The sequence below is a fragment of the Chryseobacterium sp. MMS23-Vi53 genome, from assembly GCF_047651245.1.
GTDB lineage: Bacteria > Bacteroidota > Bacteroidia > Flavobacteriales > Weeksellaceae > Chryseobacterium.
This window is the reverse complement of record NZ_CP180265.1, coordinates 2,362,618-2,477,960: the sequence shown is the minus strand read 5'-3', so window position 1 is coordinate 2,477,960 and position 115,343 is coordinate 2,362,618. Positions and strand designations below refer to the sequence as shown.

The window sequence follows — 115,343 nt, the reverse complement described above, 5'->3', positions numbered from 1 at the left end:
AAATTGAAGGAACATCGTTCTTATGGGCAAGTATAGGAGATTTTAATGGTATAATTACTGAACAAGGGCAAACTAAGATCCCAATAAAATATAAAGAAATTTATTCTGTATACGATAAGTTTGATAATGAAGATGAGATAGGAAAACTTTTATTTATAGCAGATGGAATGATGATTGATATTAATAATAATGTTGTTATTAGTGGATATGATGCTATTGCACCAATTTATTATAATCACAATAATCTTATTGTTTCAAAAAACAAGAAATTTGGAATTATTGATGTTAATAAAAAGATCCTTTTGCCTTTAGAATATGATGAGATTTCAAATTGGGTAGAATATGGACCGGAAGGAAAGCATTTTATTGTCAAGAAAGGTAAATATGGACTGATAGAAAAAGAAACTTTTAAAACAATAATTCCTCCTGTTTATGATAAGTTTGATCAAAGAGAGAATTTAATTTTCGTTTCAAAAAATGATAAAGCAGGAATATTGGATTTAAATAATAAAGAAATTTGCCCATTCATTTTTGATGAAGTAAGACCGCATAAATATTTTGGATATGATGACGGAAGGAATAAGTTGTTTTATTCTAAAAAAGGAAAGAAATTTTTTCAGATAACTTATACAGGAAAAATAGAAAAGGAAATTTCAGAAAAAGAGTATAAAATTAATACCGAACATTAAAAATATGTAATCATGAAAAAATGGGTTAAAAAGCTAATGATAGGTTTCGGAGTATTGTTAGTAATTGTTCTGCTGGCAAACTTCGGACTCAATATTTGGCTTAAAACCCAACTTCCGAATTATATTAAAAACAATACGGATTACAAAGTTTCCTACAAACTTTTAGAGGTTGATTTAATGTCGGGAAATATTTTATCAACAGGAATTACCGTTAACAGCAAAAACCCACAAAATACTGAAGTGATCGGACTTCAAGGTACAATTGATACATTGAAAATAAGCCGTTTTGGAATTTACGATGCGATTTTTAATAAGCAAATTAGTTCATCGGATTTGTTGTTGGCCAAACCCAATTTAAATATCATTCTTGCTAAGCCGATTGATAAAAAAACCGGCAAAAAAAGAAATCCTGTTCTGTTTGAAAATATCAGAATTAATGAAGGAAATATAAGTATCTTCAGGCATACAAAGCAGAAATTTTTTTCAGTCCAGCAACTGGATCTTTTTGTTGAAAATTTACAGATGACGGAAGAATCTGTAGAAAATAAATTACCTGTTGTTTTTGATCAGTATAATATCAAAGGGAAGAATTTCTTTGTGCGTCCTGATGAGTTGTATGCGTTGAAAATCAATTCAATATCTACAACAAATGGACAAATGTCTGTTGAGAATTTTCAATTGATTCCTTTGTTGAATGTTGATCAGCTTAAAAGATATTATCCTAAAAAAGCAAAACTTTTTCAGTTTAATATTCACAAAATGGAATTTACCGATGTTGTTTTGAAAAAGAACAAAGTTTCTTTAGCAAATGCAACATTTCAAAATCCTGTTCTCACGGTTTATAATACGAATGCAGTTTCTCAAAAATCAAATAAACCTTTAAATTATGAGGTAAATTTAAATGATATTAAATTAAATAATGCAAGAATAAAAATCGTAAAACCAGATGGAACAAATTTATTCACAGCGGCTAGTGTAAGTTTAAATATTAGTGAATTGCTCTTTAATAAAGAAACTTCTCAAGAACAGATCCCAATAAAATATAAAGATTTTCACTTTTCAGGAAAGGAAATTGTCTTTTCAAATCACAACGATTACACGGTTCGAACAATCGCTTTTAATCCTAAAAGTGGAGAAATGCAGGATGTTTTGGTTACTCCAAATGCTTCTTCTGCTGGAAAAACGAAAATTAAATTAGGGGTAAATCACATCGCTTTTAACATCAATAAATTTGGTTTTATTGATAATAAGCTGGATTTAGACATCAAAGATTTCTTACTCGAAAATGCAAACGGAACGATCACAGCAGGTGAGCATAAATCTAAAAAGAGAAGTAAAAACACAAGAATTGAATCAATTTTAGTCAGAAAATTGCAGTTGAAAAACTCGGCAATTACTTATGATAAGGGAAATGAACCGCTTACTTTTAATGATCTTAATGCTACACTAAGTAATGTTCATTATGCTTCTAATCCCAATGATGAAGGGCATTCTTTGAAAGTTGAAGATTATTTTTTTACAACCAAAAACTTTGCCTACAAAACTCAGTTTTATAATATGACGGTTGGGTTTTTAAATTTAAATAAAAATAAAGCCCAGATTAACAATTTTGCGATGAAACCTCTCGTTTCGAGAGCGCAGTTTATCAAAATGATACCTGTTGAAAGGGATTTATATGATATTAAAGCAAATCAAGTTACGGCAGAAGGAACTTGGGATCTTTTTTCTCAAAATAAAATCATCAATGCTTCTCATGTCACGATACAATCTGCAGATGCCAATATTTTCAGAAGTAAAATCCCGAAAGATGATCCGAAAGAAAAACCATTGTATTCCAGAATGTTGCGGTCTATAAAGATTCCGATGGTTGTGAATAATCTTGACCTTAAAAACTCGGTTTTGGTGTATGAAGAAGATACACCGGAAAGTGCGGGTCCCGGAAAATTGACATTCAGTGATTTTAATATGAATGTGAAAAACTTAAACTCAGCTAAGATAAAAGGTAAACCGACAAAAGTTGATATTAAAATCAATTGTTCATTCATGAAATTGGCTCCGTTGTCGGTCAATTGGAGCTTCGATGTTGCCGATCAAGGCGACCGTTTCAATATTTCCGGAAGAACGCTGAATCTTCCTGCACAAGGAATTAATCCGTTTATCCGTCCATACTTACACGTAACAGCGACAGGTACCATTCAGGAAATGATTTTTAATTTTAATGGAAACCCAAAAGGGTTGAATGGTCGATTTAATCTTAGACATAAAGATTTGAAGGTTGCCATTTTAGACAAAAATAATAACGAGAAAAAAGGCTTTTTGACCGCTGTTGCGAATCTTTTGGTAAAATCAAATTCGGGAAGTCTTCCGAGCGATGTGATGGTTGAAGATGTTGAGCGTGACCCTACAAAATCGTTTTTCAATCTTTTCTGGAAGGGGATTGAGCAAGGTTTGAAAAAAACTTTAATTGGAATTAATGTCGATAAAGCGAAGAAAACCGTTGAAAATACCAAGGCGAAAGTTCAGAATGTAAAGAATGATGTGAAAGGAATGAAACAGTCTGTAAAAGAAATTGGTCAGGAATTTAAAAGTTCTAAAACTCAAAAGGAAGAGACGAAACCTGCCGAAGAAAAAGAAAAGAAAGGCTTTCTGAAAGGCGTTTTCAAGAAAAAAGAAAAACCCGAAACAAAATAGTTTCGGGCATTATATTTTTGAGCGATAATCGATTTGTTTTGGCTAAGATATAGGTCTCTTAATTAAACTTAAAATCTTTTAACCGTTCAAAAACAATATTTTATATTAAAAATTATATTCTTCTTCTTCGCTGTCATCGATTGGGATTTCTCTTAAAAACTTATCAAAATCTTCGCCGGGATAGTTGCTGTCTGCTCCATAAGAATCGATAATCATGCCCCTATTTCCTGCAGTATCTTTTATTACATAGAGAACTGCATTGTCATCTGGATTACTGTCTCCTTCAAAACGGTAAGTTTTTAAGATGATCAGTTCGTTTGGTTGATAATTTTTTTCAGAATTTTCCAGCTTCATTTCACAAGATTCATTCATCCTAAATTCTCTGTGGATGCCTCTTTCATTCAGTTTGTTCATCACCTGGCTCAGGGTGGTCATTCTGTCGATGTTTTCCGGATTTTCCATAATAATATTTTTAGCATAAAGTACAATAATTAAACCATTAATTCTTAAAATATGGTATTTCAGCGAATTATATTTTTCTTTAAAATTTAGTTTAATGTTAACAAAATTTATAACTCAATTTTTTTGAATAGGTACACTTTTTGCAATAATCATCTTAATAAATCGGACAAAATATGAAAAAAGAAGTCGGAGTATTGCTAGCAGGAGGTGTTGGTCTTCTGGCAGTATTAAGTATTATCGGGATTAAAAAAATATTACACAAAAAAGACAAAAAATATAGTGATTCCTATTCGGATTATCACAGACACTTTGATGGAAAAAACCACGACGACGAATACCACGGAGTGGAATTTTATGCACTGAAGTAGTAAAACAATATATTCAATTATGTTTAAATCCGGCACTGTTACAGGGCTGGATTTTTTTGTGGAAAACTTTTGTGTTAAAACTCATTATTTTATAAAAATTCCGTTCTAATTTTACATCGTAATGCAGAATGAAAATATCATAAAAGGTCAGGGAGCTCAGCGAAATGTTATCAACCGTTTCGATAGATATACCTATGAACCGGAAGATGAAGATTTCGAAACTGTAAAAACGTCTTTCACGGAAATTTTCCCGAAAACAATTGTAAATCAGGTTAAAAGTGAAGATTTGCCAATGGAATATTCCATGAATCCTTATCAAGGCTGTGAACATGGCTGCTCGTATTGTTTCGCAAGACCGACACACGAATATTGGGGGTACAGTGCCGGAATTGATTTCGAAAGAAAGATTATGGTAAAGAAAAATGCTCCTGAATTATTAGAAAAATTTTTTCAAAAAAGAGGGTATAAGCCTGCTCCGATTTTGCTGTCAGGAAATACCGATTGTTATCAGCCTGCTGAGCGACAGTTCGAGATCACCAGAAAAATGCTGCAGGTTTGTCTGGATTACAGACATCCTGTCAATATCTTGACAAAAAATGCATTGGTTCTGCGAGATTTGGATATTTTAAAACCTATGGCTGAACAAAATTTAGTTTCCGTTTCTTTGAGTATTCCCACAATTAATGAAGAACTCCGAAGAAAAATGGAACCTAGAACGAGTTCGGCAAAAAATAAATTGAAAGCCATAGAGGTTCTTTCAGAAAATAAAATTCCTGTGAATGTGATGGTTGCACCGATTATTCCCGGACTAAACAGTGATGAACCTTTAACGATTTTAAAAGCCATTTCCGAAGCCGGAGCTCAGAGTTTTGGCTATACTTTGGTAAGATTGAATGATACTGTCGAGCCTGTTTTTGTGAATTGGATTGAAAATGCTTTTCCAGACCGTGCACAAAAGGTTTTAAATTTAATTCGCTCAATGCGTGGCGGAAAATTAGGTGAGAAACGGTATTTTGACCGACAAAAAGGTGAAGGGAATATCGCGGAAATGATTCATAGTACTTTTAAAATCGGGCGAAAAAAATTCTTTGATGGAAGAGAGTTTCCGAAGTTGTCTGTTTCGAATTTTACAGGTGCTAAAGATCAACAGCTGAGGCTGTTTGATTGATTTTCTGTTTTTATCTTTTGATATTATAATATTTTCTCTCGCCGATTTTACAGATTACGTAGATGTTTGTGTTTATTTTAAATGTGAATTTATTATACAAATATTTGTGCAATTTGTGTTTAAATAAAAAAAACCGCTCCAAAAGGAACGGTTTCTTAGTATAAGTGTTTTTAATTTCAATTAGATTGTATTATCCGGGCATTTGAAATCGTCGCTACATGTTGCGCAAACGATCGTTCCGTCTGGACATGCATACATACAAAATTCAGGTTGTGGAAGTGTTTTTATTCCTCCCGCTCCAGTAATCGTTTTTAATTGGCTTTTGTTTAGTTTTTTTAAATTTTTCATGTTGTTTAGTTAAAGATTTGATACTAAAGTAAAGATAATCAAAAAACTAATAAGTCAAACGTCTGTGGTATATTTTTTACAATTAATTTTCTACAACAGATTGAAATAATATTTAAAATCTATTTTAAAGTAAATTTTTTTAGTTAAAATATTGATTACTGTTGAAAGGTCTGCTGTTAGTGGATGTCCTTAAGGCTTTCAGAAAAAAATAATACAAAACTTTAATTCAAATAAAAAAACCGGGCAAAAATACCCGGTTTCATTATTTTATTTCTTAATTAATCCTAATTCAATCAATCTTTCATGTAAAAATTCTCCTGCTGTTGTGTCTTCATACAATTTGGGATTGTTTTCATCAACACAATTTTCAAGAGCGTTTAATGACATTGAACTCACCGGATGCATAAAAAAAGGAATCGAATATCTTGAAGTTCCCCACAATTCTCTCGGCGGATTTACCACTCTGTGAATTGTAGATTTCAATTTGTTGTTGGTATGTCTCGATAACATATCTCCAACGTTAATCATCAATTCGTCCGGTTCTGCAATCGCATCGATCCAGTCTCCATTGTGATTCTGAACCTGAAGACCTTTTCCTTGAGAACCCATCAAAAGGGTAATTAAGTTGATGTCTCCATGTGCTGCAGCTCTTACCGCATCATCTGGTTCCTGAGTAATTGGCGGATAATGAATTGGTCTCAAAATAGAGTTTCCTTCTGCAATTTTATCATCAAAATAAAATTCATCAAGACCAAGATACAAAGCCAATGCTCTCAGCACATATTGCCCTGTTTTTTCCAGCATTTGGTAAGCTTCCTTACCGACTTCGTTGAATTTTGGAAGTTCTTCAACGACTACATTGTCCGGATACTCGCTTTTGTATTTGGAATCATCCGAAACATATTGTCCGAAATGCCAAAACTCTTTCAAGTCTCCTTTTTTGAAGCCTTTTGCAGTCTCCTTACCGAATCCTACATAGCCTCTCTGTCCACCAATTCCCGGAATTTCGTACTTCTGTTTCGTTTCCGTTGGTAATTCAAAAAAGTTTTTTACCTCACCATACAATTCATCTACCAATTTGTCATCAAGAAAATGGCCTTTTAAGGCTACAAAACCAATTTCTTCATAAGCTTTTCCGATTTCATTTACAAATTTCTGTTTGCGTTCCGGGTTGCCCGAAAGGAAATCACGCAGGTCTACACTAGGTATTTTATCCATTTTTAGAAATTTACGAATTGCTAAATTACAGATTTTTGAATTAAAAATTATTTCGTGTTCCGCATTTATAAATTAAATTTGTATTATGAAAAAATATTCTTCCAAAAGAAGTATTCAGATACTTGCGCATCTTCTTCAGCAGTACGAAATTTCAAATATTGTCATTTCACCGGGATCCAGAAACGCTCCTTTAGCAATGCATTTTGCAGAAATGCCGGGGACTTTTCATGCTTTCAGTATTGTGGACGAGAGAAGCGCGGCTTTTGTCGGGATGGGAATGGCGATGAGTGAAAAGAAACCGGTGGCAATCACGTGTACAAGTGGTTCTGCAGCAGCTAATTATTACCCTGCCATCACAGAAGCATTTTATTCGAATATTCCTTTGTTGATATTAACTGCCGACAGACCAACAGATTATGTTGATATTTTTGATGGACAAACCATCAGGCAGAATAATCTTTTTCATCAGCATTCTTACGGCGATTTCCAATTGGTAGAAGACTCTAAAGAAAATGCAGAAGACATTAATTTTGATTTAATTAAAAAAGCAATCGAACTTTGTATTGAAAAACAAGGTCCGGTGCACATCAATATTCCGTTGGAAGAACCTTTGTATGAGCTTGTTTCTGAGCTTCCGACTTTCCCAACGGTTGAAAAAACGATCAAGCATAAAGAATACGAAATTCCGTCCAACTTAGTGGCAGATTGGAACACTTCGCAAAGAATCATGCTTTTGGTCGGTACAAAAGACTACAGCCCTGAATTGGAAAACCAATTGACGCAATTGGTTAAAAATCATTCTGTTGTTGTTTTGAGTGAAGCGCATTCCAATTTATATCATGAAAAGTTTTTCAGGCATATCGATCGTTATGTTTTCAATTTTACAGAAGAAGATTTCAAAACCTATGCTCCTGATTTACTGATCACTGTAGGACAAAATGTTGTTTCTAAAAAAGTAAAACAGTTTTTAAGAAGCGCACGACCAAAGCAACATTGGCATCTGGATGAAGTTTGGCAACCCGATACCTATTTTGCTTTAACGGAGAAAATTGAAGTCAAACCTGAAGTTTTCTTTTCTAAATTATTGAAATTCGTTACTTTAGAACCAAAACCATACTTCAATCTTTGGGATGTTTTGAAAGATAAAAAAGATGTAAAACATGAAGAATTTTTAAATACAGTTGAATTCTCAGATTTTTATTTCTTTAATACAACTTCAAAAGCGATTCCTGAGAATTATAATATTCATTTCAGCAACAGTACGGCAATACGATACGCTCAGTTGTTTGATTATGGTAGAAGAAAAATCTATTGCAACAGAGGAACAAGCGGGATTGATGGCTCAACTTCTACAGCAATGGGATTTGCCATCAAAAATGCCAATCCAACTTTGTTGATTACGGGTGATCTGAGTTTCTTTTACGACATCAATGGGCTTTGGAATCAATACATTCCGCCATTTACAAGAATTATGATTTACAATAATGGTGAAGGAAATATTTTTAAATTTATTCCAGGTCCCGGAAATGCGAATCCCAATACACTGGACGAATTTATCGCTACAAAGCATCATAAAAGTGCAGAACATTTAGCAAAACATTTCGGATTCACGTACACAAAAGTAGACGAAGAAGCAACGCTCGATCGGGTTTTAGAGAATTTCTTCAAGCCTGATGTTCAACCTAAAATATTGGAAGTCAATACATATGGCAAGAACAGTGCAGATGTGCTGAAATCTTACTTTGAGTTTATGAAATAAAATAATTTATTTAATTTTGCAGATTTGGAAACTAATTTGCAAACCATGAATAAATCTCTATTTCTTTTACTAAGTTTATTTTACACATTTTTACATTCTCAAAACTATTCCGGAGGTTCCGGAACAGTGAATGATCCATATTTAATATCCAATCTTACGGATTTAAAATACTTAAGTGAACATAATTCACAATGGAGCTATAACTTTTTACAGACAGCCAATATAGATGCTGCAATAACTTCTACATGGAATAACGGGCAGGGTTTTAATCCTATAGGAGGTACATCCACTTCTTTTTATGGAACTTACGATGGCGGAGGTTATAATATTACAGGACTGTATATAAGCAGAACTTCAAATATGTATGTTGGGATGTTCGGAACAGTTTACAGCTCGGGAACTCTTAAAAATATAAATCTTATTGGAGGCTATTTTTACGGTGATATGTATATTGGCAGTCTTGCAGGCGAGACATTAGGCATTGTAACCAATTGTACATCTTCTGCAACAGTAAAAGCAGGGAAGTATGCCGGTGGTTTAATCGGTATTATTAAAAACGGCATCACCAATTCCTCTGCAACAGGAAATGTTACGAGTGGACCAGGATATTCCGCAGGCGGACTTGCTGCATCTGCATCCGGGAATGTATCAAATTGTTTTGCCACAGGAATTGTTAAGGGAAGCGTAGGAGTAGGAGGTCTTTTAGGAGCTTCATCGGGTAACGTTACAAACTGCTATGCTACAGGAAAAGTTACCAAACATCCTGCAGGAGGCTCAACTACTTCCGGAGGTCTCATTGGCTATGCTTCAAACCTTGTTTCAGGCTGCTATGCTACTGGTGAAGTAGATGGTGATATTGTTGGCGGATTAATAGGAAATACTTCCAACAACGTTACAAAAAGCTATGCAAAAGGAAATGTCTCTGCAATGGGGACAGGGGGTACAACATATGTAGGTGGTTTAATCGGGATTATAAGTCACGCAACAGCAACAGCATATTTTTCAAACGTTAGTTTATCATTTTCAACAGGAACTGTAACCGGCAGCTATGCGAAAGGAGGATTGATAGGATACTGTCAACATTTACAGGAAATTAATGTGACAAATTGCTACTCAAGAAGTAATGTTCCGGGAGGAGACGGAGGTCTTATTGGAGGATTAGGAGAAGATGGAGCATTCATAACCACAAGTTACGCTACTGGAGCTCTTGGAGCAAATGCAGGAGGATTGATAGGCGGAGGAACTAACGTTAATTTCACCAATGCTTTTTGGGATCGCGAAACAACAGGAGCTTTAGTTGCTGATGCTTCAGGTTTTAATCAAACAAATGGTGGGAAAACAACATCACAAATGAAAACTCAGGGTACTTTCACCAATTGGGATTTTGCAAATGTATGGGCTATAAATCCTGCCATCAATGACGGATACCCATATCTAAAAGAAAATACAGAATATTTATCAACAAATGAATTGTCAAAAAACGATAGTAATATTACGGTATATCCTACGATAGTAAATGATCTTATATATATTTCTTCTGATGTTAGTATTATCAAATACTCAGTTTTTGATATGCAAGGTCGATTAACTATTCAAAACACCCCTAATTCAAAAGAATTTAGTATAAATCTTAGTAATTTACAACAAGGAACGTATCTCTTAAATTTGATTCATCAAAAAGGATTCGAATCTAAAAAAATCATTAAAAAATAAATATTACAGATCCAAATACTCTTCATTTCCCGGTAGATTTATAATTCTGTCAAGTGGATAAATGAAGTTCTCGTCAAAATCATTTAAAGCATTAATGATTTGAAAATGAGAGAATTGTTTTATGTTTTGTAAAGTGATCTCTGTTTCTTTAATTTTTTTATGTTTTAAAAGATTTTGACGTTGAACACCGTTCAAAAGATAGGTTGAAGGGGTAAACCAGTCTTTTCCCTTCAAAAACAACAGATTTGAAAAAGAAGTATCTGTAATATGATTATTTTTAACAATAAGAATTTCCTCAGCTTTCGATTTCATCTTCATTTTTTCCAGCTCTTTTCTGTCTTCAAATTTGAAAGAATAATCGTAACTATTATTCTCAACCAACTGAAAATCTTCTATTTCCGGAATTGCATAGGGAATCATCTGAGTGCGAACTTTTTTATCAAGATCGTAAACGATTCTTAATTTAAAAAGACCGTCTTCATCATGCTCAAGATGCTTATAAATTTTGGCAAGATCTATCGAACCCTCTTTCCCGAAATGGGCGAAAGTCTGATCTACACGCTTTTGATGAAATTCTAACAAGAAAATTTCCTGATCTTCTACTTTAATGCTTTCAATGAATTGGGACATAGATTTTGTTTTTCATTTCCTGATATTCGTCTTCTAACTTGCTCATGTGAGTGATTCCGCCACCGCTTTTGAAATAAAATTCGTCGCCTTCTTTTTCAATAAAACGGATCATTACGCAGCTATCCAGATTTTCACCGTCAAACCAACCGCAAACACCGGTGTAATAACCTCTGTCGAAGCCTTCCGCTTCTAGGATTATTTCCAGAGTTTTGGGTTTTGGAGCGCCCAAAATAGAGCCTGCGGGAAGCAGTTTTTCCATTATACTTCCTACTTTTCCGTCAAATTCAGGTTTTAAATTTCCTGAAATTTCAGAACTCATGGCATACAGATCCTTTTGCTGTGTTTTGATGAAATCGATGTTCTGAAATTTATCAACCCTCACATCTTCTGCCACCATGCTCAGATCATTGCGGAGCAGATCGACTACCGTATAATGTTCTGCTTTTTCCTTTTTATCATTCTTCAAAATTTCTGCGGCATTTTCCAGTGAAGCATCAATTGTTCCTTTCATTGGATAAGTCAAAATTTTTCCGTCGACGATCTTTACAAAAGTTTCAGGAGAAAAAAATACGAAAAAATCCTTATAATAAACCTTATATTTTGCAGATGAATGATAAAAAATTTCTTCGAGGGTTAAATTTGTCTCAATTTTCGTTTTTCGTGTATAATTTGCTAAATAAGAATTTCCGAAGCGAATATTTTTTTGTACAATATCAAATCCTTCTTTAAAATTTTCTAAAGTTTCAGGATAAGATTTCCATTCGACATTTTTATTTAATTTATGTTCGGTTTTTGTGTTTGAAAAGTTTTGAAAATCAATTAATAAACCCTTTTTTTGAATTTCGTCTTCTTTAAAGATTTCAACATTTTCTGCAAGGAAGTCTATAACGAAAAAATAGGGAACCTTCTGAAGAGAAAGTTCATCCATTTCCATAAATTTTTGATGATTCATTGAAAACATTCCGCAAAAGTAATTATTGATGTTTACTTTTGCACAAAATATTTTTAATGGAAAACAAATATCCACAGAAACCGGGATTAGATTTTATACTGAAGCAGGCATTTTTCTATTGGAATAAAACGCTGATTTTTCAGTTAATGTTTTCGGTCATGTATTTTGGAATCCTCATGACGGTGTTCTTTTTCTGCGATGCGAAGTACGGAATTATGAGCCAATATATTGAAACCACAAAATATGCACAACAAGGCCTTGATGTTTACAGAGCCGAAATTCAAAAGATGATAACGACGGATAGCTTCCAGAATTTTTCGATGTGGATGGTTGGAACGATCATTTTTTTATATCCTTTAAATATTGGTTTTTATCAAATCTACAGAAAGATAGATCTTGGTGAGAAACTGGAATTGGGAGATTTGCTTGTTGGTTATAACGGCTTTAATTTCTTTAAATATATCGGATATTATATTTTCTGGTATTTCATTTTTGCATATACGATCCAAACTTTGATTCTTGGTGTTGCTTGGGTATATATGACTATTTTTGTCGCACCACTAATGTTTTTCATGAATAAAACTATTTTCGAATCTATTTCTTTAAACTTTAAAGGATTGAAAATGTATTTTCTGGAAATAACGGTTTGTATCATTGTTGCGATTTTGTTTAAGTACATTGGCTTTGCATTATTTTTAGTAGGTGGATTATTTACTTTTCCGTTTTGGAATTCGATAATCTATTCACTTTACAAGACTGTTTTTTCTGAAAAGCATTAAATTTTAAGCCTTTTTGATGATTTTTCTGCTAAAAAAGATTAATTTGGTAGAAACAACATTAAAAAGTAAACACCATGTCAGAATTTAACGAATTTGATCAGCAAGGTTCTGTGCCGGATAGGAATTCAGGATCTATTATTTCTCATGCTTTCGAAATGTATAAAGGCATTTTCCTTTATGCGATTGTAGCGATGATTGTTTATATGATCGGGGATTTTTTATTGCAGTCTGTGACGGGATTCAATTCCTGGGGCGGATTTAATGAGTTCCGGGATCTAGAAGACGGAGATTTTTCGAAATATCAATATTGGAATAAACCCGGATTTGCTTTATATTATTCTTTTTCAAGTGTTTTGGGAATTTTGCTTTCGCCTTTGTATGTTGGTTTAATTTATATTGCAAATAAATACAACACAAAAATTCAGGTTGAATTTGCTGATTTATTTATCGGTTACAGACAAAATTTAGGAAATATTCTTATTTATAGTTTAATTACAAATATTATTTGGGGAATTTCAATTGCGATGTGTGGACTTCCTTTCTTCTTTGTATATCCACTTTTTCTATTGGGTTATCCTATTTTATTATTCGAAAATGCTACAGCTATGGATGCGCTTGGTAAAGCATACAATATAGCAAAAGAGAATTATGGTACGTTTTTAGGTGCATCATTCTTAGGGCTTCTTCTGAGTGCTTCGGGGTTTGTGCTTTGTTGTATCGGGATTATTCTTACAGCGCCTTTCATCATGGTTGTGATGTATTCTACGTATTGTGCCTTTTTAGGAAAACCAAGACAAATAATGTTTAATAAATAATGAATAAAAACGAACAAATAAGCAGTGTTAAAATAAAGCAGGTCTTTTTACTTGCCATTATTTTGGTATTGGCGGGTTTAATATGTTTTAATCTTGCCCTTTTTATCCCTTCTGTACTCGGTGCAATTACAATTTATGTAGTGTGTCGCAGATATAATTTTTATCTACAAGAAGAAAGAAAATGGAAACCTTGGGCTTCATCATTGCTTTTAATGTTTGCAAGTTTAATTATTCTTATCCTTCCGATTTATTTTATTGGAGATTTATTGATTGATAAATTGGGAAATGCACAAGCTTACATGAGTAAGTTTAATGTATTTCTTGAAAAAATTCATACTTATATTTATTCAAAAACCAATTTTGATATTTTAAGTAAAGAAAATATGGACAAGCTGAAAAGCAATGTAGGACAATTCTCTACAAAAGCTCTGAGCGGAACTTTCAACACACTTACAGTGGTGATGTCCATGTATTTTATTCTTTATTTTATGTTAGAAAGACCAAGGTTCTTTGAAAGAATATTGTCATCATCCGCACCTTTGAAAAGAGCAAATGTTTCTTTAATCGGCGAAAAAATGAGAAAGCTGATCATGGCCAATGCAATCGGAATTCCTGTTGTTGCTCTTGGTCAGGGAATCGTTGCTTTGATAGGATATTTTATCTTTGGTGCTCCAAGTCCGGTTTTGCTTTTTGCTTTAACGGCGGCGGCATCGATGGTTCCGGTTGTTGGCGCAGCGATAGTTTATATTCCGGTTTGTATTTTTATGATTGCCGAAGGAAATACAGGAACGGGATTAGGTTTAGCTGCTTATTGCTTGGTTGTTGTAGGATTAACGGACAATGTTCTGCGATTTACTCTTTTGAAAAAACTGGAAGATATTCATCCTTTAAATACGGTTTTCGGAATTATTATGGGAATGAATCTATTTGGTTTTATGGGATTGGTTTTCGGACCTATTTTAATTTCATTGACATTGTTATTGATTCAGGTTTACAGAAACGAATTTTCGGACGATGATACGCCCGATTTACAGTTGCCCGATAAAGATGATGGTTTAGAACAAAAAATTGATTTAATAGTATAAAATGGAGAACGGAATAAACCCCGAAATATTAAAAGAAATCTGTATTGTAAAAATGCCTTTTGGAAAATATCAAGACACAATTCTCGCAGATTTGCCGATAAGCTATCTTGAATGGTTTCATAGACAGGGAATGCCTAAAGGTAAATTAGGAATGCAGCTTTCAACGATTTACGAAATAAAATTAAATGGGCTGATGGATTTACTGATTCCGATTCGTAAAGGAATGGTAAATTATGAAAATCCTAAATCTAAAACGTATAAATTCTAGTATAAAGTTTCGGCGGCATCGAAGATGCCGCCGAAACTTTTTTTCAAATTAATTCAAAAATTATTTAGGTTCCCAAAGTTCAACCTTATTCCCTTCAATATCAAGAATATGAATGAATTTTCCGAAATCGTATTCTGCAATTTCATCCAGAATTTCAACATTTTCCTTTTTTAATTCAACAACCAAAGCTTCAAGATCTGCAACGGTATAATTGATCATAAATTCTCTTGTAGAAGGCTCGAAATATTTTGTTGTTTCAGGAGACGGACTCCAAGTTAATGAACCTTTTGGATTAGAATCAGCAACGTCTTTCCATTCAAAAGTTGCTCCATATTCGTTTACATCAATTCCAAGATGGGTTTTATACCATTCTTTCAGGGTTTTTGGATCTTTGCATTTAAAGAAAATGCCACCGATTCCTGTTACTCTTTTCATTTGATTTTGTTATAGTTAGTTTTAATTTATATAATTAATTATCCTTTTAAAGCAGCAATTTCATCCCTCAATTTTGCAGCTTTAATAAAATCAAGATTTTTCGCAGCAGATTCCATTTCTTTTTGCTTTTGCTCAATTACTTTTTCAATATCTTCACTTGTATAACTTGCTTTAGTTTCAGCAACCTTTTGAAGAATCTCTTTCTGAGTATATTTTTCGTCTGGGAAATCTTTGCTTCTTCCGACTAAATTTTCAGAAATCTTTTTATTTAAGGCAACCGGAACTTTGCCGTGTTCTTCGTTATATTGCATTTGTTTTGCACGACGATATTCGGTTTCATCAAGGGTTGCCTGCATCGATTTGGTAATTTTATCAGCATACATGATCGCTTTCCCATTAAGATTTCTCGCCGCACGACCAACTGTCTGAATCATTGATCTTCTGCTTCTTAACATTCCTTCTTTGTCAGCATCGAGAATTGCAACCAGCGAAACTTCCGGTAAATCCAGACCTTCTCTTAATAAATTAACCCCAATTAAAACATCAAAAAGCCCGACACGCAGATCCTGCATAATCTGGATACGTTCCAATGTTTCAACGTCCGAGTGAATGTATCGTGTTCTGATTCCGAATTTTGTAAAATATTTGGTCAGTTCTTCCGCCATTTTCTTGGTTAAAGTTGTGACTAAAACTCTTTCATCAACATCAGCTCTTTTCTGAATTTCTTCCATTAAATCATCAATCTGATTTAATGAAGGTCTCACTTCAATGATCGGATCTAAAAGTCCCGTTGGACGAATAATCTGTTCAATATAAGCTCCTCCTGTTTTCTCTAGTTCATAATCTGCAGGTGTTGCAGAAACATAAATTACCTGGTTTTGAATTGCTTCAAATTCCTCAAATTTCAAAGGTCTGTTGTCCATCGCTGCAGGAAGTCTGAAACCGTATTCTACCAAAGATTCTTTTCTGCTTCGGTCGCCTCCATACATCGCATGAACCTGCGGAACTGTTACGTGACTTTCATCAATCACCATTAAAAAATCTTTAGGAAAATAATCCAGCAAACAGAAAGGTCTTGTTCCCGGCAATCTTCCATCCAAATATCTTGAATAATTCTCAATACCAGAACAATAGCCTAATTCTTTAATCATTTCAAGATCGAGTTCTGTTCTTTCCTGTAACCTTTTGGCTTCTAGCGGTTTTTCAATTGAATTGAAGAAATCAACCTGCTTTACTAAATCATCCTGAATATGCCTTATTGCTCCGTTCAGTGTCTCTTTTGAAGTCACGAAAAGATTGGCAGGATAAATTTGAATCTGCTCAAAATTTCCTGTTACATTTCCCGAAACCGGATCAAAACTTTGGATTTTTTCAATTTCATCACCAAAAAATTGAATTCTAACTGCGTTGTCTGCATAAGCAGGAAACACATCAATAACGTCTCCTTTTACACGAAACGAACCTCTTTGAAATTCATTTAATGTTCTGGCATATAAAGCATTAACTAATGAATGAAGAAGGGCGGTTCTTGTCACTTTTTCTCCAATTGCAATAGAAATTAATGATTTATGAAATTCTGTCGGGTTTCCGATACCGTAAATGCATGAAACTGAGGCAACAATTAAAACGTCTCTTCTTCCTGAAAGCAAACTTGCCGTCGCAGAAAGTCTTAATTTTTCAACTTCTTCGTTGATGCTCAAATCTTTTTCGATGTAAGTTCCGGTCGTGGCAATATAAGCTTCCGGCTGATAATAATCGTAGTAACTTACAAAGTATTCAACAGCGTTTTCAGGAAAGAACTCTTTGAATTCCATAAAAAGCTGTGCTGCCAATGTTTTATTATGAGCCAAAACCAAAGTCGGTCTCTGAACATTTTGAACTACATTGGCTACCGTGAACGTTTTCCCTGATCCGGTAACCCCCAAAAGTGTTTGGTATTTTTCACCGATATTTACACCTTCGGTTAATTTTTCGATGGCTTGTGGTTGATCACCAGTTGGTTTATATTCTGATTGAAGTTTGAAATTCATAAAAGTGTGATGTTATCCTAACAAAAATACGAAAGAAATATTTGGTATAAGAAAGTATTTGATACCACAATTTCATACAAAACTTGATTTTTTATAAATCTCAAATAAAATAAAAAGCACTCTAATCGAGTGCTTTTATGTTTATTGAAAAGACATGGTTAACGGAATTCTCATTTTATAACGGACCGGTTTTCCATCTTTTTCTGCCGGTCTCCAGACTATATTTTCATTAGCTTTCTTTAGGGATGCAATAGCTTCCTCATTGAAAATATCATTATTTCCTGCAGCTTTTATATCGGTTATATTTCCTTCTTCAGTAATGGTATAATTCAACTCTGTTCTATAGATTTCTTTATTCCTACCGGAATTGATTTTTGATCCGTCAAATAATTTAGACATTTTATTTCTCATTTCATTGATTCCTCCTGGATATTGAGGCAAAAATGTATATTCCTCTTTTTCAACAGGGTTTACAATTACTGTTTCCGAATTTTGAGTAATTTCTGTATTATTAGGTTTTACAGGATAAATGGCTACATCTTTAACTTCTTCTTTCACAGTATCTTTAGACTGCTTTATCATTTGAAGATATTCTTCTTTTTTAATTTTAAAACTGTCCTCATTATTTTCAATAATTGGTTCTTTTTCTGATTTTGAAACCTTTTCCTTCGTTTCTTTAATTATTTTTTCGATCGTATTGGCGTACGTTTTTTGTACAAATAATCCGAAAGCGAGTAGTAAAATAGGAATACTGATTGCTTTTTTTACAGTCGTTAGCTTAGACTTTTTGGTGTTCATCATAATAAATCGTTTTTTAGTGTTTTTGAAATTGAATGTATGGGTAAGGTTATAGTTTTGTGTTGAAATAATTTCGGCCAGAATTAATTTCTGATAATCTTTTACGTTAAAATCATTTTTTAAAACTGATTCATCCGCCAAAAATTCATGATTCGTGACAATCGCTTTTTTATAGAAATAGATGGAAGGATTAAACCACGTAAAAGCTTTTAAAATTTCAATAAATAAAAGATCAATGCTGTGCTTTTGCTCCAAATGGCTCTTTTCATGCAAAAAAATTCTTGAATCTATTTTGTTATTAATCAAGTAATTATTGCTTAAATAAATCGTATTCAAAAAGCTGAAAGGTGAGATGTTTTCTTTCATTATCAGAACATGATGATTTTGATAAACAATTTTTTCACCCTTTAAATTTTTAATTTTTATAATTGAAACAATGAATTTGGTTAAAAATATCAATGTGACAATTCCATAAATAACCCAAACAAGATTGATCCAGTTGAAACTTTCCTGTTTTGGAGTAAGATCTAAAACTTTTTGTGTTGCATCAATTGTTGTTTGCAAGCGACCTATAGGTTTTGGATTTTCTGATTTAATGGAAATAAATGGAACAGTGCAAGAAAGTATCAACGAAAAAAGTAAATAAAATCTGTTAAACTGATGCATTTTTTCCTTTTGCAGAAACCAGTAATAAACTGCAAGAAGCAATGATGAGCAGGCTATCATTTTTAAAAGGATAATCATTTGTCGTCAATTTGCTGGTCGATGATTTCTCTAAGTTCTTTCAAATCCTTCTGCGACAGTTTTGCATTAGAAGTGAAAAACGAAGCAAACTGAGACACAGAACTATTAAAAAAACGGTCAATCATGGAAGACATTTCTTCCTTGAAATATTCTCCTTTCGCAATTTTTGGAAAGTATTCACGAGAATTTCCATACAATTTGTAACCAACCAAATCTTTGTTCTGCATTCTTTTCAGAAGCGTTGCAACAGTTGTGGTTGCTGGTTTAGGTTCAGAATAAGATTCTAAAATATCTTTCATGAAAACTTTCTCCTTTGCCCAAAGAATTTCCATGAGATCTTTTTCAGAATCGGTGAGTTTTATTTCTTTCATATTCTACAACGTTATATTTTGCTCTACAAATGTAGAATAAAAATTTAAACTAACAAATTTTTATGGCATTATTTTTCCATTCAGTATATCAATTACTTAATCACAATACTATGAAATTCAACAAATTTTACATTCCTGCATTGAGCATATTTTTAATTCTCTCGTGCCAGAAAAACAATGTAAATGCCCAAGTTGGGGGAGAAGTCGGCAAAGACGGAAGCGTTGAAACAAAAGAACCCAACTCTCCGGGATATAAACCGGCATTTGCTGGACAGACGAGAATAAAAGCGGTAAAAACTACAACCCCATACAATGTTGAAATTTTAAATAAAGATTTAGGAAGACCGTGGGGAATTATTAATTTACCGGATGGAAGGTTTTTGATTACCGATAAAAAAGGTCATATGAATGTGGTTTCAACCGATGGAAAACAGGTTTCAAAGATTGAAGGATTTCCAAAAGTGGATTCAAAAGGGCAGGGTGGAATGCTGGATGTGGCCTTAGATCCTGATTTTAAAACGAATAATATTATTTATTTCACTTTTTCTGAACCTTATGAAAAAGGAAATCATACTGCTGTTGCGAAAGGAAAGCTTTCATCGGATTTAAAAAGTATTTCTGAGGTGAAAGTTATTTTCAGAGCAACACCGACTTATGACGGCGACAAACATTACGGAAGCAGACTGGCTTTTGATAAGGATGGAAATTTATTTGTGAGTACCGGCGAAAGGTCTGATAAACAGACAAGAGTGTATGCTCAAAAAACAGATAACTATTTAGGTAAAATTTTAAGAATTACAAAAGATGGACAGCCTGCTCCAGGAAATCCGTTCATTGGAAAAGCTGGTTATAAAGCCGAAATTTATGCCTACGGAATCAGAAATCCACAAGGTTTAGCAATTGATCCGAACGGAAATCTTTGGGATGTAGAAATGGGACCGAGAGGGGGTGACGAAATTAATCTAATTCAAGCCGGAAAAAACTACGGTTGGGGCGACGTTACCTACGGAATTGAATATTCTGGGGATAAAATTAATAATGGAACGACGAAAAAGGCAGGAACAGAACAGCCTGTTTATTATTGGGACCCTGTGATTTCACCAAGTGGAGTTACCTTTTACACTGGAAATATTGACGAATGGAAGGGGAATTTGATGATTGGCTGTTTAAGTGGCGAACACATCAATCGAATTGTGATGAAAGATAATAAAGTAGTTGGTGAAGAACGGCTTTTAGCGGATCAAAAAGAACGTTTCCGCGATGTGTTGAATGGTAGCGATGGAAATTTATATGCAGTAACCGACAGCGGAAAATTATATAAAATCTCGAAAAAATAAGTCTTTTATATATTTAAGACTCGGGCTCAAAACGAAGTTTTGAGCCCGAGTCGCTTTTATTTTTATGCTTCTTCTAACTGAACTGTAAAATGTCTCAACAAGTCCGGTTCCCATGTGATTTTATAGCCTTTTGCAATTTCATCACGTCTTTCATAAACGTTTTTGATAGCTGCAGCGATATAATCCATGTGGTTATTTGTGTAAGTTCTTCTTGGAATCGCCAAACGTACCAATTCCAACTTAGGATAACGATTTTCTCTTGTTTCAGGATCTCTGTCCGCTAATAAAGTTCCGATTTCCACAGTTCTGATTCCCGCCTCTTTATAAATTTCAAGGCCTAAAGTCTGCGCAGGATATTCTGAACGGTCAACTTTTGGTAAGAAATTCAAAGAATCGATGAAAACAGCGTGTCCTCCGATTGGTTTCTGAACAGGGATTCCGTATTCAATTAATTTATTTCCAAGATATTCAACCTGAGAAATTCTGCTTTCCAGATAAGCGAATTCTGTAGCTTCATCAAGACCAACTGCCAAAGCAGCCATATCTCTTCCCGCCATACCTCCATAAGTGATGAAACCTTCGTAGATAATCGTGAAATTGGATGCTTTTCTGAAAACTTCTTCATTATTTAAAGCAATAAAGCCTCCGATGTTTACAAGACCATCTTTCTTAGAACTCATCGTCATTCCGTCTCCATAAGAAAAAATTTCTTTACAGATTTCTTTGATCGTTCTGTTTTCCTGCCCTGCCTCTCTTTTCTTAATGAAATAAGCATTCTCAGCAAATCTTGCAGAATCGAAAAATACTGGAACTCCGTATTTATTAGAAAGTTCTCTTACCGCTTTCATGTTTTCCAAAGAAACAGGCTGTCCTCCAGAAGAGTTACAAGTAATGGTAATTAAACAAAAAGGAATATTTTCTTTTGGATGACTTTTATAAACTTCTTCTAGTTTTTCAAGATTAATGTTTCCTTTGAAAGGATGAAGATCATTAATGTCAAAAGCTTCGTCGATTGTACAGTCGATGGCATGTGCTTTTCTAAATTCAATATGACCTTTTGTCGTATCAAAGTGAGAGTTCCCAGGAATTACATCTCCTTCTTTTACCAACACTGAAAATAATACGTTTTCAGCAGCTCTACCTTGGTGAGTAGGCAAAAGATACTTAAATCCTGTAATATTTTGTACTGTCTGGTGCAATTGATCGAATGAACGAGAACCTGCATAGCTTTCGTCTCCGCTCATCAAAGCTCCCCATTGTCTGTCAGACATTGCTCCCGTTCCGGAATCTGTCAATAGATCAATGAAAACTTGTGAAGATTTTAGGTTAAATAAATTATAGTTAGCTTGTTTAAGCCATTCTTCTCTCTCTTCTCTAGTAGATTGACGGATCTCCTCAACCATTTTAATGCGGAAAGGCTCCGCGTACGGTAAATTCATGATATTTTTTTTAGATTGTTTTTAAAGAAAATTTATTTGAAATAAATTCAAATTCATCAATGTTTATTTTAAAGCTGATATTAATGCATAATCAAGAATTATTTTTAACCACAAAAAAGAGCAAAAGATTTAATTTTTAAATAGCTTTTAAGAAGGTTGCTAAAGCAATATTTCGTTTTGCTTTTATGAACTTTTTTATTCAGCTAAAATGTTCAATTGTCTTTTGTATCTTTTGCGGTAAATAGAGAGTTACGCATCAAGAAAATTACTCAGGAGCTTTAAATATATTTTCATCTGAATGGAAGCCTGCCACACCGCCGCTCACCGCAAATTTCATTGCAGAAGCCGCCGTCATTCCCACTACAGGTTTGATGTTTTTTTCTTCAGTTACAATCACCCAGCCTGAAATTGCATAAGAATGAGGAAGATAAACTGCAACATAATTGTGTTTTTCTACATCTGCCATTTCTTTTTGAGTTAAAAAACCGATTCTCCAGATTTCCGGATTTTCATTGGTTTTTACCCAAACAGGATCATTGAATTTTTTCTTATCCCCAACAAATGATGACATTACGTCTTTGGTAGGAGTGTAAATATGTTTTACGCCGGGAGTTTTTTCAAGGAGACGATCCATGGCATCAAAGAAAAATCTTCCAACAACGAATTTATTTCCTAAAAATCCTAAAAGTGCTGTAATTAAAATCGTTGAAATAAAAACTAACCCCGGAATTTCCTTTGCAACCGACGGAATAATATTGTCGATGGAAGTAACAACATACCAGATTACAAAAATGGTAAGCCCGATCGGACCAATAATAACCAACCCCTGAAAGAAGTTTTTCAGGAAGAAGTTGGCAATATTTTCAAAAGTCAGTTTTTTCACTGCGATTTTATCTGTTATTCTTTAATTTTTACCGCAAAAGGGGCAAAAAATTATTACTAATATAAAAAGTGATTCAAAAGATTAAAAAAGTAAAAGATTCTTAAAGCACTTTTTATCTTTTGTGGTTAAAATAATTTGATCATTTAAATTTTATCCGTGGATAGATTCTCCTTTTCCATAAGACTGAATGATTTTTGCTTCATATTCCAGCCATTCTTCCCAACGTGCATTTGCTTTCGCTTCGTCTCCCAATTGTCTTGCAAAACCAATGAAAGTCGTGTAATGATTGGCCTCTGAGATCATTAATTCTCTGTAAAAAATTTTAAGCTCTTCGTCTTTTATGTTTTCAGTTAAAACTTTAAATCTTTCGCAGCTTCTTGCTTCAATCATTGCTGCAAAAAGCATTTTATCAACAATAAGGTCATCTCTGTTTCCTCCTTTTTGGATGAAATTGACCAATTCGTTTACGTAATCATCCTTTCTGGTACGTCCAAAAGAATAACCTCTGCTCTTGATAATTTCATGAACCTGTCTGAAATGCTCAAGCTCTTCCTGTGCGATGGCAAGAAGCTCTGTTACGATTTCCGGATATTCAGGAAGCATGGTAATTAGTCCGATCGCGTTTGTCGCAGCTTTTTGCTCGCACCATGCGTGATCCGTCAAAATTTCTTCTAGGTTTCCTTCCGCAATATTTGCCCACCTTGGATCGGTAGGAAGTTTCAACTTAAACATAGTTTAAAAATTTCTGTAAAATTAAAATAATTTACGAGAAGAAATATGATTTTATTTTAAATTGATAATTATGACATTGAATTCATCTAAGCGTCTTATAATTTGTGAAGCTTTTTGTTTTTAAACGCAAAGATTTTATTTCATACTTATGATTTTTAGAAGGCAAAGGCAAATAAATTTGCTTCGCTAAGCTTGAAAATATCGCTTCATCAAATCAACTTGTTGATTCCTCTTTGCTCACTCAAATATTTTTTATTTTAAATTAAAACTTTGCGTCTAAAGAAAAATAAAAGAATTTAAGATGCTGTTTTTCTTCTCAGAAACTCCAAAATATTCCATCCTAAAACGTCTACTTTTTTTAATCCTGCTGAAATTATGAAGGCTAAAATAATATTAACGATATAAATTAAAATCATTAAAACCCACCAGGGTAAGTTTTCTTTTAAGGGAACAACAAGAAAATAAATTAATGACGAACTAATTCCCTGAGCGAAATAGAAAAAAATCGCGTTTTTGCCAATATGAGTGACTAAATTCTCTTTCGTTATTTTTAATCTGTTGTAAAAAACAAAAAGTGTTACCAAAGAAAATAACGACCATATTATATAAGGAACCTTTGGCGGGAATTTATTTTTATTGATTTTGAAGAAAATTTCGCTTCCATAATACCAAAACATCCAGCACAAAGCGACGGCAACAATTCCATATAATACAGGAATCATTTTTGTCGGGATGGTTTTTCCGCGCATTTTGTTGGCAATTAAGAAAACGGTCATATAAAATGCAACGTAACCAACCTGACCTGTTGGATAAATTTCAGGAAAAATATTGAATAGTAAGGTTAAAGTGATACAAATCCCGATAAACCAGTTGATGTGTTTTGGGAAAAATCTTAAAATTAAGACTCCGAAAACCGTTAAAATAAAATAAACTCTTAAATACCAAAAACTTCCCATCACCACAGGAAAAGTATCTGCATTGGTATATTGATGAAGATACCAGTTTCCTAAATTTTCCCATTGTGGAACTGCCGAAATATTTATTGCTGAATATTTTGATCCAAAAGTTGAATAAAAACTTTGAAGCCATTCTAAAGAAAAAAAACTGAGCCCGAAAACTTTAAAAAAGTAATCAAGGAAGAACAAAAACGTTACAAAAATCATGTAGGTGATCTGTAATTTCAGCAATCTGTAAAATGTTTTTTCAATATTTGAACCGGACGTAATTCCGCTTAATGCATAAAAAAGAGCAACATCAAAAACTAAAGAAAACACTCGCACTTCCGCCGGAATATAAAACTGTCCCGACCAAAAAGCCGTATGAATAAATATAATGGAAAGCGTTGCCAATCCTTTTGCAAAATCGATGTAAAGGTCTCTGTTCATTATTTGGAATATGTTTCAAAAGTAAGAAATAATTTGGATGGATGTAGGATGATGGATGTTTGAAATCATTTACTGTGAAAACGTTGATGAGCATTTTCAAAAACTTTCAACCTTCCGCCTCCATCTTCGAAACTCTAAAATCAACAAAAAAGGTAAGCCAAAGCCTACCTCCTTTACTTAAATATGTCGAAAATGAATGTTTATTTAAGATCTTTAAATTCTTCAGCAGAGATTTCTCCAGTCTGAATTTTTTTCAATTCATCAATATACTGACTCATGTAAGCATCAAGTTCAGGATATTGAGAATTTTTTCCCATTTTGTAAGTTCCATTCAAAACTCCTTGATAGTAATAGAAGAAGTTGTAATCGAACGAAGATGCCGTCAAGCTATATTGGCCAAGTAAAAATCCTAGACGAACTGCAGATCTTCTTTGTGGAGGCGTTCCGTGGTGACCCGAACTAGTTGTCTGATAATCTCCAATGCTTTGTGCAAATTCATAGGCAGCGGCAATTTCTGCGAAGGATGTTTTGTTGTAACCGTTTGGTCTTCTTAAGTAGTATCCTGCAAATCCGTCTGCTTCAAGCTCGTTTGGTCTTGCTGTGGATTCATTTACACTAGGTAATCCGTAAGCATATTGTAATTGGTGACCATATTCATGCGCCAAAATCATTGCGTTTACGATATCTCCGCCTTTATTTTTAGCATCAGCATAAATGGCGTAACCATAATAGATTTTCCCTGTTGAATAAGAAATCGCGTTGTACGTAGAACCTGGGTTTGAAGGATCATTCACAAATCTAAGCGTTGGTGTGCTTCTTCCCCACATTGTAGCATTTTTTGTCATTTGAGAGTTCATGAAACTGGTGTCTGCGGATGTTGGAAGAGAAGTAAGTAAAACTGCGCTTGAGCTCCAGTATTGGTCTACATAAGAACAGCTTTTTTCAAGGTCATTGGGCTGGTCGATTTTCAGGTTTTGGGTTTGTTGTTCCTGTACGGCAGGGTTTTCCATTGAATCGTCGTTACATGCTGATAATGAGAGTGCAGCAATTGCTCCCAATAGAATTGGGAAGTGGAAGTTTCTTTTCATATAAAATATTTTTAGGTGAAAACGAAGGTATAAAATTCTTTCGGAAATATTATCACTTCGGAGTGAGAAATTATTCAAAACATAGTTAAAATTTAAAAGAATAAAAAAGATTGTTTTGATTGCAAGCTATTTAGAAAATATTTCATATATTTGCACCTCGAAATAACTAAAAATTTATAAACAATGTTTGCAATTGTAGAAATAGCAGGGCTTCAATACAAAGTTGAGCAAGACCAGAAGTTGTTTGTAAACCGTTTAAAAGGAGATAAAGGAGGAAAAGTTTCTTTCGATAAAGTTCTTCTTACTGTAAACGGTGCAATCACTGTAGGCGCCCCAGCTGTAAACGGAATCACTGTAGAAGCAGAGATCCTAGACCATGTAAAAGCTGATAAAGTAATCGTTTTCAAAAAGAAAAGAAGAAAAGGTTACCAAGTGAAAAATGGTCACAGACAATCTTTAACGCAAATTCAAATTACTGGTATCACTGGTTTTGAAGGAGCTCCAAAGAAAGCTGCTAAAAAAGAAACTGCTAAGGCAGAAGTTCTTTCTGACAGCGCAACTGTTAACTTCAGCGAAGATCATGAGTTGAACTATCACTTGAAGAAAAACGGATTGTCTCAGTCTAAAGAGAACAGAGATGCTTTAGTTACTTTAGGTAAAGCAGTAAAAGTTGAACTAGAAAAGACTGTTCTTACTCACGAAGAAGTAGATGCTGCTATCGTGAAGAACATCGACACTTTCAAAGCGTTAAACAAATAATAATAATCCACTAATAAAATGGCACACAAGAAGGGAGTTGGTAGCTCCAAGAACGGTAGAGAATCTCACTCTAAAAGATTAGGTGTGAAGATTTTCGGAGGACAAGATGCTATTGCCGGAAACATTATTGTTAGACAAAGAGGTACTCAACACCACCCAGGTGCAAACGTGGGAATCGGTAAAGACCACACTTTGTTTGCTCTAATCGACGGTAAAGTAGTTTTTAGAAAAAAAGCAAACAACAGATCTTTTGTATCTGTAGAAGCAAACGCATAATTTTTAGCGTTTTATAAAAATTTAATCCCCGGCAATTTTGTCGGGGATTTTGTTTTTTAATTTTTCGTTAAAAAAGTTAAAGTTTTTTAAATTATTCTATTTTATGTGATATATTTTTATATTTGATAACATTCAAATAACAATATATTTGCGGTAGCCGAAAAGCAAAAAGAGTAGGCAATAAATTAAACTAAACCTTATGAAAAATTTAAAAAAATTAAAGAAAAGAGAATTAAAAACAATTCATGGAGGCGCAGAGAGATGCCCTGTACCGGCTGATTGGTGTGCTGAGTGGTGTACTTGGTCTGCTTGGCAAAAAGCGCACTGTATTAATTCTGTAATTGATACTCCTTGCAATTGCTAATAACCTGATCACAAATTAAATACTATGAAAAATCTAAAGAAACTTACAAAAAGCCAACTTAAATCAATTGGTGGAGGAGTACTAATTTGTCCACCTCCTGCGACTACATGTGCAGAATGGCTGACATGGACGCCACAGCAACAACTTCGTTGTCCGAATTGGATTCTGGATCCCGATCCGTGTTAATAAAATATGAGCCTCAACTATTGAGGCTTTTTTTATAAATTCAATAAAAATAATTTTCTTAAATTTCAAAAGTTTAATTAAACACATCAAATTAAAACTTAATCATTATGAAAAATTTAAAGAAAATCAATCGCGAAAACTTGAAAAGTATAATGGGAGGTGCGCTTCCCGTAAAAGACTGCTTACCTTGTGAGATATATTGTAAGCTTCCGGAAGGAGAAAGACCTCCATGTAACATTGTTTATATTGTTGCTCATTGCAATGGCTGCAAAGACTGGCCGGCAGAATCTTAGTAAAATAAAAATCTCCTTTATCATATCAATAAAGGAGATTTGTTTTTAAAACCCAACCTGGAATCCTGCTTTGATTCCGAATTTTGAAATATCTGGTCTGTCGAGATAATTTCCTCGCCAGTTAAAATCTACTCTGAAAATTCTAAGATTTCCAAAACCAATGTTTTCAATCCCAACTCCATATTCATAATAAATATGCTCGCTTGGAGCAGAATATTTGAAGCCTTCCACATTTATTGCCTTTGAGGCATCGCTCAAAGTTCCGTAAGCGGCTCTGAAGAATGCTATTTCTCTCAATTTTAATTTCTTGATCAAAGGAATGTAAGAAAGTATTTTACCATTAAAATGATGTTCCAGATGAAGCGTTGTATAAGTGTCTGCCACAAATTCATAATAATTAAGCTGAGCAAAAGTATTTTGAGCCAAACTATATGATTGGTTTCCGGGAATTACATTTTGTAAAGCCAATGGAACGGTATCAAAGTTTTTTCCAGCTTCGAAATTCAGCATCAGTTTGCCCCAACTTCCGATCAACATTGGTTTGTAGAACATGAATTGTAATTTATTATAATTGAAATCAGATCCAAATAGGCCTTCAATTCCTCTCGTGTATTTTAAGACGATTGTCGGAGCCAATGTTCCGTGTTCGTATCTGTCGAGGCCGGTTTGCGAGAATTTTGCACCCGGTCTTGCAATTAAACTAAGTGTAAGATGAGAGTCATTGGTTGTTTGTCTTAAGTTTCCGTCTTTGTAATATCTTAAATTAAATCCATCAGGATTTGCGGATTTAATGCTTTGCATTGTGCCATCCAATCTGATTTGGAAATTTTTCCACGGCTCGATCGATGTAAAAACATTGGTTTGATTTACTGAACTTAAAGAAGCATTTTCGCCTCTCGCAAAAAGAGTTGAGGAAGCAAATGTACGCGCCATAATTCCGTCATCATTCGTCAACTGAACTCCCAATTGCAAAATGTCTCTTCTTGTTCCCGCACCGACTGTAAATCTATTTACTCTGTTGAACATAAATCTTGCTTCAGCCCCATATTTTACTTGCTGATCTTTAAAACCATAAGCTGTATAAAACTGAACTCTCCAAGGATCGTTTCTTGTGAAATAAGTTCTTGCTCCTAATCGAATTCTATCCCCTTCAATTTCGTTTTTACCGTAAATAGAGAAAATTGGTCCTAAATCAATTCCTAACTTTTTAACGTTGTAGTATCCAGAGCCAAGCGTTTCATACAGTTTCACAATTCGGTTGAATTTTGGAGTCTGCTGAAGCTTGTCCAGCATTTCGTAAACGCCTTGCTCGGTTTTCGATAAAGAATCGGGTCTTGCTTTCACCCAAAATGCATCATCTTTATCAACAAATTTGTCACTGTATTCTTCTTCCTGTCGCTTAAAGATTTTGTCTTCTAGCGGTTTATTAAATTCATATTCAGAATAATCGACTGATCTTTTTGCAATGATACTTTTTGATGTTTTCTTTTTTGAAAAAGGTGTCATTTCAATTTCGGTAACAAATTTTCTTGGCAGAAAAGTGTTTTCATCAGGATTATCGTATTCTAGTTCTGTTGAAATTCCGTTGATGAAGTTAACGTTTATTTTCTGTGTCGATTTTAAAGTCGCACCTAAAACTGCATAAGTATCGGTATCAATATAAAGATATCCCTGAAATGCCAAAACCTCCGTTCTCTTCGGTTGATAACGGATTTTAAAGGCATTTTCACCCCTCATTGAAATGGTATCAATTAAATTATAATCATAGGTACTGAAACCCGTTTCTCCAACCGGACTTGGAAACCCGATATCGAAATAATTTAACGTATTATCATAAATATTAATGTCACGATATAAGTTTTTCGCTGTTAAGGTAATAATCTGATTGTCCTGAAACCCGGAAGTTTTTTGTGCCGTTAAAAGTCTTTTTGTTCTTTTATTCGGTCTGTTTTCACCATAATTTTCATAAATAGCTTCATTTAAGAAAACGGGTAGTCCAATTTTTCCACTGGCTGTGGAATCTTTATAATCAAAAATAAATTCTAGCTTGTTGAAGATTTTTTTCTTCATAAATGCACTATCTAGATTATTGGCATCAAACTGAATCTTCTCATATTCTTTATAGGTATAAGTATCGAATTTATCTAATCCGTTATTTCTTTTTTTCTCCCAGACTTTTTGCATGATGGCATAAGCGGGATTTTCTTTTTTATTTTTAAACTTCGGTTTTTCGTTGTGGATTACCACTTCCTGAATATTTTCTACTTTATCCTGAGATAACTTTACAAATATATTCGTTGCCGTTTCCGGAGTTATGTTTACGCTTTCTAGTCCGTAGTTTTTTCTTAAAAATTTTAATTTATAAATAATACTATCAGATTGAATAGTAAAACTTCCCGAAGTGGTCGTTAAAGCCGCTTTGTTACTATCATTAATAAAGATATCAACACCGGTGACTTCTTTGTTCGTTTTGGCATCTACAATCCTTCCATTCGCGGTATTTTGAGCACAGACAAGGTCTATGAAAAATAATAGAAAAAAAGAGTATAATATTTTGAGTTATTAATTAACATTTGTTGTTTCTTCAAGCTATTAGCATAAACAAAAAGTATGCACTTTTATTGTAAATATGTAAAATTATTTAAACTTAAATGCAAAACTGCAAATGTAATGAAATAACACCATCAAAATGATGGTGTTATAGTAGTATTTTAATTAAATATGAGGAATCTGTGCTTTTTTATTTTTGGAGCTCTGCAAAAATATATCCCTGAGGCACAACTCCCGAAATACTATCTCCGTCAGCGACATTGAAATTTATCCTGTAAAAAGTTTTATCGGTATACGAGAAAAAACTAAACTGAGTATGCCCGTCCTGAACACAATTTACTGGGAGAGATGTTATATCGGCAAATCCAGTAGTGATTGTAAAAGGTACTGTCGCAACAAAAGTATTACTTGCGGTAGTCTGAGATGATATTGTTGCTGCATGTATAATACCAGCATTGTTGGAACCTGTAGTTGATCTTATTTGTAGAAAAGTACCTGTACTGGTACAGGTTGTTGATGGATATCTTAATTGTATCCCACCTAAAGTAACCAGTGAATTTGCAGCAACACTTGCATCGATATTGAAAGATTTAAAGGATGTTGTTAATGAGCTTTGCACAACAACATTTCCGCTCGCATCTATCCCTAAAGAAGATGTATTGGCGGTAGGAGGAGTTGTACTGTTGATATTTGTAAATTTTAGACCTGAAACGTCTGTCGTTCCAGAAGCTATTTCCAATCTAGCAGTAGGATTCGATGTGCCAATTCCTACATTACCGGTGTTTGGTTTTATTCTTAAACGTTCATTAAGTGCACCACCTGTAGAATTTCCTATATAGAAATCTTCTTCACTTCCATTAGTTGCTGTTGCACCTGTACGAATAGAGCCTATAGCCCAGTTAGCCCCACCCGAAGTGGGTCCGCTGTTGGTGAATCCTAAAAGAGAGTAATTTCCTGTTGCCAGGGCAGAAGTATTTCTTAAAGCAATAATTCCGTACTGGTTGGTTCCTGCAGCAGCATCAAAAAGATTGTATCTGTTGGCGTTCGCTGTAGTTGCTAAAACATGTAATCTTGTGGCAGGTGTTGCAGTTCCTATCCCAATATTGGCGGTAAGGTTTGCTATGTCGTTACTAAGGTTTGTTCCGAACAAAGCATTTCCAATATTCATTTGATTGTTTGTTGTAGCATTTAAAAAAGTTGAATTAACCCCAATTAATATATTGTTGCTACCAGTTGTGAAAGATACTCCACCTCCTCCACTCGACGGATTTCCTGTATTATCTCCAATCGCTGTATTTCCACTACCAGCAGTTAGAGTACCCAGCGCATCTGCGCCTACTGCTACGTTAAAGGCAGATGCTCCAGTTAGGACATCAAGGGAATTATAGCCTACAGCAACATTATCTCCCCCACTAGTCTGTGATCTGAGCGAACCTGATCCTAATGCTGTAATTCTGGATCCTGTTGTATTATTTTGTAAAGCTTGAAATCCAAAAGATGCATTTTGTACACCTGTTGTATTCGCACTTAAGGATTGATTACCAAAAGCAGAGTTCGCCACACTTCCTGCGGTTGCAGCAGATAGTGCTCCAACTCCAAACGCAGAGCTTAAAAGTGCCGGGGATGCAGATGGTAAAGAATCTTCCCCAAAAGATGTATTAATATTACTTAAAACTCCCGCATCATTATTATTTCTCTTAAAAACAACATTTTGATTATCTGTTGTACCTATAAAATTTGTTCCAGGAGTTGTTCCTGTATTTCCTGTGGTACGCCAGTCGTTATTCGATGGCGTGGTTATAATAGCAACCCATTTGATTCCGTCGAAATAATAAAAACCTACGGAAGTCACGTCTATGGTTGTTCCGGAATTGGTTCCGGTAGAAATATCGTTTATGTAGATCATGGTAGAGAGTGGAATTGATGCCATTGCCTGAGCCCGTGCTCTATCTACTCTCGGAATTGTAATGCCATCCACGTTGGTGGAATTGCCTGTAGCATTTTTTGCAATAATATCCAAAGTGCTTACCGGATTAGCTGTATTAATCCCAACCTGTGCGATAGATATACCAAAAACACCAATAAATACGAAAGTCAAGGTTTTTTCATGATAATTTACGTTTATAGTACCACAAGTTACAAACAATGTTTAGTTTTATCAATTTAATTTATATTAATTTCTATATAATCATAAAAAAATAACTGTATTACAATGTTTTATATGGAAAAATAATGAAATTACATTAATTTTAATTAAAATTAATAATTGTAAAACAGGTAATATTAAGATTGGTTAAATAACGAAATAAAAAAGACTTACATTTCTGTAAGTCTTTTGCTCCTCCTGCTGGGCTCGAACCAGCGACCCTCTGATTAACAGTCAGATGCTCTAACCAACTGAGCTAAGGAGGAATTTCCTTTGTTTTTAGTGATGCAAATATAATATGAATATTAATATCAAACAAGTTTTTAAATAAAAAATAATTGAAATTTTCTTGTGGTAGAAAGGCTTTCAAGGTTATTTTGCTATTTTTCAGGAGATTAAGTTTAATAAAAGTTTCGTGAAAAGTTAATAAAACTTAATTGAATACATAGAAATAAAAAAGACTTACATTTCTGTAAGTCTTTTGCTCCTCCTGCTGGGCTCGAACCAGCGACCCTCTGATTAACAGTCAGATGCTCTAACCAACTGAGCTAAGGAGGAATGTCCTTTGTTTTAAGTGGTGCAAATATAGGACGAATATTTATACCCTACAAATATTTTTAATGAAAATTTTAAAAAATATTATAAACTTCCGGTTATCCATTTAAAGATGTCGCTTCCGAAGATAAGTAACATCAAGCCTAACAGGAATATAACTCCAACCATTTGTGCATTTTCCAATACTTTTTGTGGTACAGGTTTTCCTACAATTATTTCATATAATGTAAATAAAACGTGTCCTCCATCAAGTCCGGGAATAGGAATTAAGTTCAAAAATGCCAACCAAACCGAGAACATTGCCGTGAATCCCCAAAATGCAGTCCAGTCAATTGAAACATTTCCTTTAGCATCTTTATTTACAGGCATATTTTTCACAATTGCGATCGGGCCACCTACTTTTTTATAACCCTGAACTTTTTTGTTGAAGATTAATTTAAACTGCTTAATCTGGTATGTTAAACTCTCAATAGTCAATGTAAAACCTCTTGTAATAGAACTGAAGAAGTTATAATTGTTGTGAACGTAGTATTTTTCAACTTCTTTGAAAGATAAAATTCCGATTGTTCCTTCTTTAGAAACAGGAATTTGTACGTTTGTCAATTGATTGTTTCTTAAAACCTCGAAATCAACAGTTTTACCCGCATTTGGAGCAACCAAAGGTTTTACTTGGTCGTAGTATTCCAAAGGTCTTCCATTAACCGCAACAATTTTATCACCGATTTTCAATCCCGCATCCATCGTAGATTTTGTAACAATCGTGTCAACAATAGGTGCCATTCTAGGGGTAAGGAAAGATCTTGGTTCAGGATCTTGGAAAGCCATCGCTTTTCCATCGTCGTTTGTAGGGAAAGTAACTTCTTTTCCATCTCTAAGAACTGTAATTTCGTCACTCAATAAAACATCTAACGCCAGTTTTTTGAAGTCTTTTTGTGTTTTACCATCAACTTTTAAAATTTTATCTCCATCCTGAAAGCCCATTTTTTTTGCAGCTTCTGTGTAATGAAGAGGTGTTGTAATTTTATCCGCGTCAAAAATGTGTTCGCCATTTTTACCAACCAAAGCCGAGAAAATAATCCAAGCCAAGAAAAAGTTTACCGTAACTCCTCCCAACATGATAATTAATCTTTGCCAAGCTGGTTTCGATCTGAATTCCCACGGTTGAGCAGGTTTTTTCATCTGCTCGGTATCCATGCTTTCGTCGATCATTCCGGCAATTTTTACATATCCACCGAAAGGAAGCCACCCGATTCCATACTTTGTCAGCTCAGGATGTTTTCTCCAGTCGCTGTCCGGTAATTTTGATATGTCGATAGCAACTTCTTTCTTTTCTCCGTTTACTACGATTTCTTCTGTATCTGGAAGATTTTGAGAGAAAAACTTATACTGCCATTTTCCGTTGATTTTTTTCATTGAAAAAATTGAAAACCAAGGATCGAAAAACAGAAAAAACTTTTCTGCTCTGGTCTTAAACCATTTCGCCGGTAAAAAGTGACCAAGCTCATGAAGGACTACTAAAATAGAAATACTTAGAATGAACTGGAAAATCTTGATTGCTAATTCCATTAATACTTTTTATATTTAATTTGCAAAGGTAACAATTATCAAAACTATGCCAAATAAAAAAGCTCCCCGAAACGAGAAGCTTTGTCATATATTAAGATGATTTATTATAAATTGATGGAAACTCCGAGACTGCCATTGTTGCCGACTTCCGCAAAAACACCTATCCTGTCGGAGAAAAAGTATCTCGCTCCAATATGAGCCCCGATCCCGAAATCTTTTCCTAAAACCCCAACATCAACACCAGGATAAATGTCCAATTTTTCAGGCAGCTGTAAAGTTTCTTTTAAATGAAAATTGACTCTTCCGAAAACAAAAACCCTGTTGTCATCATCATTATCTTTATAATTTCCGAAGTAAGCATTCAATCCTGCACCCACTGAAATTAATTTATTTAAACCATAATCGTAAGTTCCTGTAATTCCCGTTCCATATCCCCAAGCACTTAGTCCAGCATTAATTTTTTGATCTCCTTTTCCAGTCCATGCTTGTGCTTTCACGGCAGTTCCGGCGAAAATTATCATGAACATAAAAATCAATTTCTTCATAAATTTTACTTTTTTACTATTATTACTAAAAAACATTCGCATCAAAAATAGAACCGAAATCGCAGGAAAATCGTATTTTTATTGAAGTTTTTTAACAAAGTTTATGAAAATCACAGGACTGAATTTAGATATCATCTGGAAAAATAAAACAGAAAATTTTCAATTAATAGAAAAGGAATTGCAAAATCAGGAAGCGGATCTTTTCCTGCTTCCGGAAATGTTTTCAACAGGTTTTTGTATGGATGCTTCTGAAGTTTCCGACAGAAATTTAGAATCTTTAGAATTTTTAAAGAAAATTTCGAAAGAAAAAAACGCTGCTTTTTGCGGAAGTGCTCCAGTAGAGGACAACGGAGATTTCTATAACAGAATGTATTTTGTACAGCCAGATTCTCAGGTTGATTTTTACGATAAAAGACATCTGTTTTCATTTTCTGGCGAAGACAAAGTTTATACTCCGGGAAAGAAAAGGATAATTGTAAATTATAAAGGCTTTAGGATATTACTACAAGTTTGCTACGATCTTCGTTTTCCTGTTTTTGCTCGAAATAATGATGATTACGACGCTATTTTATATGTTGCCAATTGGCCTGAAAAAAGAGTAGAAGCTTGGGAGCATTTACTGAAAGCCAGAGCGATTGAGAATCTGTCTTTTGTTTTTGGTTTAAATAGAATCGGAACGGATGGAAATAATCTTTTTTATCAGGAAAGTTCGCATTGTTTTTTCGCGGATGGAAAAGAAATTTCAGAGAAAAAAGACAATATTGTTTCCGCAGAATGGAATTTAGAAGAATTGAAAGATTTCAGAAATCACTTTCAGTTTTTAAATGATCGAGATTCGTTTTCTATTGATTTATAGTTTTTTCTCCCACCGATTTCACGGATTTTCACAGATGTTTATGCTAAATTTTATTTTTTCATATGAAAATATGCGCAATCATCTGTGAAAATCCGTGAAATCGGTGGGAAAATGAAAACAAAAAAACTGTGAAAAAATCACAGTTTTAAGCATATTGTTTTAAAAGTTGCGTGAGTGTATTCACATCATGCACACCGCTTTCTTTGTAAAGCATTTCTCCTTTTTTGAAGATCGCTAATGTAGGAACTCCACGCACACCGTATTGAGCAGCTAAAGTCGGATACTGATCCACATCAACCTTTATAATTCTGGCGCCTTCGCCAACGTTTTCTTTTACCGTATTCAAAACCGAAGACTGAACTTTGCAAGGCTGACACCAGGTTGCAAAAAAATCAATCAGAACCGGTCTTTCGGAATCTATTATTTCCTGAAATTTTTGTGACATAGCTTTGGTTTTTATTTAATTCAAATTAAACTTTAAAGAGTATGCTTCTGAATGGCTTTAATATTTTCGACACTTGTTCCGTCGTACACTTCAACTCCATTTTTCTTTAAAATCTTCACCGCTTCATCCGCCTGAATTCCTTTGTTGCAGAAAACGACCACTTTTTTTCCTTTTAAAGATGTTGGGTTTTTCTGAATTTCCGCTAAAGGAACGTTGATTGCATTTTCAATCGATCCATTCGCAAACTGCTCAGGAGTTCTTACGTCAACTAAAGTAACTTCAGGAATCGTTGATTAATTTTTTAACGCTAACATTCGAAACTGTTGCTGTATTCGCTGTTTTACAAGCAGTTAGTGCTAAGGCAGAAACCAGAATGATTCCAAAAATTTTTCCTCTCATTATTTATCTTTTACAATGTTTTTGACTGGCAAACAAAATCCGAAGTCGGGAATTTTTCTGTTTTTTTAATTCCGTTGAATCCTCCATCGATTTCAGTAAAGTTTCTGATTCCGTGAAAGTTAAGGATGCTGGCTGCGATCATGCTTCTGTACCCTCCTGCACAATGTAAGAAGAAGTGTTCAGAATCATCGATGGTTTTCACCCAGTCGCTGATGATGTCTAAAGGTCTATTGTAAGAATTATCAATATGTTCTGCAGAATATTCTGAAATTTTACGAACATCAATCACTTTTGAGTTTTCAGAAAAAATTTCGGCGAATTCTGCCGGAGAAATTCTTTTCACTTCATCTGTTTCTTTTCCGTTGTTTTTCCATGCTTCGAAACCACCTTGTAGATATCCAACTACATTATCAAACCCAACGCGGCTCAATCTTGTGATGGCTTCTTCTTGCGTTCCTTCTTCAACAATTAATAATAAAGGATGTTTAACATCAACGATTAGAGTCCCAACCCAAGGTGCAAAATCTCCTTTCAAACCGATATTTATAGAATTTGGAACAAATCCTTGGTGGAATTCTCCCGGACTTCTTGTATCTAAAATTAATGCCCCTGTTTCTTCTGCATACGCTTCAAAATCTTCAACAGAAATTGGCGTTAAACCTTTGTCCATTACAGTATCAAGACTTTCGTAACCTCCTTTATTCATGGCAACATTCATCCCGAAATATTTTGGAGGAGCTGTTAATCCGTCAAGAACTTCTTTGATGAAAGATTCTTTATCCGGTTGATTTAAAGCGTAATTTGTTCTTTTTTGATTTCCTAAAATATCAACAGTTTCTTTCTGCATATTTTTTCCACAAGCAGAACCTGCTCCATGAGCCGGATAAACTGTGATGCTGTCATCTAAAGGAATGATTTTAGAATGTAAACTATCATATAAAATTCCTGCAAGATCTTGCTGGGTAAGACTTTCTGCTTTTTGTGCAAGATCAGGTCTTCCAACATCTCCTAAAAATAGAGTATCTCCCGTAAAAATCGCAGTTTCAACACCATTTTCGTCAATCAGAAGGTAAGTTGTGCTTTCCATTGTGTGACCAGGAGTGTGAAGAGCTTTTATTTTTACTTTTCCAATTTCAAAAATTTGGTTGTCTTCTGCAATAATTGCATCAAACTCAGGTTGTGCAGTGGGACCGTAAACGATCGGAGCGCCTGTTTTTTTGCTTAAATCTAAATGTCCCGAGACAAAATCTGCGTGGAAGTGTGTTTCAAAAATATATTTTAAAGTTACGTTATCCTTCTCCAGTCGATCCAGGTAGGGTTTTACTTCTCTTAGGGGATCGATGATCACTGCTTCATTTTCTGATACGATGTAGTAGGCGCCCTGTGCAAGGCAACCTGTATATATTTGTTCAACTTTCATTTCTTCTGTAACAGTTTGTTATTTTCAATATACAAAAATCGTGTTTATTTTTTTAAAACACGCTAAAATAAAGAATCTATACTAATAGAATAAATCTATAAAGTTTTTAATTATTCTATTTTTAAATTAATATTTAAAAAATTCAAATTTCAAAATGCCAAAATATGCATATTTGCGCAGATTTATAGCAAAAACTTGACCAATAATAGTATTTGATGAATGAATATTTTCCAAAAAATTTTATATTTATAAGTTAAAAAATATCAAATGGCAGACAAGGCAAAATTTATTCAAGAACTAAATGCTAGATACACTCCAAAAGGAGATCATATTATATTAGGAAAAGGAATGTTGGATGGAGAGGTTGTTCCGGAAGTTAATGTTACGATTCCATTGAAAACCATTAACCGTCACGGTTTGATCGCAGGAGCAACAGGAACGGGAAAAACAAAAACATTGCAGGTTTTCGCAGAACAGCTTTCGCATCAGGGAATTCCTTCTTTGGTTTTGGATATTAAAGGAGATTTTTCAGGAATTGCAGAGGCAGGAACAGAAAATCCGGCAATTCAGGAGAGATATGCAAAAACTCAGCTTCCGTACAATCCGCAATCCTTTCCAGTTGAATTAATGACAATTTCTGGTGAAAGAGGTGTGAAACTAAGAGCAACTGTTACAGAATTTGGTCCGGTTTTATTAAGTAAAATTTTACAATTAAATGATACCCAGCAAAGTATCATGTCGATTGTATTCAAATATTGTGATGATAAAGGTTTGCCTTTAATAGATTTGAATGATTTAAAAAAAGTCCTTCAATATGTCACTGAAAATGCGGAAGGTAAAGCAGAATTATCATCAAATTACGGTTCGATTGCTTCGGCATCTTTGGGTGCGATTTTAAGATCAATTGTAGCTCTAGAGCAACAAGGAGCTTCTAGTTTCTTTGGTGAATTGAGCTTTGATGTTCATGATTTATTAGAAACAAGAGACGGAAAAGGAGTTGTAAATATTTTGAGAGTTGCTGATATTCAAAGTAAACCGCAATTATTCTCAACATTTATGCTTTCTCTTTTTGCAGAAATTTACATGACTTTTCCTGAAGAAGGTGATAGTGGAAAACCGAAATTGGTTCTTTTCATTGATGAAGCTCACTTAATTTTTGATGAATCTTCAAAAGCATTGGTTTCTCAGATCGAAACGATGGTGAAGCTGATTCGTTCTAAGGGAGTTGGGATTTATTTTATTACTCAAATTCCGGGAGATGTTCCGGAAGCAATTCTTTCTCAACTGGGTTTAAAAATTCAGCATGCATTGAGAGGTTTTACAGCGAAAGATAAAAAGGAAATTTCTAAAGCAGTCGAAAATTATCCTACAACAGAATTTTATGATGCATCCACATTAATTCAGAATTTAGGTATTGGAGAAGCATTTGTAACAGCTTTGGATGAAAAAGGAATTCCTACACCGCTGGTTCATACCTATTTAATTTCTCCCGAATCTAGAATGGATGTTTTGAATGATGCAGAGATTTCTGAATTAACAAACAAATCGGCTTTAGTTGCTAAGTATGAGAAAGTTATAGATAACGAATCTGCTTACGAAATATTAGTAAAAAGGATGGAGGAAGCGACTCAAAATGCTGCTCCAAATCAAAAATCTAGACCTGTAAAAGAAGAACCGGGAATGTTTGAACAGGTTTTACAAAGCAAAGCAGGACGAACTTTCACAAGCACATTAATGCGAGAAGGCGCAAAAGCAATTCTGGGAATGTTGGGGTTGGGCGGAAGAAAACGTTAAAAATTAGTTAAAATTTATTATTTTAGCAGAGTTGCCTTTGTATATCAATGACAGATGGATTGCTCATGTGGATTATGGTATTTAATTTGTTAAAGTTTTAATAAGAACTTACGGCAATCATTAAAATTAATCTTAAAAAGAAGTTGTATAAATTTAAATGTATTCGATAATTGACATAGAAAGTAATGGTGCAGGTTACAGAAAAGAATGCATTATTGATGTTGCTATTTACAGGTACGATGGTCAGAAAATTGTTGATCAGTTTATTTCGCTTGTAAATCCGGAAAGTGATATTACACCTTTTGTGCAAAAATTGACCAATATTACCCCGAAAATGGTGAAAACTGCACCCAAATTCCACGAAATTGCCAAAAGAATTGTTGAGATTACTGAAAATACAACGTTGGTTGGTCACAATATCGATTTCGATTACAGAATGCTTCGTCAGTCTTTCCAAAGACTTGGTTATGAATTTAAAATCAATACTTTAGATACAATTCCGTTAGCTAAAAAACTGATTCCGGATGAGGTAAGCTATTCTCTAGGAAAATTGGTGAAATCTTTAGGGATTCCATTGACTAATCACCACAGAGCAGATGGAGATGCAAGAGCAACATTGGAGTTATTTAAACTTTTAGTTTCAAAAGATGTTGAAAATGAGATCATTCAAAAACAGCACGACGAAACCAATGCGAAGACTTACATCAACAAAATCAAGATATTAACGCAGGATCTTCCTAATGAAAAAGGCTTTGTTTATTTTCAGGACGAAGCGGGAAGAATTATTTTCTCAGATCATGTTCAGGATATTAACAAGTTTTCGAAGAAAGTTTTTAATTCAAAATCAAAAAAATGGGAAATTATTCAACAAGGTGTAGAGCAGATCAATTATGAGCTTACCGGAACGGATATTATTGCCAAGCTGATATTGAATTCAAAAGGAATTAAGAAAAGAGATACACTTCCATTTGGGCTGTATCATCGAAATGAAAAGTACGTTGTTGAAAAAAATAAGTTGAATAAACTTGAGAAACCAATTTTGAAATTCAGGTCTTTCACGCAAGGTTCGAAAGCTATTCAATTTATTGGAAATATTGAAGAATACAACGATATAGAAGTTTTCAAAAAGAAAATCGATTTCAAAAAAAGAAATGAACTTTGGCTTGGACAGGGGCGAAAGTTGGGAGAAAAGCTGTTTTTAATTATAGAAAACGGGAAAGTTGCTTCATATGGTTTTTATGAATTATTTACACAAATCCAGACATTAAGCAAACTTTCAAAGTTGAAAATCGACCTGCTTTATCAGTCTACGGATTTAAATAATGAATTGCAACTGGCTTTGCTCCGAGGTGATTTTGAAACGTTGCCATTGCCAAAATAATCAGATATTCAAAAATTTTAATAATGAATAATACCAACAAACCATCTTTTTGGAAATTCGGATTGTTTTATTTTAACAAAGAAGATCAAAGAATTTTCCCTCCGAAAAGATTTGGTTTGGGCTGGACAGTGAATTTCGCAAATCCTGTTTCTATCATTGCGTTTTTAATGATTTTAACTGTAATTGTTTTAATTGGGAATTTTTTAAAACAATAGAATAAAAATCTTTAAAATTATTTTAAAAAGCATATTATTCTGTTAAATTCAAATTAAAAGAATAATCTTCTATGTGTTTGATTTAGAATTATAAACAATTTCTTACTACCTTTGCACTTTCTTAATCAAAAAAGAAGTTTACTTAATTAATTATGAATTCAAAAGAATTGTTACAGATTGCCAATGAGTTTGGCACGCCGGTGTATGTTTACGATGCTGAATCTATTAAAACTCAATACGAGAAACTTACATCTTCTTTTTTAAAACACACAAAGTTCTTCTATGCTGCGAAGGCGTTGACAAACATCAACATCCTGAAGTACGTCAAGAACTTGGGTGCTTCTTTGGATTGTGTATCAATTAATGAAGTGAAACTTGGATTAAAAGCAGGATTTCCGAAAGAAAAAATATTATTCACTCCCAACTGTGTAGACTTGGCTGAAATCGAGGAAGCCATGACGTTTGGAGTGCATATCAACATCGATAATATCTCCATTCTTGAGCAATTCGGGAATAAATACGGAAATACTTACCCAATTTTAGTAAGAATCAACCCGCATATTTTTGCTGGTGGTAACTATAAAATTTCGACAGGACATATCGATAGCAAATTCGGTATTTCTATTCATCAGGTTCGTCACATCGAAAGAGTGATGAAATCTACCAACCTGAATGTGGAAGGTCTTCATATGCATACGGGAAGCGAGATCAAAGATCCGGATGTATTCTTGCAGGCTTTGGATATTATGCTTGAATTATCAGAGCATTTCCCGAATCTGAAATATCTGGATATGGGAAGTGGTTTCAAAATCCCTTACCAAGATACTGAGGAAGAGACCGATGTGAAAACTTTAGGTAAAAAAGTAGAAAAAGTAATTTCGGAATTTTCTAAAGCTACAGGTAAAAAATTCGAGCTTTGGTTTGAGCCTGGAAAATTCCTGGTTGGAAAAAGTGGATATCTTTTAGTGAAAGCTAATGTGATCAAGCAAACCACGGCTACGGTTTTCGTAGGAGTAAATTCAGGATTCAATCATTTGATTCGTCCGATGTTCTACGATTCTTACCATCAGATTGAAAATTTATCGAATCCAAAAGGTGCGGAAAGAATTTACACAGTAGTCGGAAATATTTGTGAAACAGATACTTTTGCATGGGATAGAAAACTGAACGAGGTAAGAGAAGGTGATATTTTGGTTTTCAGAAATGCCGGAGCTTATGGTTTTGAGATGAGTTCAAATTTTAATTCAAGATTAAAACCTGCCGAAGTGTTATTCTTAGACGGAAAAGCACACTTAATACGAAAAAGAGACGAATTTGAGGATCTTTTGAGAAATCAAATCGAAGTAATCAATTAAAATACAAGAACTCTGCAAGAAATTGCGGAGTTTTTTTATGAACTTAAGTTAATTTTAATATTAAAGAATCTTTAAAATATTTATTATTCCCTAAATTTGAATGAGGCTAAATTTAATGAAGCCTTTCAATCCATATTCACATCCGTTTTTTCTAAAATTTAAACACCAAAAATATTAATTATGGCTAAAAATATAGCAGAGCAAATTGTTGAAATGCTCGAAAATGCCAATGTGAAAAGAATTTATGCAGTTACGGGCGACAGTCTCAATCATTTAAACATTGCCGTAAAAAAAAGCAGCATCGAATGGATTCATGTAAGACATGAAGAAGTTGGAGCATATGCCGCTGCGGCAGAAGCTGAACTTGACGGTTTTGCGGTGTGTGCAGGAAGTTGTGGGCCGGGACACGTTCATTTGATTAACGGAGTTTACGAAGCGCATCGTTCTCATGTTCCAATGTTGGTGATTGCTTCCACAATTCCGAGCGAAGAAATGGGAATGGACTATTTTCAGGAAACGAATACCATAAAATTATTTGATGATTGCAGCCATTACAATCAAATGATTACGAGACCGGAACAGGTTCAGAGAACTTTACAGGCGGCAATTCAGCATGCGATTTCCAAAAAAGGAGTTGCTGTAATCGGTCTTCCGGGCGATGTTTCGGAATTGGATGCCGAAGAAGCAACGACATCAAATAAAATATTTAAAACAAACCCAATTATTCGTCCGTCTGATGATGAATTGAATCAACTGGCAAGCTTAATTAATGAAAGCCAAAAAGTAACCATTTATTGTGGAATCGGTGCGGAAAAATCAAATGCTGAGGTTGTAGAATTATCAAAACTTTTAAAATCTCCTGTTGGATATTCTTTCCGTGGGAAGATGGCAATTCAGCCTAATAATCCTAATGAAGTTGGTTTAACGGGGCTTTTGGGACTTCCTTCCGCATATCATGCGATGCACGAAGCAGATTTGTTGATTCTTTTGGGAACGGATTTTCCTTATCAGAAATTTATGCCTGTTAAAAATAAAATCGTTCAGATTGATGAAAGCCCAGAAAGATTAGGCAGAAGAGCAAAGCTTGAGTTGGGATTGACGGGAGATGTGAAGGAAACCATCAAAGCTTTATTGCCTTTGTTAAAAGAAAAAACGGATATTCATTTCTTAAATCAACAATTGGAATTTTATGGAAAGGTAAAAGAGGCTCAATTGACGTATGTAAAAGATTTCGGAACGGAAAATGCCATTCAACCCGAGTTTGTGGCACATACTTTAGATAAATTAGCTAAAAAAGATGCGATTTTCACAGTAGATACAGGAATGTGCTGCGTCTGGGGCGCTAGATATATTACCGGAACAGGTGAAAGAAAAATGTTAGGTTCATTCAATCACGGTTCGATGGCAAATGCAATGCCGATGGCGATTGGGGCTTCTTTGGCTCATCAGGACAAACAAGTAATTGCAATGTGTGGAGACGGCGGTTTGTCGATGTTATTGGGAGATATGGCAACGATTTTTCAGTATAAATTGCCTGTCAAATTGATTGTTTTCAATAACAGAGCTCTAGGAATGGTAAAATTGGAAATGGAAGTTGGCGGAATGCCCGACAATGAAACAGATATGATTAATCCTGACTTCGGAATGATTGCGCAGGCAATGGGCTATCCCGGAAAAAATGTTCACAAACCTGAAGACGTTGAAGCCGCGATTAAAGAATGTCTGGATTATAATGGACCTTATTTGTTGAATATTTTCACCAATCCAAATGCGTTGGCTTTACCTCCGAAAATTGAATTCGATCAGGTTATTGGAATGACAAAATCTATGGCGCAGTTAATGCTTGGCGGAAAAATGGAAGAAGCTTTAGATACCGTAAAAACGAATTATAAACATATTAAAGGATTATTGTAGGGAATAATTTTTTAATTTATCCTTAAAAATCATCCTTAAAGCTCGTTCAATTTTAATTTAAAAAATTTAAAGAAACTTCTTATTGGAAAGGAGTTTCTTTTGATTTTTTGGCATAATTTTGTGTGTTATTTCCATTAAAATAAATCCTATGAGAACATTAATATTACTGGCAGGACTTTTCGTATCGAATTTTGCTTTCGCTCAGCAAAATAATGACGTCGAGGAAAGAGATGATAATTTTCTAACAGAAAATAATAAAAATATTCTTAAAATAGATATCAAAGAACCATTGTTTCAGGTTGCTGTTAAAAATTGTAACGATTTTAAAGCAGCAAGCTTCGAAGGCGGAATTCCGGTATATAAAGAAACGTTGAGAAAATATATGTACGATTATTTGAATACAGATTTTTATGTTCTTAATGGAGATTTTACGTTTACACTTACAGTGGATGAAAAAGGAAAAGTGACTAAAATTGAAGGAACTCCAAAAGTTGCCAACAGTGAAGTTTTCTTTGATGATATGAAATATGTGGTGAGAAGAATCAAGAAAAATTGGATTCCTGCAACTTGTAACGGACAACCCGTAACATCACAAATTAAGATTAAAATGAATTTGTCTGCGATTGCAACAGATGTATAAAACGATTTTTATTTAACCATGAAAAAATATCTTTTAATTCTATCTTTATTGCTTGTAAGCGGTAAAGTATTTTCGCAGGAAACTGCAACTCAAACTCAACAAACATCATCAAATTACCAGAAAGCCGAATTTCCGGGCGGCGATGAAGCTTTCCGAAAAGAATTCATGAATATGGTTCATGCTTATATCGATCATTCTTTATATGCTTTTCAAGGAAAAATAACTCTTGTTTTCAATATAGATTCTAAAGGAAAAATTAATAATATTGATGTTCTTCCCAAATTCAAAGACAGTGAAATGTTTATCGATGATATAAAATACGCTGCCAAAAAAGTAAAAGGAAAATGGAAACCTGCAATCAAAAACGGCGCTCCTGTTGATTCTAAATTTGTAATGAAAATTAATTTTAGCCATGATGTTTATGATGCTGGGTAGGAAAAGAATATTATTATTTTGTCTGATTTTTATTTCCTCTGCTTTTAATGCGCAAATCCTTGAGAGTTATCCTAATGGAACAGAGTTTTATAAAGGAGGGAGGGTCGAATTTTATAGGCAATTCCATGACATACTTTTAAAACAAAAACTTAAACCATGTGATGATAAAAATGAATTTTATCATTTGGAAGTTGTTGTATATCCTGATGCTACAATAAAGTTTGTAAAACAAGATAGCTCTAAGTTTTCAAATTCTAAATGTACCTATGATCTTACTAGAGTTGTTTTAAAATTTATGAAAGATTGGAGTCCTGCTGAAGTAGACGGTAAAAAGGAAGCCGCATTGGTAAAGATACCTATGTTCGCGGATGATTTATTTGAAAAATATGTCGATTCTTATCTGCCTGAAATGTATTCTACAGTTCCGGAATACGAAGGAGGAATTCAAGAGTTTAGAAAAAAAGTTGCCAATAGCATTGATACAGGAAGGTTTGTTGCAAAGACGTCAGTGAGATTTACGGTTGAGACAACATTTGCAATAAATGCTGAAGGTAAAATGGAGGATGTAAAATTATCACGAGAAACTGATAATAAAGAATTTAATGAGATGATTCTAACAGCAATAAAATCTATTAAAAAGAAATGGAAACCTGCGACTTATCATAATATACCTGTGAAATATCATTTTAGGCTTCCTTTAACATTTAACTTTGATTAATCTCCTGACATTCTGTCACAATATTTTGTATCTTTGCAAATTCAACAAGTTCAAAGTTTAAAAAAAATCAACGTCGGAAAAAACATTGAGCTTAACATTTTGAACCTTAAATAGACACTACAGTGCAAGAAAAATATATAGACGAGACAAAACAGGGAGAAGCTTTCGCAATTGCGGAAAAAGAGGGAAACTCTAAGAAATTATTCTTGGAGAGCTATGGTTGTCAGATGAATTTCTCTGATTCTGAAATCGTTGCCTCAATTCTTAATGAACAAGGATACAACACCACTCTTAAAGTAGAAGAAGCGGATCTTATCCTATTAAATACATGTTCAATCCGTGAAAAAGCAGAACAAACTGTGAGAATGCGTCTTTCTCAGTTTAAAAATCTGAAAAAAGAAAAACCAAACATGACGGTTGGTGTTCTTGGTTGCATGGCTGAAAGATTGAAAACCAAATTCTTAGAAGAAGAACAACTGGTTGACCTTGTTGTTGGCCCGGATGCATACAGAGACTTACCCAACCTTTTAAAAGAAACGGAAGACGGAAGAGATGCCATCAATGTAATTCTTTCAAAGGAAGAGACTTATGCGGATATTAATCCGGTTCGCTTGGGTGGAAATGGTGTTACAGCTTTTGTTACGATTACGAGAGGTTGTGATAATATGTGTACATTCTGTGTCGTTCCATTTACAAGAGGTCGTGAAAGAAGCCGCGATCCGCACTCAATTCTGGAAGAATGCAAAAGCCTTTGGGAAAGCGGTTACAAAGAAATTACTTTATTAGGTCAAAATGTAGATTCTTACCTTTGGTACGGAGGAGGTCCTAAGAAAGATTTCGCAAAAGCATCAGAAATGCAGAAGGCAACAGCTGTAAATTTTGCTCAGTTGCTTGATTTAGTTGCCAAAGCTATTCCTGAAATGAGAATCAGATTCTCGACTTCAAATCCACAGGATATGAGTCTTGACGTATTCAAAATGATGGCGAAGCATGATAATATTTGTAAATACGTTCATTTACCGGTTCAAAGTGGAAGTAACAATATGTTGGAAGCGATGAACAGACAACATACGCGTGAAGAATATTTAGATTTAATTAAAAAAGCTAAAGAAATCGTTCCTGAAGTTGCATTTTCGCAAGATATGATCGTAGGTTTCTGCAACGAAACTGAAGAAGATCATCAAGATACATTAAGCTTAATGAGAGAGGTGGAATATGACTACGGTTATATGTTCGCTTACTCTGAAAGACCCGGAACTCCAGCTCACAAGAAAATGGAGGACAATATTCCTGCTGATGTTAAACAAAGACGTTTAGCGGAAGTGATTGCTTTACAGGGAGAATTGTCTAGAAAACGTATGAAATCTTACGTTGGAAAAACGCACAAAATTTTAATTGAAGGTATTTCCAAAAAAAATAAAAACCAGTGGAAAGGAAGAAATTCTCAAAATGCTGTTTGCGTTTTCGATATGCTGGAAGGACAAAAGATTGGTGATATTGTGGATGTTTTTGTATTTGATAACACACAGGGCACACTTTTAGGAGAAACGGTAAATAATAACTAATTTGGCTTATTCAGCTTAAAGATTTAAATATAAATTATTATCAATATTAAAATAAACTCAGACAATGGAAAAATTTCATAAATATTGCCTAAGTGTATTATTGGTAATAATCTGCAGTAACATTTCGGCGCAGATCAGTAATGGAACTGTTGAAAGTGAGGACTGTAAACAATTATATGAACTTTATAATCAGATTTTAAATCATGATTGTGAAGTGACAAGGCAACTTTGTGTTAAAGAAAATTCAAGACACAATTTCGCCATCAATCAAAAGCAAAATGCGATTGATCTTATTGGTAAAATTTTCCCTGAAAAAGCAAAAGAAAATCCTTATCATAATAAAACCGGAGCAAACTTTTCTGAAAAAGAAAAGCACAGTCTGCTCCTGAAAAACTTTGAGAAAAACAGGAAAGACAATCTCTTTGCTGCAATTTTATATTTTAAAAGTAAAGTTTCAAAAATCAGAAACAAAGATTATTTAGAATTAATTGGTTAAAATTTTCAATCAAATTATTTAATCCAATTAACAGATTTACAGTTTTTAATGTGAATCAAATTTAAAATCAATAATCAAATTTACTTATGAGCAACGAGCTACAAAATATAAAAAACCGTTTCGGAATTATCGGAAATTTTCCGGCTTTAAACCGAGCTTTAGAAAAATCTATTCAAGTCGCGCCAACCGACATTTCAGTCCTTGTGATAGGAGAAAGTGGGGTTGGTAAAGAATTTATTCCGAAAATTATTCATTCAGAATCTAAGAGAAAACATCAACCTTACATCGTCGTCAACTGTGGTGCAATTCCGGAAGGAACCATTGATTCTGAACTTTTTGGACACGAAAAAGGTGCATTTACAGGGGCAACTGCAACCAGAAAAGGTTATTTTGAGGTTGCCGATGGCGGAACAATTTTCCTTGATGAGGTTGGAGAATTGCCTTTGCAGACACAAGTTCGTTTGTTAAGAGTTTTGGAAAGCGGTGAATTCATGAAAGTTGGATCTTCGCAGGTGCAGAAAACAAACGTAAGAATTGTTGCAGCAACCAACGTGAACATGATGAAGGCGATTCAGGACGGAAGATTTCGTGAAGATTTGTATTATCGTCTAAATACAGTGCAAATCGATATGCCTCCTTTAAGAGAAAGAAAAGGAGACATTCATTTATTATTCCGAAAGTTTGCTATAGATTTTGCTGAAAAATACAGAATGCCCGAACTAGAACTGGAGCCAAGCGCTGTTCATTATATTGAAAATTACACTTTCCCCGGAAATATTCGTCAACTGAGAAATTTGGTTGAACAAATGACGGTTGTGGAAAGAAACAGACACGTAACGGTTGATAAATTAGCAGAATATATTCCGATGGAAACGCATTTGCCGATGGTGGTAAATCAGCCAAACGGACAAAAACAAACCGACTTCGGAAGTGAAAGAGAAATTATGTATAAAATTCTCTTTGATATGCGAAACGATATTAATGATTTAAAATCCTTAACTTCGGAATTGATAAAGAATCGGGGAACAGGCGATTTGAGTAACCATGAGAAAAATTTAATCAACAGAATTTACACTCCTGAGCCTCAGCAAAATGTATCCCAAAATTCTTTACTGTATTTTGAAAACAGCAATAATGAAAATCCTGTAATTCAAACCCCGACTATTATTTCAAGTCCCGAAGATAGCTATGAAGATTTTGAAGATATTGAAATTGAGGAAAACAGACCAGAATCTTTATCGCTTCAGAATAATGAAAAAGATTTAATTATCAAAGCATTAGAAAAGCATAAAGGTCGTAGGAACAAGGCCGCGGATGAATTGGGAATTTCACAAAGAACTTTATACAGAAAAATAAAACAATATAACTTAGAAGAATAAAATTAACCATGAATTTTGATTTAATTACAAACAAAGGCTATGATTTTAAAATAGGAAAATATATTTCTGATGGCTTTGAACTTTTTAAAAAAGATATAGGAGGATTTATTTTAGCTACATTGCTTGCTATTGTGATGAGTATAATTCCATTTTGCGGAATAGTTGCAATGGGTAATTTTCTTAAAATCTGCAAAAAAGTAGATCAAGGACAAAAAGTAGATGCAGGAGATATTTTCGATTTCACAGATTTTTGGGTGTATTTCAAATTTTTACTTTTAGTGCTAGCGATAGTATTTGTTTTAATGATTCCTTTACAGATTTCATTGATGCCTATTTTTATTGCAGCTCAGGAAGATGGCGAGCATGTAAATCCCGCAGTTTTATTTGGAGGATTGGGAATTTGGTTTTTCCTGTACATTATATTTTTGTTTGCACTTAGTGTATCATTCTATTTTGTTCAGCCTCTGATCTCACTTCATAGAATACAAAGTGTAAGGCAGGCATATTCACTTTCTTGGAAAATTGCGAAAAAGAATTTTTTTATGATTTTTCTTTTTATTATCGTTGTAGGGATTATTGCAGAAATAGGATTTTTGGCTTGCGGTATAGGGTTAATTTTTACAATTCCACTGGGAATTTGTATTAAATATGTTAGTTTTAAAGACGTTTTAGAAACGCAAAATCAAAAAGTAGGTTTATGAGTAAGATAAAAATTATCTTTGGATTTATTATTCTTTCATTGTTTCAGCAGTGTTATTCTTTCACAGGTTCATCTCTTACAGATGAAAAAACAGTGCAGATCAATGAATTTCCGAACAATGCAGCTTTGGTAAATCCTACTTTATCACAGCAGTTTTCTACGGATATCCAAAATCGATTTTTACAGAGAACAACCTTAAAAGGAACGAAAGAAAATCCTGATATTCTGATCGAAGGAGAGATCACAGATTATTCTATTACACCGACTACGATTGGGTCTAATACGATTACCAATCAAAATACGGGTGGTGTGGTGAATGAGTCACAGAACAAATTGACGATCACCGTAAAAGTTCATTATGAAAATAAACTTCATCCGGATTCTAGTTTCGACAGAAGCTATTCTGATGAAGCGGTTTTCAACAGTAATTTATCACAATCTGAGATCGAATCTTCTCAGGTGAAAATTGCAACGGACAGGATTATAAATAAGATATTTAACGACATTGTAGCGAATTGGTAAGATGAATCATAGAGTTTTAGAATTATTAAAGACCCCAAAAAACATTCAATCAGAGGATCTCGATCTTTTGAAAGAGGAAATTAATTCTTTTCCCTATGTTCAGAATATCAGAGCCTTATATTTGTATGGTGTGAATTTGTATGATAAAGAGAATTATCAGAAAGTTCTTTCCACAACAGCGGCTTATACTACGGATAAAAAGATTTTATATCAACTAATAAACGGGAAGATACAGCAGAAACTAAAACCGGAATTTCAGCCGGAACCGGTGAAAGAAAAGATAATTCCTGCAGAAAATCCATTGAAAATATTACATCAGGCAAAAGCATCTGGTTTTCCCTTGAAAAGAGAAGAACCGACTGTTTCTAAGTCTGAAATTGTTGAAAATCCTCAAACCGAAGAGGTCTTAGAAAAAAAGAAAAAACTTGCATTCTTCCGGCTCCTCAACCGGAAATCAAACATGTGTATGTAAACGGAGAACGTAACCGAATTTTATTTGAAGGGGAGGAAAACTTTTTGGATGATGAAAATGTAGAAAAGATTGATCTTGAATCGACTTTAGAATCCGGATCGATTGTTACTCAGAAAGTTGAGAAAAAAGAGAACGTTGAATCAGTGAAAGAAGAGGTTCAGCAAAACGAAATTGTTTCTGAAACTCAAGATTCTGAAGCCGTTGATGAAATTCCAGAATTTACTCCTGAAACTATTATTGAAGAAGAAAAGACTGAATCTGAAAAAGAAGAAATTCAGGACGAAACTCAGACAAGTTTTCATGAGATAGAACCGATTGATTCTCAAATTGAAAAAGAAGAGATTAAAGAAGAGGAAATTATTAATGAAGATTTAGGAGATACTGGAACTGTTGAAGAAACAGCAGATTTTACACCTGAAAAAATCATTAATGAAGATAAAATTTCATCTGAAAAAGAAGAAAAAACTGTTCGTGATGATTCTGAATTAAGTTTCCACGGAATGGAATCTTTCTTGCCGGAAGTTAAAATTCAGGCGAATAATACGGAAGAAATTTCAAAAGAGATTCCTCAATCCAACATCAACAAACATGAAGACGAAATGCGTCGTTTGATTGAAGAGGTTGAGAAAAAAATGAAAGAAAAGGCTGTTTCTGAAGTTAAAAAAGAAGAAAAAGAGCCGGAAAATATCAGTCATGACATCAGTTTTTCAGAAACTCAAAGTTTTGATGTAAAACCGACTGAAACAAAAGCACAAGAAAAGGAGATTGAAAGTATTCAAACTGAAATTGAAGAGCCTAAAGACGAAATTGTTGAGGAAATTGCCAAACCCATTGCAGAAGAATCAACACAAGTGACATCTTCTTGGAAACCAATGTCTTTTGAATCTCACGTTCCGGATTCTATGCTTAATAAAACTGCGGAAATTCCTCAACCAGAAACAGAAACAAAAGCTCCGAAATTTGAGGAAATTCAACCAGAAAAAATCAAAATTGAAGAACCAAGAGTAATTGAACAAGAGACAGAAGTAACATCTGAGGAAGAAATTGAAAAAGAATCTGTTTCTGAAGTTCAAAATGAAGAAGATAAAACAGAAGAAAAAGACAACGTCCCTGTCATAAATGTTTCTTTCTTCGGATCTGATATTTCGAAATGGACGGTTGCTGAATCTAAAAAAGAAGAGGAAAACGCAAAAACAGCTGAAAAAGCTGAGGAAGTTGAAAAGCCTATTCAAAAGATAACTCCAAGTATTTTAGACAGCAATGTTCCAGGATTTATTAACACTTGGCAAAGCTGGTTGAAAATCAACAGAGTAGAAGAAGCTCCTGAAAAAGAAAAAGAAGAAATTAAAACCAAAGCGATTGAGACTTTTATTGAAACCAATCCTAGAATTAGTCAATTAAAAGATGAGAGCAGCTATGTTGTGAAAGAGAAAAACGACGATATTTCACATTTGATGACAGAAACTCTGGCAACGCTTTATTTTGAACAAAAACTATACACAAAAGCCATCAAAGCATTTGAAATTTTGATCAAGAAAACTCCTGAGAAAAAAGAATATTTTGAAGGTAAAATTCAGGAAATTAAAGATTTTAGAAGCAAAGGATAACTTAATAATTTATGATAAATACACTAATAATCACTCCCTACAACATACTATTCGCTGCTTTGGCAGTAATGGTTTTATATGTTTTCGCAATTTCAATTTTATTTAAAAATAAATCTGGAATTTTATCTTATTTAGCATTAATTATTTTTCCAATTTTTGGTCCTCTGGGAATCATTTTTGGAAATTATTGTAAGAAATAAAACAAAGCGACGAATACTTATCGTCGCTTTTTTATTAAATATCATTATTGGCTAAATCTTTTTTATTTCGAAATTTCCGCCAAATTTTTCGTCCAAAGAAAATTACCAGAATGACCAATCCGATGGCACAAATCGCTGCAAAAATAGGTGCTGCCATTGCTAAGATTGCCATAATTCCGGCTCCTGCTGTTTCTGTTGTTCCGACCACCGAATTTCCCAATCCGCCTGTTGTTGCGGTAGAAGCCGCACGAAGTCCTGCGAAACCCGAACTTATTGTTGCCGCCGTTCCTCCGCCTGCAATCAATGCCAATGCCCATTGTGGAAAAGTTCCCAAATCCGCAAACTGACTGGCAAATAATACAGAACCTGCAACAGTCGCCATCGGAACGGAAATAGTATCCAACAAATGATCGATAAAAGGAATATAATACGCTAAAATTTCAACAATTGTCGCGATTCCTGTGGTAATAAGCGTCGGAAGTCCTGCAAGCCATTCAAACTGGTCATTCATAGGAATCCAGTGCAGATAAGAAGCCAGACTTACAGCAAACATAGGAAGAAATACCCTGAAACCGGTTGCTGCAGCTAAACCAATACCAATAAATGCACTCAGGACATAAGGTAAGTAGGGAACATTGTCTAACATGTTAATTTTCAGATTTATTGTTTTCCCTAAAGTTACAAAAAAATAAATTCTACGGATTTATTTAAGAAAGTAAAAAATATCCTCAATCATCTGTGTAAATCCGTGTAATCTGTGGAAAAAATTAACCACAGATTTTCACAAATCTTAACTGATGTTTGCGTTTTATTTTAAAGAATTATAATTAAAAATGAAAATCAAGACTTCTTTTGAGATTGACAAAGCTTAATAAACTGCGCCTCCACATCCTGAAATTTCTGCGGCATTTCCGACGAAGCCCAAAACATCATGGCGATCGTTTTTTCTCCAAAAGCTTCCTTAAAAAGGTCTTTATTCAGACGATAACATTCTCTCAAAAGTCTTTTGATGCGATTTCTATGAACTGCTTTCTTGAAATATTTTTTAGAAACGGAAACCGCAAACTTGGTGCTTTCAACCGGAATTGTGGGCTTGTTTTTTAGGATAATAATTCTCAAATTCCCATTCGTTCTCCATTTACCTTTTTCGAAAAGTAAAGAGATTTCGGTATTTGTTTTGAGTTTTTCGGCTCTGGGATATTTGAAGTTTGTCATTTACGGAATGTAAATATAGTATATTTTTGTTTGTTTTGAGATGCTTCGACAGGTCCAGCATGACTTCTAATACTAATTTTAGTTACAATTTGTAGCGATTTCATGCTGAGCCTGCCGAAGCATCTTTTAATATTGTTAAAATTTTAATCTCTTTTCAATAAATTATTAATAACCTCCGAAGCTGTATATAAACCAAAAATTGCAGGCATATAACTTATCGTTCCGTAAAACGATCTTTTATAATTGGTTCCGTCCGTCATCTTTAAACTGTCTTCATCCTGAATATCATTGGCAAAAACACAACGAACACCTCGGTCGATTTTCTCTTTTTTTAGCCTTTTTCTTACTTGTCTTGCAAGATGACAATGCTCAGTTTTGCTGATGTCTCTTACCATAACTTTACTTGGATCGGTTTTTCCGCCGGCTCCCATTGAGCTTACAATTTTTATTTTTCTTCTCTTTGCAGCAATAATTAAAGTAAGTTTTGGGGTTACGCTATCGATACAATCCAACACATAATCGAATTTTGCAGAATCCAACACTTCATCCATTCTTTCAGGATTTAGAAACTCATTGATTTTAGTTAAATTAAGCTTAGGATTAATATCCAAAAGTCTTTCCGCAACTACTTCTACTTTATGTTTCCCGATTGTTGAATGTAAAGCGGGTAATTGTCTGTTAATGTTGGTAATATCTACTGTGTCGCCGTCTACAATCGTCATGTTTCCCACTCCGGCTCTGGCTAAAAATTCTGCCGCGAAAGAACCAACTCCGCCCAAACCAACAACCAGAACCGTTGCTTTATTCAACTTTTCCAAACCTTCTTCTTTGATTAGAAGCTCTGTTCTTTCCAACCAGTTTTTATCCATTTTTTATTGTCTCTAAATTTTCTAAAATTTGTTTGTTTAAATTTTCCAGTGAAATTTCCTTAAGTTCCGAAACTTTCAGGTACAATTTTTCGATGCTGAAATCGTCGTTGTCGGTTTCTAAAAAGATTTTATTTAAAGGAGTAATTTTCAAAGTATTTTGCAAAGATAAATTATACAAAACAGCTTTTCCAAAACTCAGATAAAAATTATTTTTAAGTAAATCTTTCGAAATGCTCTCTTTTTTATTAAAACCATGAATAATCATAGGTTGTTTCGCATATTTTTTAAAAGAAATTACTTCATAAAATTTTCTCACACAATGAATAATAATTGGTTTTTTAATCTCATTAGCGAGTTTTATTTGTCTTAAAAAAACTTCTTCCTGTATTTTCTGATCAATTTCTACAAAAGAATCCAAGCCGCATTCTCCAATTGCAAAACAGTTTTCTGTAATATTTGATTTTAACCAATCGAATTGATTTTCAATGTTATTCATGTCAATATCTTTCGGATGAATGCCAATCGAATATGGAAAATCCATCGGAACTCCTTCCAGATCGAGGTTGTAAATTCCAACGTGAATATTTTTCTTATGATGATGAAAATCAAAAAAATCCATTTTCAAAAATACTATTAATTTAGATTTAACGTAAATTTCTTAAACGAACGTTTATAAATCTGTTAAAAATTTCTTAACTTTACTCAAAGTACACTTCATGAAGAAAAAATTTACAGAAAAACAAATTCACATTTTAGACATTGCCGAAGAGCTGATTGCAAAAAAAGGCTACGAAGGCACATCGGTAAGAGACATCTGTTCCAAAGCCAATATCAACGTCGCGATGATCTCTTATTATTTTGGTTCAAAGGAAAAAATGATGTCGTATCTCTATCAGTACAGAGTGCTTAAAACCAGAGAGAATTTTTCGGAATTTGCGGACACTATCAAAGACGGAAAGCCTGAAATGCAGATGAAGGAAATTATTAAATATATTGTTGGTCAGTTATTTAAATATAATTATTTCCATGGCTTCGTCACGCAGGAACTTCGTCATACCGATAATTTAAAAGATGAACTATTAGATTTTTATCAATTATTCGTCAAAAAATTGGATGAAGTTATTAAAAAAGGGGTGGCTTCCGGAGTCTTCACGTTCACTCCAAAACCGGAGGATATTCTTACAACTATTATTGGCTCTACTTTATTTGTAATTCGAAACAGAAATTTTTATGAATTATATGTTCCGAATAAAAACGAAGAAACCTATTCAAAAGAAGCAGAAAAAAAGGTAAGGATGAATCTCTTAATGAGTGTTTTTGCAATTTTGGGATACGCTGCAGACTAAATTTACGTTAAATAATCATAAAAAAAAATCTATTGACAAAAAAGTTATATTTTTGCAAATTAGTAGATCGGTGATATAATCCGAAAACTGTTGAATTTTTTATATGAAAAAATATATTTTAGGTCTTTTTGCTGTAGCTGTAGTAGCATCATGTGTAAGTCAGCAGGAAAAAGCAATGAAAAGTGCTGATAAGAATTTCATTTTGAAAGCGGCTAATGAAAACTTCGCTAAAAAGAAGTGGAAGAATGCATTGGCTCTTTACGACAGACTTCCGAATCTTGTTGCAGGAACGGATGACGCTCCAAACGTAGTTTTCAATTCTGCTTATGCGAATTACTATGATAAAAATTACAAATTGGCAGGGCATCAGTTCAAAAATTTTGCAGTAAGTTTTCCTCAGGATAGCAGAAAAGAAGAGGCAGCTTATATGTCGGCTTTATGTTATTATGAAGGATCTATGGATTATAACTTAGATCAATCCAGCACACAATTGGCAATCAATGAGCTACAGGATTTCCTGAATAACTATCCAAGTTCTGAAAGAGCAAAAAATATCAGTACGCTTATTGATGAACTTTCGTATAAATTAGAATTCAAAGCTTACGAAAACGGAAGACAATACTTCAATATGGGTGAGTACAAAGCAGCAAACGTAGCTTTGGAAAACGTATTGGAAGACTTTCCAAGTACAAAACTTCGTCCGAAAATTTACGATTATATCTTAGATTCACGGTATAAGTTGGCAGAAAAATCGATTTATGATCTTAAAGATGAGCGTATCGAAAGCGCATTGGCTTTCACAAGACAGGTTGAAAAAGAAATGCCAAATACGGATCTTTCGAAAAAGGCTGTAAGCCTTAGAGAGAAACTTGAAAAAGATAAGAAAGATTTTGTAGTTGTAAAAAAACAAACTGAAGCAAGAATCGCGGCATTAACGGAAAGACAAAAAAGACTTGAAGCTCAGAATGCAGATAAGTCAAAAACCGAGCAACAGGCGAAAGATCAGGTAGAGGCAGAGAAAAAAGCAATGCAGATTCAGAGGGATAGTGCAGCACTTAGTACACCTCCACCTGCGGCGACTTTCAAAATTCAAAGATAATTCGTAAATTTGCGAACTTAAATAAAAATTAATTTTCTCAAAATGAGTGTAAAAGATACAAAAGCAGAAGTAAATACTATTACTTACGATAAGGATAAGATTGAAGACAAAGTAGGTTCAATCTACGAAGCGATTGTTATCATGGGAAAGAGAGCAGAGCAGATCAATGCTGAAATTCGTACTGAATTGCACAACAAATTAGACGAATTCGCTGTTCACAATTCTACATTAGAAGAAGTTTTCGAAAACAGAGAGCAAATCGAGATCTCTAAACATTACGAAAAACTTCCAAAGCCAACTTCTATCGCAATTGAAGAGTGGTTGAACGAAGACGTATACTTCAGAAAAACTGAAGAAAGAAAATAAAAACAATTTTGTTTTTTATAAATGAAGGTCATAAGGGAAATTTTCTTTATGACCTTTGTTGTTTCAATCTGTTTGTGAGAAAAAATAAGTAATTTAGTATTCTTAAAAAATTAAAACTAAATGAGTCTTTCCGGTAAAAAAATTCTCATCGCAATTTCTGGAGGTATTGCTGCTTATAAAATTCACTTTCTTATCCGAGATTTTGTAAAAAAAGGAGCGGAAGTTCAGGTGATTATGACTCCCGATGCAGAAAATTTTGTAACCAAACTGAGTATTTCTACTTTATCGAAAAAACCTGTTTATACAGATTTTTACAGCGACAACGGAACGTGGAACAGTCATGTGGAAATGGCTTTGTGGGCGGATGTGATGGTGGTTGCACCTTGCACCGCAAATACACTTTCGAAAATGGTTCACGGAATGTGTGATAATTTAGTGATTGCTACTTATATGTCTGCAAAATGTCCTGTATTTATAGCACCCGCAATGGATTTGGATATGTATGTTCACCCTTCTACAAAGAAAAATTTAGACCTGGCAGAAAGTTTCGGGCATATGATTGTTCCTGCAGAAAATGGTGAGTTGGCAAGTGGCTTGATCGGGCAGGGAAGAATGGCAGAACCGGAAACAATAGCCCAAAAAGTGGAAGATTTTTTTGATTCAAACATTAAAAAAACTTTAGAAGGAAAAACAGTTTTAATTACCGCCGGACCAACTTATGAAGCGATTGATCCTGTGAGATTTATCGGAAATCATTCTTCAGGGAAAATGGGATTTTCTTTGGCGGAAGAAGCTTCAAGAAGAGGAGCAAAAGTTATTTTAATTTCAGGACCAAGTTCTCAAAAAATCAATGACCAAAATGTTGAGTTGCATAAAGTGACTTCGGCTCAAGAAATGTTATCAAAAGTTTTCGAATTTTATGATAAAATAGACATCGGGATTGCGAGTGCTGCTGTGGCAGACTATGCTCCGAAGGAAGTTGCCAAAGAGAAGATCAAGAAAAATGATGAAAGTCTGACGATTGAACTTATCAAAAATCCGGACATTCTTCGAACAATGGGCGAAAAGAAAACCCATCAGTTTCTGGTTGGTTTTGCTTTGGAAACGCAGAATGAAGAAGAAAATGCAAAAGGAAAACTAGAAAAGAAAAATCTGGATATGATTGTTTTAAACTCGCTTCGTGATGAAGGCGCAGGTTTTAAAAATGATACCAACAAAATAAAAATATTTACCAAAACGGAAAAGAAAGAATTCAACCTAAAATCTAAAGACGATGTCGCAAAAGATATTCTCGATTTCGTTGAGTCTCAACTTTTAAAATAATTTTAATAAATTTCCGTTCTCAATTTTTAATAGATAATGAAAAAAACTTTAAGCATATTTTTACTGCTGTTTTTATTTAATTTCAGCTTTTCTCAGGAGCTTCTGTCGACTGTTCAGGTGAATTCCCAGCAATTGGGAGGAAGTAATCAGTCTGCTTACAAGGCATTGGAGAAAAGCTTAAGAGATTTTATTAACAATACAAGCTGGACAGGAAAAAGACTTCAGAATTTCGAGAAAATAAAGTGCAATTTTGCTGTCGTTATTTCTGAAAGAGACGGAAACCGCTTCAGAGGAAGTATCGTTATTCAGGCAGTTCGTCCGGTTTTTAATACAACATACGAATCGCCGTTGCTGAATCTTCAGGATACAAGATTTTCTTTCGATTATGTTGAAAATGAGAATCTTATTTTTAATGAAAGACAATTTTCAGGAAAAAATTTGATCGATGTTATCAGCTTTTATGTGTATGTAATTTTAGGTTATGATGCAGACAGCTTTCAATCGATGGGCGGAACACAGTGGTTCCAAAAAGCTCAGCAGATTGCTCAGAATGGGGAATCTCAGAACACATATGATGGTTGGAAACAGATCAACGAACCAAGAAGCCGCTCTATTTTAATTAAAGAAATCATGAGTCCGAACTGGAGCCAGGTTCGTGCAACGATATATTCTTATCACAGAGCAGGTTTGGATAATCTATTTAATCAAGATCAGACTGCAGGTAAAAAAGTTATTTTTGATGCCTTAATGCAGTTAAAGCAATACGAAAATTCTTTTCAACAAGCATATTTTATTAATCTGTTTTTAGATAATAAAGCAGACGAAATCTTCAATATTTTCAATTCGGGGAATAATGGAGGAATCGTTTTGGGTGATCTTAAAAATGAAATGACCATCCTTTCTCCAAAAAATACAGAGTCGAAATGGAGCAGATGGAAACAGTAATTCTTCACTTGAATTCTGAGTTCTAAAGTTCTATATTTGCAATAGCCAAAACAATTTGCTACGATCAATGCTTTCGAGAATTTACATTAAAAACTTCGCCCTGATTGATACGCTTGAAGTATCATTAAACAATGGTTTACAGGTTATCACTGGGGAAACTGGTGCCGGAAAATCTATTATTTTAGGAGCTTTGCGACTTATCTTAGGTGAGAGAGCAGATGTAAAATCGATCTCAAAAGCAGAAGAAAAAAGCATTGTAGAAACTGAATTTGATTTAAATAATCAATTCAAAAAGTTCTTCGTAGAAAACGACTTGGATTACGAACATCATACGATCATCCGCAGAGAAATTCTGCCTTCCGGGAAATCGCGTGCGTTCATTAATGATGTTCCGGTGACGTTGGATATTTTAAAAGAATTATCTTCTCAATTGATTGATATTCATTCGCAGTTTGAAACCTCTAATCTTTTCACGTCAGAATATCAGTTTAAAATCATCGACGGGCTTTCGGAAAACAAACAAATTGTAGAAGATTATCAAAACCAGTTTTCCGATTTTCAAAGCTTAAAAACGCATCTTAAAAAATTGCAGACTCAGCTTTCAGAAACGAATAAAGAAAGCGATTACAAAGAGTTTTTATTGAATGAACTTGTAGAATTGAAGCTCGATGATGTAGATTATGAAGATCTGCAAAATCAGCTTTCTATTCAGGAAAATGCAGAGATGATCTCGGAAAACTTGGTTCAGGTTTTATCGAGATTTCATCAGGAAGAGGTTGGGATTTTATCTTTCTTCAATGAAGCGAAAAACAAATTATCAAAAATTGCAGAAGTTTCAACAAGTTTTGCTGAGCTTGATGAAAGGCTGGAAACTTCTTTTGTTGAATTAAAAGACATCATTTCCGAGTTGGAAAATGAGTCTGAAAAAATAGAAATCAATCCGGAAAGTTTAGCAATACTTGCGGAATTGAATAATAAAATCAATTCTCTTTTTCTTAAACATAATGTTTCTGATATCAATGAATTAAAAGAAATCAGAGATCAATTGGCTGGAGAGCAGAAAGGTGCATCCGAACTGGAAGCCAACATTGCGGAAGTTGAAGAAAACATCATTAAAAAAGAAAAAACGCTTCAATCTCTTGCTGAAAAACTGTCTAAAAACAGAAAGAAAAGCATTCCTGTTTTCATTAAAAAAGCAGAAGAATTATTAAAGAAACTTGGCTTGGAAAAAGCAAAAGTAGATATCGAACTGACGGATTCTTCGGATTTCAATCAGTTTGGAAAAGAAAATATCCAGCTTTTGTTTCAGGCAAATTCTGGTTTTCCTTTGAAGCCTATTCAAACTGCAATTTCAGGCGGTGAAAGATCTAGGGTAATGTTGGCGGTGAAGAAAATTATTGCAGAAAGCGATGAACTTCCTACTCTTATTTTAGATGAAATCGACACAGGAGTTTCAGGAAAAGTAGCCGAAGAAATCGGAAATCTGATGCGCGAAATGTCTGCGGATATGCAGCTTATCGTTATTTCTCACTTGGCACAGGTTGCTGCTAAAGGAAATAATAATTATAAGGTTGTAAAACAAGACATCGACGGAAAAACGCAGTCCACAATTGTTCCATTAAGCGACGGAGAAAAATTGAACGAAATTGCTCAATTACTTTCGGGAAGCAAAATCACCGAAGCGGCTTTGGCACAGGCGAAAGAATTGATAGGTTAAATTTCAATTGAATTTCAAATACGAAGACTTCTGAAAATCCGGAGGTCTTTTTAGTTTATTTGACTAAAGCAGATAAATGCGCTCAGTTTGTCATCCCGTAAGGATCTAAGCATAGTATTAGAAAAAATATGGAAAGATTCGAGCCTAGATTTCTACGGGATGACAATATGAGTTCTAATATTATTATTCAGACACCTTTTAAAACAAAAAAAGCTCCGATCATTCCAACCAGCCTTGTTTGAAATCCTTGTTTTAATTAAAAGAAGTTTTTATCAGATCCTATTTTAAATTTAATGAAACAACAACATCCAAACATTAAACTCTTCCACTCCAACACATAAACCCCTAAAATCCTTAAACTCTCAGACACTAAAATACAAAAACTGTAACATTTTTACCCTTATATTTACTAATATAAAAAAGATAACTATGTTTATAAAATTCCTGAGATTAGAGTTCAAAAGCTTTTTTCGTGGTTCTTCTTTAGGAATCAATCTGGCGATGAAGATTCTCCGTTTTATCGGGATTCTTTACTTTATGGGATGCTTGGTTGGAGGTGCTTTTCTTGCATTTTTCTACATTAATGAAGAGATCCACCAGAATCCGATTAAAGTTGTTTCCAAATTTTTAATTGCAGCTTGGGCGGTTGATCTGATCGTGAAATACATTTGGCAGGAAATGCCAACGCAAAACATCAAGCCTTTTCTTACCTTGAATATTTCGAAGAAAACATTGGTCAATTATATGTTAGGTAAGACGTTTCTGTCTGCTTTTAGTTGGCTTAATTCTTTATTCTTCATCACTTTTTCGTGTATTGCGATCTTCAAAGGGTACGATGTATTGGGTGTTTTAACTTGGCTGATTGGGGTTTCGCTGTTATTTTATTTAAATAATTTTATCAACATACTTTTCAACGATAAAGAAACCATTGCAGTTGTTGTCGCATGTATCTTCGCGGCGATTGGTGGACTTACGTATTACCATATCGTTCCTGTATTAGAATATTCGGAGAAGTTTTTCTTTAATTTTTATGAAAGACCTTATTTCGCGGTTATTTCAATTATGCTATTTATTGGTTTGTGGAAGATTTGTTTTAATCATATCTACAGGGTTTTCTATTTAGATCAAGGATTGGAAGCGAAAAAAACGATCGGAAAAACAGAAAACATTGCTTTCTTAAATAAATATGGTGCGGTCGGAAGTTTCATTAATAATGATATAAAAATGCTCCGCCGAAATAAAGTTACAAAAGGAATTTTACTGGGAAGCTTTATGTTTCTTTTCTACGGATTATTGATGTTTACTTCCCCGATTTATAAAACACCGACGATGACGATGTTTATGGGACTTTTCGTAACGGGAGGTTTCCAGTTTTTGTTCGGACAGCGGGTTCCGGCGTTCGACAGTTCATATTATCCTTTAATGATGACCCTGAATGTACCGTACAAAGAATATTTAAAAGCAAAATGGTGGCTAATGAATATTGTGACGGCAGCTTCTATGATATTGGCAGCGTGTTATGCCTATTTCGGATGGGAAATGTATGTTACTTTCTTGGCAGCAGGAATTTATAATATCGGGGTGAATTCCCAGTTTACGCTTTGGTCGGGCGCATTCAATAAAATGCAGATTGATCTGAATTCAAAGGAAAAAAGATTCGGACAGAAGAATAGTTTTAATATGAAATCATTATTGTTGCTGATTCCAAAAATGTTTTTACCAATGGCTGTTTTCGGATTAATGCAATATTTCTTTGGAATTACAGCAGGAGTTGTAAGTGTGGGAATTATGGGATTGATAGGGTTTTTATTTAGAGAAAAAATCTTCGATATCATCGTAAAACTTTATAAGATAGAAAAATACAGTACATTAGAAGCATTCAAAAACAAAGATTAATATGATTACTATCAATAATTTATCAAAAACTTACGGACAGGCAACTGTTCTCAATATAGAAAATCTTGAAATTCCAAACGGGGAAACATTTGGTCTGGTCGGAAACAACGGAGCTGGAAAAACAACACTTTTCAGTTTAATGTTGGATCTTATTCAGGCGACAACAGGCTTTGTAAGCATCGATGGCATCAAGGTTAACGAATCCGAAACATGGAAGAATAAAGTTTCTGCTTTTGTGGACGATTCTTTTTTGATCGGATATTTAACGCCCGAAGAATATTTCTATTTCATTGGAGAATTGAGAGGTCAGAATAAAGCTTCTGTGGATGAATTTTTAAAACAATTTCATGATCTTTTTAATGGTGAGATTTTAAATTCCGGAAAATACGTTCGCGATTTATCAAAAGGAAATCAAAAGAAAGTAGGAATTGTAGGAGCGATCATCGGAAATCCTGAAATTATTATTTTGGACGAACCTTTCGCCAATCTCGATCCTTCTACACAGATTAAACTGAAAAATTTGATTAAAGAACTATCAAAACAGGACGGCGTAACTTTCCTGATTTCAAGTCATGATCTTTCGCATACAACAGAAGTTTGCAATAGAATTGTTGTCGTAAACAAAGGGCTATTGGTGAAAGATATCCAAACCAATCCTGAAACATTGAAAGATTTGGAGCAATATTTCGCAGATCAGGTTTCTAAACCTTTAGAGACGGCTGATGTTGATGATTTGAAATAAGACATTCACTGAACCTTCAAGGTTTTTAAAATCTTGAAGGTTTGAAAATAAAAATAAAAAGACTAATAATAATGAGCATCGAATCTCAAAACGTCACCGATTATCCAAACGACAATACTATTTTCATGGTTTGGAGATTGGTAGATCATCCCGAATTGAAGGAAACTTTCCAGCAATTATGTGCTTTGGTTCTGAATCTGAATAATTCCGTTTTCAACAGATTTCCGGACAGCAGAGCAAGTTGCGTAATGGGAATTGGCTACAATGCCTGGAATATTCTTGATCTTCCAAAACCTCTTCCGAAAGAACTTGTGAATTTTGAAGAAATAAAAGGAGAAAAGCATACGGCAGTTTCAACTCCTGGAGATTTGCATTTTCATTTGAGAGCGGACGATAAAAGTATCATTTTCGATATGGCAATTGAAATTTCAAAATTATTGAGCCCCGTTGCAGAAAGCATTTTGGAAATTCATGGATTTAAATATTGGGATGATCGTTCGATTCTAGGTTTTGTGGATGGAACAGAAAATCCTCACAATGAAGACCGTGATTTTTTCGCTAAAGTTGGTGATGAAGATTTACAATATAAAGGAGGAAGTTATCTTTTCACCCAAAAATATCTTCACAATATGAATGCGTGGCGTAGCCTTTCCACAGAAGAACAGGAAAAAGTAATCGGAAGATCCAAAGAAAATGATATTGAAATGTCGGATGATGTAAAACCCTCAAATTCGCATATCGCATTGGCTAATATTGAAGGAGAAAATGGTGAAGAATTAAAGATTGTAAGAGATAATATGCCATTCGGAAGCCCGTCAACAGGAGAATTTGGAACATATTTTATTTCTTATGCCAACAAGTTTTCCACAACGAAAAAAATGCTGACGAATATGTTCATCGGCGATCCGGTCGGAAATTATGATCGAATTCTGGATTTTAGCACGGCAGTGACTGGAACTTTATTCTTTGTTCCCACAAGAAATATGTTGGATGATTTTTCAGGATAAAATATAGAGACAGAATTTTTTCTGTCTTTTTTTGATTTAATTAAAAAGGTTTTAACATCATGTTTGTCATTCCGTAGGAATCTCTACAATGCTTTTAAAATAAGAAGTTTAGATTCCTGCGGAATGACAATTGGAGTGTAAAAAATTAATCTAATAAGTAATAAAATTTGTCTTTTTTCAAAAAAATAAATTTTTGTGTAACCTTTTTCAACTTTTGTTGTCTTTAAGATAGAAACAGTTTTAAGAATGAAAATTTTGTTCGGAAATAAAAAAGAAGATTTGCTAAGCCGCCTGAAAAAACAGGATCCGGCTGCTCAGAAAATTTTTTATGAGCAGAACGTGAAGAAATTTCTGAGTGTGGGCAAAAGTTACATCAGCGATCTCTATCAGGCAGAAGACTGTGTGATCAAGGCTTTCTGCAAAATTTTCAAACATATCGAAAGTTTTCGCGGTGACGGAAATCTTGAAGGCTGGGCAAGAAAAATCGTCGTTAATGAATGCCTGAATTTCATTAAAAGTCACAAAACGGTTTTTTATATCGACGATATCAATCCGGCTTTTATGGTTGAGGTTCAGGAAGAGGAAGCGGTTTTCGATTTCAATGCACAGGATCTTTTGGATCAGCTTCCGGATGCTTACAGAATGGTTTTCAACCTTTATGTTTTGGAAGGCTATTCGCATCAGGAAATTTCTGAGACATTGCAGATTTCAACTGCGGTAAGCAAAACGCAGCTTTTTCGGGCAAAAGAGAAGTTAAGAGTGCTGTATCTTCAACAACAAAAAACAATGAGAAATGAGTACATTCAGAGATAATTTAGAAGAAAAGATCAGAAAGCAGATTGAAGAAAGAGAGATCACTCCTTCCAGAAATCTTTGGTCTGAAATAGAATTGCAGAAAGGGGTAAAGTCTTCAAAATCTAATCTAAGCTGGATTTTGGCTGCAGCGTGTATCGTTCTTGCTTTTGGATTGGGATTTGTTATTTTTTCAAATCCTTCCGGAAAAAATACTCCTCAAAATACAATTGAAATTGCTGAGGTAAAAAATACGCCGGTTCAGGAAAAAGCAAAGAGAAAAATTAATGATAATAAAATTTCTAAACCTGTTTATGCTGAGAAAAAGATAATTAATGAAAATAAATCAGTTTCAACTAAAATTATCAATGAAGTTCAGCATACACCGAAAGTTTTAGCAGAGCAAAAAACTGAAACTCCAAAAAAAGAAGAAATACAGGTGACTGTTCCTGAAAAATCTAACGTTCAGGTTCCTGTTGAAAAAGTTATCGCTCAGTCGGAAGATATTCCTAAAACTCCAGCAAAAAAGAAAAAATATGTAGATCCTGCCACTTTACTTTTCTCGGTTGAACATAAAGATGTGATCGAAAAAACAAAAGAAAGCAATGTCGCAACCGTTGATCTGAACGGAAAATAATACAAATATTTAACAATAAAAAAATTAATAATATGATTAAAAAAATGATCATGATGGGATTCTTATGTCTTGTTTCCACATCAATTTACGCACAAAGAAAGCCACTGGTAAATCTTCAGTCTAAAGAAGATACGGAAGTAAGCCCGATCGTAAAGGAAAAGGTGGATGAATATGCCAAAAAAATCGACGCCATCATTCAGGAAGAAAAGAAAAATATGGAGGCAGAATTGTTGACGCTTCAGGCTAAAAATCTTGATAAGGCAGAATTTGATAAGCAAAAATCTGTTATTGCCGATCATTTTTCAGAAAAAATTGACCAGAGAATTGAAGAGTTGGGATTTGATTTGGATACCGTAATTCAAAAGCAGGTAAGATATTCTTTGCTGAATTCTGATGTAACTTCCAATGAAGAATTAAAAGAAAAGCTGTTGAAAAAATTTCGCCCGACAAAAGATTTAAGCGGATATATTTCTTATGGAATCATGACCCTTACGAACAGCAAAGCTGACAATGCTTTAGATAAAAATTTAAAATATGCAGGAAATTTTGAATTTGGCTTAAAATTCAACTATCAATTCAGCAGAACAAGTCCGCTTGGTTTGATTACGGGAATTGGTTTCTCTTGGAGAACGTTGAGCATTGATAATAATATGTATTTCGCGAAAGATGCCAACTCAAATGTTTATCTAGCGAATTATGAAAAAGGTTTGGATAAAAGTAAATTGAGAACAGGATATATCATTGTTCCTTTAGGTTTACAATATAATTTTTCAAAGTTGAAGAATGCCGGAATGGATGTTCAGTACAGAGATTATCAGAAAGGATTTAAAATTGGGGCAAATGTTTACGGTGGTGTAAAAATGTCGACCAACAATATCATAAAAGGAGACGGAATCAGTGATAGAGAAAGAAGCAATTATGAGGTGAGTCCGTTTATTTATGGTGGACAATTTACGGTTTCCTACAATGATTTCAGTCTTTTTGTGAAAAAAGATTTCGGCAACTTCTTTAAAAGCGGAAATTTTGAGGATAGCAAAGCATTGGTTTTCGGAGCATCGCTTTGGTGGTAGAACACAAATTAACATTCATAGATAAATTGATAAAGGCCGGAAATAATTTTCCGGCCTTTTTTGTTTATGATTGATTTTTTGAACTTAATCTATTTCAAGCTTCCTACCATATCTTCAGGTTTTACCCACTCATCAAATTGTTCGGCAGTTAAAAGTCCAAGATTTACGGCTTCTTCTTTTAAAGTTGTTCCGTTTTTGTGAGCGGTTTTTGCAATTTTTGCTGCATTTTCATAACCGATGTGTGTGTTCAAAGCCGTTACCAACATCAAAGATTTATCAACCAATTCTTTGATTCTTTCGTTATTTGGTTCAATTCCAACCGCGCAATGATCATTAAATGAAATACATGCATCTGCAATTAACTGAGCGGATTGCAAGAAATTGTAAGCCATCACAGGTTTGAAAACATTCAGTTCATAATTTCCCTGAGTTCCGGCAAAGGAAATTGTGGTATCATTTCCCAAAACCTGAGCGCAAACCATCGTCATCGCTTCATTTTGCGTAGGATTTACTTTTCCTGGCATGATAGAAGAACCCGGTTCATTTTCCGGAATGTGAATTTCTCCAATTCCTGAACGAGGACCAGAAGACATTAATCTTACATCTTGAGCAATTTTATATAAAGATACCGCCAATTGTTTTAAAGCTCCGTGAGATTCTACGATTGCGTCATGAGCAGCCAATGCTTCAAATTTATTTTCCGCCGTTACAAAAGGAAGATTCGTGAATTTGGCAATGTATTCTGCAACTTTTACGTCGTAACCTTGTGGTGTATTTAAGCCAGTTCCAACTGCAGTTCCTCCCAAAGCTAACTCGGAAAGATGAGGCAGCGTATTTTTTAATGCTTTAATTCCATAATTCAATTGAGCGACATATCCTGAAAACTCCTGTCCCAAAGTTAACGGAGTGGCATCCATCAAATGCGTTCTTCCGATTTTTACAATATCTTTAAAAGCTTCTGATTTCTCTGCTAAAGTATCTCGAAGTTTTTCAACTGCAGGAATCGTCGTTTCAACAACTTTTTTGTAAGCCGCGATGTGCATTGCTGTTGGATAAGTGTCGTTAGAAGATTGGGACTTATTAACATCATCATTGGCATGAATTTCAGATTTCTCGCCCAAATTTCCGCCATTATTTACATGAGCTTTATTGGAAATAACTTCGTTTACGTTCATGTTAGATTGTGTTCCAGAGCCGGTTTGCCAGATTACTAAAGGAAATTGGTCGTTCAGTTTTCCTTCTAGGATTTCATCGCAAACAGTTGCAATTAAATCTCTTTTTTCTGCAGGAAGAACTCCCAGATCGGTATTGGTAAACGCAGCCGCTTTTTTTAAATAAGCAAAAGCCTCGATAATTTCGTGTGGCATAGAACCCTCCGGACCAATTTTGAAATTGTTTCTTGAACGTTCTGTTTGTGCGCCCCAAAACTTATCTGCAGGAACCTGCACTTCACCCATGGTGTCTTTTTCTATTCTGTAATTCATTGTGATTGAAATTTGTTTAGTTTTGATTTAACCACAAAAGCCACAAAAGATTTATTTAATTTTTTAAAAAGAATTTCAAAAGTCCACAAAACTGAAAATCAAAGATTTTCAAAAACTAATGTGTTCTTCTAAAGCTGTATTTATTAAGCTTAAAATAACTAAAGTGCTAAAAACTTTTGTGCCTTTTGTGGTTAAAAAAATGTTTCTATAAAGTTAATGAGAAATGAAAACTCTCGCAATTTATAATCATTATAAATATCAATCTAAGTGACTGATTTTGCTCATGCTTTTTTCACGATGTTTTATTTTTGCAACAATAAAAAATTGAAATGGAATTTAGATATCAGGATCCGTATCCGATTCAGAAAGATGATACGGAGTATAAGAAGTTGACTTCAGATTATGTAAAAGTTGAAAAATTAGGAGACAGAGAAATTTTAACGATCGATCCAAAAGGTCTTGAGCTATTAGCTGAAGAAGCTATGGCAGACGTTTCTTTCATGCTTCGTTCTTCACACCTTGAAAGTTTAAGAAGAATTATCGATGATCCTGAAGCTACTGATAATGATAGATTCGTTGCCTATAATTTACTACAAAATGCTGCTGTTGCTGTAGAAGGAGCTTTGCCTTCTTGTCAGGATACCGGGACGGCAATTGTAATGGGTAAAAAAGGAGAAAACGTTTATACAGGCGTTGATGATGGCGAGTATTTAAGCAAAGGAATTTACAACACCTATCAAAAAAGAAATTTAAGATATTCTCAGGTTGTTCCTTTAACGATGTTTGAAGAGAAAAATTCTGGCTCAAATCTTCCGGCGCAAATTGATATTTATGCTAAAAAAGGAGATTATTATGAATTTTTATTTCTAACAAAAGGAGGAGGTTCAGCAAACAAAACTTTTCTTTACCAAAAGACAAAATCTTTACTCAACGAAAAATCTTTGGAAGCTTTCGTAAAAGAACGAATTTCAGATTTGGGAACGGCTGCTTGCCCGCCTTATCACTTGGCTTTAGTTATTGGTGGAACCTCTGCTGAAGCGAATTTAGCGGCTGTGAAAAAGGCTTCTGCAAAATATTACGACAATCTTCCGACAGAAGGAAATGAAGCTGGACAGGCTTTCAGAGATTTGGAATGGGAAGCAAAAGTTCAGAAAATCTGTCAGGAAAGTGAGATTGGGGCTCAGTTTGGCGGAAAATATTTAACACATGATGTTCGAGTAATCAGACTTCCTCGTCACGCGGCTTCTTGTCCGGTCGGAATGGGAGTTTCTTGTTCGGCAGATAGAAATATTAAAGGGAAAATTACAAAAGAAGGTATTTTCTTGGAGCAATTGGAACAGAATCCGAAAAGATTTTTGCCTGCAACACCACCACATTTGGAAGAAGCGGTTGAAATCAATTTGAATCAGCCGATGTCTGAAATTTTAGCTGAACTTTCAAAATATCCAATCAAAACTAGATTAAAATTAAACGGGACTTTGATCGTTGCAAGAGATATCGCTCACGCAAAAATCAAAGAATTATTGGATGCAGGACAACCAATGCCGGAATATTTCAAAAATCACCCGATTTATTACGCAGGACCTGCAAAAACGCCGGAAGGAATGGCTTCAGGAAGTTTTGGACCTACAACTGCGGGAAGAATGGATGTATATGTTGATGAATTCCAAAGCCATGGCGGAAGTATGGTGATGTTGGCAAAAGGTAACAGAACAGCAGATGTAACAAACGCTTGTAATAAATACGGAGGTTTCTATCTTGGTTCAATCGGAGGACCAGCTGCGATCTTGGCAAAGGACAATATTTTGTCGGTTGAGGTGGTAGATTTCCCTGAATTAGGAATGGAAGCAGTAAGGAAAATAGAAGTAAAAGATTTCCCTGCATTCATCATTACAGATGATAAAGGAAACGATTTCTTTGCTAATCTTGCGCATTAATTAGTTTAAAATCAAAATAAATAATAAAATAGGACGCATATCTTTTGTGTAAAAAAATAAAAAGTCCTATTTTTGCCTAAAATCTTTAAGAAAAATGATAACGATTTTATCAGCATTTTGGCCGTTTTACCAGTTCCTTTGGACGATTTTCTTCGTAACAATGTTCCTAGTAGGTTTCTGGTGTATTTTTATGTTCTTCGGATTGGTAATTCCAATGTGGTTGACTGAAGGTTTGAAAGAGTATTTTGGAAAAGTAAAACCATTTGATCCTGAGGAAATTAGAAGTAAAAAAGTTTATGAGCAAGAAGGAGTAGAAGTTATCTACAATGAGCCTAAAGGTCACGGTCCTTTTATTCATGATCACGGTCACGATAGTCACGGACATCATTAATTGATTGTCATTGCTTTTTCACCTGAATTCTGAAAAAGTAATATCAAAGCAAAACAACATATATAAACCACTTAATTTTATTAGGTGGTTTTTCTTTTTTATTCTGTTCTTAATTTTTCCGGAGAGACTCCAAATTTCTTTTTAAAGGCACGCGTAAAATTCTGAACATACTCATATCCGCATTCTATTGCGATTTCTTTAATCATAATTTCTTTATTGATGATTAATTTTTTCGCTTTCAACATTCTGAGATCTGCAATATAATCACTTACCGTAACATGATATTGGGCTTTGAATTCTTTTCTGATTTTGTTTTGATTGATGCCAATCAGCTTTCCGATTTCTTCCACTTTAATGTTTTTATGATAATTTTCATCTACGAATTTTTTAATCATCGAAGGAATTTTCGGGATTTCTTGAACTGTATTTTTTTCATCAAACTGTTCGAACATAAGGATTAAAAGTTTGATAATTTTCGCTTCGACAAATAATTTCTGCATTACTCCTTTCTTTGAAGAGCTGACAATTTCCCTTAAAATCATGTGCATTTCTACCGTCATATAAGGCGGAGTCTGCTTGTGAAGAAAAATATAATTATTACGGATCATATTTTCCAGGATGTCTGCGTTTTCTTTGCTTTCTTCCGGATTGATGAGTTTCAAAATATAATTATAATGAATCTGAATTTGAAGATATCTTAAAATTTCCTGATTTTCTGTCCAGAGTTCCGCCATACTTTCTTCCGATGAAAAATGAAGAATGTATTGATTTTTCTTAAATATAAACTTCGATCCGCAATCATGGGCTTCCAAATGAATATTCGGACTCAGCAAAAAAAGTAAATTAAAACTCGATTTGCTTTCAATCATGTTCGATCTGAAAAATTTTTCTGCATACGAATCTTCCTGCATTACAATTTTAATGTCTTCGGATCTGAACAATAATCCTTTATCAGATTGATTCTTCATACGGACAGTCTTTACGGGCATGGTACAATTTTAAATAAAGCTGAGTCTGAGATAACAAAAAGTTCGGAAATGATAACTTGAGGTTAAATAGCTCAACTAATTTTGCGCAAAATTAAATATAATTTAGAATAAATAAAAATAATATTAATTATGCTTGGAAAATTACATTTTGCGGCGCGTAAGATTGGAGCAGGATTTATGCTGTTGACGATCGCAGAGAGCTTTACATATGCTCAGCAATGGGAAAATGTAGGAGGTATACAAATGGTTTCTGCAGGTGGAAGTAGCTACAATAATCTGGTAGTTAATGGTGGAAAATATTATCTTTCTTATTATGACACTTCGGTAGCAAAAGGTTCTGTACAAATGTTTGACGGAAATTCCTGGTCATATGTCGGAGGAAACGCAGGAATTACAACAGGAGCGGCTTTATTTAATTCATTAAGTATAGGCGGGTCAGGTGATTTATATTATACAAATCAGGGAACAGGATTGGAGGTTCGACAATTCAATGGTTCTTCCTGGGTACAATTACCAAGTCCGACAACTTCGGCAGTTAATTATCAGGCGTCCGCTGTTTCTCCTTCGAATATTGTATTTACCTTTTCAACTCATAATTCAGGAACTGTTCAGCGCTACGTGAACGGAACCTGGGAACAGGTAGGAAATACAGGCTTTTCGAGCGGAGCCGCTTTTGCGGAAATGGTGATCGGTACGAATAACAAAGTCTATACTTGTAATGTGGCAGGCGGAGTTAGAGTTTATGAAAATTCAACTAATGCAACAACTGCAGATAATTGGATTTTAGTTGGTGGAAATGTTGTTGATGCATCATCTTCAAGTGAACAATATAATTCTGATATCGCAATTGATGCCAATAATAACTTGTATGTAGCTTATGTTTCAAACTCTGCAAACGGACAAAAATTAAACGTCAAAAAATTCGACGGAACAAACTGGGTGCAGGTTGGAAATGCAAATTTCTCAAGCGGAAGAGTACAGTATGTTGCTCTTGCTGTGACAACTTCCGGAGCTCCATATGTTGTAGCAAGCCGTTGGGAAAATGATGATTTATTAAAAAATACCGTTTACAAATTAGATCCGGCAACCCAAACCTGGGGAGTTTTCGGAGGTAATTTTATCTCCGACGGACAGGCAACTTATAATGATCTTGCTTACGATGACTCTACTAACTCTCTTGTTTTAGCATATTCTCAAAATGGAACAAAAGTAAAACGAATTTCTCTAACAGCGCCATCTTCATGTAACGGAGCAGATCCTGGAATTAATGCAGGAGATACAAGTTGTGTAAGCTTTACATACAAAGGTCAAACTGTTGAATACACAACAGTAAGGGGAGCTGACGGTAAAATTTGGCTTCAACAGAACTTAGGAAGTTCAAAAGTTGCGGGTTCTTTCGATGATCCTGATTCTTTTGGAGATCTTTTTCAGTGGGGAAGATGGGATGATGGTCATCAAAACAGAACTTCTGCAACAATAAATGCTCCCACTTCAAATTCTCCGGCAGGATTATCAGGAATCAATTCATTTATCATAGGTACAAGTACGGCTTCTTGGTGGGCAACCAATGCTGCAAGTGATGCATGGAACGCTTCTTCAGCAACAGGAACAACTTCGGCAATTGGTGCAGATCCTTGTAAAGCGATCGGACAAGGTTGGAGATTGCCAACTCAGGCAGATTGGACAAATCTTGTAAATGCAGAAGGAATTAATAATCCGGCAACAGCGTATGCTAGTTATTTAAAATTGCCATCTGCGGGATATAGAAGTAATACGACAGGAGCATTTACGTTTGCAGGACAAAGAGGGTATTACTGGAGTTCGGATACGGCAAACACAGGTGGAAAATATATGTATATAGGAACAACAGTTGTTACACCGGGTTCTGGAGGACCAAGAGGACAGGGTGAGTCTGTAAGATGTACAAAAGATTTCTCAGGATTGGCAACTTCTGATGTTCGGTTAAATATTAAATCGATCGGAATTTATCCAAATCCTACCAAAGGGATTTTAAATATTAAAGCAGATTCGGTGATCGAAAATGTAAATGTTACGAATGTTATAGGACAAAAAATAAATGTGAAGTTCTCGGAAGATCAAATTGATATGCAAGGTCTTCCAAACGGAATGTACATTGTAGAATTAAAATTGAAGAACGGGCAGACGTTTTCTAAAAAAGTGGTTAAAAATTAATTTCCACGCATATTTGATTGATAGAACAAAAGGTTTTGAAAGAAACCTTTTGTTTTTACATAGTTAGTTCATTTAAATTACATAGACTCGGCGATGTCCTTTGGACATCGCCGAGTCGTCTTAAGATAAAAAATATAGGGGATGAAAATAATTGAATTGGATGAAATTGCTATTTTAAGCTTTGTTATCTTTGTTAATTAGAACGCCTTTGCGAACTTAAAAAAGAATAGTAGTCCAAAAAACTTAGCGACCTTTGCTTCAAAAACTAAATCGCAAAAACTAAATCTGTTTAAACTAATTTTGGATTTAACCACAAAAGTCACAAAAGCGATGTATTTATTATTAGATAATCAAAAGTATTCAAAAGAATAAAAATCAAAGATTTTTAAAACTTATGTTTTCTTTTTTTAAGTTTATTAATAAGCTTTAAATATTTTATCTAAAATCTTTTGTGACTTTTGTGGTGAAATAAAAAGTTTAACAAGTTCAATATTTAAATAATATTAATTTCCACATTAATATTCCCTCTCGACATTTTAGAATAAGGACATGTCTGGTGCGCTTCTTCAGTCAATAATTTTGCGGTTTCCACATCAATTTCCGGAAGACTTACATTCAGACGAGCCTGTAAAAAATACACATCATCTTCCATACAAAGATCCACTTCTGCATCTACAAAAGTTTCGGCAGAAAGTCTGATTTTTCTTTTTCTGGCAGCCAATCCCAATGCTCCGATAAAACAAGCCGACCATCCTGCAGCAAAAAGCTGTTCAGGATTTGTTCCTGTTTCATTTCCGCCCGGTGTTGAAAGTTTGATGTTTAAATTTCCGTCTGAGCTTTTAGAAAATCCTTCACGACCGCCTGTTGTATGAGTTTTTCCTGTGTATAATACTTTTTCTGCTTGAATAATGTTTGTATTTTCCATTTTATTAAGATTTTTATTAATTACAATTTATTTAGATTTAATTTTCAACTATCAACTATCAACTATCAACTATCAACTATCAACTATCTCGAATAGCCATCCACTTCAACAATCGCATTCGCAAAAGATTGTGGATCTTCCTGCGGTACATTGTGTCCGATTCCTTTTAAAATTTTATGGGAATATTTTCCTGTAAATTGGCTTTCATAAGCCTTTCCATCAATTGCAGCTCCGTCAAAATCACTGCTGATTGTAATTGTGGGAACATTAATTTTTGGTTTGGATTGAAGTTTTTTCTCCAATTCATCATACTTTGTTTCGCCTTTTGCTAAAGACAATCTCCAACGGTAATTGTGAATAACGATCGCCACATGATCTGGGTTGTTGAAAGATTGTGCCGTCTGATCGTAAGTTTCTTTATTGAAATTCCACAGGGGAGAAGCCGTTTTCCAAATTAATTTATTGAATTCATACGTATTGTCTTTGTACCCTTTTTCACCACGTTCTGTTGAAAAATAATATTGATACCACCAACCTAATTCTGCATTCGGAGGCAGTGGTTTTTTATTCGCTTCTAGATTGGTAATGAGATAACCGCTCACAGAAACCAGCCCTTTTACTCTTTCCGGATAAAGTACAGCCATCACATCCGCAGTTCTTGCTCCCCAATCGAATCCACCGATAATTGCTTTGTCGATTTTTAAAGCATCCATTAAAGAAATAATATCGTTTGCAACTGCAGTTTGTTGCCCATTTCTCATCGTTTTATCCGAAAGAAAACGAGTTGTGCCAAAACCTCTTAAATAAGGGGTAATCACTCTGTACCCTTTCGCCGTCAATAAAGGGACAACTTCTTCGTAACTGTGAATGTCATAGGGCCATCCGTGAAGTAAAATCACCGGGGTTCCGTTTGGTGAACCGGCTTCTGCATAACCAACATTCAAAACACCTGCGTTGATTTGTTTTAAAGTTCCCAATGAACTTTTCGTTTCTTGAGCGTTTAATCCGATATTAAAGGTCAAAATTAAGATCGTGCTGATAACATATTTTCTAATGAAATAGATCTGTTGATAAGTTGATTTGGTAAACATAATGATTGAGTTTTTAAATTTGATGTGACAAAAGTAAAAGCCTTTCACCTGCAAAACCATGACAAATTAGATGAAGCGGACAAACAGATAGATGAATTAGTCAAAACTTAGGATAAAATTAATCAGGAAGAGAAATTATTGCACATTGCATAATTTATAAATAAGTTAAAATTTATGTTTTCTGAATGAAATTTAAATAATTCTCAAAAAATAAATTACATTCGTATTGTACTAACTTGAAAAAACTATTTTTTATGAAGAAATTTTATTCCGGTGTTTTGTTGTTTATCATGGCTCTTGCGTTTGGGCAGATAAGCTATACAATTACTCCGAATCCGTTTAATGAAACGGACAATATTACATTAACGGTCCCTGGAAATCAGATTGATGAAACAGCTTGGGGTGTTTCAAACAATGCAATTTATATCTGGACGTGGTCTTTAGATACAAATTATCAAAACAGTCAGGATTGCCCTACCAATGGAAGCTGGAACAGTTCGAATGAATTGAATAAATTAAGCTACAATTCCACAACCGACACGTATTCTTTAACGTTTACACCGACAACTTTTTACGGAAGAACAGGAATCGGAAGATTTGGATTTTTACTAAAAGATAAAACAGGTTCTCATCAAACGTCGCCTGATATTTTTGTAAATGTCGGAGTTTTGAATTTAACAATGACTAATCCTGCCGCGAACAGTTTGACATCGGTTCCGACAGGAAACTCCATCAACATTACAGCAACTACAAACGTTAACGCAACATTTCAGTTAAAAGCAAACGGAACAGTTGTAAATTCTACTTCTACGCCCTCATCTTCTTATTCTTACAATTACACGGTAACAGGAGATGCGAACATGGAACTGATTGCAACGCAGGGATCGACGTCAAAAAGCTCAACCTTTATTTTACAAGTTCCGAGAAATGTTGTTTCCGAAGCAATACCAAGCTGGATAAGACAGGGAATCAATTACAATCCGACAGATAATACAAAAGTTGGGCTGGCTTTGTATGCTCCGACTAAAAATTTCGTTCATGTGATTGGAAGTTTTAATAACTGGACGGTGAATGACTCTTATTTAATGAAAAGAGATACCACAAATCCAGATTTGTATTGGATTGAATTAAATGGTTTAACGCCACAGCAATTATATACTTTCCAGTACAGAACAAATGATCTAAGAAAAGTAGCAGATCCTTATTCTCCACAGATTTTGTCTTCTTACGACGATCAGTATATCTCACCAACAACCTATCCGAATTTACCGGCTTTCCCTTCCGGACAGGGTTTTGAGGTTTCTATGTTTAAAACAGGACAAACGCCATATAATTGGCAGGTGACGAATTTTCAGCGTCCGGCAAAAGAAAATCTTGTAGTGTACGAATTGCTCTTGAGAGATTTTACGCAGGAAAAAAACTGGCAGTCTTTAATTAATAAAATTACCTATTTAAAAAATTTAAACATCAACGCAATCGAGCTTCTTCCAATCATGGAATTTGAAGGAAATCTTTCGTGGGGATACAATACATCTTTCCATTATGCTTTAGATAAAGCTTATGGAACGCCTGAAAAATTCAAAGAGTTTGTTGATTTGTGCCATCAAAACGGAATTGCCGTAATTTTGGATATCGCATTCAATCATGCGACTGGACGTTCACCGTTGGTAAGACTTTGGAATGTAGATCCTGATGGAGATGGCTATGGAGATGTAGCTGCAAATAATCCTTACTTTAATACAGTTCCGAAGCACTCGTATAATGTATTTAATGATTTCAACCATACAAGTCCTTCAACTAAATATTACGTTGAAAGATGTCTTCAACAATGGTTAAGCGAATATCACATTGATGGATTCCGTTGGGATTTAACAAAAGGGTTTACACAAAATTGCTCTGAAAATGATGAAGCCTGTACCAACGCTTATCAGCAGGATAGAGTAGATATCTTAAAATATTACGCAGACAGACAATGGGCTTTAGATCCAAATTCTTACATGATTTTTGAACATTTGGGAACCGATGCGGAAGAGCAGCAATGGGCAAATTACAGAATTGCAGAAGGAAAAGGAGTAATGCTTTGGAATAACCAGAACGGACCGTATAATCAGAATACGATGGGTTATAAGGAAAACAGCAACTTCGATAGAATGAATCACACACTTCACGGATTTACAAATATGTCCGGTGTTGGTTACGGAGAAAGTCATGATGAGGAAAGATTGATGTTTAAAAATCTGGCTTACGGTGCTGTAAATGGGTCTTATGATGTTAAAAACTTAAATACAGCTTTAGAAAGAATGAAAGCTTTCGGAGCGACATTCTTCACAATTCCCGGTCCGAAAATGATTTGGCAGTTTGGTGAATTAGGCTATGAATTCAGCATCAACAGATGTGCGGACGGATCGATCAATAATGGTTGCAGAACCGATGAAAAGCCAATTGCATTCAATTTAGGTTATGATACAAACGTAAACAGAAAAGCGGTTTATGATACTTGGGCGAAAATTATCAACATCAGAAATGCAAATCCTGTTTTTAAATCTAAAACATATACAGTTGAATCCAATAACTTAACAAATGATCCAAACGGATTGATTACAAGGATTTACGTTTACGATAATACACTAACATTAGGAATTAAAAATGTTGTTGTATTAGCAAATTACACAACGGCAACGCAAAATGTTGTTCCGTATTTCCCTTACACTGGGCAATGGCAGAATTTAATGGATAATTCAATCTTTACGGTGGCTTCCATAACAGCTCCGATTTCTCTGCAGCCAGGAGAATTCAGAATTTTCGGGAATTATACTGGAACAAATTTATCCACAATCGATGTGAATGCAGAAAACGTATTATCGCTTCAAATTGGGGATAACCCAGTAAAAAATGGTTTGGCTAAATTAATTTACCACAAAGCAAAAAATGGAGAGATCTCAATCTACGATATGAGTGGAAAAAAGATGGAGGCATTTAAGCTTACCAATGAAAACGGAACATACGAATTGAAAACAAATTATCCTGCGGGATCATATTTGGTTCATTTAAAATCAGATACAGGAATTGCTATTCAAAAAATGATTGTGAAATAACCTGTGGATAAATCTGAGGATTACTATACAAAGAGGTCACGAGAGTGATCTCTTTTTTGTTTGTCCACATTTTTTTCACATTTAAATTAATGCTTATTCATAAGAAACTAACGGCTTTTTAACACGTAATTCACAAGATTTTCCACATAGAAATTCACAAATTATTTGGGCTTGCCAATAGCTTACCAAGACGTTATCCATATCTTATTCACATTCAAAAAATAACTTGTTAATAGTTGAATTTTGATAACTCACACGTAATTCACGCCTAGCTAACAGGTAATTCACGCATTATCCACAACTTATTCACAATTGAAAAAATGATTCAAAAAGGGAAAAATTTATGTTTTTTTGTCAATTAAAATTAATACTCTACCTTTGCACTAGATTTATCAAGAAAGGTGGAGGGATCTGGCCCTGTGAAACCTTAGCAACCGACACATTTCCAAATGTGTAAAGGTGCTAATTCCAACCCAATCGGGGGAAGATAAGTGAAGCATATTCTTAATATTTTTCCATTTTCTTGACGGTCTTTGTAGGCGAAATTTTGTTCGTCGGGGTTTATTATTAATTTTGCAAAAAACAAAAGATGAAGAGACTAAGCATTTCTATATTATTGCTTGGAGCGGTTTTCGTTTCGGCTCAGGAACAGGAAAAAGAAAAACAGATTGAAGACGTCATTATCGTCGGAAACCGAAATGCAAAACGTACAAAGCTGGAAACGCCGGTTCCGGTGGATGTTATCAATATCGAAAAAATACAAAAATCTTCACCGCAAATCTCTGTTCAGGATTTATTGAATTATGTGATTCCGTCGTTCAACTCGGTTCGCCAATCAGCTTCAGATGGTACAGAACATATAGATCCTGTAACATTACGAGGAATGGGACCGGATCAGGTTTTGGTGTTGGTGAACGGAAAAAGAAGACACACAACATCTTTAGTTAATTATCAAAACACAGTTGGAAATGGTTCTGTCGGAACGGATTTAAGTACAATTCCGGTCATTGCCATCGACAGAATTGAAGTTTTAAGAGATGGAGCAGCAGCACAGTATGGTTCTGATGCGATTGCAGGAGTGATCAACATTATTCTGAAAAAAAATATTGGCGGTTCTGCAAGTCTCAATTATGGAATTACAGGAAGAAATGACGGTGAAACATATCAAGCCGGAGCCAACTACGGAACTTCTTTGGGCAAAAAAGATAGTTACATCAATTTATCTTTACAATTAAATCACAGAGGAAAAACGACAAGAACGCAAAATCATAATCTTGATATTTTCGGTGATAATTTTGCTTACGATTTCGCAGATGATCCTGCCGCTGCAAAAGCTTCAGATGATGCAATTATTCAACAAAGAGGCTTGACACGCGACGATTTCAATTTCCAGATCGGAGATGCTCAAATAAAACAGGCGCAATTATATTTCAATTCAGAATATCCGATTAATGATGTGTTTAAATTATATTCTTTTGGAGGTTTTAGTATAAAAGAAGGTCAGGGGTACGGTTTCAGAAGGCTTCCAAGCGAAACTTCGAATAATGTACCTTCCATTTTTCCAAATGGTTTTCAGCCGACTTTAGGCTCGAAAGTGTACGATTTTTCTTACGCTGTCGGAGCAAAATACAACAAAAACGATTGGTTTTTTGATCTAAGCAATACGTTCGGAAGTAATACCTTCAATTATGATGTGAGCAACACGGTAAATGCTTCATTAGGCGCAAAATCTCCGACAAGTTTTGAAGCAGGGGCGCACAGTTTCCTTCAAAATACAGTTAATCTTGATGTTTCAAAAAATATTAAAAACTTCAACATTGCTTTCGGTGGAGAATTCAGATTCGAGCAATATGAAATCAAATCAGGACAAGAATCATCGTATGCGAGATACGATATTTACGGAAATGTTGTAACAGCTTCTACGCCATCTACGGATATTATCGGAGCAGGTGGATCTCAGTCTTTTATTGGTTTTTCACCGGAAAATGCTCTGAGAAAATCGAGAACTTCTACTGCGGTTTATGCCGATGTTTCTTATGATTTAAATAAAAAATTTAATGTTGATTTAGCCGGAAGATTCGAAAATTATTCAGATTTCGGAAGCACTTTGAATGGTAAATTGGCTTTGAGATATGAATTTGTAAAAAATTTCGCGATTCGTGGAGCGGTGGGAACCGGTTTCCGAGCGCCGTCTTTACAGCAGCAATATTTTAATAATTCATACGCAGACATTTCTACAACAGGAAATTCCATCGTTACAAAAGGTATTTTTAATAATGACAGTGAAGCGGCAAGAGCTCTTGGTTTTGATAAATTGAAACAGGAAACATCTGTTAACGGAAGTGTCGGATTTACATTAAAACCTGCAAGAGGTCTTTTCGTTACGTTGGATGGATATTTAATTAAAGTGAAAGACAGAATCGTCATCACAAGTAATATTACCGACGACAGATTGGCGGTTTATGGTGTAGAAAGCGGAAGGTTTTTCGCTAACGCAGTCGACACGGAAACAAAAGGTGTTGATTTGGTTGTTTCATACGACTGGAAATTGGGCGGAGGAAACTTAAACATCAACCTTGCCGGAAATTACACCGAAACAAAAATTACCGACTTCCATTTTCCAGCAAATCTTCAAACTCCTCAAGATGAATTTTTCGGACCGGATCAAATTAATATCATCGAAAGTTTATCTCCAAAAACAAAAGCGACTTTGGGCTTAAATTATGGAATTGGTAAATTTAATTTCCTAGTGAGAAATACATATTTCGGAAAAGTCATCAGAGACGGTTATCCTTTCGGTGGCGTTCAGGAATTTACTCCAAAAGTTGTAACGGATGTGAGTGTTGGTTATGATTTTACGAAAAATATTAATCTTACAATCGGTGCGAATAACGTTTTTGATGTTTTTCCTGATCTTCAGATTTATGAAAATTCGTATTATGGCGTTTTCAAATATGCTCCGGTTCAAATGGGAACTTTGGGCAATTATTTCTTCGGAAGGCTTAATTTTACATTTTAATTAAATGGAATCTACTTCACACCAGATTGGCTGGAAAACCGCCGTTGCCATTGTCGTTTCGAATATGATTGGGACGGGGATTTTTACAACATTGGGTTTTCAGTTGGCAGATATTACAAATACATACAGCATATTCCTCCTTTGGGTCATCGGGGGAATTTTGGCTTTATTTGGAGCTTTTTGTTATGCCGAATTGGGATCTCATTTTAAAGGAAACGGTGGCGATTTTATCTATTTAAAAGAAACCTATCATCCGCTTTTGGGATATTTGGTAAGCTGGATTTCCCTGATTATTGGATTTTCGTCACCCGTCGCATTAGCGGCATTGGCGATGTCGAAATATCTTTCAGCTTTCAATTTTTCTTTCGGAAATGGTTTTGCCATTGGAATAATCTTTCTGGTTTCTATCTTTTTATCATTTAGTTTAAAAGCTTCAAGCCGATTTCATAATTTTTTTACTTTTATTAAAATAGCCTTCATTATTGTTTTAATTATTCTTGGAGTCGGACTTTCAGAATCGGAATCGATCGGTAACAGCTTAAAATTTGATGATTCCTGGAAAAATGAAATCATGCTTCCGGCTTTTGCAACTTCTTTGGTTTTTGTAACATATTCATACACCGGTTGGAATTCTGCCTCATACATTGCAGGAGAGATTAAGGATGTTCAAAAAAATCTTCCGAAATCCTTAATTGTCGGAACTGTTTTTGTAACGATTTGCTATCTTTTGGTAAATTTTATTATGCTAAAACACGCGCCTGTAAATCAATTAGCTGGAAAAGAAGATGTGATGGGAGAAGCCGCAAACAATATGCTCGGTCACACTTTCGGAAAAGTGGTGAATATTTTCATTGCTTTACAGTTGGTCGCGACGATCAGCGGATATTTGTGGGTTGGATCACGTTTAACACAAGCTTTTGCAAAGGAAAATAATTTGTGGAAAACTTTGTCGATAACGAATCAGAAAGGAATTCCGGTTCGTGCAATTTTCGCTCATGCGGTCATTGCAACGTTGATTATTTTGACGGGAAGTTTTAAAGAAATCTTTGTTTATACGGCATTTATTCTTCAATTGTTTGCGAGTTTGGCAATTTCAACGGCATTTTTTATTAAAAAAAGCGATCGAAAAATATTTAAATCTAATTTATTTTATATTTTCCCGACAGTTTTTCTTTTGTTCAGTGCGTATATTTTGTATTTTACATTTATCCACAATCCGAAGGAAAGTATTATTGGATTGGGAATTGTGGCGTTGGGGATTGTTTTGTATTTAATTGATAGGAAATTATCTCGCTGATTTTGCAGATGACGCGTACTTAATTTTAACGCAAAGATTAATTATTCTGGCTTTTGATTTTTAGGAGCAAAGGCAAATAAATTTGCTTCGCGAAGCTTGAAAATATAGCTTCATCAATCAACTTGTTGATTCCTCTTTATTCCTTTAAATATTGAGTATTTACATAAAATCTTTGCGTTAAAAATTACAACAGGTAGTATTAGCGATGTCATCCTGAGCAAAGTCGAAGGATCTCTAAATGCAGCTTAGATTCTTCCAGAATGACAAAAATATTGTTGGTTTTTTATGTAAATAATTAAAAAATCAGCTATCATTTGCTGAGTGAAACGCCCCTGCGAACAAAAAATATTTTCAATAATTTCAAATAAAAACTTAGCGAACTTTGAGTTAAAAATAGATTCTTCACTATGCTTTCGCTTCATTCAGAATAACAAACCGCAATATTTTGCGAGAAAAAATAATGTAATGCGATGGGTTATTGAGTTTTGAATTAATAATCCGTATCTTTGCACCCACAAAATTTTCATAATGTCTAAATCATTAATTCCAAAATTAGAAGCTATAAAACAAAGATATAATGAGGTTGCAGACCTTATTATACAGCCTGATGTTATTTCTGATCAGAAAAGATATTCTTCTCTGAACAAAGAATATAGCGATTTAGGGAAAATTGTAAGAGTTTACGATCTATATAAAGGAGCTTTGGATACGATTGAGGAATCCGACGAAATCATTGCTGACGGATCAGACAAAGATTTTGTTGAATTAGCAAAAATCGAGAAAAACGAAGCGTTGGAAAAAATTCCGGGATTGGAAGAAGAATTAAAAGTATTATTGATTCCTAAAGATCCTGCGGATGATAAAAACGTAATTGTCGAACTTCGTGCAGGAACAGGAGGTGACGAAGCAGCTATTTTCGTGGAAGATGTGTACAGAATGTATTCTATGTATTTCAAAACGAAAGGATGGAGACATGAGATTACCGATTCCAACGAAGCAGCGAAAGGATACAAGGAACTTATCATGAAAGTGGAAGGAGAAGGCGTTTACGGAATTATGAAGTTCGAGTCTGGAGTTCACCGTGTACAACGTGTTCCTGAGACCGAATCTCAAGGAAGAGTTCATACTTCTGCGATCACAATTGCCGTTCTTCCGGAAGCTGAAGAAGTTGATTTTGAACTAAATCCTGCAGATATAGAAATGCAGACTTCACGTTCAGGTGGAGCCGGAGGTCAGAACGTAAACAAGGTTGAAACAAAAGTACAGTTGACGCACAAGCCTTCAGGATTGGTGGTTGTTTGTCAGCAGGCTCGTTCTCAGTTGGCAAACCGTGAATTGGCAATGGAAATGTTGAGAACTAAGTTGTACGATATCGAATTGCAAAAAGTACAGGGAGACATCGCTGCACAGCGTAAATCGATGGTTTCTACAGGTGACCGTTCCGCAAAAATTAAAACTTACAACTATCCTCAAGGTAGAGTGACGGATCATAGAATCAACAAATCTATGTATAATCTGGATGCTTACATGAACGGAGATATTGCCGAAATGATCGATGCTGTGATTATGGCAGAGAACGCCGAAAAAATGAAAGGCGAAGAAGAAAGCTTATAAAATCTTTACTATAAAATCTTTAATAAGGTCTCTGGATTTTTCCGGAGACTTTTTTTATTTTAAATTTAACCCGGAAAATTATCGATCAGAATGAAATTCAAGAGCCTTATTTTATTATTTTCTTTTATACTTTTTTGTCAAAATCTTTTCGCACAAGCGGAAGTGAAGAAAGCTGATGAGGTTTTTAAAATATATTTCGACACGTTTGTAAAAGAAGACAAAAACGCTTTGAAAAGTCTTAATGACTATATTAAACCGATGAAAGGCGATAGTTTTTACAAGGTAGAATTTCCCATTTCAGAAAGTATCAACAGCTTTTTGGAGAGCTTTCCTGAGAGGGTGGTGAAGGCAAATAAAAACGAAATTGAAGAATTTGTAAACGCTTTTTACGCCAATTTTAAAAACGGAAAGCTAACGATTAAAAATATTAAAACCGATAGTGAAGGCACAAAAGAAATACGATATTCTGTAAGCTTCCAGATTCCTGCAAAAATTTCAGATTTTGAATTTGAGAATCCTGAAAAGATTAAAAATGAAGAATTTAAGAGATTTCTCAATCAAATGTCACGGGATTTAAGAAAAACAGAAAAAACGATCACCACAGAGAAAAATTTCATGATGTATCAGATAGAAAATAACGTTAAAATATTTTATTATAATCTAAACCCTGAAGATCTAAAATTGGAATTGAAAAGTTTTTATGATAAGTATTTAATGAATATATCAAAATAAATTATTCATTTTCGTTCTTTTGAATAGCCACATTTTTCATTACTGTGACAAAATCTTGAAAATTTTATTTTACAAAATATTTATTATCAGTGATTTGTATCTGAGGTCACGATTTTTCTCTTATATAATTTGTTAATTATTTGCTGTTTTATGCATAATTTCCATTAATAACTCTACTTTTACATAACACTAATTTTAAAACAGCTGAGGTATGAAAAATGTTAAAGCACTATTGCTTTTACTCATGATATTCTGTGTTCAGAATTTTCGATCACAAAATCTTTTACAACCTGAAAAGGTATTCAATCTTTATTTTAATTCTTTTATAAAATACGATAACGAATCACTGAAAGAACTGAACAGTTATTTGATTAATTTCTTAGGAAAAGATAACACGTACAGAACAAACGCAACTGAAAATTATTCTAAGAAAGTAGAAGATTATACTAATATTTTTCTTTCAAACCTTGCTCCGGAAATGGCTTCTGCTTGTAAAAAAGAGGCGACAAATTATTTCACTGTTTTAATGGAAAATTTTAAAGCTTCTCAATATAAAATTAAGAGTGTAAAACCAATTCGCGATGAAAAGCAGGGAAATTTGTTTTTTTCTGAAGTTATTTTTGAAGTCACAATGAAAATTCCAAACAATGCTTCGGAGGTGAAAATGGGCGACTTCAGTAAAATTGGTGTTGAAGAAATGAAAAAATACCTTACAGATTTGACAGTTCGAATTAAAGGCGCAGATAAAATTGTAACATCCGAACAGAAATTTAATTTATATGAAATGACAGAAGGTCGAGATATCTATTATTGGAACGGCGGACCCGAAGAACTAAGCTGGAAGCTCAACGAGTTTTATTTGAAAAATATTAATTGATATACATACAAGCAGCTAATTTCAGTGGCTTTTTTTATGTCAATCTTATTCCTTATTTTTGGTAAAACTGAATTTGATATGAACTTGAAACCAGTCTTATTAACAGCCGGAGTTTTGTTTTCGGCAACATTTTATTCACAAAAAATGATTTATCCTAAAGCCTTAAAAGGCAACCAGACAGATACATATTTCGGAACTGCAGTGGCAGATCCGTTCAGAGATTTGGAAAACGATTCTGAAGCAACAAAAAAGTGGGTAGATGAAGAAGTGGCTCACAGCCAGAATTATCTTTCAAAAATTCCTTTTAGAGACGAGATCAAAAAACAATTGACAGATATCTGGAATTACGAAAAAATTTCTGCACCTTTTAAGGAAGGAGATTACACCTATTATTATAAAAATAATGGTCTTCAGGCTCAATCTGTTCTATATAGAACCAACAATAAGACAAAAGTAACAGAAGTATTTTTAGACCCTAATAAATTTTCAGAGAAAGGAACGACTTCATTGGCGCAGCTTTCGTTTAATAAAAAAGGAAATTTAGCAGCATATTCTATCTCAGAAGGCGGAAGTGACTGGAATAAGATCATTATTATCGATGCTATTACTAAAAAACAGATTGATGAAACATTAGTTGACGTAAAATTCAGCGGAATTTCATGGCAGGGTGATGAAGGATTCTATTATTCGAGCTATGACAAACCCAAAGAAGGAACTGTACTTTCTGGGATGACCGATAAACATAAAGTGTATTTTCATAAATTAGGTACAAAACAGTCTGCTGATCAACTAATTTTCGGAGGAGACAAAACCCCCAGAAGATATTTGGGAGCGGGTGTTTCAGAAGATCAAAGATATTTGGTCATTTCTGCAGCCAATGCAACCAACGGAAACGAATTATATATTAAAGATCTAAAAAACGGAGGGGATTTCGTTCAGGTGAATAAAGGTTTTGATATTAATGTAAATTTTGCGGACAGTCAGGGTGACGATATTTTCTTTTATACTGATAAAGATGCTCCTAATGGACGTTTAGTGAAAACAACACTAAAAAACCCTTCTCCTGAAACTTGGAAAGATGTGATTCCGCAAACGGATAACGTATTGGGAATTACTACTGGTGGAGGATATTTCTTTGCAACGTACATGATCGATGCAGTAGATCAGGTAAAACAGTTTGATAAAAACGGAAAACTGATCCGAGAAATTACCCTTCCGGGAAAAGGTTCTGTAGGAGGTTTTGGTGGTAAAAAAGATGAGAAGGAATTGTATTTTTCTTTCAGTAACTATATTATGCCTTCAACAACTTATAAATTCAACGCAGACTCAGGAAAATCTGAAGTGTATCAGAAGCCGAAAGTGAAATTCAATCCGGAAGATTATGTTTCCGAACAGGTTTTTTATACCTCAAAAGACGGAACAAAAGTTCCCATGATGATTAATTATAAGAAAGGAATCAAACTGGATGGTAAAAATCCGACTATCCTCTATGCTTATGGCGGTTTCAATGTAAGTATTCAGCCTGCATTCTCCGTTTCGAACGCCATCTGGATGGAAAACGGCGGAGTGTATGCCGTTCCAAACATCAGGGGAGGTGGTGAATACGGTAAGAAATGGCACGATGCAGGAACGAAACTGCAAAAGAAAAATGTATTTAATGATTTCATAGCTGCCGGAGAATATCTTCAAAATAAAGGATATACGTCTAAAGACTTTTTAGCTATTTCCGGAGGTTCAAACGGTGGACTGCTTGTTGGTGCTACAATGACGATTCGTCCGGATTTGGCCAGAGTGGCTTTCCCTGCGGTGGGTGTTTTGGATATGTTAAGATATAACAAATTCACAGCAGGAGCAGGTTGGGCATATGATTACGGAACGGCCGAAGACAGCAAAGAAATGTTTGAATATTTAAAATCATATTCACCTTTGCACAATGTAAAAAAGGGAGTTTGCTATCCTTCAACGATGATTACAACAAGTGATCACGATGATAGAGTAGTTCCTTCACATTCATTTAAATTCGGTGCAGAGTTGCAGGAAAATCAAGGTTGTGACAGACCTATTTTGGTAAGAATTGAGAAAAATGCAGGTCATGGAGCCGGAAGATCAACAGAGCAGGTAATTGGTGAAAGCGCAGATAAATTATCATTTGCGTTATACGAAATGGGAATTAAAAAATTAGGAAAATAGATTTTTTACCAATCTAAATTTAAACGATCAATATCAATAGAAACGGGCTTTAGCCCGTTTTTTCAATTTTTAACCAATCCAACGGCTTTAGCCAAAATATATTTAAACACGAATATCAATAATTATCTGCGTAATCCGTGAAATGTGCGAGAACAAAAATTCATCATTATTGAATTAAAAATGAAAGTTATCATAAAACAATTTCCATTAAAAAATTAACACAAATGTATTATCCCAAAAATGTGTAATTTTAGCCATCTAATAAATCTGTAATTATGAGAAGGGCAGTTCAGAATAAAACTCCTCAATTTAATATAACTGAAAAAAATACGGAAGTTTATCCGTTCGAAAAAGATGGATTACAGCTAAAATCCTGTTATAAAGCAGAAGATGTTAAAAATCAAGAATTAACGGAGACTTCTCCGGGAATTGCACCCTATTTGAGAGGTCCTTATTCCACTATGTATGTTCAGAAACCATGGACGATTCGACAATATGCAGGTTTCTCAACGGCAGAAGAATCCAACGCATTTTATAGAAGAAACTTGGCGGCAGGGCAAAAAGGTCTGTCCGTAGCTTTCGATTTGGCAACACACAGAGGCTATGATTCCGATCACGCGAGAGTAGTCGGAGATGTTGGAAAAGCCGGGGTAGCAATTGATTCTGTGGAGGACATGAAAATTTTATTTAATGAAATTCCATTAGATCAGATTTCGGTTTCTATGACTATGAACGGAGCAGTTCTTCCGATTTTATCTTTTTACATCGTAGCAGCAGAAGAGCAGGGTGTTTCTCAGGAATTACTTTCGGGAACGATTCAGAATGATATTTTAAAGGAATTCATGGTGAGAAATACTTACATTTATCCACCTGCACCTTCTATGAAAATCATTGCAGATATTTTTGAATATACTTCTCAAAATATTCCGAAATTCAACTCTATTTCAATCTCAGGGTATCATATGCAGGAAGCGGGAGCTACTCCGGTTCTGGAAATGGCTTACACCCTTGCAGATGGGTTGGAATATGTAAGAACCGGAATAAAAGCAGGAATGAATGTCGACGATTTCGCGCCAAGACTATCCTTTTTCTGGGCAATCGGAATGAATCATTTCATGGAAATCGCAAAAATGCGCGCTGCAAGATATATTTGGGCTGAATTATTAAAGCAATTCAATCCTCAAAATCCAAAATCTTTAGCTTTAAGAACACACTCACAAACTTCTGGTTGGTCTTTGACGGAACAAGAACCGTTTAACAATATCACAAGAACGGCAATTGAAGCATTATCTTCGGCATTGGGCGGAACTCAGTCTCTTCATACGAATGCTTTGGATGAAGCCATTGCGCTTCCCACCGATTATTCAGCGAAAATTGCAAGAAATACACAAATTATTCTTCAGCAGGAAAGTGGAATCTGCGATGTTGTAGATCCAATGGGCGGAAGCAATCTGGTTGAATCTCTGACTCAGCAAATGATCGAAGAAGCTATGAAATACATCGATGAGGTGGAACAGGAAGGCGGAATGACAAAAGCCATCGAAGCCGGAATTCCAAAGATGAGAATTGAAGAAGCTGCAGCCAGAAAGCAGGCAAAGATCGATAGTGGTGAAGAATTTATCATCGGTGTCAATTCATTTAAATCTGAATTAAAACAAGATCAAATCGAGATCTTAGATATTGACAATACGGAAGTTCGTAGAAAACAGATCGAAAGATTAGATTCCATTAAATTAAATAGAAATTCCGAAGCCGTTGAACAGATTTTAAATGAAATTCGTGAATCTGCAAAAACAGGAAAAGGAAACCTTCTTGCATTGTGTATCGAAGCGGCTAGAAGAAGAGTTACATTGGGTGAAATGAGCGATGCAATGGAAGAAAGTTTCGGAAGATATAAAGCAAACATCAGAACAATTTCAGGAGTTTATGCCATGAATGCAGGAAAAAACGAATACTTTGAAAAAGCCCTGAATCTTACTCAAAGATTTGAAGAAGAAGAAGGCCGCCGCCCAAGATTAATGGTTGCCAAAATGGGACAGGATGGTCACGACAGAGGGGCGAAAGTTGTAGCAACAGCCTTTGCAGACATGGGATTTGACGTCGATGTTGCGCCATTATTCCAGACCCCGGAAGAGGTTGCAAAACAGGCCGTTGAAAACGATATTCACATTTTGGGTGTTTCGTCTTTGGCTGCAGGTCACAAAACTTTGGTTCCACAAGTTGTAGAAGAATTGAAAAAACTTGGAGCGGACGATATCACAATTGTTGTTGGTGGTGTAATTCCGCAGCAGGATTACGAATTTTTGTATGCCAACGGAGCAGATTTCATTTTCGGTCCCGGAACGAATCTTCCAAAATGTGCCGTGGATATTTTGGAGAAATTTTTAAATTAAATTAACTTTTTTATAGAATAAATTGCACAGCATTTGTACTGTAAGCCATAACCACAAAACAAAATATTATGGCTTATACAGTAGTTTCAGTATTTCCAAAAACTGTAGATACAGAGGAAATCAAAAAAGATTTAAGAGAGAACGGCTTCGATGAAGCAAATATTATTGTTTCAAAGTCCAATGTAGAAAGCGGTTTAGATCATTATCAAGAAGACGAACAGACAAAAGGTTTTTTCGATTATGTTTTCGCCCATGATGCGGAAATGTTAGACGCTTACCGCAGGCACAGCATTGGAAAAAATAATGTAGTTGTTTACACAGAAGACCTTGAACAAGCAACTTCCGCAAAATCTATTTTAAATAGAAACGGAGCTTTGCAGGTTTATAGAAAACAATCAGAAGACCAGAAAGATATTCCGGATGGCATGACTGAAGAAGAATACAACGGAATCATTGCCAAAGCAAGACACAATATTTATTTCCTTGGATCGGAAAGGGTTTATCATTCCAATATTATCAAAGGAATGGATGATCCGATGGACGATTTGGGATCAAAAGACTAAAAAATATACCAATCTGGATAGCTTTCTATTCAGATTTTTTTATGAATTTCACAAAAATTCGCAAATAAAAAGTTGATTATTCAAAAATTACTATATCTTTGCATCAGAAAATAAAGTTTAACCATTTAAAAAACAACGAAGCAATGTTCAAATTCAATCTACATTCAACAGTAGGATTGCCTTTTGCAAAGGCGAGGCTTCGTGGTTTGGTACACTCTTAGAATAACAGTATAACGAAATATCAAAACCCGAAGTCGCAGAGATTTCGGGTTTTTTATTGCGCAATATTTCAAACTCAAATCAGTTTCCCGAAAATCTTTTTTTAATAAAATTTTGGAGCTTTTTCGAATAAAGTTTTTAGGAGCTTTATCCCGCTTTCCGCTGTATCTTTTTCATTACGGCCTCCGCTTCGCTGCGGCCGCAACAAAAAAGGATGTCGCTGCAATCGGGGCTAAGAAAGGCTACCGCTTAAATAAACTTGATAGATTTCAAAAACCTATCAAGTTTGAATAAAAACCAACTAAAAATTTAGTTGGAAAAATAAATGATGCAAAATGTATATCATCTCGCATCTATTATCTTAAATCTAAAAACAATGGGAAATTTAAAACTTAAAGGAAAAGATATATTAAAAATAGGCTATCCAAACAATCAGAGTGTAAACATCGCTTTGGAAGTCATGAAAAGAAATTTTGCAACGAAAAATATTCATCATGTGAAATCTCTTTTAAAGGAAATTCTGCAGAATCCACAAAAATTCGAAAATGATTTAACCTTTGGACAAATCGCAGAAGCTTTACTTTTATCGAAGAAAACCGAAAAAAGAATGCTTAATACAACCAGGGCGACTTTCAATATTTTCGGAAACAATATTTCAGATGAAGCAAAAAACCAGTTGTACACCGCTTTGAAACTTCCAATTTCAACGCAAGGCGCTCTAATGCCCGATGCTCACAGCGGTTACGGTCTTCCAATCGGAGGGGTTCTTGCCGTAGAAAATGCTGTGATTCCTTACGGAGTCGGCATGGATATCGGCTGCAGAATGTCGCTTAGTATTTTGGATACCCCAATTTCATATCTTGACGGAGCGAGAGATAAATACGAGAAAGCTCTTGCCGAACATACCAAATTCGGAATGTATGAAACACATAAATCTCATGTTGATCATGAAATTTTCGATAGAGATACTTTCGATTTAATTCCGATTTTGAGAAGATTGAAAGGAAAAGCCATCAAGCAAATGGGAAGTTCCGGTGGCGGAAATCACTTTGTGGAATTCGGAGAAGTGGAAATTACGGAAGTAGACGAACAAATCGGACTTCCAACAGGAAAATATCTCGGAATTCTTTCTCACAGCGGTTCGCGTGGATTGGGAGCTGAAATCGCTCAATATTATTCAAGAGTGGCAGCAGAACAATGTCCGTTACCAAAAGAAGCACAACAATTTGCTTGGCTAGATTTGAGTACACATCTCGGATTAGAATATTGGACAGCAATGAATTTGGCGGGAGATTATGCTTCGGCTTGCCACGATGATATTCACAGAAGATTGGTGAAAGTAGTCGGAGGAAGAGTGAAAGCCAGAATCGAAAATCATCACAATTTCGCATGGAAAGAAATCCACAACGGAAAAGAAGTGATTGTTCACAGAAAAGGAGCAACTCCTGCTAATGAAAACGAATTGGGAATGATTCCCGGTTCGATGACAGCAAAAGGTTTCATCGTTCGCGGAAAAGGAAATCCTGATTCTTTGAATTCAGCTTCTCACGGAGCGGGAAGAGCGCATTCAAGAGGAGAATGCAGAAGTTTGTTCACTCAAAATGACATCAAAAAAGAATTAAAACTCAAAAATGTCACGTTGATGGGCGGAAATACGGAAGAAGCACCAATGGCATACAAAGACATCAACGAAGTGATGAATGCACAAAGTGAATTGGTCGATATTCTGGGAACTTTTCAACCTCGAATTGTGAGAATGGATCGATAAATTTTGTTGCTGGTTGTTAGTTGTCGGTTGATTGTTTCGAACCGATGACTAGCAACAAGTAACTATTAACAAAAATCAAAAAAATGGGAGCACCACATAACATAAAAAGATACGGTGAAGTCTGGCCGGAATTTAGAATTAAAAGCGGACTGGAAATTTTAGAGAAATTAAAGGATAAAGTCATTATTTCAGGAGGTTGGGCGTGGCATTTTATGTCTGAAATCGGGCATACGGAATATAAACACGCTCATGACCATAAGGATATTGATGTTTTTGTAAAGAAAGAAAACGTTGCTGAAGTGGTGATAATTCTTCAGCAGGAGAGTTTTCAGAAAGTCTGGACGAGGTATGACCATCTTCCGAGTGAAGAAAATTTCCGCAGATATGAGAAGACAATTGAAATGGAAAACGGAAAGTTTCACAGGATTACCATCGATTTCTTTGAAAGAAGTGATTTGGAAACTGTTGAAGCAAACGGATTTACGGTTGTTAAACCAGATGTTTTACTTTCCTTTTACAGAAACATTCATTCCAGCGATAAATGTTGGGCAGTGATTGCTGCAAAAGATTTATTGGAAAAAGGAATTAATCCTGTTGGTCATTCTAAATTAAGCGAAATGCCAAAATAATTTGAAATGAAAAAAAAATATAAACAAGAATATTTCGGTTATCATGAAAGCATTCTCGTAGTCTGTCCGAATTGCGGAGAAGATGCAGTCGTGAAAAATGAACACAGTTATAAAACGGCAACATTGGAATGTAATCATTGTAATTTGAAAAAGAAAGGATTGGATTTGGTGGTTTATAAAGCATTTATGAAACTCAATTGTCCAGTTTGTGGGCATCCGATTCGTTACGAACAAGGGAATTTGAAAGAGAAATCTAAGAATGTTACTGTAAAATGTGATGAATGTGACTCTTCTTTTCAGATTCAACCCAAATCAGAGAAATATCTCAACAGCTCAATAAAGGAAGAAGGTTTGATTCACGATCCGGTTTTTGGCTGTCCATATTATTTTCAGACAGATTTTAAAGGAAAGTTATTCTGGGCAAAAAATCGGGAACATCTTTTAGAAATGGAAAACTATGTTTCATCAGATTTAAGAACAAGACTGCCTTACAGAATGCGGATGGTAGAAAGATTACCAACATTTATTAAAGAAGCCAAAAACAGAGAGGCGATTTTAAAAATTTTACAAAAATGGAAAAACTCATACAAATAACCTCAGGAAGAGGACCTTTAGAATGTCAATGGGTAGTTGCAAAAGTACTGAAGGTCTTTCTTGAGGAAGCAAAAGATAATAAAATAGATTATGAAATCATCCATCGTGAAAACGGTTATGAAAACCTGACATTGAAATCAGTAACTCTTCTTTTAAAATCAAAAAATATAAATGAATTTTTAAAGGATTGGCTGGGAAGCATTTGCTGGACAGGAAAAAGTACATTCCGAAAACTGCATAAAAGAAGCAATTGGTTTATAGGAATTTTCGAGCTGGAAGGTTTGGAGAAAATCAATTTTAATGAAAAAGATATTCAGTTTCAAACGACGAGAAGTCAGGGAAGCGGCGGACAAAATGTGAATAAAGTGAACACGGCGGTTCGCGCAACGCACGTTCCGACGGGGCAAAGTGTTTTCGTACAGGATTCGCGTTCGCAACTAGAAAATAAGAAACTGTCGATTACAAGATTGAAAGAAAAAGTCTTGGAACAGAATATTATTCAGCTTCAAAAAAGAATGCAGGAAACGTGGAACAATCATTTGCAGGTGCAAAGAGGAAATCCTGTCAGAACATTTTCCGGAACAGACTTTAAAAAGAATTATCAGGAAAAATCGTTTAAAAAACAAAGAAATCAACTCAAAAACGAATTAAAAAACTACAAAAATGACCTTAACTAAAAATAAATATTACTTTGAGGCTTTGGATAACTATCCATACAGTCTTCCGGAATGCCTGGAAGCATTGAACTATGCTCTGTCCTACGATCCGGAAGATGCAGACAGCCTTTGTCTGATGGGAAGAATTTACAGCGAAATGTTGAGCGATTATGAAAAGGCAAAGCTGTATTTTGAGGAAGCAATGTTGTATGATGTTAATAATCTTAATACTCCTCAATACTATATTAAATGTCTTTTGGACAACGAAGATTATCAGGTAGCGGAAAAATTGATTCAGTATGCATTGAAAATCAAGGGGATTGACAGATGTACATTATGGTTTTACAGAGCTTTGCTTTCGGAGATGAGAGGAAGTTTTAATAATGCTTTGAAATTTTTGGATGAATCTGCAAAGTATTGTTTCACAGAATATAGTTTGAATGTAGTAAAGGATCGTAAAAAATTCATCAAATCGAAAATGCCGAAGAAAAAGCAAAATAAAAAGAAGAAGGAGACGAAATAAGTCTCCTTTTTTTGTAAATTTAATAATGGAATTACGGTTTGAACTAAAACAACTTCAGTTAAAGGAAACATTTTCAATTGCCTACGGGAATTACGATAAAAGAGAAGCATTACTTATAGAATTAGCTCATCAAAATTGTAAAGGTTATGGAGAATGTGTGGCGATCGATTATTATCAAATTAATCTTCAAAGTTTTGTCTTAAAATTAAAAGAAATTCAAACCCAGATTGAAGCTCAGAAAATCATTCATCCAAAAGATTTTTTTAAATTTTTATTGAATTTAAATCTTCATCCGTTCTTACTTTCTGCATTGGATTGCGCGTATTGGGATCTTTTCGGGAAGCTAGAAAATAAGAGTTTTATTGAATTGAATCAGCTTCCAACGGACCATTTAGTAGAAAGTTCAATCACCATTTCCGTCGGAGAAATCGACCATCAGATTGAAAAAATCAACAAAAGCAAATGGAGTAAATTCAAAGTAAAATGCAAAGGTTTAAATAAAAATGATGTCGAAAAATTATTGCAATTAAATCAAAATATCGCCTTAGATTCCAACGCAAGTTTTACTGATGAAGATTGCATCTGGCTTCAAAATAATGCTGAGGTTCAAAAATTCTCGTATCTCGAGCAACCACGACCAATCGACAACTATAAAATTCTTAAAAAAGAAAGTTTTGCGAATTGGATGGCAGACGAAGATTGTCAGGATATCAATTCTTTGGAAGGATTAATTCCTTATTACAAAAGCATCAATATCAAATTGATGAAATGTGGCGGATTAACTCCCGCTTTAGAAATGATCAAAAAAGCTCGTGAATTAAATTATAAAATTATGATCGGCTGCATGACAGAATCCACCGTCGGAATTTCCGCAGGTTGTGTCTTAACGGGTCTCGTTGATTATGCAGATTTAGACGGAGCTAATTTAATTTCAAATGATTATGCATCAGGAAATTTTGTGGAAAACGGAAAAATTATTCTTTCCCAAAAGCCGGGTTTAGGAATTATGATTAAATAATTGAATAATGAATTGTCAATTCGCTTGGCTTGTCAATTTTTTTAGAAAGTTATCATTTGCTGAAGGTTTACGAACGTAGTCCGGCCTTTTCGAACATTAAAGCAAAATAAGAAATTAAAACAAAAATAGACTTCAAAAGAAGCCTATTTTTTATTTACAGATATTAGATAATCATAAACCATTTGATGCTGGTCGTCGCTCAACTTGGCTTTGGGAGCCATTCTGCTAAGAGTATTGATCCATCCTTTGTCGTCGTGTTTTGCAGGATCAGGTAATTTGTGACACCTATTGCACGAGTTTTCAAAAATGGTTTTTCCCTGAGCCAACTGTTCAGATGAGGTGTATTTTGGCCCGGTTACGGCCACACTTTTCGGCCCGCACGAAACTAAGATCGTGGCAGAACCTAGAATCATACCCAAAATCAGTTTTTTCATAATAATATCTTTTTTAAAGTGAATTATTTCTTCACAGATACGATATAATCGTATACCCACTGATGCTGCTCATCCGTAAGTTTCGCTTTTGGAGCCATCGAATTCATAATTCCTACCCACTGAACCGAATTATGAGACGTCGGATCTGGTAATTTATGACATCTTCCGCATGAATTTTCGAAGATTGTTTTTCCTTGTGCGATCTGCTCTGCTGTAGATTTAGAAACGGTTGGTGTTGCTGCTGTTGTTGCTTTCGGAGTACAAGATGCTAGCAAAACGGCAGTAAATGATGCTACAGCGATTATTTTTTTCATGTTTTAAACTATTTGATTCAAACAAATGTAGGAAATTCCCTTTTCCATTGCTGAAATAGAGCTTAATTTAGAAGAAATACAAATTAGAAGGATGAATTAAAGTTAATGGTGAATTCTCAATTTTGGATTTTATTATTTTTTAGGAGCTTAATCCCGCTTTCTGCTATATCTTTTTTTCCATTGCTTTCCCTTACCAAAAAAGGATGCCGCGACAATCGGGGCTAGGGTGACAGTGTTTCATTAAAAATTCCGAAGTAGTCATAAAGTTTGTCATCCTGAAAGGATCTAAACTTGAATCTTTCCATTTTTTTCCAATACTAAGCCTAGATCCTTTCAGGATGACAAATTTTGCGGAAATAAATGTATTTTCATCAAAAAAAATTGTCAAATGAAACGCATTCCCTCTTGACCATTGACTTTTAAATGTCTATTTTTGAATCAATGAAATTTTCTACAGAAGAGCTAATAGAAGGAATAAGATCAGGAAACAAACGCCTGATCGCAAAAGCTATTACATTAGTCGAAAGTAAAAAATCCGAACATAGACTTCAAGCAGAGGAATTATTAAAACAAATCATGCCTTTTACAGGAAATTCAATCCGAGTGGGCGTAACGGGAGTTCCGGGTGCAGGAAAATCAACTTTTATAGAAAATTTCGGAAGATTGGCTATTACGAATGGCAAAAAAGTAGCTGTTTTAGCGATCGATCCAAGCTCCGCCATCAATAAAGGAAGTATTTTGGGAGACAAAACCAGAATGGAAGAATTGGCGAAAGAAGAAAATGCTTTCATCCGTCCATCTCCAAGTTCTGGTTTTTTGGGTGGTGTTGCCAACACGACTTTTGAAACCATGATGATTTGCGAGGCCGCAGGTTATGATTATATTCTCATTGAAACCGTTGGTGTAGGGCAATCCGAAGTTTTGGTTGCCGATATTACTGATGTATTTTTATTTTTAAAAATAATTGGGGGGGGTGACGAACTTCAGGGTATCAAACGAGGGATCATGGAAATGGTAGATGTCATTTTCATTAACAAAGTGGATAAAGACAATCTTCAGAAAGCAAAAAATACCAAATTAGAATTAAAACGGGCTTTAGATTTTATTCCTCCCAAAGAAAAAGACTGGAAAGTTCCGGTTTTGCTGGGTTCTGCTTTGAGTAATGAAGGTTTGGATGATGTTTTCGAGAAAATTAATGATTTCATCAGCCTGAAAAAGAAAACCGGTCGATTCGAAGAAGTAAGAACTCAACAAGGAGAAAAGCGCTTTGAATATTGGGTTCAGGAATATATTTTATCGATGATGAAGAAAAATAACTCGGTAGAAGAAGCTTATATTCAACACAAAAAAAATGCTTCGACAAGGGTTTCAAATCCAAGTACCGAAGCAAAATTATTTGTTGAAAAATTTTTACGGGATTCAAGATCCGATTCTTGATGTATTTCGATTATATCCTTTAAAATATTTTTTTATTACCACAGATTTTCACGGATTTGCACAGATGATTGCGTATAATTTTTAAAAATATAAATAAAAACACAACATAAACATCTGTGCAAATCCGTGAAAATCTGTGGTTAAAAATTTATACAAAGCAATTATAGTAGAGTATAAGCTTTTAAACTAGGCATCACGAAACCTGAAACTCATCTAAAGTTTCTCCTTTTCTTCTTCATTTTTAGAAATATATCCGTCGTAGGAAATCGGCTGTCTGTCATTACTTCTAATCGATGTGAATGCTTTCCCGTTTTTGAAAATCTCAATGGTAATTTCGTCTACTGTACTTTGGTCGTTTACTTTAATTTTTACAATCGATTTTCCTTTTCTGCCCTGCGTTGTATTTACAGAGAAATCTTTTGATGTAAATCTGTAACTATTTTGGCTTGTATTTCCGTAAGTAGGATTAAAAACTCTTCCGAAATATGGTAAGACAACTTCCAGTTTATCTTTTCTTAAATCAATAGAATAATTGCTTCCCGAAAGATCCAAAATCCTTGTCGCAGTAGAATTCGGCATTGAGCTCATGATATTAATTACATCATAATTCGTCGGAGTTGCTCTTTGCGCATGAAACGAAAAATCTTGAGAATTCACAAGATTCGTTACTTCCTGAGAATCCATATTCTGAGCTGTGCAGCTTTGGAAAAGAAATAAAAATCCAAAAACAAATATGATTGAAATATACTTTTTCATGATACTAAAATTATTATTAAATTTAAATAGCAAATTATATGCAAATATATTTCTTCTAAAAGATTTTGGAATAAAAATTGTTAAGGTTGAATTAATACACTCGAACTATGAAAATAAAACACGTTTTAGGAATAGGAGCCGTTGCTCTATCTGTTGTTGCATGTACTACAAACCCGATTACGGGTAGGTCTTCTCTGCAGCTTGCGAATAATTCGGAAATCATGACCATGTCTGCTCAGGAGTACAAAACGACATTGGGAAAATCTAAAGTAATCTCGGGAACTGCAGACGCCAAAAGGGTGACTAGCGTGGGATCGAGAATAAAATCTGCTGCAGAAAGATACTATCAGCAAATTGGTAGATCTGCAGATCTTGCGAATTACAATTGGGAATTTAATCTTTTACAAAGCAATGAACTGAATGCTTGGTGTATGCCGGGCGGAAAAGTAGCAGTTTATACAGGAATCTTACCGGTTACCAAAAATGATAACGGGCTAGCTGTTGTAATGGGACATGAAGTTTCTCACGCATTAGCAGGACACGGAAACGAAAGGATTTCTCAGGCAATGGTGGCTCAATATGGTGGGCAAATTCTAGGAGGAACAATTTCTAACGGTCAGTGGGCAAGTGTTTTCGAAAAGGTTTATCCTATTGGTTCTCAGGTTGCTTTATTGAAATATGGTAGAAATCAGGAGTCTGAAGCGGATCAAATGGGATTATATTTAATGGGAATGGCGGGGTACGATCCGAGAGAAGCAATTCCTTTCTGGAACAGGATGGAAGCTGCATCTACAGGGGCAAGACAACCAGAGTTCCTTTCAACGCACCCGAATCCTGAAACAAGAATTTCAGATATTAATAAAAACCTTCCAAAAGCATTGGAATATTACAAGGCAGCTGGAGGAAAAATATAATTAATAAAGAATTTTTAATCTTGAATAAAAGCCTTATTGAATTTTCGTTAAATTTGGTGAGGCTTTTTAATTTAAACCATTTAAACACAATATCATGAAGAGTTTATCACTTACCGGACTTATTCTTTTGGCATTATCAGTGCTTTTGTTTTACTTAACGTCACCGAATTTTACAATTAATGATTTAACGATGTCTCACATTATGGGAATAATGGCAGGAGTCGGAATTGGTTTAATTATCGGTGGAATGGTTGGATATGTAAGCAAAGGAAGCGCGATAAAGGCTGAGCAGAAGCGAAAAGAATTCAAACAATTGCAAAAAGATAAAGAAGATCTGGAAAAGCAGGCGGCAGAAATTGCAAGACGTGAAGCAGAACTTCAAAATCAACAAAATCAAAATCCTCAAGTTTAGAACCTGAGGATTTTTTTATCGTTGTTATTTTCGTTGAATTTAGAATTTGTATCCTAAACCTACCATAAATAAGTTAGGTCTGTTGTCATATCTGATTTCTTCACCCGAAACTCTATTGATGAAGTTTCTTGAATCTTTGCTAAATGCGCCTTCATATCTTGCATTTAAAATCAGTTTTTTAATTTCCACCTGTGCTCCGAATTGGTAACCTACGGTGAAATTATCTCTTGCATTCTCTTGGAAATCGTTGAAAGTATCTTCTTTGCTTAAATTATAACTTGCAACCGGACCAATGAAAACTCCCAGCATATCTCCTAAAACCTTGTGTCCTACAAGAACCGGTAAGTCGATACGGCTGCTTTTGATGTCAAAAGTTGTATTTGCTGTCGTGAATTCATTTTTAAAATTTGTATAGTACAATTCCGGCATAATAAAGAATGATGCAGGAAGATTTGCCTTCAATGAAAGACCTACGTTGAACCCTACATTATTTTTTCCTTCTCCATCAATCGCTTGGTTTACTGTTCCTTTAATGTTCTGCCAAGACGGCGAACCTGTAGGAAAAATTAAGTTCGCTTTACCTGCCAGAGAAATCTGTGCAGAAGCCAACATAGAAAAACCTATTAATGCTATACTAAGTGCCTTTTTCATTATCGTCTATTTTTGTAATTGTATTATCAATAGTTTTGTTATTCTCAAGCATATATTCTCTCAGTTCTTTAAAAAGCTCTGATGAATAAACGAAATCGATTAGATTTTTATTGCCTGCGGTAATCAAGATGTCTTTATTACCTTCCCATTCCTTGATTCCTAATCTCAGATATACAATTTTCTCGCCAATCGTCATCACAGAGTTCATATCGTGCGTATTGATGATGGTCGTTGTGTTATATTCTTTCGTAATTTCAAGCAAAAGATCGTCGATTACGTTCGATGTATAAGGATCTAATCCTGAATTCGGTTCGTCACAGAAAAGATATTTTGGGTGGTTTACAATTGCTCTTGCAATGGCAACACGTTTCTGCATTCCTCCGGAAATTTCTGATGGAAATTTTTTGTTGGCTTTATCTAAATGTACTCTTCCTATTACTTCAAAAACACGTCTTTTCTTTTCTCTGAAGGTTAAATTGGTAAACATATCGAGCGGAAACATAATATTTTCTTCCACCGTTAATGAATCAAACAAGGCGCTTCCCTGAAAAACTGTTCCGATTTCTGAACGAAGGTGCTGCTTTTCATCTCTGGACATTACATTGATGTCTCTTCCATCAAACAAAATTTCTCCTGAAGTTGGCTGATAAACATTCAATAAACTTTTTAGGAAAACCGTTTTTCCCGAGCCACTCTGCCCAATGATTAAATTTACTTTTCCTTTATCGAAAGTGGTTGAAATTCCTTTAAGTACTTCAACTTCATCAAAACTTTTCTTTAAATTTTTTACCTCAATCATTAGCTTAATATTAATTGGGTTAATAGCAATTCGGAAAGGATAATGAAAACCATCGTCCAAACCACGGCCTGCGTACTTGCTCTACCTACCTCCAGTGAACCTCCTTTTACATTGTATCCGAAATAAGACGGAACCGTTGCAATAATAAAAGCAAAAACAATCGTTTTCGTAAATGCATAATAAACGAAAAGATTTGGCATATACATTTGGATACCTGTGATATAGTCATTCGTCGTCCAGTTTCCCGTTAAAACTCCGGCAACATAACCTCCTCCAATACCAAATACGATACTGATGGCAATTAATAAAGGATTAAAAATTACACAGGCGATTATTTTAGGAAGAATAAGGAAGTTGGGTGAATTTACCCCCATGATATCCAGTGCATCGATCTGTTCGGAAACACGCATGGTTCCAATACTTGAAGCAATATAAGAACCTACCTTTCCGGCTAAAATCAGGCTGATGATGGTAGGTGAAAACTCCAAAACCAATACCGCTTTTGTAGCATATCCTACAAATGACGGCGGAATCGGGAAGTCGGAAGCATCGAAGTTGTTGAACATCTGAATGGCAACAACCGCTCCAACGAATATAGATGTGAAGATCACCAACCCAAAAGAGTTGACTCCCAAATCATTGATTTCTCTCATGAACAGCTTCCAGAATACCCTCATTTTCTGAGGCTTCTGAATAGATTTGCCTAGAAGGATAATGTATTCTCCGACCGCTGTAAAAAACTTTTTTAACATTCTGCTAAATTAGACTTTTTTATTGAATTAGATTTATGTTGAGACGAAGCGTGAGCTCAGCTTTATTATTTGAAATTTAATTATATCATAATGTAGACCAAACTTTTATTTTGCATTTTTATCACCACCAATTACTAGCAAAACAGTTTTTAAAATAATAACAAGATCCAGCACAAAACTCCAGTTTCTTACATAAAAAGCATCTGCTAAAACTCTTTTGTTCATTTCAACTTCTACATCACCGGCATCACCACGAAGACCATTTACCTGCGCAAGACCCGTAATTCCTGGACTTACCATGCTTCTTAAACTGTATCGTCCGATTTTTGGCTTGTAATAATTATCAACCGCCAGCATATGCGGTCTAGGTCCTACAATAGACATTTGCCCTCTCAGAACATTGAGAAACTGAGGCATTTCATCAAGGCTTGTTTTCCTTAAAAATTTACCAATTTTTGTGATTCTTGCATCATTTTCTTCTGTCGTTTTGGTGGAAGATTCATCATTTACGATCATTGTACGGAATTTAATACAATTAAAAACCTCTTCATGGAAACCATATCTTTTTTGAAGGAAAAATACAGGTCCATTGGATGACATTTTAATTAAAATTGCTATGATTGGAAAAAGCCATGAGCAGATTCCAACTAGGACAATGATGGAAAAAATAATGTCAAATGTTCTTTTTAATAAAAAATTAGAATAATAATCCAGCGGATATTTTGCCTGATTCAGTACGGGCTGTGTCTGGATGTATCCCATATCGTAAAGGAAAAAATCGCTTTGTGTGATGCTGGGAATCAAAGATATATGAACTTTGTTTGCTTCGGCTAATCTGAAAATTTCCTTCTCCTGTCTTTCGTTATATGAATTTTCTGTTGGAATAAACAAGGTATGAATTCCGTTTGCTTTCCAGAATTCGATCAATTCATCTGGTTTTATGTCAGAATAATTATATTCGAAAATCTTGTAACCGTAATCTTTTCTTTCCTTTAAAATATTCTTTAAAACTTCCGTGGAACTGTTTTCATTTAAAAACATAATATTCCTGTGGTTGATACCCAGACTACGGAAATATTTAATTCCAAAATAAATCAGCGATTTAGCAAGAAAAATAAAGAAAAACAGATAAAACGAAAGCCAATAAATATCCGAATTGAAAAATACATTATAACTGACTTTTCCAATCAGTAAAACGCCCAAAATAAACAACAAAAAATGAACGAGTAACCGCTCCAGAAACAAGGTATAGGTAAGGTTTCTAGGGATATTATAAATTCTTGTTCTACCGCTGAGAAGCATCCAAAACAAAAATAATAATACCAAAGAAAATGAGTTCTGATACCACGTTTCCTGATTGTATTTTAAATCCTGATTTCTGCTCAGGAAAAAGAATATAAAAATAGATGCAATAACCAAAAGGTCAAGCAAAACGATGATCGATTTCAGGTATCTAGAGTATCGAATTCTCTGCATCTATCGGCAATTACTGATACGAAAGGCTAAGTTACATATTTTTACGGGATATTCAGATACTTATGGGTCTGAACTGATGCTCTCCATTCCGGATTTTCCAAAATGAAGTCTGTAATTTTGGGATACATCTCATCTCGCTTACTCCATTCACTCTGAAGATATAATGTGCAATTTTCCGAAACTTTTGCAGCTTGTTCCTGAGCAAATTTAAAATCATTATTATTAAAAATAATCATCTTAAGCTCGTGAGCTTTAGCGTAAATTTCCTCTTTTGGAAGCCCTGTTTTCTTTGGCGAAAGGGTAATCCAATCGATTTGTCCGCTCATAGGATATGCTCCCGAAGTTTCAATATGAACAGTGCATCCCAATTCTTTTAATTTGGATGTTAAAATATCAAGATTCCACATTAATGGTTCTCCTCCTGTTAAAACGATTGTCTTACAATGTTTTGCTGCAGTTTCTGCAATTTCTTCTGCATTCATTAATGGATGTAAATTCGGATCCCAGCTTTCCTTCACATCACACCAATGACACCCCACGTCGCAACCTCCTAATCTAATGAAATAGGCTGCTTTTCCAGTGTGTGCTCCTTCTCCTTGAAGAGTGTAAAAATGCTCCATTACAGGGAGCATTTTACCTTCTTTTAATAAAATATCTTCTTCTTTATTCATTTTAAAATTAGTCGTTGTAGACTGAAGTTTTGTAAGCAATGATGGTGTTTTTCATCAACATCGCTCTTGTCATAGGCCCAACTCCTCCCGGAACAGGGGTGATCCAGCTTGCCTTAGCAGCACAGCTGTCGAAATCTACGTCACCCGCCAAATAATAACCTTTTGGAGAATCGTTGTCTACTCTTGTAATACCTACATCCACAATTACTGCTCCGTCCTTGATCATTTCTCCTTTTAAGAAGTGAGGATCTCCCAAAGCTGTAATTACGATGTCTGCTTTTTTAGTATATTCTTCAATGTCTTTTGTGTAAGAGTGTGTTAATGTAACCGTTGAGTTTCCTGGGAAATCTTTTCTTCCCATCAAGATACTCATTGGTCTTCCTACGATTTTACTTCTTCCGATGATCACACAGTCTTTACCCTTCGTTTCAATATTATATCTTTCTAATAATGTTAAAATTCCGAACGGAGTTGCAGGCAAGAAAGTATCCATCTCCAACGCCATTTTTCCGAAGTTTGTAGGATGGAAACCGTCAACATCTTTTCTTGGATCAATCGCATTGATGATCTTCTCCTGATCGATTTGATCCGGTAAAGGTAACTGAACGATAAAGCCATCTACAGACTTATCTTTATTGAGATCTTCAATTTTTTCCAATAATTCAGATTCAGAAACTGTGCTTGGAAATTTCACTAAGCTAGATTGGAAGCCAACTTCTTCACAATCTTTTACTTTAGCATTTACATAAGCCTTACTTGCACCGTTGTTTCCAACAAGAATTGCCACCAAATGCGGAGCTCTCCTTTTTGAAGCAACGATTTTTTCAACTTCAGCTTTAATTTCCTGTTTTATTTCTTTGGATACTTTTAATCCGTCAAGAATTTCTGCCATTTTTTACTTTTATTACTTTTACTATTAGATTTTTTATGGATATTTTTCCGGATTCTGATGAGTGCAGAAAACAGAAAGGATGTAAATCATTTTTTCCTCTTCATTTACTTCATAGAAAATAATATAAGGAAATTTCTTTACGGGAAGGGCTCTTACAGATTTATACCTTTTCTGAAAATAAGGGCTGGTAATAATTCTGCTTATTGAAAGATCAAGTTGTTTATTAAAATCCTTTAAAACTTTTAATGAAATCTCAGCATAATAATCTGTTGCCTCTTCAATATTTTCTTCAGCAATTGGTAAAAATTTAAAATTAAAGTCCATACTTTGCTCTAATTCTTTTCAAAGACTCTTTACCGTCTACAGCTGTAGATTTATCCTGTTTTAAGGCTTCATCGATCACTCTCTTCATTTCATCCGTCAACTCAAAATCATCCTCATTTTTTTCAAAACTGATTTTCATTCTTTTCAAAAAAGTTTCCACAAAGGTCTCTTCTTCCTTGTTATTTAGGTTAATGATAATCTGTGTCATATCTTTTATTTTTAATCAAAATTAATGAAAATCAACAATATTTTATTTGTTTGATTTATAATAATTAATCAACCCATTCGTCGAAGAATCATGAGAGCTAATAGCCTCATTATTTTCAAGTTCCGGAAGGATTTTATTAGCTAAAACTTTTCCTAATTCCACACCGAATTGGTCGAAACTGAAAATATTCCAAATTACACCTTGAACGAAAATTTTATGCTCATACAAAGCAATTAATTGCCCCAGTGAAAAAGGAGTTAATTCGTTGAATAATAATGAATTGGTCGGCGTATTTCCGTGGAAGACTTTGTAGTTTAATAAGAAATCAATTTCCTCATCAGTTTTTCCTGAAGCTCTTAATTCTTCTTCAACCTCTTCTTCTGTTTTTCCGAAGGCAAGTGCCTCAGTTTGAGCGAAAAAGTTCGCTAATAATTTATCTTGATGATCAGAAACTTTATTCGGACTTTTTGCATAAGCAATAAAATCAGCCGGAATCAATTCTGTCCCTTGGTGAATCAATTGATAGAAAGCATGTTGCCCGTTTGTTCCCGGCTCTCCCCAAATGATTGGTCCTGTTTCATATTCTACAAATTCTCCGTTTCTGTCCACACATTTTCCGTTGCTTTCCATATCTCCCTGCTGAAAATATGCCGGAAATCTGTCTAAATATTGCGAATAAGGAAGAATGGCAACGGTTGTCGCTGCATAGAAATTGCGATACCAAATCCCAATTAATCCCATCAAAACAGGAATGTTTTCAGCAAAATCTGCTGTCTGGAAATGTTGATCTGTATCGTAAGCTCCTCTTAATAATTGCTCATAATTTTCATATCCAACAGAAAGAACGATGCTTAAACCAATCGCACTCCAAAGTGAATATCGTCCGCCAACCCAATCCCAGAATTCAAATATATTTTCTTCAGCGATTCCGAAGTCTTTAACTGCTTGAACGTTAGTTGATAATGCTACAAAGTGTTTTGCTACATCTTCCTGTTTTCCAACTTGTAAGAACCAGTCTTTTGCCGAATGAGCATTGGTCATCGTCTCCTGCGTTGTAAAGGTTTTAGAAGCAATGATGAATAAAGTTGTTTCAGGATTTAGATTCTTTACAACTTCCGCAATATGATTTCCGTCCACGTTGGAAACAAAATGAACGTTTAACCTTGTTTTAAAATGTTTTAAAGCCGAAACCACCATCACTGGTCCCAAATCTGAACCTCCGATTCCGATGTTCACTACATCTGTAATTTCTTTTCCGGTGAAACCTTTGTGATCTCCTGAAATAATGCTTTCAGAGAAAGATTTCATATGGTCTAAAACTCTTTTGATCTGAGGTTTGATGTTTTCTCCGTCTACCAAAATTTCCTTATCGGAAAAATCTCTCAAAGCTGTATGCAAAACTGCTCTTCCTTCTGTTTCGTTGATTTTATCTCCCGAAAACATTTTAGAAATAGCATCTTTCAATTGAGTTTCTTCTGCAAGATTTAATAAAAGTTCTTTAGTTCTTGCATCAATTAAATTTTTAGAATAATCGAAAAGGAAATTGTCTCTTTTGATCGAAAATTCATTGAAACGATTCGGATTGTAAGCAAAAAGGGTTCTTAAATCGAAATCGTTGTCTCCAAAATGTTCATCAAGAGCTTTCCAGCTATTGGTTTGAGTAGGATTTATTTTTGATAGCATAATATTTAGAAATTAGGTTTTAAGGCTTCGGATCTAGGATTGTTGAATGCCAAATCCTCTTGCAAAATTATTGATTTGCAAATTTACGGAATTTTACTTCAAAGATGTTAATTGATGATTAAAAATCAATTGGTAAGTTCAAGTTCCATCGACAGATGGTGAGGAGGTATGATATTTTCCTTTCCATCAAACATTTTGAACCAATTACTTTTAGAACTTGAAAATGTATTTGATGTTTTTGTTTGATAGCCATAAAAGAAAGGATTTATTCTATCAACAATTGCATTTTCTTCTTTGCTTCCGTCCGGATTTATTTTTGTCATTTTGGCTAAATAATGATTTTGTTCATTAATAATCCATTCAACGCCGATAAAAAGCCCTTCTTTGGGCATGGTTATTGGATTTTTTGAAAAATCTATTTCTGTGATATTTTTGCCTTTTTTACAACTCACGATAACATTTTTTAATTTTTCAAGTGACGATTTTCCATTAATATTCTCATGAAAAACTAAATTGAAAACTGCATCAGGTTTACCTTCCTTCACTTCTGTCGGAATTTTAATTTTCTTGATGAATAACTTCTTCTCAGTATGATTATTCTCAAAAAAATCCACAACACTCCAAGATGTTTGGCTTCCCATAAAACCGAAATTATCTTTTTTTGTCGAGCCTACTGTAAAAGTTTCTCTAAATGTAGGTTTAGCAATTTCCACTTCTTCAATTTCTTTGAATTTTGGCTTTAAGTAATAAGTGTTTTCCTGTTTCGAAACATTTAGTTTTTCATAACCAAAAGATTCGATTTCATAAATTTCTTCACCTTTTTCTAAAGTGACTTCCCCGTTTTCCTCCGTGTTTCTGTAATCGTTTTTTCCTCTTAAAATAAGTTTTGCATAAGGAATTGGTTTTTTGTTGTTTTTATCTAAAACTTTAATTTGAATTTGTGAAAAGGTTAAAATTGAAAATAAAAAAAGTGTAAATGTTGCGAATTTTTCATTCATGATATGGCTATTATTTGATTATTTAACGGATTTTGAAAAGCTTTATTTAGTTATATTGAAATTTTATCCAGCTTAAATATTATGTTAAATTTTAAATTATTATTTTTAGCTTCAATATTTTCATTAAAACCATGCTTGATAGAAGAAATTTCATTAAAAAATCATCATTAGGACTAAGTTTTTTCGCTTTGCCTACGTCTGCAAAGATTTTATTTACAGATGATTATGTTTCAAAAAGACCGAATTTAGAAAAAAGAAAATTCACTTCTCAGGCAGTTGAGAATACGATTAAAACGATTAAAAAATCCATTGCAGATCCCGAACTGGCATGGATGTTTGAAAATTGTTTTCCAAATACATTGGATACAACGGTGAAATTTTATGTGAAAGATAGCAAACCTTTTACGTATGTCATCACAGGAGATATCGATGCAATGTGGCTTCGTGATTCTTCGGCGCAGGTTTATCCTTATTTAAGTCTTGCGAATCAAGATGAAAAATTAAAAGATCTTTTGAAAGGCGTAATCAACAAACAAGTTGAATGCGTTCTTCTCGATCCTTACGCTAATGCTTTTTTCGATGATCCCAATAAAATTACTGACTGGAAAGATGATGCTACACAAATGAAACCAGGAATTCACGAGCGAAAATGGGAAATCGATTCTTTGTGTTATGTGATGCGTTTGTCTTATAATTATTGGAAAATAACAGGAGACTCTTCCGTTTTCGATTCCGATTGGAAAAAAGCAATGCTTCTTATATTGCAGACTTTTAAAGAACAGCAGCGAAAAGATTCAAAAGGACCTTACAGTTTTCAAAGATCAAATGGAAATCCTTTAGACACGCAATTTGCAGGAGGTTTTGGAAATCCGACGAAGAAGGTTGGGTTGATTCATTCTATGTTCCGACCTTCGGATGATGCGACTTTTTATCCTTTTTTGATTTCTTCAAATATGTTTGCAGTGGTTTCTTTACGCGAAACGGCTGAGATTTTTTCTAAAATTTTAAAAGATGAAAATTTGTCGGTTGAATTTAAAAACTTAGCGAAAGAAGTCGATGAAGCGATTCAGAAATATGCCATTTTAAATCATCCTGAAGCCGGAAAAATCTACGCTTTGGAAATCGATGGTTTCGGAAATGCTTTGTTTATGGATGACGCGAATGTTCCGAATTTGTTGTCAATTCCATATTTGGGGTACGCTTCAAAAGATGATGAAGTTTACCAGAACACGAGAAAATTTTCTTTAAGCAAAGCAAATCCGTGGTTTAGCGAAGGGAAGTTTGCGAAAGGAATTGGCGGGCCTCACATTGGAGAGCATAAAATCTGGCCTTTAGGTTTAACAATGCAGGCTTTAACGACAGATAATGATGAGGAAATTATTTCTTGTTTAAAAATTCTAAAAGCGACTCACGCCGGAACCGGATTTATTCACGAATCTTTTGATGTAAACAATCCAAAAGATTTCACAAGATCTTGGTTCGCTTGGGCAAATACGCTTTTTGGAGAACTGATTCTTCATCTTCACAAAACAAAACCCGAAATTTTAAAGCAAAAATTTTAAGCATAAAAACCTCCGGAAAAAATCTGGAGGTTTCTTGTAAAATTTAAAATATATAGATAATCAGAGGTTAGGATCGCTTATATTTCAGTTGTTGTTTCTTTTTTAGCTGGTTTTCTTTTTCTTAAAAAATAAACAATGGCAGCTCCGATCAATATCAATGGCCAAACAGTAATTAATCCCACAACAATTTTTTGAATTAAATAATATCCTTCCACAAAAGCGGATTTTGCGCTGTAAACGAAAGCAAATTTATATTTGTCATCGATACTTTTTGTGTTGGTAACGGCGATTTCAGCGGTACGAAGCTTCGGTTCTTTAATGAAAATATCAATCGTGCTGTATTTTAGCTGATCCGTCATATTCATGCTTTGGAATTGTTGGCTGTTTCCTTCTTTCATATTGTCATCACCCATAGTCACTTTATCTTTATTGACTTTCATTTGGGCAATATTGTCGGTCGTTTTTTTATTTCTCTGAGCTTCCAAAGCCGAATATTTGATGTTGGCTGTAACGTCTTCTGCATTGATGGATCTTGAATTTAAGAATAGTTTTTTATCATTAATTAAAGTAAGTAATTCTCCTAATTTTTCGGTCGGAACTCTCAATTGCATGCTGTTTTCGGTCTGATATTTTTTCACTAAAACAGCGTCTTCATTCGAAGTGTTGTAAGTATCTTCGGAAACTACATTACTTTGCAGATTGCTTTGGGTAACGAATCCTCCCAATTCCTGAACCGATTTTTCAATGGAAATCGTTGCTTCATAAACGTCTTTCACTTCCATATTTACATCTGCGGTTTTTATGAACTGCTTGTCTTTTACCTTCATGGTTGCAACAGAAGAAATGCTGTCCGAAGTTACAACTGCTGCAGAATCAGCTGTAGCATATGCATCAAGTTCTGTTGTAGAAACTTCTCCTTTTTTACATGAATAAATTCCTAATAAAAGTGCTGTTGCGATGGATAATCTGATGTAAGTAGTTTTCATTGTATTGATTTTTAATGTTTTGCTTATCCCAAAGTTCAGACGGAATCATTTGTAAAGTTTGAAAATCACAGGTAAAAAAATTGTAAAGAGAAGTTCTGTTTTAATTAATTTAAAATCAATGTTTTGTAAAATAAAATCAATGAAAGGCGTTTGTTTTCGGATTAATTTTTGCTTAACTTTTACAAATCAAACACACAACATTTACTATGTCAAATACTTTTTCCAAAATCAGAAACGCGATAGATTTATTTAGATCAATAGATTTTGATCAGTTGAGTGCCATTTCTCAAAAAGTTGACCTTCCAAAACTGATGCAAAACTTCTCCAAACTCGATGACAAACAGCTTGGAGGTTTAATGAAAATGCTCGATCCAAATAAAAAGAAAAAAGAGCTTCCGCCCATTGACGGTGATTTCTACGATATTTATCACACTTTAAGCCCCGAACAAAGGGAAATTCAATTAAAAGTAAGGGCTTTCATGGAAAAAGAAGTGAAGCCTTTGGTGAATCATTATTGGCTTCGTGACGAATTTCCTTTCGAACTAATTCCAAAATTTCAAAAATTAGATATTTGCGGTGTCACCTACGAAGGTTTCGGATGTCCCGGAATGCCTTTTTTAATGGAAGGTGTTCTGGCAATGGAAATGGCTCGTGTTGATGCTTCGATCGCTACATTTTTTGGTGTACAATCCGGCTTGTCAATGGGTTCAATTTACATTTGCGGTTCGGAAGAACAAAAACAAAAATGGCTTCCGCAAATGCAGAAATTTGAAAAAATCGGAGCATTTGGATTAACGGAACCTGAAGTCGGTTCCGGAGCAGCAGGAGGTCTAACAGTAACTTGCAAAAAAACGCCGGAAGGCTGGATTTTAAATGGTCAGAAAAAATGGATCGGAAATGCAACCTTTGCCGA

111 protein-coding genes, 2 tRNA genes and 1 riboswitch (2 of these 114 only partly in view) are annotated in these 115,343 nt (G+C 34.6%); of the genes, 68 read left to right on the top strand and 45 right to left on the bottom strand.

Translation table 11 applies throughout. The annotated features are described in order from the left end of the window. Positions 1-689, top strand: partial view of a WG repeat-containing protein gene (locus ACKX2A_RS10965; protein ID WP_415324575.1) — the end only. Its footprint begins 1,009 nt before the window's first position; the window shows 689 of its 1,698 coding nt (coding positions 1,010-1,698); the start codon falls outside the window, past its left edge; it ends in the stop codon at positions 687-689. 12 nt (positions 690-701) lie between these two features. Further along, positions 702-3,380, top strand: coding sequence for a hypothetical protein (locus ACKX2A_RS10960; protein WP_415324573.1), 2,679 nt, complete (start codon positions 702-704; stop codon positions 3,378-3,380). 105 nt (positions 3,381-3,485) lie between these two features. Here ACKX2A_RS10960 and ACKX2A_RS10955 read toward each other — a convergent pair whose 3' ends face one another. Then, on the bottom strand, positions 3,486-3,842 hold the full coding sequence (locus ACKX2A_RS10955; RefSeq protein WP_415324572.1) for a hypothetical protein: 357 nt from the start codon (positions 3,840-3,842) through the stop codon (positions 3,486-3,488). Between the two features lie 173 nt (positions 3,843-4,015). Here ACKX2A_RS10955 and ACKX2A_RS10950 point away from each other — a divergent pair, with 173 nt between their 5' ends. Continuing rightward, positions 4,016-4,210: a hypothetical protein gene (locus ACKX2A_RS10950; protein WP_415324571.1), complete on the top strand. Its 195-nt coding sequence runs from the start codon at positions 4,016-4,018 to the stop codon at positions 4,208-4,210. 121 nt (positions 4,211-4,331) lie between these two features. Next, complete coding sequence (locus tag ACKX2A_RS10945; RefSeq protein ID WP_415324570.1) at positions 4,332-5,378, top strand: PA0069 family radical SAM protein; 1,047 nt, start codon at positions 4,332-4,334, stop codon at positions 5,376-5,378. A 180-nt stretch (positions 5,379-5,558) separates the two neighbouring features. Here ACKX2A_RS10945 and ACKX2A_RS10940 read toward each other — a convergent pair whose 3' ends face one another. Both ACKX2A_RS10940 and ACKX2A_RS10935 read right to left on the bottom strand, forming a co-directional pair. Beyond that, positions 5,559-5,726, bottom strand: a complete 168-nt coding sequence (locus tag ACKX2A_RS10940; RefSeq protein WP_415324568.1) for a bacteriocin-like protein — start codon at positions 5,724-5,726, stop codon at positions 5,559-5,561. A gap of 267 nt (positions 5,727-5,993) precedes the next feature. Beyond that, positions 5,994-6,944 carry an isopenicillin N synthase family dioxygenase gene (locus ACKX2A_RS10935; RefSeq protein WP_415324567.1) on the bottom strand — a complete coding sequence of 317 codons (951 nt, stop codon included), beginning with the start codon at positions 6,942-6,944 and terminating at the stop codon, positions 5,994-5,996. Positions 6,945-7,029: 85 nt separating this feature from the next. Here ACKX2A_RS10935 and menD point away from each other — a divergent pair, with 85 nt between their 5' ends. Both menD and ACKX2A_RS10925 read left to right on the top strand, forming a co-directional pair. Next, positions 7,030-8,703: a 2-succinyl-5-enolpyruvyl-6-hydroxy-3-cyclohexene-1-carboxylic-acid synthase gene (menD, locus tag ACKX2A_RS10930; RefSeq protein ID WP_415324565.1), complete on the top strand. Its 1,674-nt coding sequence runs from the start codon at positions 7,030-7,032 to the stop codon at positions 8,701-8,703. 45 nt (positions 8,704-8,748) lie between these two features. After that, complete coding sequence (locus ACKX2A_RS10925) at positions 8,749-10,416, top strand: GLUG motif-containing protein (protein ID WP_415324563.1); 1,668 nt, start codon at positions 8,749-8,751, stop codon at positions 10,414-10,416. 3 nt (positions 10,417-10,419) lie between these two features. Here the strand turns inward: ACKX2A_RS10925 and ACKX2A_RS10920 are convergent, their stop codons facing one another. Together ACKX2A_RS10920 and ACKX2A_RS10915 are read right to left on the bottom strand one after the other, a co-directional pair. Continuing rightward, positions 10,420-11,046: an aminotransferase class IV gene (locus ACKX2A_RS10920; protein WP_415324562.1), complete on the bottom strand. Its 627-nt coding sequence runs from the start codon at positions 11,044-11,046 to the stop codon at positions 10,420-10,422. Next, the gene (locus ACKX2A_RS10915) at positions 11,030-12,007 is read right to left on the bottom strand and encodes an aminodeoxychorismate synthase component I (RefSeq protein ID WP_415324560.1); all 978 of its coding nucleotides are present in this window, start codon (positions 12,005-12,007) and stop codon (positions 11,030-11,032) included. Before ACKX2A_RS10915 ends, ACKX2A_RS10920 begins: the two co-directional genes overlap by 17 nt. A gap of 47 nt (positions 12,008-12,054) precedes the next feature. Here ACKX2A_RS10915 and ACKX2A_RS10910 point away from each other — a divergent pair, with 47 nt between their 5' ends. The 4 genes from ACKX2A_RS10910 to ACKX2A_RS10895 all read left to right on the top strand — a co-directional run bounded on the left by ACKX2A_RS10910 (position 12,055) and on the right by ACKX2A_RS10895 (position 14,945). Beyond that, positions 12,055-12,777: a hypothetical protein gene (locus ACKX2A_RS10910; RefSeq protein ID WP_415324558.1), complete on the top strand. Its 723-nt coding sequence runs from the start codon at positions 12,055-12,057 to the stop codon at positions 12,775-12,777. A gap of 74 nt (positions 12,778-12,851) precedes the next feature. Beyond that, positions 12,852-13,592, top strand: coding sequence for a beta-carotene 15,15'-monooxygenase (locus ACKX2A_RS10905; protein ID WP_415324556.1), 741 nt, complete (start codon positions 12,852-12,854; stop codon positions 13,590-13,592). Then, entirely contained in the window at positions 13,592-14,677 is a 1,086-nt protein-coding gene (locus ACKX2A_RS10900) for an AI-2E family transporter (RefSeq protein ID WP_415324554.1), read from the top strand. Before ACKX2A_RS10905 ends, ACKX2A_RS10900 begins: the two co-directional genes overlap by 1 nt. A gap of 13 nt (positions 14,678-14,690) precedes the next feature. Next, the gene (locus tag ACKX2A_RS10895; RefSeq protein ID WP_415329457.1) at positions 14,691-14,945 is read left to right on the top strand and encodes a DUF3820 family protein; all 255 of its coding nucleotides are present in this window, start codon (positions 14,691-14,693) and stop codon (positions 14,943-14,945) included. A gap of 60 nt (positions 14,946-15,005) precedes the next feature. Here ACKX2A_RS10895 and ACKX2A_RS10890 read toward each other — a convergent pair whose 3' ends face one another. The 4 genes from ACKX2A_RS10890 to ACKX2A_RS10875 all read right to left on the bottom strand — a co-directional run bounded on the left by ACKX2A_RS10890 (position 15,006) and on the right by ACKX2A_RS10875 (position 19,323). Continuing rightward, on the bottom strand, positions 15,006-15,380 hold the full coding sequence (locus ACKX2A_RS10890) for a VOC family protein (protein ID WP_415324553.1): 375 nt from the start codon (positions 15,378-15,380) through the stop codon (positions 15,006-15,008). 38 nt (positions 15,381-15,418) lie between these two features. Beyond that, positions 15,419-17,410 carry an excinuclease ABC subunit UvrB gene (gene uvrB / locus ACKX2A_RS10885; protein WP_415324551.1) on the bottom strand — a complete coding sequence of 664 codons (1,992 nt, stop codon included), beginning with the start codon at positions 17,408-17,410 and terminating at the stop codon, positions 15,419-15,421. 141 nt (positions 17,411-17,551) lie between these two features. Then, complete coding sequence (locus ACKX2A_RS10880; protein WP_415324550.1) at positions 17,552-18,952, bottom strand: M56 family metallopeptidase; 1,401 nt, start codon at positions 18,950-18,952, stop codon at positions 17,552-17,554. Beyond that, positions 18,949-19,323 carry a BlaI/MecI/CopY family transcriptional regulator gene (locus ACKX2A_RS10875; protein ID WP_415324549.1) on the bottom strand — a complete coding sequence of 125 codons (375 nt, stop codon included), beginning with the start codon at positions 19,321-19,323 and terminating at the stop codon, positions 18,949-18,951. Before ACKX2A_RS10875 ends, ACKX2A_RS10880 begins: the two co-directional genes overlap by 4 nt. A gap of 110 nt (positions 19,324-19,433) precedes the next feature. Here ACKX2A_RS10875 and ACKX2A_RS10870 point away from each other — a divergent pair, with 110 nt between their 5' ends. Next, positions 19,434-20,660 (top strand): PQQ-dependent sugar dehydrogenase, encoded by a 1,227-nt coding sequence (locus ACKX2A_RS10870; RefSeq protein ID WP_415324547.1) that lies wholly within the window; start codon positions 19,434-19,436, stop codon positions 20,658-20,660. A 62-nt stretch (positions 20,661-20,722) separates the two neighbouring features. Here the strand turns inward: ACKX2A_RS10870 and ACKX2A_RS10865 are convergent, their stop codons facing one another. The 5 genes from ACKX2A_RS10865 to ACKX2A_RS10845 all read right to left on the bottom strand — a co-directional run bounded on the left by ACKX2A_RS10865 (position 20,723) and on the right by ACKX2A_RS10845 (position 26,187). Continuing rightward, complete coding sequence (locus tag ACKX2A_RS10865; RefSeq protein WP_415324546.1) at positions 20,723-22,099, bottom strand: tryptophanase; 1,377 nt, start codon at positions 22,097-22,099, stop codon at positions 20,723-20,725. Positions 22,100-22,364: 265 nt separating this feature from the next. Next, entirely contained in the window at positions 22,365-22,982 is a 618-nt protein-coding gene (locus ACKX2A_RS10860; protein WP_415324545.1) for a DUF502 domain-containing protein, read from the bottom strand. A gap of 150 nt (positions 22,983-23,132) precedes the next feature. Beyond that, the gene (locus ACKX2A_RS10855) at positions 23,133-23,714 is read right to left on the bottom strand and encodes a tRNA-(ms[2]io[6]A)-hydroxylase (RefSeq protein ID WP_415324543.1); all 582 of its coding nucleotides are present in this window, start codon (positions 23,712-23,714) and stop codon (positions 23,133-23,135) included. 296 nt (positions 23,715-24,010) lie between these two features. Then, positions 24,011-25,099, bottom strand: a complete 1,089-nt coding sequence (locus ACKX2A_RS10850; protein WP_415324541.1) for an acyltransferase family protein — start codon at positions 25,097-25,099, stop codon at positions 24,011-24,013. A 200-nt stretch (positions 25,100-25,299) separates the two neighbouring features. After that, positions 25,300-26,187 carry a metalloprotease gene (locus ACKX2A_RS10845; RefSeq protein ID WP_415324539.1) on the bottom strand — a complete coding sequence of 296 codons (888 nt, stop codon included), beginning with the start codon at positions 26,185-26,187 and terminating at the stop codon, positions 25,300-25,302. A 183-nt stretch (positions 26,188-26,370) separates the two neighbouring features. Here ACKX2A_RS10845 and rplU point away from each other — a divergent pair, with 183 nt between their 5' ends. The 5 genes from rplU to ACKX2A_RS10820 all read left to right on the top strand — a co-directional run bounded on the left by rplU (position 26,371) and on the right by ACKX2A_RS10820 (position 28,065). Beyond that, a complete protein-coding gene (rplU, locus tag ACKX2A_RS10840) occupies positions 26,371-26,946 on the top strand; it encodes a 50S ribosomal protein L21 (protein ID WP_415324538.1) in 576 nt (191 codons plus the stop codon). Between the two features lie 18 nt (positions 26,947-26,964). Beyond that, complete coding sequence (gene rpmA / locus ACKX2A_RS10835) at positions 26,965-27,222, top strand: 50S ribosomal protein L27 (RefSeq protein ID WP_415324536.1); 258 nt, start codon at positions 26,965-26,967, stop codon at positions 27,220-27,222. A 199-nt stretch (positions 27,223-27,421) separates the two neighbouring features. Continuing rightward, entirely contained in the window at positions 27,422-27,586 is a 165-nt protein-coding gene (locus ACKX2A_RS10830; protein ID WP_415324534.1) for a bacteriocin-like protein, read from the top strand. A 24-nt stretch (positions 27,587-27,610) separates the two neighbouring features. Continuing rightward, positions 27,611-27,772, top strand: coding sequence for a bacteriocin-like protein (locus ACKX2A_RS10825; RefSeq protein WP_415324532.1), 162 nt, complete (start codon positions 27,611-27,613; stop codon positions 27,770-27,772). Positions 27,773-27,879: 107 nt separating this feature from the next. Beyond that, on the top strand, positions 27,880-28,065 hold the full coding sequence (locus ACKX2A_RS10820; protein ID WP_415324530.1) for a bacteriocin-like protein: 186 nt from the start codon (positions 27,880-27,882) through the stop codon (positions 28,063-28,065). A 45-nt stretch (positions 28,066-28,110) separates the two neighbouring features. Here the strand turns inward: ACKX2A_RS10820 and ACKX2A_RS10815 are convergent, their stop codons facing one another. The 6 genes from ACKX2A_RS10815 to ACKX2A_RS10790 form a co-directional block, all read right to left on the bottom strand. Continuing rightward, the gene (locus ACKX2A_RS10815) at positions 28,111-30,312 is read right to left on the bottom strand and encodes a DUF5686 family protein (RefSeq protein ID WP_415324528.1); all 2,202 of its coding nucleotides are present in this window, start codon (positions 30,310-30,312) and stop codon (positions 28,111-28,113) included. Positions 30,313-30,805: 493 nt separating this feature from the next. Continuing rightward, positions 30,806-32,713 (bottom strand): beta strand repeat-containing protein, encoded by a 1,908-nt coding sequence (locus tag ACKX2A_RS10810; protein WP_415324527.1) that lies wholly within the window; start codon positions 32,711-32,713, stop codon positions 30,806-30,808. A gap of 240 nt (positions 32,714-32,953) precedes the next feature. Next, positions 32,954-33,027 (bottom strand) — tRNA-Asn (locus ACKX2A_RS10805). A gap of 218 nt (positions 33,028-33,245) precedes the next feature. Next, positions 33,246-33,319: transfer RNA gene (locus tag ACKX2A_RS10800), tRNA-Asn, on the bottom strand. Between the two features lie 81 nt (positions 33,320-33,400). Then, on the bottom strand, positions 33,401-34,882 hold the full coding sequence (gene rseP / locus ACKX2A_RS10795; protein WP_415324526.1) for an RIP metalloprotease RseP: 1,482 nt from the start codon (positions 34,880-34,882) through the stop codon (positions 33,401-33,403). A 104-nt stretch (positions 34,883-34,986) separates the two neighbouring features. Continuing rightward, complete coding sequence (locus ACKX2A_RS10790) at positions 34,987-35,427, bottom strand: DUF6646 family protein (RefSeq protein WP_415324524.1); 441 nt, start codon at positions 35,425-35,427, stop codon at positions 34,987-34,989. A 103-nt stretch (positions 35,428-35,530) separates the two neighbouring features. On the opposite strand from ACKX2A_RS10790, the gene ACKX2A_RS10785 reads away from it, so the two are divergent. After that, positions 35,531-36,283 carry a nitrilase-related carbon-nitrogen hydrolase gene (locus ACKX2A_RS10785; RefSeq protein ID WP_415324522.1) on the top strand — a complete coding sequence of 251 codons (753 nt, stop codon included), beginning with the start codon at positions 35,531-35,533 and terminating at the stop codon, positions 36,281-36,283. A 145-nt stretch (positions 36,284-36,428) separates the two neighbouring features. Here the strand turns inward: ACKX2A_RS10785 and ACKX2A_RS10780 are convergent, their stop codons facing one another. From ACKX2A_RS10780 to ACKX2A_RS10770, 3 genes are all read right to left on the bottom strand, one after another. Further along, positions 36,429-36,728 carry a thioredoxin family protein gene (locus ACKX2A_RS10780; RefSeq protein ID WP_415324521.1) on the bottom strand — a complete coding sequence of 100 codons (300 nt, stop codon included), beginning with the start codon at positions 36,726-36,728 and terminating at the stop codon, positions 36,429-36,431. A 32-nt stretch (positions 36,729-36,760) separates the two neighbouring features. After that, a complete protein-coding gene (locus ACKX2A_RS10775; RefSeq protein ID WP_415329456.1) occupies positions 36,761-36,958 on the bottom strand; it encodes a rhodanese-like domain-containing protein in 198 nt (65 codons plus the stop codon). A 179-nt stretch (positions 36,959-37,137) separates the two neighbouring features. Beyond that, the gene (locus tag ACKX2A_RS10770; RefSeq protein WP_415324519.1) at positions 37,138-38,547 is read right to left on the bottom strand and encodes an MBL fold metallo-hydrolase; all 1,410 of its coding nucleotides are present in this window, start codon (positions 38,545-38,547) and stop codon (positions 37,138-37,140) included. A gap of 267 nt (positions 38,548-38,814) precedes the next feature. Here ACKX2A_RS10770 and ACKX2A_RS10765 point away from each other — a divergent pair, with 267 nt between their 5' ends. The 16 genes from ACKX2A_RS10765 (at position 38,815) to ACKX2A_RS10690 (ending at position 53,940) form a co-directional block, all read left to right on the top strand. Next, entirely contained in the window at positions 38,815-40,341 is a 1,527-nt protein-coding gene (locus ACKX2A_RS10765) for a helicase HerA-like domain-containing protein (RefSeq protein ID WP_415324518.1), read from the top strand. A gap of 157 nt (positions 40,342-40,498) precedes the next feature. Further along, entirely contained in the window at positions 40,499-41,722 is a 1,224-nt protein-coding gene (locus ACKX2A_RS10760) for a PolC-type DNA polymerase III (RefSeq protein WP_415324516.1), read from the top strand. A gap of 23 nt (positions 41,723-41,745) precedes the next feature. Continuing rightward, complete coding sequence (locus ACKX2A_RS10755) at positions 41,746-41,937, top strand: DUF5808 domain-containing protein (protein WP_415324514.1); 192 nt, start codon at positions 41,746-41,748, stop codon at positions 41,935-41,937. A 152-nt stretch (positions 41,938-42,089) separates the two neighbouring features. Further along, a complete protein-coding gene (gene lysA, locus ACKX2A_RS10750; protein ID WP_415324513.1) occupies positions 42,090-43,292 on the top strand; it encodes a diaminopimelate decarboxylase in 1,203 nt (400 codons plus the stop codon). Positions 43,293-43,472: 180 nt separating this feature from the next. Beyond that, positions 43,473-45,206, top strand: coding sequence for a thiamine pyrophosphate-dependent enzyme (locus ACKX2A_RS10745; protein WP_415324511.1), 1,734 nt, complete (start codon positions 43,473-43,475; stop codon positions 45,204-45,206). A 148-nt stretch (positions 45,207-45,354) separates the two neighbouring features. Further along, positions 45,355-45,846 carry a hypothetical protein gene (locus tag ACKX2A_RS10740; protein ID WP_415324509.1) on the top strand — a complete coding sequence of 164 codons (492 nt, stop codon included), beginning with the start codon at positions 45,355-45,357 and terminating at the stop codon, positions 45,844-45,846. 18 nt (positions 45,847-45,864) lie between these two features. Then, complete coding sequence (locus ACKX2A_RS10735; RefSeq protein ID WP_415324506.1) at positions 45,865-46,281, top strand: energy transducer TonB; 417 nt, start codon at positions 45,865-45,867, stop codon at positions 46,279-46,281. Beyond that, positions 46,259-46,999 (top strand): energy transducer TonB family protein, encoded by a 741-nt coding sequence (locus tag ACKX2A_RS10730; protein WP_415324504.1) that lies wholly within the window; start codon positions 46,259-46,261, stop codon positions 46,997-46,999. The genes ACKX2A_RS10735 and ACKX2A_RS10730 overlap by 23 nt, the downstream gene beginning before the upstream one ends. 122 nt (positions 47,000-47,121) lie before the next feature. Further along, positions 47,122-48,564 (top strand): tRNA (N6-isopentenyl adenosine(37)-C2)-methylthiotransferase MiaB, encoded by a 1,443-nt coding sequence (miaB, locus tag ACKX2A_RS10725; RefSeq protein ID WP_415324503.1) that lies wholly within the window; start codon positions 47,122-47,124, stop codon positions 48,562-48,564. 64 nt (positions 48,565-48,628) lie between these two features. Continuing rightward, a complete protein-coding gene (locus ACKX2A_RS10720; protein WP_415324501.1) occupies positions 48,629-49,060 on the top strand; it encodes a hypothetical protein in 432 nt (143 codons plus the stop codon). 86 nt (positions 49,061-49,146) lie between these two features. Then, positions 49,147-50,439, top strand: a complete 1,293-nt coding sequence (locus ACKX2A_RS10715) for a sigma-54 interaction domain-containing protein (protein WP_415324499.1) — start codon at positions 49,147-49,149, stop codon at positions 50,437-50,439. Positions 50,440-50,447: 8 nt separating this feature from the next. Continuing rightward, a complete protein-coding gene (locus tag ACKX2A_RS10710) occupies positions 50,448-51,140 on the top strand; it encodes a hypothetical protein (RefSeq protein WP_415324498.1) in 693 nt (230 codons plus the stop codon). Continuing rightward, positions 51,137-51,661, top strand: a complete 525-nt coding sequence (locus ACKX2A_RS10705; RefSeq protein WP_415324496.1) for an LptE family protein — start codon at positions 51,137-51,139, stop codon at positions 51,659-51,661. The genes ACKX2A_RS10710 and ACKX2A_RS10705 overlap by 4 nt, the downstream gene beginning before the upstream one ends. A gap of 1 nt (position 51,662) precedes the next feature. After that, positions 51,663-52,133, top strand: coding sequence for a hypothetical protein (locus ACKX2A_RS10700; protein ID WP_415324494.1), 471 nt, complete (start codon positions 51,663-51,665; stop codon positions 52,131-52,133). After that, positions 52,124-53,740 (top strand): hypothetical protein, encoded by a 1,617-nt coding sequence (locus ACKX2A_RS10695; RefSeq protein ID WP_415324492.1) that lies wholly within the window; start codon positions 52,124-52,126, stop codon positions 53,738-53,740. Before ACKX2A_RS10700 ends, ACKX2A_RS10695 begins: the two co-directional genes overlap by 10 nt. An 11-nt stretch (positions 53,741-53,751) precedes the next feature. Then, complete coding sequence (locus tag ACKX2A_RS10690; protein ID WP_415324491.1) at positions 53,752-53,940, top strand: hypothetical protein; 189 nt, start codon at positions 53,752-53,754, stop codon at positions 53,938-53,940. Positions 53,941-53,974: 34 nt separating this feature from the next. Here ACKX2A_RS10690 and ACKX2A_RS10685 read toward each other — a convergent pair whose 3' ends face one another. The 4 genes from ACKX2A_RS10685 to ACKX2A_RS10670 all read right to left on the bottom strand — a co-directional run bounded on the left by ACKX2A_RS10685 (position 53,975) and on the right by ACKX2A_RS10670 (position 56,643). Further along, positions 53,975-54,586 carry a DUF4126 domain-containing protein gene (locus tag ACKX2A_RS10685; protein ID WP_415324490.1) on the bottom strand — a complete coding sequence of 204 codons (612 nt, stop codon included), beginning with the start codon at positions 54,584-54,586 and terminating at the stop codon, positions 53,975-53,977. A gap of 194 nt (positions 54,587-54,780) precedes the next feature. Then, the gene (rnpA, locus tag ACKX2A_RS10680; RefSeq protein ID WP_415324488.1) at positions 54,781-55,155 is read right to left on the bottom strand and encodes a ribonuclease P protein component; all 375 of its coding nucleotides are present in this window, start codon (positions 55,153-55,155) and stop codon (positions 54,781-54,783) included. 143 nt (positions 55,156-55,298) lie between these two features. Then, complete coding sequence (locus ACKX2A_RS10675; RefSeq protein ID WP_415324486.1) at positions 55,299-56,024, bottom strand: ThiF family adenylyltransferase; 726 nt, start codon at positions 56,022-56,024, stop codon at positions 55,299-55,301. Continuing rightward, on the bottom strand, positions 56,017-56,643 hold the full coding sequence (locus ACKX2A_RS10670; RefSeq protein WP_415324484.1) for a TatD family hydrolase: 627 nt from the start codon (positions 56,641-56,643) through the stop codon (positions 56,017-56,019). Before ACKX2A_RS10670 ends, ACKX2A_RS10675 begins: the two co-directional genes overlap by 8 nt. 97 nt (positions 56,644-56,740) lie before the next feature. Between ACKX2A_RS10670 and ACKX2A_RS10665 the strand changes: the two genes are divergently transcribed. The 12 genes from ACKX2A_RS10665 (at position 56,741) to ACKX2A_RS10610 (ending at position 68,964) form a co-directional block, all read left to right on the top strand. After that, the gene (locus ACKX2A_RS10665; protein ID WP_415324482.1) at positions 56,741-57,370 is read left to right on the top strand and encodes a TetR/AcrR family transcriptional regulator; all 630 of its coding nucleotides are present in this window, start codon (positions 56,741-56,743) and stop codon (positions 57,368-57,370) included. 103 nt (positions 57,371-57,473) lie between these two features. Next, positions 57,474-58,469 (top strand): outer membrane protein assembly factor BamD, encoded by a 996-nt coding sequence (locus tag ACKX2A_RS10660; RefSeq protein ID WP_415324480.1) that lies wholly within the window; start codon positions 57,474-57,476, stop codon positions 58,467-58,469. A gap of 42 nt (positions 58,470-58,511) precedes the next feature. Continuing rightward, positions 58,512-58,835 (top strand): DNA-directed RNA polymerase subunit omega, encoded by a 324-nt coding sequence (locus ACKX2A_RS10655; protein WP_034681463.1) that lies wholly within the window; start codon positions 58,512-58,514, stop codon positions 58,833-58,835. A 120-nt stretch (positions 58,836-58,955) separates the two neighbouring features. Then, the gene (gene coaBC / locus ACKX2A_RS10650) at positions 58,956-60,158 is read left to right on the top strand and encodes a bifunctional phosphopantothenoylcysteine decarboxylase/phosphopantothenate--cysteine ligase CoaBC (protein ID WP_415324477.1); all 1,203 of its coding nucleotides are present in this window, start codon (positions 58,956-58,958) and stop codon (positions 60,156-60,158) included. Positions 60,159-60,194: 36 nt separating this feature from the next. Continuing rightward, complete coding sequence (locus tag ACKX2A_RS10645; protein ID WP_415324476.1) at positions 60,195-61,103, top strand: DUF4835 family protein; 909 nt, start codon at positions 60,195-60,197, stop codon at positions 61,101-61,103. A 67-nt stretch (positions 61,104-61,170) separates the two neighbouring features. Next, positions 61,171-62,820 (top strand): DNA repair protein RecN, encoded by a 1,650-nt coding sequence (locus tag ACKX2A_RS10640; RefSeq protein ID WP_415324474.1) that lies wholly within the window; start codon positions 61,171-61,173, stop codon positions 62,818-62,820. A 429-nt stretch (positions 62,821-63,249) separates the two neighbouring features. Next, positions 63,250-64,716, top strand: a complete 1,467-nt coding sequence (locus ACKX2A_RS10635) for a DUF5687 family protein (protein WP_415324472.1) — start codon at positions 63,250-63,252, stop codon at positions 64,714-64,716. 1 nt (position 64,717) lies between these two features. Continuing rightward, the gene (locus ACKX2A_RS10630) at positions 64,718-65,458 is read left to right on the top strand and encodes an ABC transporter ATP-binding protein (RefSeq protein WP_415324471.1); all 741 of its coding nucleotides are present in this window, start codon (positions 64,718-64,720) and stop codon (positions 65,456-65,458) included. A gap of 71 nt (positions 65,459-65,529) precedes the next feature. Next, positions 65,530-66,465 carry a Dyp-type peroxidase gene (locus tag ACKX2A_RS10625; protein ID WP_415324469.1) on the top strand — a complete coding sequence of 312 codons (936 nt, stop codon included), beginning with the start codon at positions 65,530-65,532 and terminating at the stop codon, positions 66,463-66,465. 246 nt (positions 66,466-66,711) lie between these two features. After that, positions 66,712-67,278, top strand: a complete 567-nt coding sequence (locus ACKX2A_RS10620; protein WP_415324468.1) for an RNA polymerase sigma factor — start codon at positions 66,712-66,714, stop codon at positions 67,276-67,278. Continuing rightward, the gene (locus tag ACKX2A_RS10615; RefSeq protein ID WP_415324466.1) at positions 67,259-67,894 is read left to right on the top strand and encodes a hypothetical protein; all 636 of its coding nucleotides are present in this window, start codon (positions 67,259-67,261) and stop codon (positions 67,892-67,894) included. The genes ACKX2A_RS10620 and ACKX2A_RS10615 overlap by 20 nt, the downstream gene beginning before the upstream one ends. Positions 67,895-67,926: 32 nt before the next feature. Then, the gene (locus tag ACKX2A_RS10610) at positions 67,927-68,964 is read left to right on the top strand and encodes an outer membrane beta-barrel protein (protein ID WP_415324464.1); all 1,038 of its coding nucleotides are present in this window, start codon (positions 67,927-67,929) and stop codon (positions 68,962-68,964) included. Positions 68,965-69,053: 89 nt separating this feature from the next. Here ACKX2A_RS10610 and fumC read toward each other — a convergent pair whose 3' ends face one another. Then, the gene (fumC, locus tag ACKX2A_RS10605; RefSeq protein WP_415324462.1) at positions 69,054-70,448 is read right to left on the bottom strand and encodes a class II fumarate hydratase; all 1,395 of its coding nucleotides are present in this window, start codon (positions 70,446-70,448) and stop codon (positions 69,054-69,056) included. 329 nt (positions 70,449-70,777) lie between these two features. Between fumC and ACKX2A_RS10600 the strand changes: the two genes are divergently transcribed. Both ACKX2A_RS10600 and ACKX2A_RS10595 read left to right on the top strand, forming a co-directional pair. After that, positions 70,778-72,385, top strand: coding sequence for a fumarate hydratase (locus ACKX2A_RS10600; protein WP_415324460.1), 1,608 nt, complete (start codon positions 70,778-70,780; stop codon positions 72,383-72,385). 94 nt (positions 72,386-72,479) lie between these two features. Further along, the gene (locus ACKX2A_RS10595) at positions 72,480-72,776 is read left to right on the top strand and encodes a hypothetical protein (RefSeq protein WP_415324458.1); all 297 of its coding nucleotides are present in this window, start codon (positions 72,480-72,482) and stop codon (positions 72,774-72,776) included. 98 nt (positions 72,777-72,874) lie between these two features. Here ACKX2A_RS10595 and ACKX2A_RS10590 read toward each other — a convergent pair whose 3' ends face one another. Beyond that, on the bottom strand, positions 72,875-73,744 hold the full coding sequence (locus tag ACKX2A_RS10590; RefSeq protein ID WP_415324457.1) for a helix-turn-helix transcriptional regulator: 870 nt from the start codon (positions 73,742-73,744) through the stop codon (positions 72,875-72,877). Positions 73,745-73,894: 150 nt separating this feature from the next. Between ACKX2A_RS10590 and ACKX2A_RS10585 the strand changes: the two genes are divergently transcribed. Beyond that, the gene (locus ACKX2A_RS10585; RefSeq protein WP_415324455.1) at positions 73,895-75,958 is read left to right on the top strand and encodes a T9SS type A sorting domain-containing protein; all 2,064 of its coding nucleotides are present in this window, start codon (positions 73,895-73,897) and stop codon (positions 75,956-75,958) included. Positions 75,959-76,451: 493 nt separating this feature from the next. Here the strand turns inward: ACKX2A_RS10585 and ACKX2A_RS10580 are convergent, their stop codons facing one another. Together ACKX2A_RS10580 and ACKX2A_RS10575 are read right to left on the bottom strand one after the other, a co-directional pair. Beyond that, positions 76,452-76,883: an organic hydroperoxide resistance protein gene (locus ACKX2A_RS10580; protein ID WP_415324453.1), complete on the bottom strand. Its 432-nt coding sequence runs from the start codon at positions 76,881-76,883 to the stop codon at positions 76,452-76,454. 83 nt (positions 76,884-76,966) lie between these two features. Continuing rightward, on the bottom strand, positions 76,967-77,974 hold the full coding sequence (locus ACKX2A_RS10575; protein ID WP_415324451.1) for an alpha/beta fold hydrolase: 1,008 nt from the start codon (positions 77,972-77,974) through the stop codon (positions 76,967-76,969). 254 nt (positions 77,975-78,228) lie between these two features. Between ACKX2A_RS10575 and ACKX2A_RS10570 the strand changes: the two genes are divergently transcribed. The 15 genes from ACKX2A_RS10570 (at position 78,229) to ACKX2A_RS10500 (ending at position 99,161) form a co-directional block, all read left to right on the top strand. Further along, positions 78,229-81,069, top strand: a complete 2,841-nt coding sequence (locus ACKX2A_RS10570) for an alpha-amylase family glycosyl hydrolase (RefSeq protein ID WP_415324450.1) — start codon at positions 78,229-78,231, stop codon at positions 81,067-81,069. Between the two features lie 386 nt (positions 81,070-81,455). Next, a riboswitch (SAM riboswitch) is annotated at positions 81,456-81,563 on the top strand. A 95-nt stretch (positions 81,564-81,658) separates the two neighbouring features. Continuing rightward, positions 81,659-84,088: a TonB-dependent receptor plug domain-containing protein gene (locus ACKX2A_RS10565; protein ID WP_415324448.1), complete on the top strand. Its 2,430-nt coding sequence runs from the start codon at positions 81,659-81,661 to the stop codon at positions 84,086-84,088. A gap of 4 nt (positions 84,089-84,092) precedes the next feature. Next, entirely contained in the window at positions 84,093-85,385 is a 1,293-nt protein-coding gene (locus tag ACKX2A_RS10560) for an APC family permease (RefSeq protein ID WP_415324446.1), read from the top strand. A 528-nt stretch (positions 85,386-85,913) separates the two neighbouring features. Continuing rightward, positions 85,914-86,999: a peptide chain release factor 1 gene (gene prfA, locus ACKX2A_RS10555; protein ID WP_415324444.1), complete on the top strand. Its 1,086-nt coding sequence runs from the start codon at positions 85,914-85,916 to the stop codon at positions 86,997-86,999. Positions 87,000-87,089: 90 nt separating this feature from the next. After that, positions 87,090-87,731 carry a hypothetical protein gene (locus tag ACKX2A_RS10550; RefSeq protein WP_415324442.1) on the top strand — a complete coding sequence of 214 codons (642 nt, stop codon included), beginning with the start codon at positions 87,090-87,092 and terminating at the stop codon, positions 87,729-87,731. A 211-nt stretch (positions 87,732-87,942) separates the two neighbouring features. Then, complete coding sequence (locus tag ACKX2A_RS10545; protein ID WP_415324440.1) at positions 87,943-88,608, top strand: hypothetical protein; 666 nt, start codon at positions 87,943-87,945, stop codon at positions 88,606-88,608. 144 nt (positions 88,609-88,752) lie between these two features. Continuing rightward, on the top strand, positions 88,753-90,798 hold the full coding sequence (locus ACKX2A_RS10540; protein ID WP_415329454.1) for a prolyl oligopeptidase family serine peptidase: 2,046 nt from the start codon (positions 88,753-88,755) through the stop codon (positions 90,796-90,798). Positions 90,799-91,073: 275 nt separating this feature from the next. After that, the gene (scpA, locus tag ACKX2A_RS10535) at positions 91,074-93,191 is read left to right on the top strand and encodes a methylmalonyl-CoA mutase (RefSeq protein WP_415324438.1); all 2,118 of its coding nucleotides are present in this window, start codon (positions 91,074-91,076) and stop codon (positions 93,189-93,191) included. A 68-nt stretch (positions 93,192-93,259) separates the two neighbouring features. Continuing rightward, on the top strand, positions 93,260-93,754 hold the full coding sequence (locus tag ACKX2A_RS10530; protein WP_415324437.1) for a hypothetical protein: 495 nt from the start codon (positions 93,260-93,262) through the stop codon (positions 93,752-93,754). Positions 93,755-94,349: 595 nt separating this feature from the next. Next, complete coding sequence (locus ACKX2A_RS10525; protein ID WP_415324435.1) at positions 94,350-95,741, top strand: RtcB family protein; 1,392 nt, start codon at positions 94,350-94,352, stop codon at positions 95,739-95,741. Positions 95,742-95,824: 83 nt separating this feature from the next. Then, the gene (locus tag ACKX2A_RS10520; RefSeq protein WP_415324433.1) at positions 95,825-96,370 is read left to right on the top strand and encodes a hypothetical protein; all 546 of its coding nucleotides are present in this window, start codon (positions 95,825-95,827) and stop codon (positions 96,368-96,370) included. A 6-nt stretch (positions 96,371-96,376) separates the two neighbouring features. After that, positions 96,377-96,964 (top strand): hypothetical protein, encoded by a 588-nt coding sequence (locus ACKX2A_RS10515; protein WP_415324431.1) that lies wholly within the window; start codon positions 96,377-96,379, stop codon positions 96,962-96,964. Beyond that, positions 96,943-97,641, top strand: coding sequence for a peptide chain release factor H (prfH, locus tag ACKX2A_RS10510; RefSeq protein ID WP_415324429.1), 699 nt, complete (start codon positions 96,943-96,945; stop codon positions 97,639-97,641). The genes ACKX2A_RS10515 and prfH overlap by 22 nt, the downstream gene beginning before the upstream one ends. Continuing rightward, positions 97,628-98,143, top strand: a complete 516-nt coding sequence (locus ACKX2A_RS10505) for a tetratricopeptide repeat protein (RefSeq protein ID WP_415324428.1) — start codon at positions 97,628-97,630, stop codon at positions 98,141-98,143. Before prfH ends, ACKX2A_RS10505 begins: the two co-directional genes overlap by 14 nt. Positions 98,144-98,168: 25 nt before the next feature. Further along, positions 98,169-99,161, top strand: a complete 993-nt coding sequence (locus ACKX2A_RS10500; RefSeq protein WP_415324427.1) for an enolase C-terminal domain-like protein — start codon at positions 98,169-98,171, stop codon at positions 99,159-99,161. Positions 99,162-99,304: 143 nt separating this feature from the next. Here the strand turns inward: ACKX2A_RS10500 and ACKX2A_RS10495 are convergent, their stop codons facing one another. Next, complete coding sequence (locus ACKX2A_RS10495; protein ID WP_415324426.1) at positions 99,305-99,595, bottom strand: cytochrome C; 291 nt, start codon at positions 99,593-99,595, stop codon at positions 99,305-99,307. A gap of 23 nt (positions 99,596-99,618) precedes the next feature. Beyond that, positions 99,619-99,909, bottom strand: coding sequence for a c-type cytochrome (locus ACKX2A_RS10490; protein ID WP_415324424.1), 291 nt, complete (start codon positions 99,907-99,909; stop codon positions 99,619-99,621). Between the two features lie 441 nt (positions 99,910-100,350). Here ACKX2A_RS10490 and meaB point away from each other — a divergent pair, with 441 nt between their 5' ends. Next, positions 100,351-101,346, top strand: a complete 996-nt coding sequence (gene meaB / locus ACKX2A_RS10485) for a methylmalonyl Co-A mutase-associated GTPase MeaB (protein WP_415324422.1) — start codon at positions 100,351-100,353, stop codon at positions 101,344-101,346. A gap of 213 nt (positions 101,347-101,559) precedes the next feature. On the opposite strand, the gene ACKX2A_RS10480 is transcribed toward meaB, so the two are convergent. Next, the gene (locus ACKX2A_RS10480) at positions 101,560-102,102 is read right to left on the bottom strand and encodes a DUF4251 domain-containing protein (RefSeq protein ID WP_415324420.1); all 543 of its coding nucleotides are present in this window, start codon (positions 102,100-102,102) and stop codon (positions 101,560-101,562) included. A 107-nt stretch (positions 102,103-102,209) separates the two neighbouring features. Between ACKX2A_RS10480 and ACKX2A_RS10475 the strand changes: the two genes are divergently transcribed. Further along, entirely contained in the window at positions 102,210-103,016 is an 807-nt protein-coding gene (locus ACKX2A_RS10475; protein WP_415324418.1) for a M48 family metallopeptidase, read from the top strand. 94 nt (positions 103,017-103,110) lie between these two features. Further along, a complete protein-coding gene (locus ACKX2A_RS10470) occupies positions 103,111-103,428 on the top strand; it encodes a hypothetical protein (protein ID WP_415324417.1) in 318 nt (105 codons plus the stop codon). A 39-nt stretch (positions 103,429-103,467) separates the two neighbouring features. Here ACKX2A_RS10470 and ACKX2A_RS10465 read toward each other — a convergent pair whose 3' ends face one another. The 10 genes from ACKX2A_RS10465 to ACKX2A_RS10420 form a co-directional block, all read right to left on the bottom strand. Then, positions 103,468-104,079, bottom strand: coding sequence for an outer membrane beta-barrel protein (locus ACKX2A_RS10465; protein ID WP_415324415.1), 612 nt, complete (start codon positions 104,077-104,079; stop codon positions 103,468-103,470). Then, positions 104,063-104,878, bottom strand: a complete 816-nt coding sequence (locus ACKX2A_RS10460; protein ID WP_415324413.1) for an ABC transporter ATP-binding protein — start codon at positions 104,876-104,878, stop codon at positions 104,063-104,065. Before ACKX2A_RS10460 ends, ACKX2A_RS10465 begins: the two co-directional genes overlap by 17 nt. After that, on the bottom strand, positions 104,878-105,630 hold the full coding sequence (locus ACKX2A_RS10455) for an MlaE family ABC transporter permease (protein WP_415324412.1): 753 nt from the start codon (positions 105,628-105,630) through the stop codon (positions 104,878-104,880). The genes ACKX2A_RS10460 and ACKX2A_RS10455 overlap by 1 nt, the downstream gene beginning before the upstream one ends. A gap of 105 nt (positions 105,631-105,735) precedes the next feature. Next, positions 105,736-107,106, bottom strand: a complete 1,371-nt coding sequence (locus ACKX2A_RS10450) for an exopolysaccharide biosynthesis polyprenyl glycosylphosphotransferase (RefSeq protein WP_415324411.1) — start codon at positions 107,104-107,106, stop codon at positions 105,736-105,738. Between the two features lie 41 nt (positions 107,107-107,147). Beyond that, a complete protein-coding gene (locus ACKX2A_RS10445) occupies positions 107,148-107,777 on the bottom strand; it encodes a 7-carboxy-7-deazaguanine synthase QueE (RefSeq protein ID WP_415329452.1) in 630 nt (209 codons plus the stop codon). Positions 107,778-107,784: 7 nt separating this feature from the next. Next, complete coding sequence (locus tag ACKX2A_RS10440) at positions 107,785-108,669, bottom strand: bifunctional 5,10-methylenetetrahydrofolate dehydrogenase/5,10-methenyltetrahydrofolate cyclohydrolase (protein WP_415324410.1); 885 nt, start codon at positions 108,667-108,669, stop codon at positions 107,785-107,787. A 33-nt stretch (positions 108,670-108,702) separates the two neighbouring features. Next, positions 108,703-108,993 carry a type II toxin-antitoxin system RelE/ParE family toxin gene (locus tag ACKX2A_RS10435; RefSeq protein WP_415324408.1) on the bottom strand — a complete coding sequence of 97 codons (291 nt, stop codon included), beginning with the start codon at positions 108,991-108,993 and terminating at the stop codon, positions 108,703-108,705. After that, positions 108,983-109,201 carry a hypothetical protein gene (locus tag ACKX2A_RS10430; RefSeq protein WP_415324406.1) on the bottom strand — a complete coding sequence of 73 codons (219 nt, stop codon included), beginning with the start codon at positions 109,199-109,201 and terminating at the stop codon, positions 108,983-108,985. Before ACKX2A_RS10430 ends, ACKX2A_RS10435 begins: the two co-directional genes overlap by 11 nt. A 42-nt stretch (positions 109,202-109,243) precedes the next feature. Beyond that, positions 109,244-110,884: a glucose-6-phosphate isomerase gene (pgi, locus tag ACKX2A_RS10425; protein WP_415324404.1), complete on the bottom strand. Its 1,641-nt coding sequence runs from the start codon at positions 110,882-110,884 to the stop codon at positions 109,244-109,246. Positions 110,885-111,009: 125 nt separating this feature from the next. Then, on the bottom strand, positions 111,010-111,882 hold the full coding sequence (locus ACKX2A_RS10420; protein WP_415324402.1) for a hypothetical protein: 873 nt from the start codon (positions 111,880-111,882) through the stop codon (positions 111,010-111,012). 131 nt (positions 111,883-112,013) lie between these two features. On the opposite strand from ACKX2A_RS10420, the gene ACKX2A_RS10415 reads away from it, so the two are divergent. Beyond that, on the top strand, positions 112,014-113,444 hold the full coding sequence (locus ACKX2A_RS10415; RefSeq protein ID WP_415324401.1) for a glycoside hydrolase family 125 protein: 1,431 nt from the start codon (positions 112,014-112,016) through the stop codon (positions 113,442-113,444). Positions 113,445-113,521: 77 nt separating this feature from the next. Here ACKX2A_RS10415 and ACKX2A_RS10410 read toward each other — a convergent pair whose 3' ends face one another. Next, complete coding sequence (locus ACKX2A_RS10410) at positions 113,522-114,430, bottom strand: DUF4349 domain-containing protein (protein WP_415324399.1); 909 nt, start codon at positions 114,428-114,430, stop codon at positions 113,522-113,524. A 206-nt stretch (positions 114,431-114,636) separates the two neighbouring features. Here ACKX2A_RS10410 and ACKX2A_RS10405 point away from each other — a divergent pair, with 206 nt between their 5' ends. After that, positions 114,637-115,343, top strand: partial view of an acyl-CoA dehydrogenase family protein gene (locus ACKX2A_RS10405; RefSeq protein ID WP_415324398.1) — the 5' portion only. 652 nt of this gene lie beyond the right edge of the window; only the first 707 of its 1,359 coding nucleotides appear in the window; its start codon is at positions 114,637-114,639; the stop codon falls past the right edge of the window.

Coding starts and splice junctions, on each gene's coding strand:
- menD (WP_415324565.1), top strand. CDS start 7,030: ATGAAAAAATATTCTTCCAAAAGAAGTATTCAGATACTTGCGCATCTT.
- ACKX2A_RS10910 (WP_415324558.1), top strand. CDS start 12,055: ATGGAAAACAAATATCCACAGAAACCGGGATTAGATTTTATACTGAAG.
- ACKX2A_RS10740 (WP_415324509.1), top strand. CDS start 45,355: ATGAGAACATTAATATTACTGGCAGGACTTTTCGTATCGAATTTTGCT.
- ACKX2A_RS10545 (WP_415324440.1), top strand. CDS start 87,943: ATGAAAAATGTTAAAGCACTATTGCTTTTACTCATGATATTCTGTGTT.
- ACKX2A_RS10820 (WP_415324530.1), top strand. CDS start 27,880: ATGAAAAATTTAAAGAAAATCAATCGCGAAAACTTGAAAAGTATAATG.
- ACKX2A_RS10480 (WP_415324420.1), bottom strand. CDS start 102,102: ATGAAAAAGTATATTTCAATCATATTTGTTTTTGGATTTTTATTTCTT.
- ACKX2A_RS10960 (WP_415324573.1), top strand. CDS start 702: ATGAAAAAATGGGTTAAAAAGCTAATGATAGGTTTCGGAGTATTGTTA.
- ACKX2A_RS10450 (WP_415324411.1), bottom strand. CDS start 107,106: ATGCAGAGAATTCGATACTCTAGATACCTGAAATCGATCATCGTTTTG.
- ACKX2A_RS10790 (WP_415324524.1), bottom strand. CDS start 35,427: ATGAAGAAATTGATTTTTATGTTCATGATAATTTTCGCCGGAACTGCC.
- ACKX2A_RS10715 (WP_415324499.1), top strand. CDS start 49,147: ATGAGCAACGAGCTACAAAATATAAAAAACCGTTTCGGAATTATCGGA.
- ACKX2A_RS10675 (WP_415324486.1), bottom strand. CDS start 56,024: ATGGATAAAAACTGGTTGGAAAGAACAGAGCTTCTAATCAAAGAAGAA.
- rpmA (WP_415324536.1), top strand. CDS start 26,965: ATGGCACACAAGAAGGGAGTTGGTAGCTCCAAGAACGGTAGAGAATCT.
- ACKX2A_RS10830 (WP_415324534.1), top strand. CDS start 27,422: ATGAAAAATTTAAAAAAATTAAAGAAAAGAGAATTAAAAACAATTCAT.
- ACKX2A_RS10665 (WP_415324482.1), top strand. CDS start 56,741: ATGAAGAAAAAATTTACAGAAAAACAAATTCACATTTTAGACATTGCC.
- ACKX2A_RS10760 (WP_415324516.1), top strand. CDS start 40,499: ATGTATTCGATAATTGACATAGAAAGTAATGGTGCAGGTTACAGAAAA.
- ACKX2A_RS10855 (WP_415324543.1), bottom strand. CDS start 23,714: ATGTTTAAGTTGAAACTTCCTACCGATCCAAGGTGGGCAAATATTGCG.
- ACKX2A_RS10640 (WP_415324474.1), top strand. CDS start 61,171: ATGCTTTCGAGAATTTACATTAAAAACTTCGCCCTGATTGATACGCTT.
- ACKX2A_RS10460 (WP_415324413.1), bottom strand. CDS start 104,878: ATGATTGAGGTAAAAAATTTAAAGAAAAGTTTTGATGAAGTTGAAGTA.
- ACKX2A_RS10865 (WP_415324546.1), bottom strand. CDS start 22,099: ATGAATTTACCGTACGCGGAGCCTTTCCGCATTAAAATGGTTGAGGAG.
- ACKX2A_RS10550 (WP_415324442.1), top strand. CDS start 87,090: ATGAAATTCAAGAGCCTTATTTTATTATTTTCTTTTATACTTTTTTGT.
- pgi (WP_415324404.1), bottom strand. CDS start 110,884: ATGCTATCAAAAATAAATCCTACTCAAACCAATAGCTGGAAAGCTCTT.
- ACKX2A_RS10720 (WP_415324501.1), top strand. CDS start 48,629: ATGGAAAAATTTCATAAATATTGCCTAAGTGTATTATTGGTAATAATC.
- ACKX2A_RS10500 (WP_415324427.1), top strand. CDS start 98,169: ATGGAATTACGGTTTGAACTAAAACAACTTCAGTTAAAGGAAACATTT.
- ACKX2A_RS10615 (WP_415324466.1), top strand. CDS start 67,259: ATGAGTACATTCAGAGATAATTTAGAAGAAAAGATCAGAAAGCAGATT.
- rseP (WP_415324526.1), bottom strand. CDS start 34,882: ATGGAATTAGCAATCAAGATTTTCCAGTTCATTCTAAGTATTTCTATT.
- ACKX2A_RS10565 (WP_415324448.1), top strand. CDS start 81,659: ATGAAGAGACTAAGCATTTCTATATTATTGCTTGGAGCGGTTTTCGTT.
- rnpA (WP_415324488.1), bottom strand. CDS start 55,155: ATGACAAACTTCAAATATCCCAGAGCCGAAAAACTCAAAACAAATACC.
- ACKX2A_RS10465 (WP_415324415.1), bottom strand. CDS start 104,079: ATGAAAAAGGCACTTAGTATAGCATTAATAGGTTTTTCTATGTTGGCT.
- ACKX2A_RS10570 (WP_415324450.1), top strand. CDS start 78,229: ATGAAGAAATTTTATTCCGGTGTTTTGTTGTTTATCATGGCTCTTGCG.
- ACKX2A_RS10705 (WP_415324496.1), top strand. CDS start 51,137: ATGAGTAAGATAAAAATTATCTTTGGATTTATTATTCTTTCATTGTTT.
- ACKX2A_RS10415 (WP_415324401.1), top strand. CDS start 112,014: ATGCTTGATAGAAGAAATTTCATTAAAAAATCATCATTAGGACTAAGT.
- ACKX2A_RS10685 (WP_415324490.1), bottom strand. CDS start 54,586: ATGTTAGACAATGTTCCCTACTTACCTTATGTCCTGAGTGCATTTATT.
- prfA (WP_415324444.1), top strand. CDS start 85,914: ATGTCTAAATCATTAATTCCAAAATTAGAAGCTATAAAACAAAGATAT.
- ACKX2A_RS10660 (WP_415324480.1), top strand. CDS start 57,474: ATGAAAAAATATATTTTAGGTCTTTTTGCTGTAGCTGTAGTAGCATCA.
- ACKX2A_RS10950 (WP_415324571.1), top strand. CDS start 4,016: ATGAAAAAAGAAGTCGGAGTATTGCTAGCAGGAGGTGTTGGTCTTCTG.
- ACKX2A_RS10575 (WP_415324451.1), bottom strand. CDS start 77,974: ATGTTTACCAAATCAACTTATCAACAGATCTATTTCATTAGAAAATAT.
- ACKX2A_RS10670 (WP_415324484.1), bottom strand. CDS start 56,643: ATGGATTTTTTTGATTTTCATCATCATAAGAAAAATATTCACGTTGGA.
- ACKX2A_RS10520 (WP_415324433.1), top strand. CDS start 95,825: ATGGGAGCACCACATAACATAAAAAGATACGGTGAAGTCTGGCCGGAA.
- ACKX2A_RS10925 (WP_415324563.1), top strand. CDS start 8,749: ATGAATAAATCTCTATTTCTTTTACTAAGTTTATTTTACACATTTTTA.
- ACKX2A_RS10630 (WP_415324471.1), top strand. CDS start 64,718: ATGATTACTATCAATAATTTATCAAAAACTTACGGACAGGCAACTGTT.
- ACKX2A_RS10515 (WP_415324431.1), top strand. CDS start 96,377: ATGAAAAAAAAATATAAACAAGAATATTTCGGTTATCATGAAAGCATT.
- ACKX2A_RS10635 (WP_415324472.1), top strand. CDS start 63,250: ATGTTTATAAAATTCCTGAGATTAGAGTTCAAAAGCTTTTTTCGTGGT.
- ACKX2A_RS10770 (WP_415324519.1), bottom strand. CDS start 38,547: ATGAAAGTTGAACAAATATATACAGGTTGCCTTGCACAGGGCGCCTAC.
- ACKX2A_RS10875 (WP_415324549.1), bottom strand. CDS start 19,323: ATGAAAGAAATAAAACTCACCGATTCTGAAAAAGATCTCATGGAAATT.
- rplU (WP_415324538.1), top strand. CDS start 26,371: ATGTTTGCAATTGTAGAAATAGCAGGGCTTCAATACAAAGTTGAGCAA.
- ACKX2A_RS10905 (WP_415324556.1), top strand. CDS start 12,852: ATGTCAGAATTTAACGAATTTGATCAGCAAGGTTCTGTGCCGGATAGG.
- ACKX2A_RS10435 (WP_415324408.1), bottom strand. CDS start 108,993: ATGGACTTTAATTTTAAATTTTTACCAATTGCTGAAGAAAATATTGAA.
- ACKX2A_RS10785 (WP_415324522.1), top strand. CDS start 35,531: ATGAAAATCACAGGACTGAATTTAGATATCATCTGGAAAAATAAAACA.
- lysA (WP_415324513.1), top strand. CDS start 42,090: ATGAATTCAAAAGAATTGTTACAGATTGCCAATGAGTTTGGCACGCCG.
- prfH (WP_415324429.1), top strand. CDS start 96,943: ATGGAAAAACTCATACAAATAACCTCAGGAAGAGGACCTTTAGAATGT.
- ACKX2A_RS10825 (WP_415324532.1), top strand. CDS start 27,611: ATGAAAAATCTAAAGAAACTTACAAAAAGCCAACTTAAATCAATTGGT.
- uvrB (WP_415324551.1), bottom strand. CDS start 17,410: ATGAATTTCAAACTTCAATCAGAATATAAACCAACTGGTGATCAACCA.
- ACKX2A_RS10590 (WP_415324457.1), bottom strand. CDS start 73,744: ATGAAGAATCAATCTGATAAAGGATTATTGTTCAGATCCGAAGACATT.
- ACKX2A_RS10890 (WP_415324553.1), bottom strand. CDS start 15,380: ATGAAAAGAGTAACAGGAATCGGTGGCATTTTCTTTAAATGCAAAGAT.
- ACKX2A_RS10595 (WP_415324458.1), top strand. CDS start 72,480: ATGATAACGATTTTATCAGCATTTTGGCCGTTTTACCAGTTCCTTTGG.
- ACKX2A_RS10710 (WP_415324498.1), top strand. CDS start 50,448: ATGAATTTTGATTTAATTACAAACAAAGGCTATGATTTTAAAATAGGA.
- fumC (WP_415324462.1), bottom strand. CDS start 70,448: ATGAATTACAGAATAGAAAAAGACACCATGGGTGAAGTGCAGGTTCCT.
- ACKX2A_RS10850 (WP_415324541.1), bottom strand. CDS start 25,099: ATGAACAGAGACCTTTACATCGATTTTGCAAAAGGATTGGCAACGCTT.
- ACKX2A_RS10625 (WP_415324469.1), top strand. CDS start 65,530: ATGAGCATCGAATCTCAAAACGTCACCGATTATCCAAACGACAATACT.
- meaB (WP_415324422.1), top strand. CDS start 100,351: ATGAAATTTTCTACAGAAGAGCTAATAGAAGGAATAAGATCAGGAAAC.
- ACKX2A_RS10745 (WP_415324511.1), top strand. CDS start 43,473: ATGGCTAAAAATATAGCAGAGCAAATTGTTGAAATGCTCGAAAATGCC.
- ACKX2A_RS10780 (WP_415324521.1), bottom strand. CDS start 36,728: ATGTCACAAAAATTTCAGGAAATAATAGATTCCGAAAGACCGGTTCTG.
- ACKX2A_RS10755 (WP_415324514.1), top strand. CDS start 41,746: ATGAATAATACCAACAAACCATCTTTTTGGAAATTCGGATTGTTTTAT.
- ACKX2A_RS10915 (WP_415324560.1), bottom strand. CDS start 12,007: ATGTTTTCAATGAATCATCAAAAATTTATGGAAATGGATGAACTTTCT.
- ACKX2A_RS10940 (WP_415324568.1), bottom strand. CDS start 5,726: ATGAAAAATTTAAAAAAACTAAACAAAAGCCAATTAAAAACGATTACT.
- ACKX2A_RS10935 (WP_415324567.1), bottom strand. CDS start 6,944: ATGGATAAAATACCTAGTGTAGACCTGCGTGATTTCCTTTCGGGCAAC.
- ACKX2A_RS10455 (WP_415324412.1), bottom strand. CDS start 105,630: ATGTTAAAAAAGTTTTTTACAGCGGTCGGAGAATACATTATCCTTCTA.
- ACKX2A_RS10430 (WP_415324406.1), bottom strand. CDS start 109,201: ATGACACAGATTATCATTAACCTAAATAACAAGGAAGAAGAGACCTTT.
- ACKX2A_RS10955 (WP_415324572.1), bottom strand. CDS start 3,842: ATGGAAAATCCGGAAAACATCGACAGAATGACCACCCTGAGCCAGGTG.
- ACKX2A_RS10470 (WP_415324417.1), top strand. CDS start 103,111: ATGAAGAGTTTATCACTTACCGGACTTATTCTTTTGGCATTATCAGTG.
- ACKX2A_RS10845 (WP_415324539.1), bottom strand. CDS start 26,187: ATGAAAAGAAACTTCCACTTCCCAATTCTATTGGGAGCAATTGCTGCA.
- ACKX2A_RS10420 (WP_415324402.1), bottom strand. CDS start 111,882: ATGAATGAAAAATTCGCAACATTTACACTTTTTTTATTTTCAATTTTA.
- ACKX2A_RS10920 (WP_415324562.1), bottom strand. CDS start 11,046: ATGTCCCAATTCATTGAAAGCATTAAAGTAGAAGATCAGGAAATTTTC.
- ACKX2A_RS10700 (WP_415324494.1), top strand. CDS start 51,663: ATGAATCATAGAGTTTTAGAATTATTAAAGACCCCAAAAAACATTCAA.
- ACKX2A_RS10525 (WP_415324435.1), top strand. CDS start 94,350: ATGGGAAATTTAAAACTTAAAGGAAAAGATATATTAAAAATAGGCTAT.
- scpA (WP_415324438.1), top strand. CDS start 91,074: ATGAGAAGGGCAGTTCAGAATAAAACTCCTCAATTTAATATAACTGAA.
- ACKX2A_RS10475 (WP_415324418.1), top strand. CDS start 102,210: ATGAAAATAAAACACGTTTTAGGAATAGGAGCCGTTGCTCTATCTGTT.
- ACKX2A_RS10440 (WP_415324410.1), bottom strand. CDS start 108,669: ATGGCAGAAATTCTTGACGGATTAAAAGTATCCAAAGAAATAAAACAG.
- ACKX2A_RS10620 (WP_415324468.1), top strand. CDS start 66,712: ATGAAAATTTTGTTCGGAAATAAAAAAGAAGATTTGCTAAGCCGCCTG.
- ACKX2A_RS10580 (WP_415324453.1), bottom strand. CDS start 76,883: ATGGAAAATACAAACATTATTCAAGCAGAAAAAGTATTATACACAGGA.
- ACKX2A_RS10735 (WP_415324506.1), top strand. CDS start 45,865: ATGAAAAAATATCTTTTAATTCTATCTTTATTGCTTGTAAGCGGTAAA.
- ACKX2A_RS10870 (WP_415324547.1), top strand. CDS start 19,434: ATGAAATTCAACAAATTTTACATTCCTGCATTGAGCATATTTTTAATT.
- ACKX2A_RS10445 (WP_415329452.1), bottom strand. CDS start 107,777: ATGAATAAAGAAGAAGATATTTTATTAAAAGAAGGTAAAATGCTCCCT.
- ACKX2A_RS10730 (WP_415324504.1), top strand. CDS start 46,259: ATGATGTTTATGATGCTGGGTAGGAAAAGAATATTATTATTTTGTCTG.
- ACKX2A_RS10655 (WP_034681463.1), top strand. CDS start 58,512: ATGAGTGTAAAAGATACAAAAGCAGAAGTAAATACTATTACTTACGAT.
- ACKX2A_RS10540 (WP_415329454.1), top strand. CDS start 88,753: ATGATTTATCCTAAAGCCTTAAAAGGCAACCAGACAGATACATATTTC.
- ACKX2A_RS10645 (WP_415324476.1), top strand. CDS start 60,195: ATGAAAAAAACTTTAAGCATATTTTTACTGCTGTTTTTATTTAATTTC.
- ACKX2A_RS10530 (WP_415324437.1), top strand. CDS start 93,260: ATGGCTTATACAGTAGTTTCAGTATTTCCAAAAACTGTAGATACAGAG.
- ACKX2A_RS10945 (WP_415324570.1), top strand. CDS start 4,332: ATGCAGAATGAAAATATCATAAAAGGTCAGGGAGCTCAGCGAAATGTT.
- ACKX2A_RS10900 (WP_415324554.1), top strand. CDS start 13,592: ATGAATAAAAACGAACAAATAAGCAGTGTTAAAATAAAGCAGGTCTTT.
- ACKX2A_RS10560 (WP_415324446.1), top strand. CDS start 84,093: ATGGAATCTACTTCACACCAGATTGGCTGGAAAACCGCCGTTGCCATT.
- ACKX2A_RS10585 (WP_415324455.1), top strand. CDS start 73,895: ATGCTTGGAAAATTACATTTTGCGGCGCGTAAGATTGGAGCAGGATTT.
- ACKX2A_RS10765 (WP_415324518.1), top strand. CDS start 38,815: ATGGCAGACAAGGCAAAATTTATTCAAGAACTAAATGCTAGATACACT.
- ACKX2A_RS10505 (WP_415324428.1), top strand. CDS start 97,628: ATGACCTTAACTAAAAATAAATATTACTTTGAGGCTTTGGATAACTAT.
- coaBC (WP_415324477.1), top strand. CDS start 58,956: ATGAGTCTTTCCGGTAAAAAAATTCTCATCGCAATTTCTGGAGGTATT.
- ACKX2A_RS10610 (WP_415324464.1), top strand. CDS start 67,927: ATGATTAAAAAAATGATCATGATGGGATTCTTATGTCTTGTTTCCACA.
- ACKX2A_RS10600 (WP_415324460.1), top strand. CDS start 70,778: ATGGAATTTAGATATCAGGATCCGTATCCGATTCAGAAAGATGATACG.
- ACKX2A_RS10690 (WP_415324491.1), top strand. CDS start 53,752: ATGATAAATACACTAATAATCACTCCCTACAACATACTATTCGCTGCT.
- ACKX2A_RS10495 (WP_415324426.1), bottom strand. CDS start 99,595: ATGAAAAAACTGATTTTGGGTATGATTCTAGGTTCTGCCACGATCTTA.
- ACKX2A_RS10490 (WP_415324424.1), bottom strand. CDS start 99,909: ATGAAAAAAATAATCGCTGTAGCATCATTTACTGCCGTTTTGCTAGCA.
- ACKX2A_RS10880 (WP_415324550.1), bottom strand. CDS start 18,952: ATGATTATCCTTTTAAAAATGATAGCCTGCTCATCATTGCTTCTTGCA.
- ACKX2A_RS10410 (WP_415324399.1), bottom strand. CDS start 114,430: ATGAAAACTACTTACATCAGATTATCCATCGCAACAGCACTTTTATTA.